This is a genomic window from Campylobacter sp. RM10537 (assembly GCF_022369435.1).
GTDB lineage: Bacteria > Campylobacterota > Campylobacteria > Campylobacterales > Campylobacteraceae > Campylobacter_D > Campylobacter_D molothri.
Window position 1 is genome coordinate 1210281 of record NZ_CP059597.1, and the last position, 115343, is coordinate 1325623.

The following is a 115343-nucleotide window of genomic DNA, read 5'->3' on the forward strand; positions in this document are numbered from 1 at the left end:
AGGCCAAATCACATCAGCAAGCAATTGTTCCATAGCTTTCATAATCATCGCACCGCGCCACATAAGCCCTTGACCTTCTTCGATCAAAACTCCCATACTCATCATATAAATTCCATGAGTTAAAATAGGTTTTAGTCTTTGTCCAACTACTTCAGGTTGAGTTTTGGTTTCTCCAAGCATTCTTGGGATATTTGGTCCATAAATATCCGCATCTAAAATTCCTACTTTTTTACCCATTTTTGCCATAGAAATAGCTAAATTTACAGTTGTAGTTGATTTGCCCACACCACCTTTACCACTTGAAATCATGATGAAATTTTTTACCTGAGGAACGATATTTTTACCACTTCTTGAATTGCTTTTTTCTTCAGGAATTTTTGGTGTAATAATATTAATTTCTATATTTTTTAAATTTAAAGCTGATAGAACTTCATTAATATTTTTGCGAATTTCATTAGAAACTTCAGGATTTGATGAAGCAATTTCTATATTAATTAAAGCTTCATTATTTTCTACTTTTACGTCTTTAACAAAATTAAAGCTAACTATATCTTTTTCAAAGCCAGGATATTTAACACTTTTAAGTTTTTCTAAAATTTGCTCTTTCATAATTCTAATCTTTCCTTAAAAAATTAAAAAATTAATTTTACTAATAAAAATCTAAAATTTAGCTTTTTGTAAGTGTATAATATGGTAACATTATATATGTAAGATAAAATTATAAATTTTAAGGATAAAAAGTGCGAGAATTAAGTCTAATTATGCTAGCAGCTGGAAATTCTACACGTTTAAATATGGAAGTTAAAAAACAATTTTTACGCATAGGAGAAGATCCTTTGTGGCTTTACGCAACAAAAAATTTAAGCTCTTTTTATCCATTTAAAAAGATAGTTGTTACCTCTGGTAATGTTTCTTATATGAAAAAATTTACAAAAAATTATGAAATTATAGAAGGTGGTGAAACAAGAGCACAATCTTTAAAAAAAGCTTTAGAATTAATCGAAACAGAATTTGTTATGGTTAGTGATGTTGCACGAGTTTTTATCAGCAAAAATTTATTTGATCGTTTGCTTGAAAATATTGATAAAGCAGATTGCATTACCCCTGCTTTAAAAGTTTGCGATACTACTCTTTTTGATGAACAAGCCATACAAAGAGAAAAAATAAAATTGATTCAAACACCACAAATTTCACGTACAAATTTACTCAAAAAAGCTTTAGAGCAAAATTCTGATTTTACAGATGATAGCACTGCTATTGCGGCTTTAGGAGGTAAAATTTGGTTTATAGAAGGTGAAGAAAATGCTAGAAAATTAACCTTTAAAGAAGATTTGATTAAATTAAATCTCCCTAGACCTAGTCATGAAATCTTTTGTGGAAATGGTTTTGATGTGCATGAATTTGGTCAAACAAGACCTTTAATCTTAGGCGGTATTGAAATTCATCCTAGCATGGGCTTAAAAGCACATTCAGACGGCGATGTTTTAGCACATTCTTTAACTGATGCAATTTTAGGCGCGGCTGGTTTAGGCGATATAGGGGAACTTTATCCAGATACTGATATAAAATTTAAAAACGCCAATTCTATGGAACTTTTAAAAAAAGCTTATCAAAAAGTCAAAGAAATCGGCTTAGAACTTATTAATGCTGATATTTGCGTCATTGCACAAGCTCCAAAATTACATAAATTTAAAGAAGAAATTAGAGCCAATATAGCCTCAACTCTTAATATTAGCGAACATAAAATTAATGTAAAAGCTACCACTACAGAGCAATTAGGATTTATTGGTCGCAAAGAAGGTATAGCGGTTTTAAGCAATGCGAATTTAAAATATTTTGATTGGACAAAATTATGAAAGTTTTAATCATAGAAAATGAAATTTACTTAGCACAAAGTATCGGTATAAAGCTTAATAATATAGGTTATGATTGCACTATTATCAATTCTTTTGATGAGTACAATGAAGAAAAACGCTATGATATTATATTGCTTTCAGCTAACACTAGTAATTTTTTAAAAGCTGTAGAGCATTTTAAAAATAATATTATTATTTTGTTGATTTCTTATATAAGCACTGATGTGGTTTCAACACCTCTAAAAATGGGCGCAAGTGATTATATACAAAAACCTTTTATGATAGAAGAATTAATAAGAAAAATAAAACATCATCAAGATTTTAGAAAACTTTTAGCAGCAAATAAAACCTATGAGAGCTACATAAAATCTCGTATAAAGATGATAAAAATTCCAGAATATAACTATAAAAAAATAAAACTCCCACTTATCTTAAAATCCAATCTTCAAAATTCAGCCGATGCTTTTGTTTTTAAATATCTTTATGAACACAATATGACATTTGCTTATATTGACTTAGCAGCTACTAATGCTATCGAAAAAGTGATGAATTTTCATTTTGAAAATACTCTTTTATTTTTAAACAATCTTCAAATTTTAAAAACATCAGAAAAAGAAATTTTACTTAATTTTGTTAAAAATAAACCTGTGATTTTACATACTAATTCTCAAATAGAAAATACAAAATTCAATCAAATAGATCTAAATGATGATCAAAAAGGTATCATTAGCGATGAAATTTTAACTATTGATGAATATATAAGATACATTGTCTTAAACTATCAAAATGTGCTCTCTGATACAGATCTTTCTAAAAAAATAGGGATCTCTCGAAAATCCTTATGGCAAAAAAGGAAAAAATATGACCTCAAAAAAAAATAAAACAATCACAATTGACGAAAATGAATTAGGTATTTTATCTCTTATAGAAGAAGGTTTATTAGGAAATTGCGATCATTTAATGGATGAAAATGAAAGTAAAGAAATTTTAAAAACTGGAAAATTAAAAGAAGAAAATTTTCCTTACCCTTTCATCTTTGCCCCTAAAAATGCAGAAAAAATCTTAGCAAATATCAAAGAAAAAGATAAAATTGAACTCATTTGTAATGAAAAAATAGTAGGACATATAGAATTTAAAAATAAATTCAAAAATGATAAAAATTTTTCAAGTATTTTTAGCTCTAGAACTTGCTCTTTAGAAAATAATGGAAAAATTTGCATCAGTGGAAAAATAAAAATTTATGATTCTGCTATAAAAACTATCAAACAACAATTTCAACTTGTAAAAGAAAAACTCAATGCTCAAAAAATAACGGCCTTAGTTGCAAATCTTGATCCTTTACATAGAGCACATGAAAGAATGTTACGCTGGACTATAGATAAAGCAGATTTAGTTGTGATATTTTTAGTGGAATCTTTTGATGAAAATGGCTTTGAATTTGATTTAAAAGAAAAATATTTACAAAAACTCATACAAAACTATTTACCACCTGATAAAATTTTCATCTTTCCTTTAAAAAATATTGATCTTTTTCATTCTCATTTAAATCCTGCACTTGAAAGCATAGTAGCCAAAAATTTAGGCTGCACCAAACTTGTAGTAGGGCAAAATCATACAGGCCTTGGAATGTTTTATGATGAAAATCAACCCAAGTCGATTTTGGATGAATTTTCCAAAGATTATGATATAGAAGTGATTATTTTACCTGAATTTGTCTTTTGCAATATTTGCCATATGATCGTAAGCACTAGATCTTGTCCTCATGGATTTCATCATCATTTACATTATAATTCTCAATCTTTGAAAAATTTATTAAGATTAGGTATTATTCCACCTGCGCTTTTTATGCGAAAAGAAATTTCAAGTATGATTTTATCTTCAATTTTTCCAAAGCGTTTTAAAAATTTTCAAAAAATATATAACGATCTTTTTGCCACAGATGGCATTTTAGAGGATAAAGAAGATGAAGAATTTTATAAAAAACTTTTAGAAGCATATCAAATGTCTTATATTGTTTGAAAGGTAATAATGCAAAAAATTTTCTTAACTTTTTTTTATTCAGGTTGCACTCCAAAAGCATCTGGGACTTTTGGAACTATTGCTGCTTTAATCCCTGCTTTTTTTATTTTAAAATATTTAGGAAGTTCCACATTAATACTACTTAGCCTTTTGATTTTTTTGATCAGTATACGCATTATTGATGATTATGAAAAAACCACTGGAATTCATGATGATAAACACATTGTTATTGATGAAGTAGCAGGAGTTTTTTTAGCTTGTGCCATAGCAGCTAATACATCAAATTCTTTATTAAATTTTATCATGGCTTTTATATTTTTTCGTTTGTTTGATATCGCCAAACCTTCTATTATAGGAAAAATTGATAAAAAAGTTAAAGGCGGCTTAGGAGTGATGTTAGATGATATGATAGCAGGCTTATTTGCTGGGCTTTTAAGTGCTGTAATCTATGGGATTTTAATTAAATTTAATCTTTTATTTTGGGATAAAAAATTAATAGATTTATTTTGAAATTTTTCTTAAATTAATGAAATTTTAAATTTTATTCTTATATAATTAACCCTTAAAATTTCAAAAAAGGAATATTTAATGGCAAACCATAAATCTGCTGAGAAAAGAGCAAGACAGACTATTAAAAAAACAGAAAGAAATAGATTTTATAGAACAAGACTTAAAAACATTACAAAAGCTGTAAGAGAAGCAGCTGCTAAAAACGATAAAAATGCTGCAAATGAAGCTTTTAAAATAGCTAATAAAAGTATTCATGCTATGGTTAGTCGTGGTTTTCTTAAAAAACAAACTGCTTCACGCCGTGTAAGTCGCTTAGCTCTTTTAGTTAATAAAATTGCATAATTTTATTTTTTAATGTTAGCTGATAAACTAGACCCTTTTTTAAAACGCTATGAAGAGTTAAATTCTCTTCTTAGTAGCTCTGATATCGTTAATGATATCGAAAAGATGACTTCTCTCTCTAAAGAACAAAAAAATTTAGAACCTATTGTTTTAAAGGCTAAAGAATATTTAAAAACTTTAGAAAGCATAGAGGAGAATAAAGCCTTACTTAACGATTGTGAACTTGGGGAACTTGCCAAAGAAGAATTAAAAATTCTAGAAGATTCTAAACCAAAACTTGAAGAAGAGCTTAAAATTTTACTCTTACCTAAAGATCCTAACGATGAAAGAAATATTTTTTTAGAAATTCGTGCCGGTACTGGCGGGGATGAAGCCTCTTTATTTGTAGGAGATCTTGTAAAAGCATATTCAAGATACGCAGAAAATCGCAATTATAAATTAGAAATAGTCAGTTCAAGCGAAGGAAGCGTTGGAGGATTTAAAGAAATTATAATGCTGGTTAAAGGCATAGGGGCTTATTCTAGGCTCAAATATGAAGGAGGAACTCATAGAGTTCAAAGAGTCCCTCAAACAGAATCTCAAGGAAGAGTGCATACTTCTGCCATCACTGTAGCTGTTATGCCAGAAGTTGATGATATTGAAATACAAATTAATCCTAATGATCTTAAAATCGATGTGATGCGTTCTTCAGGTCATGGTGGACAAAGCGTTAATACTACTGATTCAGCTGTTCGCATCACACATATTCCTACTGGTATTGTTGTTGTTAATCAAGATGGAAAAAGTCAGCATAAAAATAAAGAAAGTGCTATGAAAGTTTTAAAAGCTAGACTTTTTGAAATGCAAGAAAGTGAACGTTTAGCACAAGAAAGTGAAGCGAGAAAATCTCAAGTAGGAAGTGGAGATAGAAGTGAACGTATACGTACTTATAATTTTCCTCAAAATCGCATTAGCGATCATCGTATAAATTTAACTTTATATCGTTTAGACTCCATCATGCAAGATGGACTTTTTGATGAAATTATTGAACCTTTAATAGCCCATTATCAAGCTGAGTCTTTGCAAGAGCAAAATTTATAATTTTGCTCTTTTTTTAATGTTTATGTGGAAATTTATGTGGATTTCCACTAGCTCCTGCAAAGCTTATCACGCCTTGATTAATATCATAAGCTTGCCCAAAACCTTTAACAAATCTTCCTTTTTTAAATTCAAGTTTAACTAAATGAAAATCAAGCATTTTTCTTATAGTTTTTATGCCGCCCTCAGCACCTGTTTGTCTCTCAAATTCATCATAAATTTTATCAAATTGCTCCCCTCTTTCTATAAAACTTGCATCAACTCTATAGCGTAATCTTTTGCGAAGTATCACAGAGGCAGCTTTGCTTTCATCCTCTAAAAACATTATTTCTATATTGTATGGATTCTTTTTGATATTATCAAAATGTTCACTAACTTCACTAATATAAATATAATTACCCTCATTTGTTGCCACAAAAGGAGCATAAGAACAAACGACTTCATTGTTTTCACTTAAAGTGGCTAAACATACAGAATTAAAACTTGATTTAAATTCTTCAATTTCTTTAGCTACTCCATTAAAATTCTCCTCAGCTTTTGCACTCATACAAAGAGAGATAATTGTATCTTTTAAAGTCTCTTCATTTGCTTTTTTTGGAAATTCAATACGTAAAATTTCATGTTCATTATAAATTATATCCAAACCCTCAAAATCAACATGATTTAATTTTACATTTCTAATATCTTTTACACCTCCAAATTTTTTGCAAAGATCAATTAAATTTGATTGATGATGCTCATTCATATGAGAAATAATGCTTTCTAAATTCATTTTCATTCCTTTTATTGAAAAATTTTAATTTTAAAATGATATCAATTATCAAATTAAATAAATCTTAAAGACTAATCCAATATTTTTAAAATCAAAAATTTTATTTATTTTTAAGATAATAAACGATAAATTTCTTACTTCATATTATGATATATATTATCATTATAATCTTAAGGAGTCAATCTTGTATAAAAAAATAACGTTGATAAAATTCTTTACTTTATTTAATTTTTTACTCATTGATATTAATGCGCAAGAAAATAACGAAGAAACTAAAGTTAAGCTTAATGAAGTCGTTGTTTCTGCAAATAATCAGGAATTTGATAATAGTTTAAGAAATGTCATCGTTATTAATGGATCTGATTTGCAAAAAAAAGGCTTTAACTCTATAGAACAAGCTCTAGAAAGAACCGCTGAAATTAACTTTGTTAATTTTGGATTAGGAAGAAATATCGATATGCGAGGTCAAGGAGACAAATCTAATGTTGCTGTTAAAGTTATGATTGATGGAAAATCTATTAATATGCTTGATAATTCTCACGGAATAACTCCATTAAATAGTATCAATCTTGATAATATCGAACGTATAGAAATTATCCCTGGTGGTGGTTCCGTGCTTTATGGAAATGGCACTCGCGGAGGTGTAATTAATATCATTACAAAAAAACAAAAAGAAAATTTATTTTCTATGGCGATAAAAGGGAATGGATATAATCAACACAAATTAGGAGGCAATTTAGAAGTTAATGGAGCTAAAAAAATCAACGAAAATCTAGCTTTTAGTTTTAATATAGAAGGTTTTAATCAAGATGGCTATCAAGATGGCTATAACGAAAAAGGCTATTTTATAAACACTAAAACTTATATCAATCCTAATGAACAAAGTGATTTAATTTTAGGATATAATTATTTTAAAAGCAAAAATACAGGAAGTGGATATTTAACAAAAACACAAATTCAAGACAATCCTAAACAAAAAGGCAATGGAGAAAATATCACCTCTATTAATAGACCTGAAATCACTCTAGATTATCATTATTATCTTGATGATGCTTTAGAAATTGATCTAGGAACTTTCTGGCAAAATCAAAAAATCAATTATCTCAAAGATATTTCCACGATGACTGTTATGGGTATAACCTTGCCTGTATATCAAAATGGAAGTAGTTTTGAAGATACTCTCACAGGAATAAATCTCAAAAGCAGATATAACTATAAAGACAATTCTTATTTTATCTTTGGTTATGAATTTGCTAATCATGATGCCAAAAGAAAAAGCATTATCCATTATGATGTAAATATGCCTAATTTTTCAATCAATCACACCATGACAACCCTTATGGATATGAAAAAACAAAGCCATTCTTTATTTACCCTTGACTCACATGAATTTAATGATATATTTAGCATTTCTAGCGGATTAAGATATGAACGTAGTTTTTATAAAACTAATAGAAACTATACAAGCAAAATGCTTATTTCTAATCGACCTAAAAATAATACCGAAACCTTCAATACCGATAACCAAGGTAATAATTTCGCCTTTGAAATCACTCCAAATTTTAAATATTCAAATACAGGAAGCTTATATCTTAAATATGAAAGAGGTTTTATATCTCCATCACCAGCACAATTTGTTAATAAAGATCAAAAAACGCAAAAATATTATTCTTCAAATTTAGATTCTGAAATTTTTAATACTTTTGAACTAGGAATAAATGATCTTTGGTGGGATTTTTATGGATTTAATTTAACTTTATTTTATACCTTGAGCAAAGATGAAATTTCTTATCTTGGAAATCCACATTCTGAAGCGGGTGCTTTTTGGAAATATTACAATATCGACCAAACACATCGCATTGGCACAGAATTAAATTTAGATCAAAGTTTTTTAGATGATGAACTTATTTTAAGACAAAGTATAGCTTATATAGATGCTAAAATTTCAAAAGGAATCAATAAAGGAAAAAGAATTCCTTATGTTTCAAAAATTAAAGCTAGTGTGGGTATTGAATATGCTATCAATTCAAATTTTAGCACTTTTTTAGATCTGACTTATTATTCTCGTGCTAAAGATGGTGGAATGATAGATGAAAAAACTGGAAAAATGAGCAAGAATACTTGGATAAAAGATTATACTCTAACCGATATAGGCTTAAGTTATTATTATAAAAAATTACAAATTTCTAGTGGAATTAGAAATCTTTTTAATAAACAATACTACACCTATCAAGATAGTCTTAATGATGAATATTTAGCTGGAAGCGGTAGAAATTATTATTTAGAGTTAAAATATGTTTTTTAAAAATTTCATTTGGAGTATTAGTATTTTTATTGCTTATTTAGGGGTTATTTTTATCTCTCTTTGTTTAGGAGATGAAAATTTAAGCCCTATGCAACTTATTTCTCATCTTATTTCAGAAAATGAAATTTTACGCCAAATTATAATCGATGGACGTTTACCAAGAATTATAATGGCTATTTTAATCGGAATGCTTTTAGCAAGTAGTGGAGCTATAACTCAAAATGTCTTTTCAAATCCCATAGCCGATCCTTATATTATTGGCATAGCTTCAGCAGCAACCTTTGGCGCAGTCTTGGCTTATTTATTAAAATTACCAGATTATTTTTATGGAATTTTAGGATTTTTTTGCTCTGCTTTTTTCACCTTAATAATCTTTAAAATTTCCTCAAAATCTTCCATAGCCACTTTACTTATCATAGGAATAGCAACATCGTCTTTTTTAGGAGCTTTTACTTCATTTTTTACCTATCTTATAGGAGAAGATTCTTTTAAAATAGTTGCTTGGTTAATGGGAAATATTGGATCAGCCTCTTGGCATGAGGTTGCCATTTTGATACCTCCACTATTTTTATCTTTATTATATTTTTATATACACAGAAATGAGCTTAATATTATCTTAAGTGGTGATGATGAAGCTAGAAATTTAGGAGTAGATGCAAGAAAACTTAAAATTAACCTGCTTATAATTTCTTCTTTATCAGTATCTTTTGCTATATCTTTTACAGGATTAATTGGCTTTGTAGGCCTTATTATTCCTCATGGAGTAAGAATTCTATTTAAAAATTATAATAATATATTAATAATACCTTTTTGTACAGTTTTTGGGGGACTTTTTTTGCTTATTTGCGATACTCTAGCTAGAACAATTATAGCACCTATACAAATTCCTATAGGAATTTTAACCGCTTTTATTGGATCACCAATATTTTTATACTTAACTTTGAAAGCTAAAAGGTTATTATAATGCTTGAAATAAAAAATTTAAATTTTTCCTATAATGAAAAAATATTGCTAGAAAATATTAATATAAATATTGAAAACCAAACATTTGTAGGAATTTTAGGTCCTAATGGATCAGGCAAAAGCACTCTTTTAAAACTTATGCTTAAAAATTTAGCTCCAAAAACTGGTGAAATAATACTTTTTAATAAAAATATTAAAGATTTTCAACTTAAAGAATTTGCTAAAATTTGCGGATTTGTTCCACAAAATTCGGAACTTAAAACACCATTAAAAGTTTTAGATGTACTTTTAATGAGTAAATATATTCATTTAAAAAATTCTTTTAATACATACTCCAAAAAAGATATATTAGAAATTCAAGAATTAGCCCAAATGATAAAAATAGATGAATTATTGCAAAGAGATGTATTATCTTTAAGTGGTGGAGAATTTCAAAAAATATTATTAGCTAGAGCTTTACTGAAGCAACCAAAAATTCTATTCTTAGATGAACCTACATCAGCACTTGATTTAAATCATGCTATAGAGCTTTTAAATTTTTGTGAAACTTTAATCCAAAAACAAAAAATTACTATTATAGCAATACTGCACGATTTAAATCTTGCATCACTTTTTTGCAATAAACTACTTTTTTTAAAAAAAGGAAAAGTGCGATATTTTGGTACCACTAAAGAACTTTTAAAACAAGAAATTTTAAAAGAAATTTATAATTTAAATTGCAAAATCATTTATGAAAATTCAAAACCTTATATTTTAGCTTTAAAGGAAATAAAATGAAAAAAATACTAATCTTGTGTTTCACATTTATAATAATACTCCAAGCAAAAGAACGTATTATATCTCTTGATCCAGCAAGTGTTGAAACACTTTTTATGTTAAAAGCAGATGATCAAATCATAGGCATTGCCTCTTTGACACATTCAGATATTTATCCAAAAGAAAAAACTTCTAAAATCGCAAGTGTTGGAACATTTACAAATCCATCGGTTGAAAAAATTATTTCTCTTAATCCAACTTTGGTAATTTTAAGCTCCTATTCTCTCAACTTGAAACAAAAGCTTGATAATTTTGGTATCAAAACTATGGTTTTAAAGGCGCAACATCTTAATGATATAAAAGATAATATAAAAATTCTTGCAAAAATAACACAAAAAGAAAAAGAAGGGGATAAAATTTTAAAAAATTTCGAAAATAAATTAAAAAATTTAGAAAAAAATCCTTTAAATAAAAGTGCAATTTATCTTTATTCTAGTAATCCTTTGATGGCTTTTAGCGATAATTCTTTAATTGCTGATATTTTAAAACTTATTGGAATAAAAAATTTAAGTCCAAAAAGCAATATAGCACGTCCGATAATATCAGAAGAATACATACTGAAGCAAAATCCTGATTTGCTTATTTTTGGAATCAATGCAACTGAAAAAAATCTACTAAATAACAACTCTTTATTAAAAAATACTAAAGCAGTTAAAAAAAATCAAATCTATACCTATAAAAATACTTATTTGCTGTTACGCCTAAGTCCTAAAATTATAGATAGAATTGAAGAATTTAAAGCAGAATTAGAAAAAGCTAATTCTGCAACCTCGTCTTAAAAAATTCACAACTTTGACAAAGTTTTTCGATACGTTTGTTTTCCTCAAAAGCTTTTTTCATTTTTATTAAACGTTCAGAATTTAAAAGGTTTGCAAAACCGTCTTTAAAAACATTTCCTAAATTAATATCTCCTTTGGCATCTAAGCAACAAGGAACTAAAGTCCCATCACTTAAAATTCCAATTTGATCTTTTAAAGCATGACATTTTCCATGAAGATATAGGGATTTATCACTAAGATTTGGCCATTTAAAAAGTTTATTTTGATGAAGGATAATATGCCTTGCTAAATAATTTTTTGTCAAAGTAGGATCAATATCTTTTTGAAATTCTTTAGACAAAAATTCATAAATAATAAAATTTTCCCTAGGTGCTTTAAAATCAACGTCCAAATTCCAAAGTCTAAAATTAATAAAACTTGTTTTTTTATATTTTATATGTTCTTTGCAAAAATTTATAATAGGTTTAAAATATTGCTTTAGAGGAAGTTTACTTTGACTTAAAAAAGCCATCAAGGAAATATTAATTTGATGAATATTTTCATAATTTAGTAATAAATCACAATTTTTATCATCAAAATAAAAACCACTTGTAGTGATTTCAAGTTTCATATTATAATCTTTAGCAATTTCTAAATAACTTTTTAAATCTGATAAAAGTAAAGGGTCTCCTAAAAGATGCAAGGTAAAAAGCTTGGATTGATTGTAAATTTGCTTTGACAAAGTGATAAAATTTTCCTTAGACATTATTTTTCGAATTGCTTTTTTTGAAGGACAAAAATCACATTTTAAACCACAAATATCACTTAATTCTATATAAATTTTTTTAAATTTCATTTTTATTCCAAAAATAATTATTTTATTAATTTTCAAGTAAAATAGTAGCATTAATTTTCATTTTTTTATAAATATTAAATATTTAAGTTAGAAAATTTAACAAAAATTCATTCTTAAAAATTTAATAAGTATAGTTTGACTTTGTATAGCCTATAAACTTTTAATCTTATCTTTGATTGAAAAAGTTTTGACGATTTTAAATTCTTTTACAATAACAAAAATCTTAATAGCAACACAACTTATAAATTTAGCATAGATCATTTTTTACATTGAATTTACTTTTTTCAAATAACAATAATAAAAACTTTATTACAATATAAAAATCAAAACTTGATTAAATTTAAAGCTTTTAAAGAAAGTATTGATAGCGGAATATGTTTTAATTCTTTAAAATTTTTAAATTCATAATCTTTAGTTTTGATTTTTAAAATTTGATGATAGACTTGAATATTGATTTTATATTTAGTATAGCTATGTTTAAACTCCCCTAAAAATATCATATTTTTTTGCTTTTTAAATTCATCTTCTTTAAATAAAGGAAAATTATACATACCTTTATAAAGTTTTTCCTGACTTTTTTTAATTGCAATTTGTTCTTTATACTCCATAAAAATAAGAAATAAATTTAACTTTTCATAAAGAATTTTTTTATTTTCTGGATAAGAATTTGGATTAAATTTAGCTTTACAAAAATCATAAAAAGGACAAACTCCACATTTTGGATTTTTTGGCAAACAAATTAAAGCACCTATGTCAAGTAAAGCTTGGTTATGATTAAAAGTATCATTTAAATTTAAGATTTCATATGCTTTTAACTCAAGTTCTTTCATGCTTGCATTTTTTAAGGCAAAAAGACGAGAAAGAACACGACGTATATTACCATCAACAAAAGCCACTTTTTGATCATAAGCAAAACAAGCAATTGCACCTGCTGTATAGGCTCCTATGCCACTTAAACTTTTTAATTTCTTAAGTTCTTTTGGTAAAATACCGCTAAATTTTTCCATACATTCTAAAGCTGCTTTTTTTAAATTTCTAGCACGATTATAATAACCAAGTCCCTGCCAAGCCTTTAAAAGATCATCTTCATTAGCATTAGCCAAACTTTGTAAAGTAGGAAATTTTTGTAAAAATGGAAAATAAAATTTTTCTAAAACAGATTTTACTTGAGTTTGTTGAAGCATAATTTCACTAATATAAACCCCATAAGCCCTATCAATCTGTCTTAATCTATCATCACAATGAATGCTTTGTAAATTTCTCCAAGGTAAATCTTTGCGCCCTTTTTCCTCATACCAAAGAAGTAATTTCTTTTGGAGTTTTTCAATGATTTGTTTTTGCATAAATCAAAGTATATCAAAAAATTTTAGATTTTTTTGATAAAATAATAAAAAATGATTCTTTAAAAAGGAGTAAATATGTTGGCTTTTTTCAAAGGCTTAGGTATAGGATTTTTATGTCTTTTGCTTTTTGTTGCCGGAGTAGTTTTTAATGTTGAATTTTTAGAAAAAAAATATCCAAATCAAGCTTTAAATTTTTCAAGAAATATTGAAATTGGCACCCACTTAAAACCTGATGAATTTTATACAAATATTAATTTTTGGGCTAATGAAAATCTTGACACTAAAATCACTCTAAGCGATGATGAAAAAAAACAAATTGCCGAAACTTTTAATCAAATCATACAACGCACTCAAAAAGATAATTTTTGTAGCGGAGGAAGTTTTTCTTTAGAGCCTAATTTTTCTTATAAAGATGGCATACAAACTATAAAAGGACAAAAATTAAATGCGAATTTAGAATGTATTATTAAAGAAAATGATCTTGAAAATTTTAACCATTTTGTAAATGATTTAAATACTATAGTTAAAAAAAGCTCTTTTATAGGAGTTTCCATACCCTCTTTAGAGCCTAGATTTTCAAAAAAACTTTTACAAGAAAATAAAGAAAAACTCTATAACCAACTTTTACAAAAAGCATATTCTTATGAAGAAATTTACTCTAAAGATTTAAATAAAACTTGTATATTAAAAACTCTAGATACAAATTTAAATGCAAATATATCACCAAGATTTTTTGCTACAAAATCCAATGATATGCAACTATCCTTACCTGTTGTTAAAAATACAGAACAAAGCTTAAGTGCTAAAGCATTATTTATATGTAAATAGCAAAATAAACTCATTTTAAGTTTATTTTGCTAGAATTTCATCTTTAAACTTTGCGGGAATAGCTCAGGGGTAGAGCACAACCTTGCCAAGGTTGGGGTCGCGAGTTCGAATCTCGTTTCCCGCTCCATATCACCCGCCCGGGTGGTGGAATTGGTAGACACAAGGGACTTAAAATCCCTCGGAATTTTTCTTCCGTGCCGGTTCAAGTCCGGCCTCGGGCACCACTTTCTAAAATTTATCAGGGCGACATAGCCAAGCGGTAAGGCATGGGCCTGCAAAGCCTTGATCTCCGGTTCGAATCCGGATGTCGCCTCCAAAAGGCACAAGATTATAATCGGGAGATGGCTGAGTGGTCGAAAGCGGCGGTCTTGAAAACCGTTGAGGGTAACACCTCCAGGGGTTCGAATCCCTTTCTCCCGGCCACTAACTTCTTAAATATACTATACAAAAAAATAATAATATTATATAATCATTACTAAAAAAGAAATTTTAATGGAAACAATGAAAGAATTTTATATGCAATTAGCCTTAAATGAGGCTTGGAAATATCAATTTTTAACCTATCCCAATCCAGCAGTAGGCTGTGTCATCTTAGACAAAAATGGAAAAATATTAGCTATAAAAGCACATGAAAAAGCGGGTTTAGCACATGCGGAATTAAATGCAATCGCTGATGCTTTAAAAAAAATAAGACCTGAAATTCTTTTACCTAAAGATGCCAATGCTTTGCATGATTTTATTTGCAAAAATCATCAAAATATATTTAAAGGAGCTATAGCTTTTGTTACTTTAGAGCCTTGTTCTCATCAAGGCAAAACTCCTCCTTGCGCAAAGCTTTTTAGCGAACTTGGTTTTAAAAAAATTTTTATCAGCGTTAAAGATGAAAATGATATTGCAAAAGGGGGAGCAGATTTTCTAAGAAATCAAGGTATAGAAATAGAATTTGGTATACTTGAAAAAGAAGGAAAAGATCTCTTAAAACCTTTTTTAAAATGGCAAAAGGGACAATTTAAACTTTTTAAATTAGCCCTTTCTATGAATGGATCAACTTTAGGAAAAATCGTAAGCAATAAATTAAGTAGAACTTATGCTCATAAAATCCGATCAATTATTGATCTTTTAGTCATAGGAGGCAATACCATAAGAATAGATAAGCCAACTTTAGATGCAAGACTTTGTCAAGGAAAAGCGCCTGATCTTTGTATTTTAAGTCATAAAAAATTAGAAAATTTTGATCATAATATTCCTTTATTTCAAATTCCAAATCGTAAAATTTATACCAAAATTCCAGAAAAAGCTAAATTTTTAATGTATGAAGGGGGAGAAAATTTTTTAAAAAGTTTAAAAAATGAAATAGATTTATTTTTAATTTTTCAAAGTTCCATTTTAAATAATCAAAAAAATGTTACAATATCTTTAAATTTAAAACCTCTTTATAAAAATTTTTTAGGAAATGATACTTATGGCATTTATGAATCTGAATAATTTCTTTCACATAAAATATGATTTTAATTTCCTTAAAATTGAAAAGAAAAGTAGTATTAAAAATATCATTTTAAAAGATTATATTTTAAAATCTTACAAAGATGAAATTAATCCAAATGGAGAAACTTTTATCTATCAAGGAATAAAAGAACAGATTTTTAAAGAAAATGATGAAATTCTTGTTTTAAGCATTGGTAGAAAAATCATATTTTTTAAAAATTTAACACAAAATTCAGATAATCTTGGAGAAATTCAAACAAAACAAAGCCTACTTTTGTCTTTTTTATTTTTTGGAAGTTTATTTTTTGCTAGCTTGTTTTTAATGGAATTTAGCATTCTTGACTTATTGTTTTTAATTCTATGTATTATAGTATTAATTGCAAGCTCTATTAGTACTAATTTACTTTTTAGACATATTAATTTATTAAAAAAATTTTCAAAAGAAGAAATAAAAGAATTTTTAAAAAAAAGAAAAAATGTTAAAGCATAATGCTTTAACATACTGTTTTTAAATTTGTAGCAAGACCACCCAAAGAAGTTTCTTTATATTTATAATTCATATCTTTGCCGGTTTCATACATCGTTTCTATCACCTCATCAAGACCAACTTTAGGAGTTGATTGTCGAGTCATAGCCATCCTTGCTGCACTGATAGCTTTAATTGCTCCAAAAGCATTTCTTTCAATACAAGGAATTTGAACAAGTCCTGCAACAGGATCGCAAGTTAAACCTAAATGATGTTCCATTGCCACTTCAGCAGCGTTGCAAGCCTTAAAAGCATTTGCGCCTAAAACTGTAGCCATTGCAGCAGCAGCCATAGAACTTGCACTACCAATTTCAGCTTGACATCCAGCTTCAGCCCCACTAATGCTTGCATTTTTCTTATATAATGAACCAATTAGCATAGCTGCTAATAAGAAATTTACCGCTTCATCATCATTAAAACCTACAGTATGATTTTTAAGATAAAGCATTACAGCAGGAACAACTGCGCAAGCTCCATTTGTAGGAGCTGTAACTACTCTAGCACCACTTGCGTTTTCTTCTGCAACTGCAAGAGCATATAATGAGATAAAATCAATAATTCCCATAGGATCAGCTGTCATAGATATACGTTCATGTAAGCCCTTGGCTCTACGTTTTAAATTGAGTTTACCAGGTAAATACTCCTCAGTAGGATGAATTCCATTATAATAAACTTCTTGCATCACTTCCCAAATTTCAAGACAATAAGATCTGATTTCTTCTTTTGTGTGAAACTGCAATTCGTATTGATACGATAATTCCGCTAAATTCCAATTATTTTTCTCGCAAAATTCAAGAACTTCTTTGGCGTTATTGAGTTCAATTTCATTTTTGCTTGATAAGTTTTGACCTGAATTTTTATTTCTTTTTTCTAATTCTGCAGCAGTTAAAACAAATCCACCGCCTACAGAATAATAAGTTTCTTCATCGATAAGCTCACCTTTTTCATTAAAAGCTTTAATTTGCATTCCATTTTCATGCAAAGGTAAAAAATCTTTAGAAAAAATTAAATCTCTTTCATAATTAAAATTTAATTCTTTTTGTCCACATAGATTAATTTTACCTTTTTCTAAGGCGTTTTTATTGGCTTCTTCTTGTATAGAAGCACTTAAATTTTTAGCCTCTAAACCATTTAAACCCCAAATTACTGCCTTATCACTTAAATGTCCTTTGCCTGTTAAAGACAAAGAACCATAAAGAATAACTTCTATTTTAGTTATTTCATCAATTCTTTTAATAATCTTCTTACAAAATAAATTTCCAGCAAGCATAGGTCCTAAAGTATGCGAAGATGAAGGACCTACTCCTATTTTAAAAATACTTAAATTACTCATCATATACTACTTTACAAAATATTCTAAAATTAAATTATGTACAACAGCTGAAATAGCTACAATCCCCATGATAGCAATAAAAATATCTAAAATTTTATTGCGGAACTTTGCCAAAATATCAAAACGATAGATACAATAAATCGGCATTAAAAAAAGTAATATTGCTAAAACAGGACCACCTATAGTTTCAATAATACCTATAACACTTGGATTTTTATAAGCCACATACCAAGCAACAATAAAAGTAATAATAGCTGTTAAAGTTTGTGCTAATTTACCTTGAATTTTTCCATTACTTGCTTTATATAAAATACCATTTAAACCTTCTTGAGAACCTAAATAATGTCCTAAAAAGCTTTTACTAATCGCAACAAGAGCAACAATAGGTCCAACATAAGTTAAAATAGCTACTTGAGGAAATTTATTTGCGATAAAAGTTAAAATATTAACATTTTGATCTTTAGCAGATGCAAATTCTTCAGGAGTGAAAGTCAAAGCACAAGAAAAGATAAAAAACATTACCACAAATACCATTAAAACTACAGCTGAAGAAATAATTCTTCTGGCACGAAATTCTGCATTGTCGCCATATTCTTTTTTGCAAAAACAAGCTAAAGATGAAATAATAGGAGAATGATTAAAACTAAATACCATGACAGGAATCACAAGCCATAAAGTCACCCAAAAATTACTTGTTTGAAATACTGAAAAATCTATATTTGTAAAAAGAGCTGCATTCCATTGAGGGATTAAAAGCAATGAAAGAATAAATAAAAATATAATGAAAGGGAAAACAAGAAAACTCATAGCCCTAGTAACTACACCTTCACCAAAAATTGAAACAAGAACTAAAGCACCTACTACTAAAAAGCTTATCCATATACGAGCTCCATGAAGTGTTGTTGCATCAAAATGAAATTGATTGATTAAAAATTCAATCAAAGTAGTTGTAAGATTTGCACTATAAACAAGTAAAATAGGTAATATAGCAAAAAAATACAATACGGTAATTAAAAAACCACCACCTTTGCCAAAATAACTTTCTGCAACAAAAGTAATATCATCTTTTGGATTAGAACTTGAAAGAACAAAGCGACATAAATTTCTATGAGCTAAATAAGTCATAGGAAAAGCTAAAACAAGTATTACTAGCAAGGGAATTAATCCGCCAAGCCCTGCACTTATAGGCAGCAACAAGACACCTGCACCAATTGCTGTTCCAAAAAGAGATAACACCCACCTTATATCGTGGCTGGTCCATTTATTATTAGAAGTATCCATCTGTTTTTCCTTTTTAACAATAAAATAAGCAAATTATTATATCAAAATTTTTGTAAATATTGTAGATATTTTTATTATATAATTAATTTTTGTGAAATATTTTATAAATTAAAAATTAATAAATATGTAAAATTTTATGATATAAGGAAGTATTATAAAACTATAATAAAATATTATTTCAGTTTTAATTAAAATATTTGAAAAATTCAAATATTTTAATTATTTTTTAACACTTTATAATTAATGATCCATTTTCTGCCCTAAGATATTACCTTGCATATCTGTATATACTTTCATATAATTATTTAATTCAAATTTATATCCATTTATTTCTTTGCTCACTTCTAAAATTTGTGCGTTTGAAGAAGTGCTTATTTTAGACATAATGCTTGGCAAAATACTATTAGGCAATGCTTGATATTTTCCATCTACTTCTTTCCATTCTCCATTAATCATAAAATCTATCTCAGTTCCATTGCTTAAAGTTACATCAAAAGAATCAATATCTTTTTTAACTAAAGCAATTTGAGCATTTTTAAAATTTGCGGCAATAAAATCTTGTGCATTTTTTGGAAGAGTACTAGCAGGAACGATAATATCTTTAGCTAAAAGTACTGTAGCTCCCAATAAAGCTACTAAACCTAATTTTATTTTCATTAATTCTCCTTATTTTATTTTGGTTGCAAGAATTAAATCTAATTTTTGTGAAGCAAGTGTGAAGCTTAAAAATTTATTTTTAAGCTATCTCCTTCAACACTTACTCCTTTACTTTTTGAGAAACTAATATTTTTGCCATTTTCAAATTTTAAAGTATCTAAATCTTTTAACTCAATATCATAAGTTAAAATATGCAAAATAATATCATATAAAGAAAAAAACAATTCCTTTTCCTCCATTTTACTTTCGCAAACTTCAAATTCCAAACGATTAAAATTTCTTAATCCATAAGTATAAGCATTAACACCATTCTCACAAGGATATACGCTTACATAAACCCAATTATAAACTGGCAAACGATTTTCTTTTAACATATTAGCATTTTCGATATAGAATTTAGGTTCTAAAACAACTCCACCTGTATAAAATCCTAAAGCATTTCTATCTTGCAAGCATACTGATGAAACTTGAGTAAAAAGCTTAGCTTGTTCAAGCTTGCTTTCACTTTGACTAAGTACAGCAATTAAAAGATGAGCTTTATGCTTTTTTGTTTCTTTTAAAGCGTCTTTCCACATAAAATTAAAATTCGCATAATATTCAGCTTCTTTATTAGGTATAGGATTTTTAATCAAGCTTAAAGTTACTAGCATATTTTTATGATAAAAAATAACTCCATCTTGATTAAAATTCTCATCTGGAATCAAAATATCAAATTCATTATTGAGTAAATTTTGTAATTTTAAAAAATCAAACTCTTCATTACCTAAAAGCACAAAGGAAGTAAAATTATGATTTTGCTGCATACTATTTTCCTTAGAAATTTATTATTTAATTTTTATTATACCTTAAATCATCCATTTTTTAAGGTTTAAATTTTTAAAAATTATGATAATTACTATTAATTATAGTTTTATTTTTCTTGTAGTATAATCGTGCGATTTTAACAAATATTTAATGGGATTTTGTATGGAATTTTTAAGAAACTATATTGATTTAATCATTTTTTTAATTTTAGGAATCATGGCTTTTATAGCACTTTGGTGTGTTATTGAAAGATTATTATTTTTTAGAAAAATTAATTTTACAAATTATAAAAATCAAGAAGAATTTGATAATGCAATTAGTGAAAATTTAACTACCATATATATTATTTATTCTAATGCCCCATATATTGGTCTTTTAGGAACTGTTATTGGTATTATGGTTACTTTTTATGAAATGGGTTTAGCAGGTAATATAGATGTAAAATCTATAGTTATAGGACTTTCTTTAGCTCTTAAAGCTACAGCTTTGGGTCTTTTAGTTGCAATTCCAACTCTTATAGCTTATAATGCTTTATTACGTAAAATTTCTCTTTTAAGTAGTACTTATAGGATAAATCAAAATGATTAAATTGCCAAAAAATGAAGGGTTAAATATCGTTCCTTTTATAGATATTATGCTTGTTTTACTTGCTATTGTTCTTAGCATTTCGACCTTTATTGTGCAAGGTAAAATTCAAATTAATCTTCCAAAAAGTGAGAGTTCTACAAGTCATAATAATCATGAAAAAAAACTTCTCATTGCCATTGATGGAAAAAATATTTTTTATTTAGATGATAAAATAGTAAATTTAGAACAAATAAAAGATGCGATATCTCAACTTGATCAAAAAACCATCGTAGAATTAAAAAGCGATAGGAATGCTAAATTTGAAAGTTTTATACAAATTATTGATCTGCTAAAAAACAAAGAGCATGAAAATTTTCAAATCATAACGGAGAAAAATAAGTGAAAAACTTATTTTTAAATCATAAATATCAAGCTTTTTATCTATCTTTTGTGATCTTTTTACCTGTATTTTTTTTAATCTTTAATTCCGCTGATTTTTTTAAGATAAAATTTAAAAATGAAGAAATTTTTACCTTATCAATGAAACAATTTGCTCAAATCAATCCAGCACCCATGCAAGAAAATAAAATTATAGAAAAAATCACACCTAAAATTAATAAAATTCAACCAAAGCCTATAAAAAAAGATACAAAAAAAATCAAAAAAATAGAACAAAAATTAAACACAATTGAGTCAAAACCGACAACAAATCAAGCAGTTACAAATCCTTCATCTCAGATAACTCAACTCATACAAGGCAAAGATAAACATCCATTGCTTGAAGAAATTCAAAAAGCAATTCAAAAAGCCCAAAACTATCCTAGACAAGCTCAAAGAATGGGTATACAAGGAATTGTTAAGGTAGAATTTTTATGGAAAAAAAATAAAACTTTAGCAGAATTAAAGATAGTTCAAAGTTCTGGATACACTCTCTTAGATAAAAATGCTCTAGAAAGCATTCGTAAGGCTTCAGTCAATTTTCCTTACTATAAAAATGATTTAAGAATTATACTCCCTATTATATATAGCTTAAAAGGATAAAATTCGCCAAATATTTTTATTTATACTCTTTTATCAACAAATATAGCTTCATTGTTATTTATTTGTACCATTAAATCTTTTTTTAAATTTTGCCCTAAATTCTCTAAAGACTTATTTTGAAGTTCTTCAAAAATTTGCGGATTACTTGCTTTAAGTTTAGCTTGCTCATCTGCATTTAAAGCGCTTAGTCCTTTTTCCTTGGCAATTTCAAGTAAGTCTTTATCGTCTTTTTTCTTTTTGACTTTTACCTCATCATTTTCATCACTTTTTTGTGGATCTGTGATTTTGGTAGCATCTGCACTTCCGCCCGATGCATTCTTGATATCTTTTAAAATTTCCGTCAAGCTTTCTTTTTTCTCGTCAAATTCATTGACATTTCCATCAAAATTCACATCTTTTTCCATAGCAAAATTAAGCCTAGTTTGTAAATCTGTGGTTTGACTTAAGTCATCTTCGCCCTTAAAAGCTAAATTTTGCATACTTTCAAATAAGGTATTTTTATGAAATTTCACATTGATATGATTTAATTCTTCTTTATTATTTAATGAATTTGGATTAAAAAACTCGCTGCTTATTTTTTCAAACCAATTAGCAATAAACTCATTAGCTTCGCCATTAAGCCTTATAGTTCGATCATCTCTAGCGATATAATTCGTAAAAGAGCCAAAATGACTTTGTAAATTTTTATAATTTTCATCACTGATTTTTAAAGCCATAAGTTCGCCTTGTTTGCTTTCAAAAACCACTTTAAAACCTGAAATTTGATTATCTGAAACATCATTTACTTTGACTTTTTCTTGCTCTTCTTTTTTTTAATTCTAAAATTTCTTTACGATTTGTAACATTTTGAGAACTTGGTAAAGAAACATTAAAATCATTGATTGTTAATTTATCCATAATAATTTCTTAGAAATTTTAAAGCATTAACTTGGGCTTATTTATTTTATTTACAAGCCACAAATAAACCTAAACAACACATTTGTCTTTGATATTGAGTAGATAAAGAATTGCATTGTTTCAATCTTATCTCATAATCAACGCAAAAACTTCTCGCTTGTGGACTTTTATTATTGTTCTTAGTTTTACCATAAGCAAAAGAACCTATAAAACAATCTATACAACAAAAAGTAATTTTCTCATGACAAAGCTTAAAAAATAAAATATTTTATAATTATAATCTTAAAAATTATTTGATACAATTGTAATTTTAATATCGACAAAAAGTTAATTAATTTATACTAAAATTCAATTTTTAAAAAGGAATGTAAATGAAAGCATTGGCCCTTTTTAGTGGCGGACTTGATAGTATGCTCGCGATGAAACTTATCACTTCACAAGGTATAGAAGTTAAAGCTCTAAATATCAATATAGGTTTTGGAGGCACAAGTGATAAAAGTGAAATTATGAAAAAAAGAGCTGCAATGGTGGGTGCAGATTTTGAGATGATTGATGTAAGAAATTCTTATTTGCAAGAAGTGCTTTTTAATCCACAATATGGTTATGGCAAACATTTTAATCCTTGCATAGACTGTCATGCTTTTATGTTTAAAACTGCCCTTGCTATGTTAAAAGAAGAAAACGCAAGCTTTATCATTACTGGTGAAGTTTTAGGACAACGTCCAATGAGCCAAAGAAGCGATGCAATGGCAAAAGTTAAAAAACTAGCACTTGATGAAGAGGATCTTATCTTGCGTCCTATGTGTGCGAAAAATTTACCTTTAACAAAACCTGAAAGAGAAGGTTGGGTAGATAGGGAAAAACTTGAAGGCATTAGCGGAAGAAGTCGCAAAAGACAACTCGAACTTGCAGCTAAATTTGGCTTAGAAGATTTTGAAAGCCCAGGTGGTGGATGTTTATTAACTCTTGATAGTTTTGCTAAAAAAATTCGTGACTTTATAGAATTTGATAAAGATATGCAAGTAAATGATGCACAACTTTTAAAATACGGACGTCATTTAAGATTACCTATGGGTGCTAAAATGATTATAGGGCGTAATGAATTAGAAAATGAACTTTTAAAAAATTTAAAAACATCTAAATATGAAGCAATAGAACTTGGAGATTTAATTGGGGCTTATTCTTTAGTAGATGAAAAAATTTCAGAAAAAGACTTAGAACTTGCCTTAAAAATAGCCTTAACCTATACCAAACACGAAGCAAAAAAAAGCTATGAACTTAAATTTAAAAACCGAAGTTATAAAAGTTTAGCCTTTGAAGATAAAAAAGAAATTAGTCCATTTTTTATTTCTTAAAACTAAAAAAATACAGAAGCTCTAAGATAAATAGGAATTGTTTCGCTTGGCATATTAGAAGATTTATGTATAGCTTTGGAAGCTGTTAAATTTAAAGAAAAATGATTTAAATTATATCTAAATCCAAAAGCAACTCCAGCTAAAAAGTCTTTATTGGATAAAAGATAATCCCTGCCATAACCCATATCTATTCCAATAAAAGGCTCTAGCTTTCTTAAATATTTAAAACCGTTTAAAAATTTCAAATAAACTGTATTATTACTATACATTCCATAATCAAGAGCAGCAGAACTTTCCTTAAATCCCCTAACCGTATACTCATCGCCTATTAAAAATTTATTAATATATAACAACGGATCATTAGAATAACTTGCACCAAAACTATTTTGATATAAAAATACTATATCATCATTTATGTAAAAATTTTTTTGATAACTTGAATTAAAATTTACTTTATTAAATTCAAATTTATATAAAGAATATTCAGAATCCCTTTTAGAACCTAAAAATGGAACTCCTTTTTCATATTCTAGATTTAAAAACAAAAATCCACCAAATACTACTGTTGAATACTCAACTCCACTGGCAATACTTGAGTATCTACCGCTTGAACTCTCTAAAAGAAAATTATCAATTTCATTAATATCATCTTTAATATTTAAATTAGCATAGATTGAAAATTTGTCTTTATTTGTACGATGCAAAATCTTTTTTAGCATAATTTTATGTCTTAAACTTGTATCTTTATTGCTTATAAAAGAATTATTATACCCTTCTATCAAACTTCTATTATCACTATATTGCAAAGAATATAATAATTGATAACTTTGTATAGGTAAATTATAGCTTAATATATAAACATTTTCGTGATTTTGGCCTATATTTTTCAATAACCCTTTAATAAAACCAAATTGTATAGAATCATTTAGATTAAAAACATTACTTAAAGAAAGATATGTGCTAGCTTTATATTCTCCTTTAGCCTTAGATCCACTATTATCAAAATCTAATATCAAATCTGGTAGCTTTGGTTCAAGATTGACAAATATGTCAGAATAACCATAATTTTCATTAGCTTTTACAGTAATTTTAACATTTTTTGCACCATTATTTAGATTTTCTATTCCAGTATCCAAATCATAAATATTAAATTTATCACCTTTTTTTAAAGGCATACCAAAATCTAATCTCGTTGTATTATTATCTCCATTAAGATATATCTCTCCTACAAAACCGTATTCTAAATCAAGAAAAAGTATATCATGTTGCAAATCTATTTCATTAATAGTTACACTAGAAGTTGAATAACCCTTTGAAACAATAAAATTGGTAAGCTCTTTAATTATATTATAAATATCATCAACCCCTAAAGGTTTATTTATGTATTTTTTTAAAATACTTTCAGCTTGTATAGTAAGCTTATCATTTTTTTTAAATCGAATTTGTTTAAAAACATAAATTTTAGATTTAGAATCTTCATTTTCTAAATGCACATCTTCTTTTTTCTGTTGTTTTTTTTCTAAGTCATCAAATTCTTTTTGTATATGCAATTGCTGTTGTCTTTTATCCAATAAATTCAACATCTTTACTGAGTCATCTGCTTGTAATAAGCAAAGATGACTCATGATTAAAAATATAATTTTAACAAACCTCACTCATAACCTCTTCTAATCAAATTTGATGTTTGATGATGAAGATCTGAGCTAGAATCAGAACCAGCATGAATAAAGTTATTTACTCCGTCTTTAATTTTTGGAATAGATATTCCATTAGTATCTATAGTTCCACCATTCCAAGAATGATCTTGAGTATTTTGAGTATTTTGAGTATTTTGACTCAAGTCATAATCTTTTTTACCATTAATATCAATATTCATTGCGGAATTAACTTTACCTGTCTTATCAATATGATCATTTAAATCAATTTTTCCTCTATAAGAATGTCCTGTTGCTCCAGTTAATGTAACATTAGCTCCATCGCTTTTTTCATGAATATCTATATTAGATCCTATAACTTTTCCACCAAGCGATAAATTTCCTTTTTTAGTATCAGAATTTAAAATTCCTCCTTCTAATGATAAATCTCCATTTAAACGACCACTTAACTCATTACCCGCACTAATACCGCTTTGAGTTCCTACAGTTTGGTTATCGGTTTTAGCATATCCTATACCAACTGTCCCTGAAAAATCTCCTGTAATAATATGATTTGACGATAAATCTAACCCTACAGATCCACCTAAAGAACCACTCATTTTTTCTGAAGAAAATTGATCTTTTAAAGAATTAATTTTTAAATCTCCATTTATGTTTAAATCAACATTATTAGAAGCTTTTATATTAGCACCATTTAATGTGGTGTCTTTTCCTGTAGTAATCTTAACATTATTTGCATCAAAATTAGAATTATAATATTTAGCTTCATCTTGTTTAAAACGTGATCCTCCAGCAGAAAACTCAATTTCACCTCCAGCGGTTCCTCCATCAAAAACATTATATCCTGCTACTCTTTTATTGCCCATTTCCATTTCAAAAGAAACGCTTGAAGCAGAAGAGCTTGATTTTGCAGCATTAGCTATAAAATTATCTTTTGCTTTGATATCAATTTCATCTGCCTTAGCATCAACCCCATTTAAAATGATATCTCCTTTTGTACTTTCTATATTCAATTTACCTCCAGCTTTAATATGGGTAGTATTTTCTTTAGAACTTTGCTCATGTTCTTTTTCAAATGTAAAACCTATACTTTCACCAGAACTTGCTTCTGCAATATTATCATGAATTACACCAATAGTATTTAAAACAGATTGAGCTGTTGGCACCACATAATTTGGCCCTTTATCATTATTAAGATTACCAATTCCCTGATTAAGAGCAGATACTGCTAAACCACCTGCTTCAAGTTTTTCTTTGGCATAAATACCAAATTTTGTACTATCTTCAGTTTTAGTATTTTCATACTTAGTGCTTTTAACCTCTCCTCCTTTTAAGTTAACATCTTTATCTGCTTCAAAATTACCTCCACCTATATCCAAAGTGCCATCTGCTTCAATATTGATATTCATTCCTTTAACTGAACTAGAAAGATAAGAAGATTCATCTTCTGTTTTTTGAGTTTTGGCAAATTCTATTCCTATTTCAGAAGAACCTAAAGTACTAGATCCTCTAAAATTATCATTATATGTTGCACCAGCACTGGATATTTGATCTGTAAAACTGTATTTTGCGCCAACTTCATGTCCACCTAATCCTATATTAGCATCACCAAAAAATCCTATAGCCGAAGAATTACTTTGCATATGTTTTTGATTCTTTGCTGCTACAAAATCAACCTCATTAGCATGTATGTTAATATCTTTACCGTCTAAATGACTTCCTGTAATAGTTGCTTTATTTTTTGCATGTAAATTTAAATTACCTGCTTCAACATTAGACGAAGAAGCTAAAGAGCTATCACTACTTACAGAATCATGTCTATATCCTAATGCACTAAGAGTTGAAGAATCTAAAGAAGAAGAAATTGTATTTTCTCCATTTTTTATATCAATATTTTTTCCATTTAAATCAATTGAATTTTCAGCTTTAACATTAGAACCTACAACATTTACATTATTTTCGGCATCGATTTTAATGTCTCCTTTTGAATTTAAATTACTACCAATCGACTTAGTAATTTCAGAATCACCTTTTTCATAAGAGATAGATGCTTTTCCATACCGTATTCCATCAAAAGTAACATTAGATTTTTCATGAGCATCTTTTATATTAACATCTTTACCCTTAATATTAATTTCATGATTTGCATCCACATTACTACCTACTATATTAACATCTTTATTAGACATAATATCTATATTGCCTGCTTTAAAATTTGAACTTAAAACTTTATCTGTTGTCTGTAAAGCGTTAGTATTTTCAGCATCTGTATTAGTATTTTTAAAAGATGATGAATTAGCATAATCATTACTTATATTAATATTTCCATCTTTGGAATGTAAAGTAATTTTAGAATTTTCAGAATCTGCTACAACATTGCTATTTTTAATATTTATGTCCTTATTGGCACTAACATCAACAGTATCTTTTCCACTGATTTGACTTTTATTGATGGAATTATGAGAACCTTTTTCATCAACACCCAAAAGCGTATCTATATTAACTTCATTACCTTGGATATTAACATTTTTTCCGCTTACACTTGAACTATGTAAATTCATTTTATCATCAACATTGATATTAACTGTACCTTCCGAAGCAATATTGCCCAATGAAGAATCAAATCTATCTGTATTTATATCAATTCCATCTTTTCCAACAATATTTACCCCACCTTTATTTGCCTCTAAAGTTTTATGAGAAAAATAAAATTTAGGTACAAAGACTGTTTTTCCATCTCTATTAACTTCTTCAAATAAAATCATATCATCAGCCATTTGATTTTTACCCAATCCTTGGCCTAATTTCAAACCATGTTCATTAGCGTATTTTGCCCCATTTTCAAGAAGTCGTTTAATATCCTCATCACTTAAAGTACCATGCATACCCAATTTTGAATACATATCTTTAATAAGTTGATTTTGAAAGAAAGAATCCCCTACAACAGTAGCATCATCTAAATTTTTATCTTTAAATTCTTTTGCAACATCTTTAAATCCAAAATACTTATCTGCATCCACTGCTACAGAATCTGATGTATACTGATAAGAAATATTTCCATTTTTTGTATTTGTAAAATGAAACAATCCAGAATCAGCAATATCTGGTATCAGTTGCGAAGCTAAATCTTTATTATTTATTGCATCTTCTAAATGAGATTTTATCAAAGCAGAATTCTCATCAAAAGAACTTACCAAACCTTGATTAAATTCTTTAGAATTTAAATTTAATTTTCCATTAGATGCTATTAAAGCTTCAGATTTTGCTTTAAAAACAATTTTAGCATCATGATTCCATTGACTTGGGTCTGGAACAAATCTTTTTGAAGCATAGTCACTGCCAAACAATAAAGAAAAATATAAATGCAAAGTCTCATTATGAGCAGCAGCATCTTTAAGAGCATTCCAAGCAGATTCTCGTTGATGATCTTTTGATTTATTACTTGCAAAGTATTTTAAAGCGTCAAGCAAGCTACCGCCTTTGGTAAAATAATCAGTCCAGTTAGTATTCCAAGATCCTAAATACTCTTTAGCAAAAAAACCATCTAGTTTAACATGAGATAAAACATCTTCTATATTAAGATCTTGACTTAAAGATTTATTATTAATATTTCCATAAGAAACAATATTACCTTGAGCTATAATTTTACCACTATTATTAATTTGTGCTGATTTATTTTTTGAAGTAGTATTGATATTGACATTCCCACCTGCTTGAATAGAAGCTTGTTTAGCATCTAAGTTATTAACATACTTTAAAATATCAATTCCGGCTTCCATATTCCAACGTTTAAAAAGTGTATCACCATAATTAGCCCAACCATTACCTTTAATTTTTTCATCAGAGCTTTGAATAGAGCCTGTTAAACTTGCATTATTATTCAATTCTTTTACTTCAATGTTAATGTCTTTGTTAGCGACAATCAAACCATTATTATCAATAATATCAGCATTTAAATAAGCATTATTTAAACTATTAAAAGTAGAATTATTGGTAATATGCGAAGCAGTTGCTTTCAAATCATTGCGTGCCAAGAAATATCCATCATTGATTATACTCCCTCTCGCATTAAGAGTTAAATCCTTTCCACTAGCAACAAGATTTTTATTAAAAATATCTTTTGCCTCAAGTCCTATTGAAGAAGAATTTTCAAGCTTTGAATTAATATATAAATCACCCAAACTTTTAATATCAAGTAAATTTTTTGCATATAAATTACCATTATTAAGGGTTAAATTTTTATTAGCTTGTAAATAAATATTATTTTGACTAAAAATTTTTCCCTGATTAATAAAATCATCATTGTTTAAAGTTAAATATACATCTTTATTTGCTGAAATTTTGCCTTGGTTTTCAAAAAATCCTGTATTGATTTTCACATCGTCTAAAGTATTTATAGAACCAAAATTGATCGTTTTATTTTTAGCATGTAAATCTAAATTATCAGTATCAATTTGTGAATTTTCTACATTAATTTTAAACACATCCTTAGTCTCTTTATTAAAATGAGTTTGTTTTGCATTTTCAAAATCTTGAGCATCAATTTTAATATTTTTACCTCTATATAATCCCTCATTAGTGATTTTTCCATCAGCATTTAATCTTATATTATCTGCATCAATCAAAGAAGTTGTAACATCTCTGGCATTTACATCAATACTTCCTCCTTGATTTACGCCAAGACCTTGAAATTCTGCATTACCATTGACTTTAACAATAATATCTTTAAGGCCTCTTATAATTCCAGTGTGTCTTACACCAACACCCTCTTCTGTGCTAACAAGGGTAACTGTATTTGCATACATAGAACCTAAATTCCTACCATCAATTCCATAATCAATCTTATCATTTGTTTGTCTTGAAGCAAGAATTTTAGGAATATTGTTATTGCTTAAATCTATTTTATTAAGTCCAGCTATAAAATTAATATTAGATAAGTATCTTCCTGATTGATAATGAGCAATATTACCAGCAATACCTATGCTACGACTAATTACATTGAAATAATCTCCATCAACTACAACACCTTTTTCTCCAATATCTATTCTACCATTGCTTGTTGTTTCTGTTGTAAAATCTCCATTAAATTTACCCGCGCTAAGAGTAACTCCTTTGGTATTCAAAAAAGTTGCCCCATTAACACTAAAACCATTTTCATTGGCAAAAATTAAATTAGCACTTTTTCCAAATACCTCAACAGGGCCATTAATATTAGAACCTTGTTTACTGAAAATTTCATTAATGATAGTATTGGCATTTTGTTTTAAATTAGGATTTTTATTTACCCATCCACCAATTTGAGAATTGCCATCAATTAAGCTATTATTAAAAATAACCCCATCTTTAACATTAAAATCTTCAAATTGATTATGCGAAACTCCATTTTTATTTGGATTTTTAATATTAATTACATCTGTATTATTGCTAGATTTTACCATATCAGTAGTTCTTGAAACAATAATATTACCATTTCTTTGACGCAAATCTGCTGATAGCAGTACGCAAGGAAACAAAGCACTAAGAAGCGTTAAGTTTAACGACAAACGAACAATTTTCTTTTTATTGAATTCCATAAACCCCTCCTAAAATAATATTTTAGTTATTTTAAAATAAAAATGGTAATTTTTATCAATATTTTTAAATTAAAAAATAAAAAAAATGAATTTCATTCTTTTTTTACACATTTAAAAATAAAAAAATATTAATTTATTTTTTTAAATTAATAAAAGTTATAAAAAGTATTAAAAGTTTTAAAAAATAGACGATATTATATATAAATCTTTTCAAAATATTGCAATCAAGCCCTGAAAATGGGCTTTTTTTTATTTTATGCTATAAATTTTTTTCAAATTATTCAAATTTGAACTTGCATTCAAAAGCAAACAATCAGCTAAAACTAAACGTATCATAGCATTAACTACAACACTTCCGCGTATACCAACACAAGGGTCATGCCTACCTTTTATTTTTAACTCTACATTATTTCCAAACTGATCGATACTTTCTTGTTTCCTAAAAATCGAAGGTGTAGGTTTAAAATGAGTTTTTAAAATAAGATCTTCTCCATTTGAAATTCCACCTAAAATTCCTCCACTATGATTACTTAAGAATTTATTATCCTTTAAAATATCATTATTTTCAGATCCATACATTTTACTTGCATTAACACCCTCACCTATTTCTACTGCTTTAACGGCATTAATACCCATTAGAGCATGAGCTAATTTAGAATCTAACTTATCATAAAGAACTTCCCCAAATCCTTTTATCATCCCGGTAACTCTTGTAAAAACAGATGCACCTATACTATCTTTTGAATTTTTAGCATTTAAAATTTCTGCTTTAAAACAATCCTCTAAATTAGGATCAAGACAAAAAATTTCACTTTTTTGCGCCCATTGAAAATCAAATTGACTCTCATCTAAATTTGATTTTAAATTTCCTACTCTAAAAACTCCACTTTGAACACAAATATCAAATTCATTCAAAAGCATAGCACATACAGCACCCCCAGCTACCCTAGCAACACTTTCTCTAGCACTTGATCTTCCACCACCTCTATAATCTCTTAAGCCATATTTATGAAAATAAGTAAAATCAGCATGTGCAGGGCGAAATATGTTTTTAAAATCATCATAATCTTTAGAACGTATATTTTCATTAAAAACAACTATGGCAATAGGATGGCCTGTGGTGTATCCCTCAAAAACTCCGCTTAAAACTTGTGCTTTATCACCCTCTTTTCTTGGAGTTGAAAATTGATTCCCGCCTTTGCGTTTATCAAGTTCATTTTGTAAAAATTCTTCATCAAATTTAACTCCAGCAGGCATCCCATCTACCACACAACCCACAGCCACCCCGTGAGACTCCCCAAAGCTTGTAAATTTTAATCTTGTACCAAAAGTATTCATGATAAATTTTCTAATTTTTCAAGTGCAATTTTTGCAGCCATTTGCTGCGCCTCTTTTTTACTTTTTGCAATAGCTCTTGCAATTTCCTTACCCTCTAGCTTTAAAGCAATTTCAAATTGTTTTAAATGATCAGGACCAAAAGCACGCAATGTTTCATACTCTGGAGTTTTTCCTATGACACCTTGAGTAATCTCTTGCAATTTTGTTTTATAATCTTTGATCAGATTTTTTGCATCGATTTTTGGAAAATTACTTTCTATAAGATTTAGAGCAATATTTTTTGCATATTCAAAACCTGATTCTAGGTGAATAGAACCAATAATCGCCTCTAAAGCATCAGAAAGAATAGAAGGTTTTTCTCTTCCTCCATTATTTTCTTCAGATGCACTCATAAAAATAAAATCACCCAAATTTAAACTATTGGCAATTTTTGCAAAAGATTTTTCATTGACTAAAGCAGCTCTTAATTTTGACAAATCTCCTTCAGCATCTTTTCCAAATTTATGAAATAAGTATTCCCCTACAATCAAATCAAGAACCGCATCCCCTAAAAATTCCAAACGCTCGTTATTATAAGATTTTTTACAACTTTTATGAGTAAGTGCTTGTATAAGAAGATTTTTATCTTTAAATTGATAACCTAAACTTTGTTCCAAAATCTCAATATTTTTCATCATTTTCCTTTTGCAATTTTAAAGCAGCTTCTCTTGCTAAAAAATCACATCTTTCATTTTCCTCATGTCCATTATGCGCTTTGATCCAAAAAGCTTGAATTTGATGCGATTTTGATACTTTTAAATATTCTTTCCACAAATCTACATTTTTTTTACCTTTAAAATCCTTTTTAATCCAATTATCAAGCCATTCATTAATACTTTGAACCATCAAATTTGAATCAGTAAAAATTTTAATTTCACAAGGCTCTTTTAGAATTTTTAAAGCCTCAATGATAGCCATTAATTCCATACGATTATTAGTAGTATTTTTTTCCGATCCAAAACCTTCTTTTTGATGCCCTTTATAGCACACTATATACGCCCATCCTCCAAAACCTGGATTATTAAGACAAGAGCCATCAGTATAAATTTCAACACATTTCATCATTTTTCACTTCACAAATAATCTTACAAGTATTAAATTCATAGCACATTGGACAATGATAAAAAAATAAAGGCATTATGTTTTTACATTCTGAACAACGATAAGAAAATTCAAGTCTTGCTTTGAAAGAGTTTTCGCGTAAAATTTTTAACATTTTTAAATTTGAATTTTTAAAAGCAAGATGACTTGGAATTTGATCTTTACCAATATAGCCTAAAGCATAAAAAAATTCTAAAAACTCTTGATTTTCCAAATTAAAAATTTGATCTTGTTTATAAAGTAGATCACAAATATCACTAAAATTTTGCTCTAAGAATAAAGAATATTTTTCAAAAATAAAACGCCCTAGCATAGGATTATTTGATATTTTTAGCTCTAATAATTTTTGTTTTTTTTCTTCATTATTTAAATTTGAAGCATACAAGTTTAAAGCTTTTATAAATTCTTGCTCTTTCTCTACTTCTTCTCCAAGCTCAAACAAACACTCTAAAATTTCTAAATTTTCTTTATAAGCTTTTAATTTTAAATACACAATTTTAAGAAGTTTTAAAGCCTCTATATTTCTTGGACGAAGTTTTAAAGCTTGAAGCAACACTTCTTTAGCACGTTCTAAAAATCCTGCCTTAAAATAAATATTTGCTAAAGCGATAAAAATAAATTCTTGCTCATTTTTATCTTTACTTTTTTCAAGTGCTATTAAATAAATTTGAGTAGCCTTTTCAAATTCTCCGCTTTTTGTAAAAATATCAGCTAAAAAGCTCAAATTTCCAAAATTTAATCTCTCATTTTTTAATAAGTCCTTATAAATATTATCTATTTCAAATTTTTTAATGAATTTTTCAAGCTTTTGTTCTTTATCTTTATTTGCGAACAATTTCCAAGCATGATTAGCCACAGAAACAACAAAAATTAAAACAGTTAAAATAATAAGCCCTACTAAAGGGTCTCTATATTCAACAAAGAAAAAATCCATAAACTCTCTTTAAAAATTTTATGCAAAATTATAGCTAAATCTTTGTATAATTTTATTTAAGGTTTTTAAAATGATATCTAAAGAAAGTATAGAAAATTTATCCCAAAGACTTAATATCGTTGATATAATTGAAAACTACATTGAAGTAAAAAAACAGGGCTCTAGCTTTGTTTGCGTATGCCCATTTCATGCCGATAAAAATCCTTCTATGCATATTAATGTCCAAAAAGGTTTTTATCATTGTTTTGCGTGCAAGGCAGGTGGAGATGCTTTTAAATTTGTAATGGATTATGAAAAATTAAGTTTTTATGATGCCGTAGAAAAAGTTGCCAATCTTTGCAATTTTACCCTAAATTATACTAAAGAAAAAAATGAAAATAAAAAAGATCTAAAAATCATCTTACCTAAGCTAAACGCTTATTTTAAAAATAATCTTTCCCATCATAAAGAAATTTTAGACTATCTTTACTCAAGAAAATTAGATGACAAAGATATCGCTAAATTTGAATTAGGTTTTGCAAAATCAAGCGAAGAAAGCGTAAGATTGTTGCAAAATGAAAATATATCTATTGAAGATGCTTTAGCGGTTGGAGCCCTAAAGAAAGATGAAAAAGGTGAAATTTATGCAAGTTTTATATGGCGTATTACCTTTCCAATTTATGATCAAAAAAATACACTTGTAGGTTTTGGTGGAAGAACTATAAATCCAAACGTAATGGCAAAATATGTCAATTCTCCTCAAAATATATTTTTTGATAAAAGCAGAATTTTTTACGCTTTTCATTTAGCCAAAGATGCTATTAATGCAAAAAAAGAAATGATTATTTGCGAAGGCTATATGGATGCAATTGCTTTTCATAAAGCAGGTTTTAACAACGCTGTAGCTGTTCTTGGTACTGCGCTAACTGAGCATCATTTACCTTTAATACGTCGCTACGAAGCTAAAGTTATACTTTGTTTTGATAATGACGAAGCAGGATTAAGAGCTGCTACTAGATCAGCTTTTTTACTTAGCACTCATAAAATTGATGGCAAAGTTGCCCTCTTAGAAGGAGGAAAAGATCCTGCGGAATTAGTTGCCAATAATCAAAATGCAAAACTTTACAATATACTCGAAAAGGGTATGGAACTTGGAGAATTTTATATTAGACGCATTATAGCTGATTTTACACTTGATTCAGCGCTTGATAAACAAAAAGCTTTAGAAAGTATACAAAAATATACCTTTACCCTTGAACCCTTAGTTGCCAACTCTTATGTACAATTAGTTTCTAAACTTTTAGGCGTGGAAGAAAAATTGGTCATTTTAACAAAAAAAATTAAATCTTATAAAAATTTAAATTCCATCTCCTTAAAAATTCCAAATACAAAAACACATATTATGGAACTTGAAATTCTTAATTTTTTAAAAAACAATCCTAATATGCACGAATTTTTTAAACAAATTAGCGATAGTGTTTGTTTTAAACATAAAAATTTATTAGAAAAAATTTTAGAAAAAAAAGGTTATGAAGATGTTGATATAAGAGAATTTGAAGAAAAAAATATCCATAAAAAATTAAATCAAAATGAATTTTTATTTGGTATTTGTAAGATTAATTTAGCTTTTTTAAACCATATTGATACCATAAACTCTGTTTTAGCTTTAAAAAAACAACTTTTTACCTTAATCGATAAGAATTTTCATATTTTAAATAAAAATTTAACACAAGAAGAATGTTTACACTTTTTAAAAGAATATTTATTGCTTTTAAAAAATGAAAAAGATGAAATAAAACTAGAACAATTATTTAAAAGCTTAAATAAAATTTTTTCTTTAAAAAATTTCAACGCAAAAGAGTTAAATATAAATTTTACACAAGAACACAATGAAGAACCTTTTTAAGATAAATTATAAAAAAGTGTCTAATTTACCTTTTTTTAAACACAATCACGCTAAAGTATAGAAATTTTTTTAAGGATTGATTTGATGATGCCTTTTAGTGATGAAGAACTTATAAATCCTGTAAAATCAAGTTTAAAAAAAAGTATTCCCATGTTAGAACGTGATGGGGGAGGACTTGAATTTTTAGGAATTAAAAATGGAATAGTTTATGTGCATTTAATTGGTGCTTGCAAAGGTTGTGCATCAAGTGGAACAACTTTAAAATATGGACTTGAAAGACAACTTAAAATCGATATTCATCCAGAAATTACTATTGTAAATTTAAATGGTGGAGCAGAAGAATTTGCAAAATTATAAAAAACTCGGTATTAAGCATTTTTTAAAAAAAGATTTTAAAACTGCAAAAATATATTTTTCTTTAGCCTATGAAAAACGTAAAAATAAACGTTTATTTAATTTTATTTTACTTTGTGATTTAGCTCTAAAATTTCCAAAAGAGTCAATTTTACTCTTTGAATTTTATTTAGAACACTACACCATAGAAAAGATTGATAAAGATTTTGAAGAAATTTTAAAAACAATAGAAACTCAACATGAACAAAAATCTCAGTACAAAGATGAATTAGAGGATGGCTATGCTTTAAATTATCAAGATTTTTTAAAAAGCGAGGAACAAATTGGTTTTGAAAAAAGTTTTGAAAATATTATACATAGTGCAAAATTAGTCATTGATAATCGTGATGATTTCTTAGATTTTTTAGAAAAACTTCTTGAACATGGCTATAAAGATATGACTTTAAATTATATAGAAAGCGTTATATCTCATTTTTGGGCTAATGAAAGATTTATAAAAATCCAAGAAAAACTTATAGGGTTTAAAAGTGAAAATAAAGCTTGAAAATACATTTATCACAGATAATACTTTAGAATGCGAAAAAGGTTGTTTTTTTCTAAAAACAGAGCAAAATAAACAATTTGAAAATGAAGCCTTAAAACAAGAATGTAAGATTATTGATGTTAAAGAATGCAAAAAAATACTTAATATCGACGAAAACATTAAAATTATTGGTATTACCGGAACAAACGGAAAAACAACAACTGCAGCAGCAATTTATTCTATATTACTTGATTTAGGATATAAATGCGGCCTTTGTGGAACTCGCGGTGCCTTTATAAATGATGAACAAATCGATAAAAAATCCCTTACAACATCAGCAATTTTAAAAACATTAGAGTACCTAAAAATAGCAACACAAAAAGGATGTGAATTTTTCGTTATGGAAGTAAGTTCACATGCTTTAGTACAAAATAGGATTGAAGGTTTAAAATTTGCAGCAAAAATTTTTACTAATATCACTCAAGATCATTTAGATTTTCATCAAAATTTTGAAAATTATAAACAAGCTAAAGAACTTTTTTTTACAGATGAAAGCTTGAAATTTATCAATAAAGACGCTCTGGCAATTAAATTTAATGTAAAAAATGCTTTTACTTATGGGATAGAAAATCCTTCCTTATATCAAATCAAAGCCTATTCTTTAGAAAATGGTATTAATGCGATCGCCATGATTAAAAATACAACCTTTCACATAGAATCTCCTATGTTGGGACTTTTCAATCTTTATAATCTTCTTGCTGCAAGTGCTTGCGTAAATGAACTTATTAAACCAAATTTAAATGATTTAGAAAAAGCTATCAATCAATTTGGAGGAGTTTGTGGAAGAGTGGAGCAAGTTGCCGATGGAGTTATTATCGACTTCGCTCATACACCAGATGGTATAGAAAAAGTTCTTGATACTCTTAAAAATAAAAAATTAATCGTAGTTTTTGGAGCAGGAGGCAATAGAGATCGCACTAAACGACCTTTAATGGGTAAAGTTGTAGAGCATTTTGCAAAAACTGCTATTATTACAAGCGATAATCCACGCGATGAAGATCCAAAAACTATAATCGAAGAAATCGCAAACGGTTTTAAAGAACCCAAAAAAGCTTTAATGATTGAAGATAGAAAAGAGGCTATAAAAAAAGCTTTAGAGCTTAAAGAAGAAAATGATCTAGTAGTAATCTTGGGAAAAGGGGATGAAGAAACTCAAGAAATTAAAGGGATAAAATATCCTTTTAGCGATAAATTAGTTGTAAATGAAATTTTAAGGATAAATTGATGTTTGATAATATAGACTTTTCTAAAATGGGAGAAATTTTAAATCAAGTTCAAGAAAAAGCAAAAAACATAGAATTAGAACTTGCAAATAAAGAATTTAGTGCAAAAAGTGGCGCAGGACTTGTTAAAGTTAGTGCAAATGGCAAAGGGGAAATTATTGATGTAAGTATTGATGATTCCTTGCTCGAGGATAAAGAATCGATGCAAATTTTGTTAATATCTGCTATCAATGATGTTTTAACTATGGTAGCACAAAATCGCAACAGTATAAGCAGTGATATTTTAGGAGGCTTTGGAAAATTATGAGATTTTTATTTTGTATAATTGCATTTTTGGTTATTGGAGAGGCTATTGAACGTCCCACTTTTGAAGATTTTGCCGCAGGTTATGAAAGAAATAAAGCAAGTATGTTTAACTATGAAGGAATGCCGGCTTTTGCTTTAAGCGAAAATTTACTTGCTGTTTTAAAACAACCTAATACAAAATTAAATAAATACGTAAAATATGATCCTTTTTTAAATCTTTATCTTGTACGAACAGATTTTTCACTTATCCCTGCTCCTATGGGTGATGAAGAAAAATTAACTCGTAATGATTGGGTAGGAATTTGGGATCCGGATAAACCTTATATAGGCCATATTAAATATTTAGCTCAAAATATTAATGAAAGAGATCAGCTTGATTTTAACACAAAAATAGGACTCCTAGGAACTCCTTGTTGCGAAATGCTTGGTATAGCATTAAACAATGGTTCTTTTATAGGAAATAGATATTTAAAACATTTTATGAAATATAACGATGTTTATTGGGGTGATATTGGGGTTGATTTTGTTGAGCGAGAAAACAAGTTTTACGTCAATAAAGTACGAAAAAATGGTCAATTTTTGATCAATGATGAAGTTATTAGTGTTGATGGCGTTCCTATTAAAGATTTGAGAAAATTAAATGAAAAAATTCTTTTTGCTGATCCTAGTAGCACCCTTTATTTTGAAGTTTTAAGAGATAATGTGGATTTAAATATATCAACTCAAGTTTTTGCTAAAGATATTAGCAAATTTAATCTCCCAAATACTAAACCAAAGCCAAAGCCAACAAATTTTAGAAGTAATTTGGGCTTAAGTGTTAATTCATCATTAGTTGTAACAAAAGTTGATCCAAAATCTAAGGCCGATTTAGCTGGATTTATGGTAGGCGATAAAATTTTACGTGTTAATAATATCATTTTAAAAGATTTTAAAAATTTACAAACTATACTTGCGAATGGAAATGATTTTAATATTTTGATCCAAAGAAAAAGTTCTAAACTGCCTTTACATAATTTTGATAATGGATTAATTGGGGATATCGATGCAGGCGGAGATGGAAATTTTCAATTTTTTATTAGGCTTAAAAAGTGAAAGAACTTTTTATCAAGCATTTAAATGAAAATTTACCTTATATAAAAAGTTTTCATCCTTTTTTTAATGAAGCTTTGCAAGCGATGTTAAAAGCTGGTGGAAAGCACTTTCGTGCACAATTACTTTTAGGGGTTGTTGAGTGTAAAGCACCACAACTCATTTCAAATGCTTTAGATGCAGCCTTAGCTCTAGAATTTATTCATACCTACTCCCTTATTCATGATGATTTACCTGCTATGGATAATGCTGATCTTAGACGAGGTTCTCCTACTCTGCATAAAAGCTATGATGAAACTACAGCTATTTTAGTTGGAGATGCTTTAAATACTGAAGCTTTTTTATTGCTAAGCAACTTAAATTTACAAGAAAAGATTAAAATCAATTTAATCCGCACTTTGGCCTATAATGCAGGTATTAATGGAATGATTATAGGTCAAGCGATTGATTGTTATTTTGAAAATAAAAAACTTAATTTAGAAGAACTCAAATTTTTACATATCCATAAAACTGCGAAACTTATAGCCGCATCTTTAAAAATGGGTTGTGAAATTTGCGAATTAGATGAAAAAGAGAATGAAAAATTTTACAATATTGGTTTAAAATTAGGTTTAATTTTTCAAATCAATGATGATATTATCGATGCAACCGCAAGCGAAGAACAAAGTGGAAAACCTGCTAAACACGATACACATAAAAATTCTTTTGTAAATTTATTAGGACTTCAAAAAGCTATAAATTGCAAAAATGATTTGATTCAAAATTGCAAAAATGATTTGATTGATTTAGATGAAAAAATATCAAAAATGATCGAAAATCTTATGATACAATATTTATAAAAGGTTGAAAATGGATACAAAATTTTTAAAAATTCAAGCAGATACTTTAAGATTTTTAAGCGCAGATATGATCGAAAAGGCAAATTCTGGTCACCCTGGTGCACCTTTAGGTTTAGCTGATATTTTAAGTGTTTTAAGCTATCATTTAAAGCATAATCCTAAAAATCCAAACTGGCTAAATCGCGATAGATTAATTTTTTCAGGGGGTCACGCAAGTGCTTTAATCTATAGTTTTTTACATTTAAGTGGTTATGACTTAAGTTTAGATGATTTAAAAAAATTCAGACAACTTCATTCTAAAACCCCTGGTCATCCAGAAATCACAACACCAGGCATTGAAATTGCAACAGGTCCATTAGGACAAGGTGTAGCCAATGCTGTTGGATTTGCTATGGCTGCTAAAAAAGCTCAAAAAATGCTAGGAAATGATTTAATTGATCATAAAGTATATTGTCTTTGCGGTGATGGGGATTTACAAGAAGGAATTTCTTATGAAGCTTGTTCTTTAGCAGGACTTCATAAACTTGATAATTTAATACTTATTTATGATAGCAATAATATCTCTATAGAAGGAAATGTAGGTCTTGCATTCAATGAAGATGTTGCTTTACGTTTTAAATCTCAAGGCTTTGAAGTTCAAAATATTGATGGGCACAATTTTGAAGAAATCAACAAAGCTCTAGAAAAAGCAAAAAATTCTAAACAGCCGAGTCTTATTATTGCAAAAACAACTATTGCTAAAGGCGCTGGAAAGCTAGAAGGAAGTCACAAAAGCCATGGTGCACCTTTGGGAGAAGATATCATTAAAGAAGCCAAAGAAAAAATAGGTTTTGATAAGAATTTAACCTTTCAAATTCCATTAGAAGCAAAAATTCGCTTTGAAAGTGCTATAGAAATTGGAGATTTAGAAGAAGCAAAATGGAAAGAAAAACTTAAAAATTCAAATAAAAAAGAACTCTTAGAAAAACTTTTACAACCTGATTTTAGCAAAATACAATATCCTGATTTTAAAGGCAAGGACCTTGCTACAAGAGATAGCAATGGAGAAATTTTAAATATCTTAGCCAAAAATTTAGAAGGATTTTTAGGTGGAAGTGCTGATTTAGGCCCTTCAAATAAAACCGAACTCCATAATATGGGAGACTTTGTAGAAGGAAAAAATATCCATTTTGGTATAAGAGAACATGCAATGGTAGCAATTAATAATGCCTTTGCTCGTTATGGCTTATTTTTACCATTTTCGGCAACCTTTTTTATTTTTAGTGAATATTTAAAACCTGCTGCTAGAATTGCTGCTTTGATGAAAATAAAACACTTTTTTATTTTTACTCACGATAGCATTGGAGTTGGAGAAGATGGTCCTACTCACCAACCTATTGAACAATTAAGCACTTTTCGAGCTATGCCTGATTTCTTAACCTTTAGACCTGCTGATGGGGTTGAAAATGTTAAAGCTTGGAAAATAGCTTTAAATAAACAAATGCCAAGTGCTTTTGTGCTTTCACGTCAAAAACTTAAAGCTTTAAGTGAACCTGTTTTTGGAGATGTTGAAAATGGAGCTTATTTATTAAAAGAAAATGACAATCCTAAATTCACTTTACTTTCTAGCGGTAGCGAAGTTTCGCTTTGTTTAGATGTTGCCAATGAGCTTGCAAAACAAAATATTACTTGTAATGTTGCTTCAATGCCTTGTTTTGAACTCTTCAATCAGCAAGAAAATGACTATAAAAAAAGAATTTTACAAGGTGAAGTTATAGGAGTTGAAGCAGCAAATTCTAATGAGCTTTATAAATTTTGCCACAGAGTTTATGGCATAGAAAGTTTTGGAGAAAGTGGAAAAGATAAGGATGTATTTGAACATTTTGGTTTTAGCGTTTCTAAACTTTTAAATTTTATAATTAATCAATAAAAATGAATGCAAATTTCAAATTTCAAAAAGATAAGATATTGATTTTTGGAATTTGGAATAAAACAAGTATTACAAAATTAAAAACTCACGATTTTTTATCTAAAATTTCAAATACACAGTGTGTTTTTGATTTTAGCGATCTAGAAGAAATTGATATGGCTGGAGTAAGATTCTTTCTTGCTTTAGAATTTGACCTTAAAAAAAATAATATCTCTGTATTAAAACAGGGATTAAATTCTCGCTTTGAAAAGCTATTTCAACTTTGTGAAAAAAATTATCAAAGAATAGAGAATAATATAAACCAAAACTCATTTGATTTTAAAAAAATATTTATATCCTTAGGAATTCTTAGTATTAATTTTCTTATAATTTTAAAAGATTTTATCAATTTTATAGGTACTTTTTTTGTCGCTCTTATATTATGTTTTAAAAATCCTAAAAATTTTCGTTTTGTATCTTTTTTGTATCATATAGAAAATTCGGCATTTAAAGCTTTACCTATTATTATTCTCACTGCAATGCTAATTGGAATCGTTCTTGCCTATCAAGCAGCTTATCAATTAGCACAATTTGGAGCTAATATTTTTATTGTTGATCTAATAGGAATTTCAGCCACAAGAGAACTCGCTCCTTTAATTACAGCTATTATAATAGCTGGAAGAAGTGCGAGTTCTTATACAGCTCAAATTGGAGTTATGAAAATAACAGATGAAATTGCTGCAATGAATACAATGGGATTTAGATCTTTTGATTTTATTATCATTCCTCGCGTTATGGCTTTAATCATCTCCATGCCTTTGATAGTTGCCTTAAGTGATGCCGTAAGTATTTTAGGTGGAATGATAATAGCAAAAATAAACCTTGATATTTCTTTTTCAGAATTTATAAGACGCTTTAAAGAAGCAGTAGAATTAAAACAAATCATTATAGGTCTTGCAAAAGCTCCAATGTTTGGTTTTTTAATTGGCGCGATTGCTTGTTTTAATGGCTTTAAAGTAAAAAATACTACACAAAGTATAGGAATTTATACCACAAAAAGTGTTGTAAGTACTATTTTTTGGGTAATAGCATTTGATGCTTTATTTTCAATTATTTTAACTATGGCTGGAATTTAATGATTATTAAGGCACGCAATATCATAACTAAATTTGATCAAAAAATAATCCACAATAATATAAATTTTGAAGTTAAAAAAAATGAAATTTTTGGTATTTTAGGTGGAAGCGGAAGTGGTAAATCTGTTTTATTAAAACAAATGTTGCTTTTAGAGCATTTTGATGAAGGAGAATATGAAATTTTAGGATTTAAACTTAAAAATATAAGTGAAAAAAATGCTCTAAATTTACAAAAACAATGGGGGGTAGTTTTTCAATTTGCTGCTCTTTTTAGTTTTTTAAATGTTTATGAAAATATAGCCATTCCTTTGAAAGAATATACTCAACTAGATGAAGATTCTATCAAAGAATTAGTTTTTATGAAACTTAAAATGGTTGGGTTAAATGAAAATGTTTTAAAGCAATTTCCAAGCCAATTAAGCGGAGGTATGCAAAAAAGAGTAGCTATTGCAAGAGCACTAGCTTTAGATAGCAAATTGCTTTTTCTTGATGAACCTACTTCAGGATTAGATCCACATAGTAGCCGAGAATTTGATGAACTTATTTTAGAATTACAACAAATTTTTAATCTTAGCATTGTGCTAGTAACTCATGATAAAGATAGCATGAAAACTTTACTAGATCGCTTTATCATTTTAGAAAATACTCAAGTAGGTTTTTATGGAACTTATGAAGATCTTAAAATGCAAAATGAAAAACTTTTTAAAAAATTTATGGAGTAAAAGTGGAAAATAGAGTTAATTATTTTTTTGTAGGAATTTTTATATTTGGATTATTTTTTGCTAGTTTGGCATTTATACTTTGGCTTGGTGGATACTCCAAAAAAGAAAGTTTTAAATACTATGAAATTTATACGCAAGAATCTGTAGCAGGACTTGGAATCAAAGCACCTGTAAGACTTTTAGGTGTAGAAGTAGGAAGTGTAGAAAAAATAAGTATAGAAGAACGAGATAATTTAGGGGTTAAAATTTTAATTAAAGTGAAAAAAAATACTCCTATTAAACAAGATACATACGCGACTTTACAACTTCAAGGAATCACTGGGCTTAAATTTATACAACTTCAAGGAGGAAGTAAAGAAAGTCCAGAACTTATTAATCACAATAAAAAGCTCCCTGTAATTCAATTTAAAGAAAGCTTTTTAGCTACTATAGACAAGCAAAGTGAACATATTTTTTCTTTGGTTAAAACGGCTGATTTAAAAACTAAAGAACTTTTAAACGAACAAAATTTAAAAAATTTAGGACTCATTTTAAATAATTTAGCTCAAATAAGTTCCCATCTTAACAAAAACTCACAAAAAATGAGTCAAAATATTACAGATGCTAGTTTCAAATTGGGACAGATGGCGGATAATATAAGTTTTACTGCTAAAAATTTTAATGAAATTTTAAAGAGCGTCAAAGAAACAACAATTGCTTTGAATTCTTTTGTTAAAAAAGCTGATTCAAAAATAGATTCTTATGATGATTTAAAACAAAATATTGATCAAAATTTAGAACTTCTAAATAAAGTATTATTAGAAAGTGACATTTTAATAAAGAATTTACAAAGAAGTCCTTCTGATATTTTATTCAAACAAGAAAAACCTCAATTAGGGCCTGGAGAAAGATAATGAAAAAATATTTGTATATACTTATTTTAAGTTTTATTTTTTATGGATGTTCTATAAATAATCAAATTGATAAAACTCAAATGTTTATTTTAAAAAACGATGAAATCTCATCTAATATCTTCTTTAAAAAAACAAACAAAATTTTAAAAATTAAAAATGCTTATTTACCCCTATATCTTAATTCAAAATCAATCATATATACAAAAAACAATATAAGCAATACTTATGCTTATCATTTCTGGGCAGATTTGCCTAGCAATTTTTACAAATCTTTTCTTTTATCAAAACTAGAGAAAACTAAAATATTTAAGACTGTTATTTCATCACAAAGTTCATTAAATGCTGATTATGTTCTTGAAAGTAGAATTGATTCTTTTGAACAAATTATTGATTTAAAGCAAAACTATACACAAATTACTGTAAGTGTTAATCTTATAGATGTTAAAAAAAATGAAATTATTGCTCATCAATTTTTTAATTGTAAAGAAAATATTAATCAAAATAATATTTCAAATATTTATCAATCTTTTGAAAAAAATTTAAATTCTTTAACTAAAGATATTATTTTATGGATCAATTCCAACATTGATTGAAAGTAGGAACACTTTTTGCTTTTAAAAGAATAGCAATATTTTTTTGAAAGGCAAAAAATGAAAAATGAATTAGATATATTAAAAAAACACTTAGGGGAAGTTGAGGCAATAGGAGAATTTAAAGCAAATCAAATTTGCTCACAAATAAACGATGCAAATGATTTTATTGGTGCCTTACAAGTATTAGAGCTTACTCTTAAAAAAATTGAACAAAGTATCACTCAAAGACTCGATGATCAAATTGATAATTTACAAAAACGCACCTTAGATGCAACTACTTCGCAACTTATTCAAAATTGTTCTTTTATGGGAACTGCCCTTTTTGGAAATATTTTTAATGTTTATGTTGGCAAAAAACTTTTTGAATTTGAAATTTCAAATCCTCTTTTAATCTTAGAAAAAGCTGGATATGAAGGTGTTTTAGCTTATACTCAAGATAAAAGAGATGAGATAAAAAACATTTTAGCTGATCTTGCTAATGCAATTATCATGGGTCAAAATATAGACAATGCTGGAATGTATGACTCAAGTATGGATTTTAAAAATCTTTTTAGATAATCATTTTATAAAACAGAAAGAATATCTGCTCGTCCATTAATAATTGCAACACAATGCTCATAATGTGCAGTGTTTAACTCATCAACACTGCCAGCATCCCATTTTCCATTAAAATGTTTTGGAGTTCCATCATTTTGGCATATCATAGGCTCTATACAAAAAACCATTCCGTTTTTTATCTTAGGCCCACTTTTGGCATTAGCCCCTTTTTCTAAATAATTTAAAATTTCAGGTTCTCCATGGGGTTTTCGACCTATCCCATGCCCACAATATCCACGCAATGGAACAAAACCTCTTGAAGCGATAAATTCACCCAAAGCAGCTGAAAGTTCTTTAAAACGCATTCCATCTTTAATAATATCAATTGCATAATATAAAGCATCTTTAGCACAAGCAATTAAAGCTTCATCTTTGGAAGAAATTTTTCCAATAGCAATAGTTCTAGCAGCATCCCCATAATATCCATCAAGCATTGTGCCAACATCTATACCTAAAATATCACCTTCTTTAAGAATTTTATCATCAGGAATTCCATGAATGCAAACTTGATTTAAAGAAGTGCAAATTGCACCTGGAAAGCCATAAAGTCCTTTAAAAGAAGGTTTAGCGCCCAAACTTAATATATATTCTTCTGCCATTTGATCAATTTGTTTTAAACTCATTCCAATTTTTATTTCTTTTTCTAAAAAATCCAAAGTTTTTGCAACAATTTGATTTGCGTTTCTAAGTTTTTCTATTTCCGAAGGTTTTTTCAATTCTATCATTATCTATCCTTATAAATTTAACCAAATTTTAGCAGTATTTTTTAAAGATTGCACATCACTTGAAGCATAAAAATGCAAAAAAGCTTTATCTTTTTTATAAATTAGTTTTTGTTTTTCTTTTAAAAAATCAACTATAGCATCACCTGAATGTATTAATTTTGTATTTTGACCAAAATAACTACTCAAAGGCTTCATTAAAAAAGGAAAATGGGTGCAAGCAAGAATTAAAGCATCTGGAGTTTGAACTTTTTCAAAATAATATTTCATAGCACTTTTTAAAAATTCTCCTTCAAAAATACCCTCTTCAACCATAGGAACAAAAAGTCCAGTTGCTAAAGCTTTTATCTGAGTAAAACCTTGTTCACTTAAACGCTTTTGATACTCTTGTGATTGAATAGTTGCTTTTGTTGCAATCACTAAAATTTTTTCATTCTTATTTTTTAATGCTTTTTTTGTTGCCTCAACTCCAGCTTCTATCACTCCATATATTGGAATATTAGCGTTTTGACGTAATATATCCAAAGCATAAGCACTTGCGGTATTGCAAGCAATAATAAGCATATCAATTTGAAATTTTTTAAAAAAATCTAAAGCCTCTAAACAAAATTTTATAATCGTATCTTTATCTTTTACCCCATAAGGAACTCTTGCAGTATCTCCATAATAAACTATTTCATCAAAAAAATTTGCTTCATAAAGAGACTTTAAAACACTAAGGCCGCCAATTCCACTATCAAAAACTCCAATTTTCATTTTATATATCTTCTAGCACCTATATAACGTGATTTCCAATAAGAATTACTCAAACTAGCTTCCTTAACTCCTCCTTTAGAAGAAAGATGAATAAAATTACCCTTATTCATATAAATTCCTACATGCATACCATTAGGACCTCTACCTGTCCTAAAGAAAACTAAATCTCCAGTCTTTAAATGAGATTTAGAAACTTTTATACCTGAATTTAGCTGAGTTACAGTTGTTCTTGGAATTTTTGTATTAAATTTTAATAAAGCTTTTTGTGTAAATGCTGAACAATCAGCGCCTCTTTTAGTATTTCCTCCTAAAACATAAGGAGTTTTTCTCCATTCATAGGCGATAGATTTGAGTTTAGATTCTGCATTTGAATAATGATTGTTTGATTTTCCCATAAAAGTAAAGTTAGGATAAAAACTACAACCTGTGATGAAAAATAAAGCTAAAAAAATAAAAAAAAGTTGCCTCATTTATTTCTCCTTTTTTTAAGCACGATTTGCAAAAAATCTAAGATAAATAAATCCCCAAATTCCAGAACAAAATGAGGCAATTAAAATGGCAAGATTATCTGCATAATGAAATATATCGCTTACCTCATAAGCTAAACCATCAATAAATAAACTCATAGTAAAGCCTATACCAGTTAAGATACAAACTCCATAGAGTTGTCTTAAATTTGCTCCTTGAGGTAAATGAGCTAATTTAAATTTTATAGCAAAATAAGAAAAAATAAAAACCCCTAATTGTTTTCCTATAAAAAGTCCCAAAAATATTCCTATACTTACTCCAGAAAACATCGCTTTTAAATCTATATTTGATAAATTCACTCCTGCATTCGCAAAAGCAAATAAAGGTAAAATAACAAAAGTAAGCCAAAATTTCAAACTTTCATAAATATCTTCTAAAAAAGGTTTACCTTCTTTAGTAGACATAGGAATAAAAAAAGCTGTGATGATTCCTGCTAAAGTAGCATGCACTCCGCTTTTTAAAACACTGATCCAAAGAATCAATGAACAAATAAAATAAAAAGATTTTCTCGTAATGCTAAAAATATTAAGCATAAGCATTATAAAAATAACAATTGCGGCAATAATAAAAGCAAAAATAGAAAGTTTAGTGGTATAAAAAATTGCGATAATTAAAATAGCACCCACATCATCAAAAATAGCTAAAGAAAGTAAAAAAATTTTTAAACTTGATGGAATATATTTACCACACATCATCAATATTGCTAAAGCAAAAGCTGTATCTGTAGCTGTTGGAATGGCCCAACCCTTAAGAGTATACATATCGCCTAAATTAACTAAAGTAAAAAATAAAGCAGGGATTAATATACCTCCTACAGCTGCTATAAAAGGCAATACTATATTTTTAGGGTTTTTAAAATCTCCATGTAAAAATTCTTTCTTAAGTTCAAGACCTATTGCAAAGAAAAAAATCGAAATGAGTCCATCATTTACCCAAAGTAAAAAAGGCTTATTAAGCTGAAATTCACCAACACTAAATCCCACTTTTAAATTAAGAAGGCTACGATAATGTTCACTAAAAAATCCATTTTGTATTAATAAAGCAAGTAAAGTAGAAATAATTAATAAAATTCCCCCAAAGGCCTCACTTAAAACTAAAGTTTTTAATTTATGAAATACACCATTCATTTGATTATCTTAAGGTATATAAAACCGATTAAGGCACTAATTAAACTCGCCAGTAAAATAGCTAATTTATCAGCATGTTCAAAAATATCGCTATTTCTATAGGCTAAACCATCAATAAATAAACTCATAGTAAAGCCTATACCAGTTAAAATACAAACTCCATAAAATTTAGAATATTTTATATCTTCTGGAAGTTTTGCGAGCTTTAATTTGATAGCAAGATAACAAAAAGAAAAAACTCCTAATTGTTTGCCCAAAAATAAACCTAGCATAATCCCAAGACTCACAGGCGAAAATAAAGCACTCGCATCCATATCTTTAACATCAACTCCCGCATTCGCAAAAGCAAATAAAGGTAAAATAAAATAAACCACCCAAGGATTTAAATCCTTTAAAACTTTATGTAAATATGGTTGTTTATCAGATGTATCTAAAGGTATAAATAAGGCTATAATTACCCCTGCTAAAGTAGCATGCACTCCGCTTTTCAGCATGGCTACCCATAAAATCACTCCAATTAAAACATATAAAGATAAGTGTGTAAAATGAAGATAATTTAACACAAATAAAACCAAAATACATAAAAAACAGATTACAATAGCTAAAAATGAAAGTTGATCAGTATAAAATAATGCAATAATAATAATTGCACCTAAATCATCAAAAATAGCTAAAGAAAGTAAAAATAATTTTAAACTCGATGGAATTTTATTTCCCAAAAGCATTAAAATCCCGACTGCAAATGCAATATCTGTAGCCGTTGGAATAGCCCAACCTTGCATAGCAAAATCATGAGAATGATTAATTAAAGTAAAAATTAAAGCTGGAAGGATCATACCCCCTAAAGCTCCAAATAAAGGTAGAGAAACTGATTTTATATTTTTAAGCTGCCCACGTAAAATTTCATATTTTAACTCAAGTCCAATACAAAGAAAAAATATTGCAATCAATCCATCATTAATCCAAAGCTCTAAAGGCTTTGCGATTTTAAAATCCTCAAAACCAATTGTTAAATTTGCATGAAATAACTCTGCGTAATAAAAACCAAAAGAAGAATTTTTAAATAATAATGCTAAAAGAGTGAAGAATATAAGCAAAATTCCAGGAAAAGTTTCACTTAAAATTATTTTTTTAATCGTATGCATCTATAACCCATCCTAGAATCAAAAATTATTTTTATTATGATTATAACTAAAAAATACTAAAGAAATAATTATTTATGAATAAATTTATTAGGATACAAATTTGCATCCTAATTGTCAGATATTAAGCATAAATATCTAAACCACCAGAGCTCGAAGCTTTTGGAGCGGAGGCTTCAGAGACATTCTCCATACCTTCAATAAGCTTACTCATTAATGTTTCATTTGTATCCATAGATTTTTTTAATACTGAAGTATTAACTGCTGTTAATAAGTTTGCATTACTCATGGTTGCATCTGAAATCATAACGCCCTCCTTATTTTAATTTTAGTCTTAATTAGCAAAGACATTTAAATAATATCGGAAATATTTTAAAAAAATTAATAGCATTTTTTAGAATCTATCTTTTGAAAATTAAAAATGTAAATTTTCATTGTAAATTATTTTTTTAGTCCTATTTAAGATTATTGGTACTATACTTTTATAATTGATAATAAATATTATTTTTAATAATTAAAATTATAGTTTATGGAGCAAATAATAATGAAAATTTTTAGAATAATACTTTTTTATTTTTTATTTTTTTTCGCAACAACTGTTTTTGCCAAAGTCGACAATTATATTGCCGAAGCAAATATAATTAAAAGCATCCTCAAACAAAGTTTAGAGTTATATAAAAAAGGTGATGCCCAACAAGCAAAAAAACTAAGTGAAGATGCTTATTTTCAACATTTTGAAAATATGGAAGGCCCTATAGGTAGAAATATAGGTCGAAAAGCTATTACCATGGAACGTAAATTTATTAATTTGCGTCGTATGTATAAAGAAAAATCCTCTTTAGAACAAATCAATGCACTCATTGAAAGTCTTTATTATGATTTAGATGAAGTTGCTCCAATTTTACAAAATGGATATAAATTAAAAGCAGAAGCTAGTCAAACTAACTATGATAAAGCTGCTGCTGAGAAATCTAGTCTAGAAGCTAATGCCAAAAGAGAAGCTGATGCTGAAGCTTTAATTGCGCAAATTACAGGTGTTAAACCCTTATCAAATAACACTGATACAAACACTAGTGCTCATTTATCAAATTTAAATTCTAAAGATATTGATCAAGATCTTCAAGCTGCAGCTTCTATGGATGCAAGATTGCAATTTATTCTTGATAATATTTCGACCAAATTTACTCTAGCTGCAAATGCTTTTAAAAATGGAAATTATAATGAAAGTAAAAATTTATTAAATGATGCTTTATTCAATGATTATCGAAATACAAAAGTTGAAATTCTTATCAATAAATTTACTAAAGCGGGAAATGATCAAAAATTTCAACAAGCTCTAAGAACATTAATGCGCAAGATTAATGAGCAAAAACTTGATGAAAGAAAATTAAGAGATGATTTAGATAATATAGAACAACAGCTTTTTGATATATTTTTACAAATTCCAAATTCAGAACTTTCAAAATTAAAACTAAAAGGTTTTAATAACGAAAATCAAGGAAAAGATTATTCTAAAGTAGGAGATGATATCAAAGTTGCTTTAAATGAAATTTTAAATAATTATAATGGTTTTAATATTTCGGCTATTAATGAATTACAAAATACCTATTTAGATATTTTTGAAGCTAGTGGAATGGAAAATAAAATTGGTGCAGTTAATAGTAACTTAAAATTAAAAATTGAAAGTTTATTTTCCCAAAGTGTTGCATTGATTAAAAATAGTGCTGATAAAAAAGAACTTAAAGCTACTTTTGATGAATTGGAAAAATTCATCAAAAAAGGCATAGATAAAATTCAAGATTCTACACCTTATTCCCTTTTTATATGGGCTTTGGGAATTATCATACGCGAAGGTTTAGAAGCTTTAATTATCGTTGTTGCTATTGTATCTTATCTTGTTCAAAGTGGTAATAAAAATCGCCTAAATATAGCCTATAGTGCGCTTTTTACGGGGATTATACTAAGTTTTATTACTGCTTTTGCTGTCTCTTGGATTTTTAAGGAAAATGCAGGACAAAGCAGAGAGCTTATAGAAGGCATTACAATGCTCATAGCGGTTCTTTTATTATTTTATGTTGGATTTTGGCTACTTTCCAATGCGCAAAATAAAAAATGGGCTAGTTTTATCAAACAAGGCGCAATTGATGCTATTTCAAACAATAGTGCAAAAACACTTTGGATTACTGTTTTTTTAGCTGTTTATAGAGAAGGTGCTGAAACAGTACTTTTTTATCAAGCTTTACTTTTTGATGCAAAAACTAGTACAGATTTAAGTGCCATATTTGGAGGACTTGGCCTTGGAATTTTAATTCTTATTGTTTTATACTTTCTTTTAAAAGCAGGAGCTATTCGCATTCCAGTTAAGCAATTTTTTTACATTACCTCATATATTATTTTTTATATGGTATTTGTTTTTACAGGCAAAGGCATAGCAGAACTTATAGAGGGAAAGATTATTCTTCCTAGCTTAATCCCTATTAATTTTGAGCCTATATTATGGCTTGGAATTTATCCTTACTATGAAACTTTAATACCGCAGTTCATAGTATTAATTTTATTAATTATTGGTATTTTAATGACAAAACAAATTTCAAAAAAGGGAGTAAAATGAAAAAAATTTTATCTGGTGCTGTTATAGCAGCAATTACAAGCATTAATCTTTTTGCAGGTGAAGTACCGATTGGGGATCCAAAAGAGTTAAATGGAATGGAAATAGCAGCTGTTTATCTTCAGCCAATTGAAATGGAGCCAAGAGGAATTGACCTTGCAGCTTCATTGGCTGATATTCACTTAGAAGCAGATATTCATGCGACTAAAAATAATCCTAATGGACTTCCAGAAGGATTTTGGATGCCTTATTTAACTATAGCTTATGAACTTAAAAATACTGATACTGGGGCCATTAAACGTGGAACTTTGATGCCTATGGTTGCAGATGATGGTCCTCATTATGGTGCTAATATCGCTATGGAAAAAGACAAAAAAGGTGGCTTTGGGGTAGGTAATTATGAACTTACTTTTTATATTTCAAATCCTGAAAAACAAGGATTTGGACGCCATGTTGATGAAGAAACTGGTGTAGGTAAATGGTTTGAGCCTTTTAAAGTTGATTATAAATTTAAATATACTGGCACACCAAAATAATTTATATTTTTAGAAATTCTTATTCATAGAATTTCTAAAAATACTTCTTATACTTTAAAAAATAGAATCTTGGTTTATTTTTAAATATATTCAATTAAAATCTTTTTATAAATTTATTTATTTTTTACACTTGTTAAAGTTTTTTATGTAATAATAACTCTTATCAATATAAAAAAGTGAAAGATTATGAGTATATATTTTATCAATTTTATTTCCAATATTTTACCTTTAAGTGTTTTAATAGCTTTTATAAATCCTGAGAAAAAATACATTATAAAGACCTTTATATCGGTTTTTTTAGGATTTTTATTTGGATACTTTGCATTTTTTATATCCGCACAATTTTTAAAAACTGATAATTTGATATTTAATTTCAATTTTATTTTTATAGCTTCTTTACTTGTAAGTTTTATATTTTATTTTTTGGAAAAATTTAAAATTTTAAACTTAACTTTATCAACTATTTTAAGTTTTTGTATAGCTTTAAATTATTATTATGCAAACCAAGATTTTCCTATATTTAGCAATTCTTTATTAGATAGTCAAACGATTATATCTTTAGGCTTTATGTTTTTAGCTTTCATTATTTGCGTTCTAATCTTTTTCTTTTTAAAATGGCAAAAAAAAATCAACAAAAAAGTAAGTTTTATTGTTTTTTGTCTTACCATCTTGGTAGAAATGGATCATGCTTTGGCTAATATTTTACTTACTTTAATGAGAAATTCAATTATCAATACCGAATCATTTTTAGTTAGTTTTGTTGGCAAAAGCAATTATTTTGGCACTTTTAAAATTTATCTTTATATTATCTTAATCCTTATCCTTGCTTTTTTAAGTCTAAAAATTCGCAAAAATAATCTAAACAAACATGCAATTTTAGACATAAATTATCGCAAAGATAAAGCAAAAAATCATCTAATTAATTCTTATTTTTCAAGTGTTTTTATTGCTTGTGTAGTGAGTTTTTGTATTGTTTTGTATTTTTTTATGATCAGCTCTAAACCCTTAGTTATAGACGAACCTAAAGAAATTTTACCTAATGCTGAAGGCAAATTTATCTTTGATGTAGCTCTTTTAAGAGATAATAAGCTTCATAGATTTGCTTATGTAACACCTGAAGGTAAAATTGTAAGATTTTTTTTGATCAATAAAAGAGAAGATCGAGATTCTCCTGTTGCTGTTTTTGATGCTTGCATGATTTGTGGAGATATGGGATATATTAAAAAAGATGGAGAATTAATTTGTATTTCTTGCAATGTCCGTATTTTCTTACCGAGCGTAGGTAAATCTGGCGGATGCAATCCTATTCCTTTAAAATATATTTATGATGGTAAAAGAATTATCATTGATGTAAAAGATGTAGTTGCTGGATCTAATTATTTCAATCAAATCAAAGAAATTCAAGTTAGTGATCCTGTTTCAAAAGATAAACTTATTAATATAAAAGCACCGTTTTCTTATAGCTATAAAGGAATTACTTATTATTTTATCAATGAAAAAAACTACGAAGAATTTAAAAAAGATCCTTTGAAATTTATTGGAGATACGGAAGCTAAGTTTTTAATCCAAAGGAGAAACGATGTTGGCTAAAATAATTCTCAATTCTATTTTTAAAAATAAAATTCAAAAATTTCTAGCTTTTCTCACTTGTTTTTTAGCCACCCTTTTACTCTGCATTATGTTAAATATTACTTTAAGCATAGGAAATGAAGTTACAGAACAATTAAAAAGCTATGGATCAAATATACTTGTTTTACCTAAAGGTTCTAACTTAAACATTGAAATAGGTAATGAAATTTATGAACCCTTAAAAAATAAAAACTATCTGGAAGAAAAAAATTTATACATGATTAAAGATATTTATTGGCGCAACAATATCACCGCACTAGCTCCTTTTTTAGATGGAAAAATTATTATTAAAAACAATAATAAAACTATGAAAACTCTACTATATGGGACTTATTTTAGTAAAGCAATTAAAATAAAGGATGATGATGATTTTGTTACAGGAATTCAAACCCTTTATCCCTATCTTAAAGTAGAAGGAAATTGGGCAAAAGATGATAGTAATGAAATTATGCTTGGTGAAGATTTGGCTAAAAATTCTAAATTTAAAATAGGAGAAAATATAACCCTAATAGGAGAAAACAATATTTCAAAAGAAGTTAAAATTGTAGGAATTTTACTGCACACAAATCCTAAAATGTCAAATAAAATCATCGCTCCTTTACATCTTGCTCAAGAATTACTCGATAAACAAGGACTTTACTCAAGTGCTGAAGTTAGAGCTTTTACTATACCCGAATCAGCACTTTCTGAAAAAGTACGCCGCTTAGGAGAAGAAAAACTCGATCAAGTTGAATACGATAAATGGTATTGTTCTGCCTATGTAGGTTCTATTGCTAGTCAAATTAAAGATGGATTACCAGGTTCTGATGTAAAAGTACTAAATGCTATTAGTGATGCTCAAAATTTGATTGTTAAAAAAATTCAATCTTTAATGTCGATCACTTGTATCATTTGTATCATCATTTCAAGTATAGCTATTTCAAGCCTTATGAATTCAGAAATTCATCGTAGAAAAAGAGAAATAGGTCTTTTAAAAGTTCTTGGAGCTGATACTTTTCAAATTTATTTAATCTTTTCAAGTGAAAATTTAATCGTAGCTTTTATTGCTGCAATTTTTGGATTTATCTTTGGCATAGGAATTTCAGAAATTATTAGCCTTAATATTTTTGGCTATTTTATTGATATTGCTTTTATAGCTTTACCTTTAAGTCTTGTTTTTGCTGGTTTAATAGCTATAATTGGCTGCTTAATTCCCATAAGGCATATTTCCAATCTTTCTCCGGTGGAGGTGCTTTATGGAAAATAGATTTTTTCTAAACGAACTTTTTAAAAGCCTTAGTTTTTCCTATCAAAGACTTTTTATTATTATTTTATCCATTTTCATAGGTGCATTAACTTGTTCAGCATTTTTAAATATCTATTTTGACATAGATATAAAACTCTCAAAAGAATTAAAAGCTTATGGAGCAAATGTGATTATAAGTCCTAAAAATATAGATGAAAATTTTATCTCTAATGCTAAATATGAAGAAATCAAACAGAAATTAAAAGCTAGAGCTTTAACTCCATTTTTATACGAATTTTTAAATTTAGGCAGCACAAGTGCTGTTGTTTTAGGAACAGATTTTAAAGCCTTAAAGCTTACTAAACCTTTTTTAGAGATAAAAGACGGGAGCTTTTCTTTAAGAGATTTTAATGATAATTCTATTTTTTTGGGTATTGATTTAGCTAAACAATTAGGGCTTAAAGTAGGAAATGAATTACAAATTTACAATCCAAACAATGGAAAAAGTGTTAAATTAACCATTAAAGCTATATTTTCAAGTAATGATGAATTTGATAGTATCGCTTTAGCATCTTTAAATGTGATTCAAAATTTAAGCGATACTCAAGGTATTAATTATGCTAATGCTATAGTTGATGGCAACTTTCAAAATGTTTGGAGTCAAACTCAAGCTATTAGTGATAATACTATTAATGTTAAACCTATATCATCGGTATCTTTGAGCGAAAATTTAGTTCTTAAAAAAATAAAAACCTTAATGTTTTTAATCGTCATTATTGTTTTAATTATAGTCACAACTAGTGTCAATACCACATTAAGTTCTATTATATTTTCCAGAAAAAAAGAAATTGCTTTACGTTTGGCATTAGGTGCAAAAAAGAGTGAAATTTTTAAACTTTTTGCAAGCGAATGTTTCATTGTAAGCTTGATAGCAAGTATTATAGGAGCATTTTGCGGAATATTTTTGGCTAATATTTTTGGCTATTTAATTTTTAATTCCAGTATTGATTTTAGATTTAAAGCAGTATTAATATCTATCATTATTTCTTTAGCTTTTGCTTTTTTTGCTGCTTTTTTGCCTATAAAAAAGGCTTTAAAAATTAATATTTGTGATAATTTGAAAGGTGATTAAATGAAAGAATTAATAAAAATAACAAATCTTAGTAAAAATTTTGGCAAAGTTAAAGCTTTAAATAATATCAATTTAAATGTTTATCAAGGAGAATGGCTTGCAATTATGGGTCCATCAGGAAGTGGAAAATCAACACTTTTAAATATTTTATCCTTAATGGATACTCCAAGCAGCGGCCAATATATCTTAGATGGACAAAATTTAGAAGAAATTAACGAAGAACAAAAAATACAATTACGCAGAGAAAAAATAGGGCTCATATTCCAGCAATTTCATCTTATTCCTTATTTAAATGCTTTAGAAAATGTGATACTTTCTCAATATTATCATTCTTGTATTGATGAAGAAGATGCAAGAATGATGCTTGAAAAAGTTGGTCTTTCGCATCGTTTAAGTCATTTGCCTAATCAACTTAGCGGAGGAGAGCAACAAAGAGTTTGTATTGCAAGATCTCTAATTAACAATCCAGAACTTTTGCTTGCAGATGAGCCCACAGGAAATTTAGATGAAGCTAATGAAGAAATCGTTCTTCAAACTCTAAAAAAACTCAAAAATGAAGGAAAGACGATTGTTCTAATTACTCATAATCCAGATTTAGCTAAATTTGCCGATAGAACTATATGTTTACATCATGGAGTTTTAAAATGAAATACTTATATATTTTTATTGCTTTACTCTTACTTAACGCATGCTCTTTTGAAAATCATAAAAGTGCAAAAATAGGAGAAGTTGCAGCAGAAATTTCAGCTAAAAATCTCTTGGGCAATAAAATCAATTTAAATGATGATAAAAATAATTTAAAAGTATTGGTTTTTTTTCAGAACGGTTGCTCTTCTTGCTTAAAAGAATTGCCTTATTTAGATGATTTTATACAAAATTATCCAAATAAAATTAGCGTTTATGCAATCAATTCAGCTAATGATATGCAAACTATACAATCTTTAGCTAAAAAATTTGATTTTAAAAACGTCAAAATTTTAAAAGATGATCTTAAAATAACTCAAGATAGATATGCTGTATTTGCAACACCAACCACTATAATCATTAAAAATGGAATTATAAAAGATAGAATTTTAGGAGAAACACCTTGGGAAAATTTAAAGTCCAAGCTTATTTCATTGCTTTAATCACAGCTTTATTTTTTATATCTTGTAGCGATGGGGAAAATTTTAAAAGCTTAGATTATAAAAATTATAATTTTTCTTATAATGGTTTTGAAAAAACATTAAAACTCGATCAAAAAAATCAAAATTTTGCTTTAGTATTTTTTACTAAAGATTGTGGAGTATGTAAAGAACAAATCAAAATTTTACAACAATTAATTCAAAATTATAATTTTAATATTTTTGTGATTTTAGGAAATGCAAAAAATCTTAATGATGCTAAAAATTGGGCACAAGATAAAGGTTTAACTCAATTAACTTTATTTTACGAAAAAAATGCAGCTAAATATCTTTCAGATGCGATAGGTGGTGTTTATGGAGTTCCCGTAATTAGTTTTTTTGAAGCAGGAAAAATGAATAAAAAATTTATAGGATTAACACCTTATCATATACTTGAAAATGAAATTAAAAGGATAAAAAATTAATCTCATCCTTTTTTTCAAACAATTAAAGTTTTTGATCTCCTAAAAAATAACCATAAATTTCATAACTTCCATCTTTTTTCATTAAAATTACAGGATATTTTTCATTATAACCTTGTTCCATTCCAGGACTTCCTTGTGGCATTCCAGGAGCTGAAATTCCTATAACATCTTTTGGTTTGTTTTCAAGAAGCCAAGCTACAGCACTTTCAGGAACATGTCCTTCAACAACATAGCCTTCAATAATTCCTGTATGGCAACTTTGATATTCGTTTTTGACGCCATATTGATCTTTAATTTTTAGAAAATCATCTGTTTTATGCACATTTACACTATAACCTTTTTTCTTCATATAAGCTGCCCAATAATCACAACACATACAAGTAGGACTCTCGTAGATTTCTAAATTTTTAGCCTGTAAAATAGAAGCAGTTGCAATCATAAAAAAAGCTAAAATCATTTTTTTCATTTCTCATCCTTTAAAATTAAATCACTACTTAAAAAGAGTTCTACAACCCGTTTTAAAATTTCTATATTTTCAATATCGATAATATACCATAATTTTGCTTTAGAAAAAGGGAAATTTTTTTCATTATTTTTTAAAATTCTTTTTAAAAAATAAAATTGCTTAATATATAATACGTCATTACAAATTAAAAATATAGGTTTATTATTTACATAAATACAATATTCTCCAAACATTTTTCTAGTATGAAAAGTATATTTATTTCCACAAAGTTTAAGCTAATCTAAAACAAAATCTTTAAAATTTTCACTACTGGACACATAAATCCTTATTATAAAATCAATTTTTTATTTAATTGATATTGACTATAAACAATAAAATAATTCTTACAATCAACAAATAGATTCCACTCTAAATAAGCTTTGACTCTTCTTCTGTGATGACAAAAATACCGCAATAAAAAATAATATACCTACTAAACGTTGCTTTTTAAGTTTTTTTCCTTAACTTCTTAATCTCTTCTAAAAGCATAAATTTAAGCTCCTTAAGCCCTGTTTTTTCAAGACTTGAAACCTCGATTAAGAAACTTTGTGGATTTTCTATGCTTTTTAAATAATCTTTTAAATTTATTATATTCTCTGCGATTTGTTTCGCAAAATCAACACCTAAATTTACGCTATCGCTTTTTGAAATCATGATACCAAATTTACGCCCAAAAAGCTCTTTAGAAAATTTTTCAAGCTCATTTCTTAGCACTACAAATTGTTCTTTTAAAGGCATTTCTCTTAAAGGATCTAGCACAAAAAGTAAAAAAGATGTTCTTTCTATATGCTTTAAAAAAGCAAGGCCCAAACCTTTTCCTCCACTTGCACCCTCGATAATACCAGGAATATCTGCCATCACAAAAGAATTATACTCATCTACATCAACAAGACCAAGTTTTGGTGTTAGTGTGGTAAATTCATAATTTGCAATTTCAGGTTTTGCGTTTGAAACTACACTAATAAGAGTCGATTTTCCCACATTTGGAAAACCTACAAGTCCTACATCAGCGATCAATTTGAGCTCAAGTCTTACTAAACGACTCTCTCCTTTTATACCAGGTTGTGCATAATCGGGACGTTGATTGGTTGCGTGTTTAAAATGAGTATTTCCAAGCCCGCCTTTTCCACCTTTTAAAAATACTTCTCTTTGTCCTTCTTTAATTAAATCAAGTAAAATTTCATTTGTTTGAGCATCAATAACTTGAGTACCCTCTGGAACAATGAGTTCTAAATTTTCACCTTTTTTTCCATTTTTATTACGCCCCATACCAGCTGCACCATTTTGCGCACGAAGTTCCTTTTTACCTTTAAAATTAACAAGAGTATGTGTATTGTTATCACATATAAAAATGATATCTCCACCATTTCCGCCATCGCCACCATCAGGGCCACCTAATGGAACATGTTTTTCACGACGAAAACTTACAGCGCCTTTACCTCCATCACCTGAAGCTAAAGTAATCTTAACACTATCTATAAACATTATTAACCTTAAATTTTTTTGAAAAGAAGTATAACAAAAAGAAAATTAAAAAATTCAAAAGAGTTAAAAAAGAATTTATTTAAAAAATAAAAACTATTTTCTGAAAATTGATTGAATTGTTTGAATTTAATTAAAGTCATAACAGATCTAATAATTTAAAAAAATTAAATAAAGTTTTTACAAAAATAAACTATAAAAACATATTGAATAATTTATAAGATCGAAAACTAAGCATTCATAAATATTTTAATGATTTTTTATAAATTAACTCTTTGTCTTAAATTTTAATTAAGAAATATATTGAAAGAATTTCTAGGCAAAAACCTAGAAATTAAGCAGGATAAACAGAAACTTTTTTTCTATCTTTATCTTTTCTTTCAAATTTAACAAAACCATCAATTAAAGCAAAGATAGTATGATCTTTTCCCATACCCACATTGTTACCTGCGTGTGTTGCTGTTCCTCTTTGGCGAATGATGATATTTCCAGCTCTAACAAATTCGCCACCAAATTTTTTAACACCTAAACGACGACCGATAGAATCGCGATTATTCTGAGTTGAACCTTGACCTTTCTTGTGTGCCATCCTTTTACCCCTTAAGCTTTAATATCTTTAACCATAACGCGAGTAAATTGTCTTCTAAAACCTCGTTTAAGTTTAGAATCTTTTCTGCGTCTTTTTTTATAAATTACAACTTTCCTATCTTTTCCGTGATTGATCACTTCTAAAACAACTTTTGCACCTGCTACGAAAGGCGCACCTACCTTAATATCTTTATCGCAAATTGCAAGTACTTCATTCACTTCAATAATAGCTTTGCTTTCAGCTTCAAAGTGATCTAGCTTTAACTCATCATTAACGCTAACTTTATACTGCTTTCCGCTGTGTTTCATAATAGCATACATTGCTTTTCCTTATAATTTGGTAAGTACCATAAAGCACCGATTAGGATTTAAAAGCTTTAATGGTTTAGAAAAACTTTGATTTTATAAAATTTTTCTTTAATGTTTAATGAATTTATAAAATTTGCAAATTAAAAAATCAAAGCAAAACTAAAATCCAAGATCAACCCCACCACTTTCATGAAGCTTATAAGTAGAATCTTTGCCTTTGTCTTGCTTATTTTCATCAAATGCGTTGGTATTAAAAAGAGAATTTTGTATATATTTTTGCATCATTAAAGCGATATTTTCCCAATATTTTTGCTCTTTTTGAATATCATGAGCAAGCATAAAATTCGCACTTAAAGTTTTTGACAATACTATTTCTCTTGTAGGATAAAATATAAGTTTAAAAGAGATATTTATCTTTAATTTTTTATCATCTTGATAAGTAATATAATTATTTTGCTTAGATACATCTAAAATTTTATACTCTAAAATATAATCAGTACCTAAAACATTCCCTAGTTTAGATCTTTCATCACTAGAACCTTGAGCACTTTCGATAAGTTTATCTTCGCTTTTAAAATCGTTTTTTCTTTCCAAAAGAGTAAAATAACTATCATTAGAGAAAATATTATTTAAAGCTTGGGTTAAATTTTCTCCTAATTTTCCATAATTTTCATCAAAAAGTATTAGTTTAGGCTTTTGATCATTTTGATAAAGATATTTATAGGCCAATATTTTAACTTCCCAACTTGTTCCATTATTTTCAGCAGAAGTAACTTCATAGCTATCAATACGCCCATTAATTATATTTTGAAGTATATTCTTTGAATCTTGAATCACTTCTCCTAAAGCTGAAAATTTAAAATCAATATTTTTGATTTCTTGTCTTAAATTAAACTTTGATATCCCCTTAAGCTTGGATAAGACATCAATTAAAGCATTATTTAAAGCATCTTCTCTCGTTTGACCCGTCCCTATACCTTGCATAATTTTTTGAAATTTAGATCTTTGATGCGGAAGTATTTTTAGACTTTGAATATTACTAAAATTTACATCTTGAGCGGGAGAGTAATCATAAATAATAATATTCTTTTCATTTTGAGCTTTTATAATATTTTGATTTTCAGCCCAAAGTAAAGAGAAAAAAGCTATTAAAACAAAAAATTTTCTCATTTTACCAAGTCACCGATTTGCTTGTTCCTGTTTTGTCAATTGTTTTTTCATCTTCCCAATAAGCAAGCCCTGAATTTAAATCTGTAAGCGTTAAATGAAAAAAATACTCTGCTTGTATATCACCATTTTTGAGCTTAACAGTATCTTGACGAATTTTTCCACTCAAAGAAAAATCTGGAGCTACTAAAGTTCCTTTTTTGGAAATAGTATTTTGATTAAATTCTTCATTATTGCGTAGCTCTCTTACAGCTTCACTCATGTCATCTTGAGCACCTCCTGCTGCAACTGCCGTAGTAAGAATAAATTTACCTGATTTTCGAAGCGCTATAGTTATTTTACTTATAAGTTTATTTGTATCAATTCTTTGAGGAGTATCATTAATAATTTTTCCAATAGCTATAACTTTTCTTTGACCTTGTGAAATATTAGCAAAAGCAGGATCCTTTAACATACTTTCAATCATTTTTTGTGCTGTTTTTTCAAAGTCTTCCCTATCAAGTCCCAAAGTTAAAGCATCTCCTTGTTTTTTTTGACTCGCATAACCATCAGTGTAAATAGGCGATCCACAAGCTACGAGAAAAAAAACTAAAAAAATATAAGAAGCTGCTAAAAATAAATTTTTCATCTTATTTCCTTTTTTTTAAAACTATTATACTTTGTTTAATTTTCAATTTTGTAAATTTCACTTGAAATTAATGGATTAAAAGATCTAACTAAAATTAATATATCTTTATTTTGATCCAAAGAATTAGAATATATCAAATTATTATTTTCATCTTGAATTTTAATAAAGCCATCATTATTTATCATTAAAATTTGAATATTTTTAGGTAAAAAATTCCAGATTCTTAAATCACTCCTTGTTGTTACAGTCGTAAAAATATCCGTAGCAAAAGTCAAAATTCCACTTTGATCATTTTTTGCCACAGCCATGTTTAAACTCGTTTTAAAAAGGCTTGATATTAAAGATTTTATAATTTTAGCATTTAACTCTTCTTTAAATTCACTCGCAACCACCTCATCAAAATCGAAAATTTTTACTGTTTGATTCATATTTTTACCATCAAAAATATTTAAATAAGCAAAAGATTCTTTTCTTTTTTTTAAAGTAGGTAAAGTTACACTTGCTGTTACAATATGCTGATCAAAAATAAAAGGTAAAGTAAGTGAAAATTCATCTAATCTAGGGCTTAGACCATTTTCATAAATGATAAAAATATGTTTTTTTAATTTTTGCGGATTTAAAGCTTTAGAATATCGATCAAACATTTCAAATTCTTTTTGTATTTCTTTGTCATTATTGTATGCTGCATAAACTTCTTTAAATAAATCAGAAGCTTTTTGATAATCATGATCCATGAAAAAAAATACCGAAGAAATATAAGTCACATAAGCATTTGTATAATTTTTTTGTGCATGAAATTCTTTAAAAAGATTACTATATTGTCTTGCAATAATTTTAAGATTTTGATCTATATTTTGTTTAAAATTCTCTTCTTTTTCAGCCTTTTTTCGCATCTGCTGAATTTGAGAAGCAAAATATTCTTTAGCTATTTCTTGCCTTGCTAAAGCTCGATTAAACTCTACCCTGGCATTTGAAAAATCTTTTAAACTCATAAAATTTAAACCCTTGTAAACATTTACCATAGTCCTTTCATACCAAGCACCTTGATAATCATTAATCCCATCATTTATTAATGTAGAACTGATAAAATCCACACTTTTATGGGTAATATTTTGTAAATCAACATCATATTTATAAGAATTTTCTACCTGATCGAAAATAGTATTGCTTAAATTAAAATCTTTACAATCTCTAGCGATATATGCTGTATTTAAGCCTTTAAAAATAATATCATCATTTTTATTAATTGCTTGTAATTGTTTTTTAAAAAAATCCTGATCACATTTTTTAGAGAATAATTCTTTTTCATAAAATAAATTTTGATCTTGATGAGTTGAACAAGCATTTAAAATAAATATAAAAAAGAATAATATTATTTGATACATTTAAAATAATCCAAAAAATAAAAATTATTCTAAACTATACCAAAAAATCAATAACAGCCCTCAAGGCTATTATTGATTACTTTAAAAAACCAGCTGCAACAAAACCCAAAGCTACTGAAATCGCAATAGCTAAAACACCTGGTATAAAGAAAGAGTGATTAAAGATAAATTTACCTATTCTTGTTGTTCCAGTATCATCCATTTGCACAGCACCAAGTAAGGTTGGATAAGTTGGAAGAACAAAAAGTGCAGAAACTGCAGCAAAACACGCCACTAACATATAAGAATCATTTGGATTGGCAGCGGTGATACCTAAAGAAGCAATCACTACTGGAACAATAGCTTTAGCTGTAGCTGCTTGAGAATATAAAAGCATACTAGCAAAGAAAAATGCAACCGCAAGTGTTGCTGGAATTTGTTTTACCCAATTGCTTGCTAAATCTGTAATTTCTTGTGTGTGACCCGAAACGAAAGTATTTCCAAGCCAAGCAACACCAAAAACACAAACACAAGCCGTCATACCACTTTTAAAAACACTTGTATCCAAAATTTTTGCTGGATCCACTTTACAAAACCAAGTAATCAAAGTAGCTGCTGTTAATAAAAAGCTCATAATCGCAGAATCTCTTGGAATAACAACAGGATCTATCCATCTAATGTTACTAGAAATTGCTGTAGCATACAAAACCACACATAAAACTGTAATTAGAAAAATTCCAACTGAAAGTTTAGCACCTGGTTTATCTTGTGCTTGCAAAACTTCATTAGCATCCTTAACAAGCCCTACTTTTAAACGCTCTTGATAAATTTTACATTTGCTAAGATCTAATGGAGTAATAAGACTAACTATAAAAGCTGTTAAAATACAAGCGATAAAAGTTGTACTGATCCAAATTCCTAATAATGTTGGATAATTCCATCCAAATTGTTCTAAAACCCCACTCATATAAACAACGGCAGCGCTTACAGGAGATGCAGTAATACCTATTTGAGAAGCAACCACCATCAAAGAAAGTGGAACTGAAGGTTTAATATTTTGAGATTTTGCAACATCGACAACTACGGGCATTAAAGAAAATACGGCATTGCCTGTTCCTGCTAAGAGAGTCAAGAGCCATCCACAAATTGGAGCTAGATAGTTAATAAATCTCGGATGCCTTCTTAAAAATCTCTCAGTCAGCCTTACCATATAATCAAGACCACCAGCTTGTTGCATTGCAGAAATTGCTGCAATAGCTGCAGCAATAATTAAAATAACATCCCAAGGAATGCTACCTGGCTTCATACCTAAAGCAAGTCCTAAAATAACAACTCCTATACCTCCTGCATAGCCTATAGCTATACCCCCTAAGCGAATTCCTATAAAAATAGAACCCAAAAAGACGACTATTTGTAAAATCAACTCCACACTCATAATAAAACCTTTTTTATTTTTCAATACGCGGATTTAACATATTTTCAGGAGTTAAGTATTCATCTAATTTTTCCTTGGTTAATAAGCCCCTTTCTAAAACTATATCAGCAACACTTTTTCCAGTTTGCAAAGCTTCTTTTGCAACTGATGCTGAATTTTCATATCCTATATAAGGATTTAAAGCAGTAACCAAACAAACAGAATTTAACATGGTTTTTTTACAATTTTCAGGATTAGCTGTTAAGTGTTTGATTGCTTTATTGGCTAAAGTTAACATTGCATTTTCTAAAAGGACTAAAGAATTAAATAAAGCATAAGCAATTCCTGGCTCAAACGCATTAAGCTCAAATTCACCTCTTTCTGAGCAAAGTGCTATGGTAACATCATTTCCTATAACTTCATAACAAGCCTCTCCTACAACTTCTGGAATGACTGGATTTACTTTTCCTGGCATAATAGAACTACCTGGTTGCATTTGAGGTAAATTAACTTCACCTAAACCACATCTTGGGCCTGAATTCATTAATCTTATATCATTAGCAATTTTTGAAAGTCTTACTGCAGCAGTTTTTAAAGCTCCACTTACATGAACAAAATCAGCTGTATCTTGAGTAGCTGCTATAAAATCCTCCGCAGGCCTAAAGGTGGTGCCTGTTATATCACTTAAGTATTTTTCAACTAAGTCTTTATAATCTGGATGACAACAAATTCCTGTTCCGATTGCTGTTGCTCCTAAATTTAGATATGTCATTGACTCTCTTGCTTTAGTGATTTTTTCTATATCGCTTTTTAAATAACTTGCAAAAGCATTAAAAGTATTTCCTAAGGTTGTAGGAACTGCATCTTCAAGCTCTGTTCTTCCAATTTTTAATATATCTTTCCATTCTTTTGCTTTAATTTCTAATTCATTTTTTAATATTTCCATAGCTTTAAGCAAATCACCCATTTTAGCGTGAACTGCGACTTTAATAGAGCTTGGGTAAGCATCATTAGTTGATTGACCAAAATTAGTATTATCATTTGGATGAAGATATTGATATTCACCTTTTTTATGACCCATCATCTCAAGAGCAACATTTGTAATTACTTCATTAGCATTCATATTTGTACTTGTTCCAGCACCACCTTGAACCATATCAACTACAAATTGATCTAAAAATTCACCATTGATGATTCTATCACAAGCTTTTACAATATAATCAGCCCTATCGGCTGGAACCATACCTAAATCTTTATTAGCCAAAGCTGCTGCTTTTTTAACTTGTGCAAAAGCTTTAACAAAAAATGGATATTCCTTTAAAACCCTTCCACTCATTTTAAAATTTTCTAAAGCTCTGTAAGTTTGCACTCCATAATAAACATCATCAGGAATTTCTAGTTCTCCTATAAAATCATGTTCTTTTCTTGTTCCCATTGTAAGCCTTTCATATAGTTTCTATTTTTAATGTAAACATAAAAATCTACGTAGATAAGTATATTCCTATTTTAGTTAATAATTAGTTAATATTATTAACATTTATTCAAGTAAAAATAAATAAAAAAATAAAAAACATATCTCACAATAATTTTGTTATAATTTCACCTAGATATAAATTTTGGACTATTTCAATGGAAAAAATGGCTATTAATCTAGAAAATATTAAAATAAATGAGGATTGGAAATTTTTTTTAAAAGAAGAATTTTTAAAACCTTATTTTTTAGAAATTAAAAAAAAATATATTCATGCTCTAAAGAACAAAAAAATAATCTATCCTCCAGCAAATTTAACTTTTAATGCCTTTAATCTTACTCCTTTAAAAGATTTAAAAGTGATCATTTTAGGGCAAGATCCTTATCATCAAGAAGGTCAAGCAATGGGACTTAGTTTTTCAGTCCCTAAAGGAATTAAAATTCCACCAAGTTTGGCTAATATTTATAAAGAACTTTATTATGATTTAAAAATTCAACCTGCAAAAGATGGAGATTTAAGTTTTTGGGCAAAACAAGGAGTTTTGCTTTTAAATTCCATTCTTAGCGTTGAAGCTGGAAAACCTGCGAGTCATAGCACTTGGGGATGGCAAAAATTTAGTGATGCTGTTATATCTAAACTCAGCATGGAAAAAAAAGGGCTTGTTTTTATACTTTGGGGTAATTTTGCAAAGTCTAAAAAAAATCTTATTGATACAAAAAAACATTTTATACTAGAAGCTTCTCACCCCAGTCCGCTAGCTAGAACAGGATTTTTAGGCTGCAAACATTTTTCAAAAGTCAATGAAATTTTAAAAAGTTTAGGAAAAGAAATTATAAATTGGGAATTAAAATAATTTTAAAAAGCTGATTAATAAATTCAGCTTTTTAATTTGCAATATTTTTAAAAGATTCATTATCTATATCGGCTTATTTTTTAATAATTTAACCTTTATAATAAAAAATAATCTATATTTAAATTTCATAATCAATAAAAAATCACCGATAATTACTAAAAATATAAAGATTAAAAAATATTTTCAAATATAAAAATCATTTCATTATATTTATATTTTATTAAAAATAAAAAAATTAATATGTTACAAAAATACACAAAATTTTTAAGAACTTATAAACTTTAATACCCTATTTCATTTCTTTAAATCTATTTTTTGAAATTTTGATAAAATGGCTAAAGATGTCAAAATTAAGGAGAAAATATCTAATGTGGCAACAAATTTATGACCCGATGAACAATATTTGGTTAAGTGCTTTAATAGCATTTTTACCAATTCTTTGTTTTTTAGTTTGTCTAGTTTTTTTTAAACTCAAAGGTTTTCAAGCTGGATTTTTAACCGTTATTGTAGCATCCTTGGTAGCTTTATTGGCATATAAAATGCCTTGGAATTTAGTTGGAGCAAGTTTTATTCAAGGCTTTATCAATGGAATGTGGCCTATTGCTTGGATTATTATTGCAGCAATTTTTCTTTACAAGCTTTCGATTAAATCAGGATCTTTTGAAGTCATTAAAAAAAGTGTTATGAGTATCACGCCAGACCACAGAATGCAGGTAATTTTAATCGGTTTTTGTTTTGGATCATTTCTAGAGGGTGCGATAGGATTTGGCGGACCAATTGCTATTACCGCAGCTCTTTTAGTTGGACTTGGTTTTAAACCATTGCAAGCAGCAGGACTTTGTCTTATAGCAAACACAGCCCCTGTAGCATTTGGCGCCGTTGGAATTCCTGTTATTGCGATGTGTGATTTGGTCAAAATTGAAAGCCAATCTGTTTCAGCTATGATAGGTAGAATGCTTATACCGCTTAGTTTTATTGTACCTTTTTTTGTTGTATTTTTGATGAATGGCTTTAAAGGCATTAAAGAAACTTTTCCTGCGGTTTTTGTTGCTGCGGCAAGTTTTACACTCACTCAATATCTTAGCTCTAACTATTTAGGTGCAGAACTTCCGAGTATTATTTCCGCTGTTGCTTCCTTGGCAATTACAACTTTATTTTTAAAATTTTGGAAAATAAAAAATATTTACCGTGTTGATGGAGAAACTAATTTTGAAACTAATAACAATCTTAGCTTTTCTTCGGTATTAAAAGCTTGGGCTCCATTTATCTTGCTTATAGTTTGTATAATTTTTTGGACTCAACCTTGGTTTAAAGACCTTTTTGGAAAAGATGGAATTTTTGCTTTTACTAGTATTACAATTGCATTTAATAATATCACTCAAGGAATACTTAGTCCTTCTATAGTTGATGCAAGTGTTCTTAAACCAGTTAGTTTAAATTTAGGTATAGATTTTATCAACGGAAAAACCGTAGCTCAAGCAGGAACTGCTATTTTATTTGCAGCGTTTTTTACTATTTTTATTTTAAAAATCAAAGCAAGTGATGCTGCTGAATGTTTTGGGGCAACTTTAAAAGAGATGGCTATTCCTTGTCTTACAATAGGTCTTGTGGTAGCTTTTGCTTTTATTTCTAAAAATAGTGGTATGAGTGCAACTTTAGGCCTTGCATTTGCACATACTGGCGATATATTTTCCTTCTTCTCTCCTGCTATAGGTTGGATAGGAGTATTCCTAACAGGATCTGATACAAGTGCTAATCTACTTTTTGGAACTTTACAGCAAGCAACAGCTCAAAAACTTGGAGTTAATGAAGTTTTATTTTTAGCAGCAAATTCTGTAGGTGGAGTTGTCGGAAAAATGATAAGCCCTCAAAGTATAGCTGTAGCTTGTGCAGCCGTTGGATTAGTAGGAAAAGAATCTGAACTTTTCAAATTTACTCTTAAGTATTCTATAGCTTTTATTATTTTGGTAGGAATTTGGACTTGTTTTATCGCTTTCTTTTTGCAAGATATTATTCCTAGTGTTGTTTTAAAATAGTGATTATTGAAAGGTAAATTAATGAAAAAAGTATATTTTTATGCGACTTGCTTAGGCACAGCAGCTATGCAAGATACAATTTTAAATGCTTTAAAACTTTTACGTTTAGAAGGAATTGAAGTTATATTTAAGAAAAAACAGACTTGTTGCTCTCAACCTTCTTTTAATTCAGGTTATTTTAAAGAGAGTAAAGAAATTGCAATGTATAATGTAAATCTCTTTAATGAACCTTATCCTATCGTTGTACCAAGTGGATCTTGTGCCGGTATGATGGCTCATGATTATCTGGAACTTTTTAAAAATGATCCACAATTTGAAAAAGTAAAAAATTTCAGCCAAAGAGTTATAGAGCTTTCTCAATATCTTGATGAAGTTTTAAATGTAAACTATGAAGATAAGGGGGAACCCGTAAAAATAACATGGCATTCAAATTGTCATGCTTTAAGAGTTCAAAAAAGCATCGATGCAAATAAAAATCTAATTAAAAGGCTTAAAAACGTTGAACTTGTGCCTTTAACCTATGAAGAAGAATGTTGTGGATTTGGTGGAACTTTTTGCGTAAAAGAGCCTGAAATTTCAAATGCTATGGCACAAAGCAAAATCAAAGATATTCAAAATACAGGAGTAAAATATTTGGTTAGCGCAGATGGAGGCTGTTTGCTTAATTTAGGAGGTACTATGAAAAAAATGGGGCTCGATATTAAACCCATTCACCTATATGATTTTTTAATCAAACGTTTGCAAGGAGAAAAACTATGAATGCTAAAATGCCTCATGAGCAAATCGTTCATATCAAACTAAACGATAAACAAATGCAAGAAAATCTTGTTAATGCTATGCATACCTTACAAACCAATCGTTTTAAAGTAATTGATGCTAAATTTAATGATTGGCAAGGCTTAAGATCTAAAGCCAAACAAGCTAAAAACAATGCTTTAATGAATTTAAAAGATCGTTTATTAGAATTTGAAAAAAATGCTACAGCTAATGGAATGATCATACATTGGGCGGATACAAAAGAAGATGCTTGTGAAATTATCTATCAACTTATGCTAGAAAAAAAGATCTCTAAAGTTTTAAAAGGTAAATCAATGGCTAGTGAAGAGATAGGTTTAAATCATTACTTAGAAAATAAAGGAATGAAAGCCATTGAAACTGATTTAGGCGAACTCATTTTACAATTAAATGATGAAGCTCCTGTACATATTGTAGTTCCAGCTATTCATAGAAATCGTTATGAAATAGGAAAAATCTTTAAAGAAAAGCTTAATTCAGAATTAGAAAGTGAGCCAGAAAAACTTAATGCCATAGCAAGAAAGCATTTAAGAGATGAATTTGAAGGTTTAAAATTGGGTCTAAGCGGAGTTAATTTTGCTATGTCTAAAGAAGGTGCTTTTTGGCTCATAGAAAATGAAGGTAATGGTAGGATGTGCACCACAGCTCCTGATATACATATAGCCCTTTGTGGAATAGAAAAAGTTATGGAAACTTTTGAAGATGCAGCTACAATGGTTTCTTTACTTACTCCATCAGCAACTGGACAATTTATACCAACTTACAATAATATCATTACAGGACCAAGAAAAAATGGAGAATTAGACGGTCCTAAAGAGGTACATGTGATATTATTTAATAATAATCGCACTAATATGCTTTCTAATGAAGATTATTATGAAGCTTTAAGATGTATAAGATGTGGTGCTTGTATGAATTTTTGTCCTGTTTATGATCAAATAGGTGGGCACACGTATCAAACAACTTATCCAGGGCCTATAGGAGAAGTTATTAGTCCAAATATCTTTGGTATTGATCATACAGGAGATATTTTAACTTTTTGCTCACTTTGTGGACGCTGTTCGGAGGTTTGTCCTGTTAAAATTCCTTTAGCTGATTTAATTAGAAAATTAAGACGCGATAAAGTAGGACAAGGAGATAATCCACCTATAGGTGCAAATTTAGTTCATCATAATGCCATGGAAGCTTTTGCTTTTTCAAAATTCAAAAGCTTAGCTACTAGCGGTAATTTATGGAGATTTTCTTTATCAAAAGCTCATTATTTTAATTCCTTATTGCACAAATTTAAGGATTCTTTGCCAGTAATTAAAAATTGGAGTGCTTTTAAAGAATTACCAGAAATTAAAAAAGATTTATATAAAGAAGTAGAAAAACTTCAAGGAGTTATTTATGAATAAAATTGCAGAAATTACCTCAAAAAGCAAAGCAAGCATTTTAAAAAAGCTAGAAAATTATTATCATGAAACAGAATTTTCTTATACTCCAAGTATTGACCCAGTAGAGCATATTTACACCACAGATGATATGCTTAGCGAGTTAAAACAAAAAATGAGTGATAATAAATATATTGTTGAAGAAAGCACTCAAGATCAACTTGAAGAAAAAATTAATGAAATTGCATCAAGTTATGGCTATACAAAACTAATCTATCCTCAAAATTTAAATTTAAATTTAGAAAAGATTAATGCTAAAGAAAAAGTTTGTTTTGATAAAAATATAGAAGACTTAAGATCTGAAGTTTTTCATAGTGATTTTTCGATTATCCATGCAAGAGTTGGAGTAAGTTCCCATGGTGTTGCTTTAGTGCTTTCATCTAAAGAGCAACCTAGAATGCTTTCTTTAGCTCCAAAACTTTGTATTGTTTTACTCAAAAAAGAAAATGTGGTTAAAAGTCTTAGCGAAGCTTTAAATTTGACTAAAAAAGAACATGAAAATTTACCAAGCAATATTTTGTTTATTGCTGGACCTTCAAGAACTGCTGATATAGAGTTAATTACTGTTTTTGGGGTTCATGGCCCACAGCAAGCTCATATTATTTTATACTAAATTACATTCTAGATAAATTTTATCTAGAATGTCAAATAATCTGAAAAATTAAAAAATTCAATCCTTTATTTTATATTAGATATTAATCTTAATTAATAGTATTTTAATCCTAAATTAAATTATTTTTTGATAAATTACAAAAAATAATTAAGGTTATATTTATAAATTAATATTTTAAGGAAAATTATAATGTTAGTTTGCATAAATAAATACAATAAATTAATTTATCATAAAGATAGCAATGATGAAAATTGTTTTATTGTTTCTATAAAAAATATCAATAATTTTTTTCACTCCAGACTTGTTTATACAGATTTTAAATTTTTTATTGATAGTCATTTTACCTTAAATCAATTTATTGAAAATAGTTCAGATGATTGTGGCATATATTTTAAATACTTCTTTTCAGATCACTTACATTTTAATACAACTCAAAATCGATTTAATTCAGATATTATTGATATTATGAAAAAAATTTTCGAACTCATTGCAAATGAAGAAAACAAAACTACACAAAATATTAAAATCCTATTTCGAAAAATTTAAACCTCTTTTAACTCATCCATAAAATATATAGATAATTTTATTTATCTATTTATTTTTATTTACCAAAATCATATAAAAATTTAATAATATAAATTATTTTTTATTATAATATAAATTATTTTTAATAATATATTATTTTATCAAGGAAAGCTTATGCTTAATCAAGTTTATTATTATTATTTTAATTCTAATTATGAAAAATGTTTAGAAATAAGCGAAAAGCACCTTGATAATATTGATGCTTTAACGTATACTATGTTATCTTCTCTTAAGCTTTCTATAAACGATAAAGCCTTATATTATGCCCAACAACTTTTTATAAAAAATGCAACTAGCTTTAATGGTCTTTTACTTTCAAAAGCTTATATATTCAATTCAAAATTTCAAGAAGCCTTTGCTTTACTTAAAAAACTTTTGACAAAAAATGATTCTTTATACAAGGAAATTAATTTAGAATTAGCTCTACTTTTTCAAATTACAGGCAAATTAGAAGAAGCTGAAAAAATCTTTCAAAATTTACTCAAGAAAGATCCATATGATTTAAATTTATGGAAAAGTTATGCTGAAATTTATTTTAAAAAAGATTATAATAAAGCTCTTAAGGCGCATGAAGAACTTTGTGCTTTTTGGTCACAAACCAACGAAAAAATCAAACAAGGATTATTAGTAGAAAAAATACAGTCTAATACATCAAATTTTCAAGATCGCTTACAAAATAAAACAAAAGAAAATATAACAATTATAAAAATTGAAGAATTTTTAAATACACGAATTTTACCTCAAAAAGCATATTTACTTTTTAAATTATTTAAAATAGAACAATCTTTAACTTTATTCCATTCTTTGCAAGAATTCAATCAACATAATGCTCAATTTTGGCAAAATTACGCCAAGGTTTTAGAATTTAATTCCAACTATCAAAATGCTTATCATGCTTATCAAAAAGCTTTAAGTTTACACTCACATGCAACTTATAAATTTGATTTGGCTTATCTTTTGATGCGCATGGGTACAGAAGATAATTTTGAAGAAGGTAAAAAATTTTACGAAAGCAGACTTTTTTACGCCCATAATGAAACCTTCTCTGTTTATCACTATAATAAAACAATGCAAATCTTCAATAAAAATGGTATAGATGCATTTAAAAATAAAGAAATTCTTATTTTTTGCGAACAAGGTTTTGGTGATACAATTATGTATTCTAGATGCTTAGAAAAAATTTGTCAAATCGCTCAGAAAGTACTTTTTGCACCTCAAAGTGCGATGTATGAAATGTTTAAAAATCAGATCAAATTTTTAAATCAATCTGAAAAAAACTTTAGAAATTTAAAAGTATTAAAAACTTTGCCTAAAAAATTTGATTATGCTATGCCTATTTGCTCTTTACCTTTTTTCATGGATATTAAATTGACAGAAATTTCTCAACTAAAAACTCCAATAAAAGCATATAAGAAACCACAAAATAAAATCAAAAAGATAGGGATTTTTTGGTTTACTCCAAATGCTATAGATTCCGAAACAACAAGAAATTTTGAATTAAATTTTTTGCTTAATGCCTTAAAAGATATGCCTTATAAGATTATTTCTTTTCAAATGCAAGGTGATTATACATTATCAGATAAAATAGAAAATAGAGCTAAAAAAATAAAAAATTGGAATGATACTTTAAATAATTTAAACGATATTGATTGTATGATTACTATAGATAGTGCTATAGCACATCTTAGTTTAGCTCTTGAAATTCCAACGATAGTGCTTTTAAAACCAAGATTTGATTGGCGTTGGGGAAATTTGAACAACCAAAAAGTTTTTTTTGGCCAAAAGCAAAAATTTTAGTCATTAAAGATGAAAAAGACGGCGCAACAAAACTTAATAAGTTTATCAAAACCATTTAAAAAGGAGTATATCATCAAAAAAGTTAAATATTTTATCTTGGATAAGGAATTTTATTCTTATCCTATATTAAGTCAAGAAATTATTTGTCCTTATTGTAATCAATTATTTCATATAGAATATACTTCAAATTTGAAGCAAATGCAAAAAGAATGTCCTTTTTGCAAAAATATAATGAAAATTTATTTAAATAAACAATAATTATCTGGTCTCAAAAAAAGCACTTTTATAAATTAGTTGAGTAAAACTTTGACTTATTAAACTTGAAGTTTTATTCTCTAAACGATTGAATAATTTATCAATTTTATCTTCTTCTTTCCAAATAGGCGTTTGAACCTTGCTAAGCTTTTCAAGTTCTTTTTTAGCATTTTCATAATTGCTTATATTGTCAATTAACCCCAATTCTTTAGCTTTTTGCGCTAAAAATACTCTTGCATTAGCCCAAGTATTTTTTTGAGCCTTATCTAAATTTCTTTCTTTAGCAACAAAATCAACAAATAAATCATAACTTTGGTCAATTAAATTCTGTAAATATTGTTTTTCCTTGCCACTCCAAGCCCTTGTAAAAGTTCCCGCACTTTTAAATTCTCCCGCTTGTATAGTTTGTTCTTTAATGCCTAATTTATTAGCCAATTCGCTAATATCAGCCCCTTGCATAATCACTCCAATTGACCCTATAAAACTTGCAGGATTAGCTAAAATTTTATTAGCCCCTACTCCTGCTAAATAACTTCCACTTGCCATAGTACCGCTTGCATAAACCACCACAGGTTTTTTTGCTCTTAAATCTTTTATAGCTAAAGCAAGTTCCATGCTTGGAGCAAAAGCACCTCCTGGGGAATCAATTACAAAAAGAACTCCTTTAATCTGATTATCATTTTTAGCCTTAATTATTTTTTCTAACACAGAAGAACTATCGAAAATTTCACCCTTTAAATCAATGCGTTCTAAATTAGCAAAATGCGAATTTGAACCTTGATTTGAGGCAAAAATCCAAATTATAATCAAAAATAAAACAAAAGTTTTAAAATAAGTATTGATAAATTTAATACCATTTCCTAAAATTTTAAAAAACGATTTTATAAGCTGCATTCCCTTCCTTTTATAAAAATTTTTTCTACTTCTTTAGCATTTAAAATTAATTGCAAAGGTGCTTGTTTTTTTTCACATTCTCCAAGATTAAAAATGCTAAAATCTGCATTTTTTCCAATTTTTAGCTCTCCTGCATTTAAATTTAAAGCTCTTGCAGGATAGAGCGTTGCCATTTGTAAAAGCTTAGACGCCAAATTTAACAAATCTTCTCCTTGATGAATTAATAAATTTGCACGCATTTCATCAAGTAACGATAAAGAAATATTAGAGCTAAGTCCATCAGTTCCAAGATGAATATTTAAACCACTCTTTAACGCTTTTTTTAAATCAAATTTTTTTTGACTTAAAAGACGGTTTGAAAAGGCGCAATGAGTTATAGAATGGTAAGTTTTATCAAGCCATTCATATTCTTTTAAATATACACAATGCGTAAAAAGAGTTTTAATATTTTCAAAAAGCATTACATAATCTTTTGGGGTATAAAATGGTCTAGGATTGGGTATAAAATTTTCCAACCATTTTTTAAATCCACCTTGTGCTTTTCTCAACCAAATATTTTCAGCCCTGCTTTCTAAAAAATGAGTACTGACTAACAAATCATATTTTCTTGCCAAATCAAGTGCAAAATGAGCAAGTTTTGGATGAGTAGAATAAGCAGAATGCACAGAAATCGCAGGGATAAAAAATTCACTTTTATATTTTAAAGAATTTTCAAATCTTTGCAAAAATTCAACTTTTTTTTCCTCAATTTGATTTTCATTTGTACCTAAAATTTCATTAAAATAAACAAAACGTATGCCATTTTCACTCGCTTTTAAACAAGCATTAAAATCGCTACCAAAACTTGAAATTTCACCTATAGTTCCTACTCCACTTCTTTGTATTTTTTTTATATTCTCAAAAATCAATTCTTCTTTAGCTTTAGCACTTAAAAATGAACGTGACTTAATCACGCTTTTAAGCCAAATTAAAAACTCTCCAAAATGCAAAGTTGTAGAATTAGCACTAAATTCTAAATGCGTATGCGGGTTAATGAAAGCTGGAATAATAATGCAGTTTTGATCTGTTTTTATCCATTTTGCCTGAGGATATTTTTTTAACAATTCCTCAAGCTTTCCAAATTCTAAAATTTCATCCTTAAAAACAAAGGCTTGGTTTTCTAAAATAGTAAAATTTTCATCACATAAAAAAAGATATTTCGCACCGATAATATACACAAATTTTTCCTTAAATAAAATCATCATTGTAGCAAAAATTTATTTTAAAATGTTATAATAGAAAGTTAAAAATAATTTTTAAGGTGAATTTGTTATGAAAATAATGGTCATTCAAGGTCCAAATATAAACATGCTAGGAGTACGAGAGATCAATATTTATGGTGCAATGAAAATGGATGATATCCACGAACAAATGAAAATTGCAGCATCTCAAAATAATATTGAACTTGACTTTTTTCAAAGTAATTTTGAAGGTGAGATTGTAGATAAAATTCAAGAATGCTTGGGCACTAAAGATGGGATTATTATAAATGCTGGAGCTTATACTCATACTTCTGTAGCAATTCGTGATGCAATAGCCGCAGTAGCTTTACCAACCGTAGAAGTTCATATTTCTAATACTCACCGTAGAGAAGAATTTCGTCAAAAAAGCTTAATTGCTCCAGTTTGCTCTGGATCGATTGTAGGTTTTGGTCCTTTTGGATATCATTTGGCTCTTATGGGTGTGATGCAAATTTGCGATCAAATTAATAATTTGCGTAGCATGCAAGCACAAGCACAGGTTAAAAATTAAACCATAATGCTAAAAATAAAAGGGGCAAGACGACTAGAAAAAAGTCGTTTTTTTCCTTATTTTAGCCGAAATAAAAAGGATTTTAAATATTTTGCTATTTTGGGTCTAGGAAGTAATATAGAACCTGAGAAAAAACGTTTTGATGCTTTGTTTAGAAAATTCATGGATGATAAGAGAGTAAAAGTTTTAGAAACTTCACCTTATCTTATTAATGAAGCTTTTGGATTTAAAGCTCAAAAAGATTTTACCAATGCTATTATGCTTGTACAAACAAATTTACACGCAAGAGCTTTTTTGAAAGTTTTACTTTTTTATGAGTTGAAATTTAAACGCAAAAGAACTTTCAAAAACGCTCCTAGAACACTTGATTTAGATCTTTTATATTTTTCTAAAAAAGTTAAGTGTGATGCGTGGTGCAAGGTGCCTCATCATGGGGTCAAAGAAAGAATAAGCGTAATTTTACCTTTGGGCTTGATAAAAGGATTATAAATGGGACAACTTATCCATACCTTTACCGTTGAAGATACAGAACAAATCATACCTAAAGTCAAAGAAGACTACGGCGATAAAGCACTCATTATTACCAATAAACAAATTCGTCCAAAAACCCTTAATCGTGGTGCACTTTATGAAGTTATGGTCGCTATTGAAGAAGCAGATTATCACGAACATCTTAAAAAAATGGGGAAAAGTTTACCTCCTAAAAAGCCTATTCAAAAAAATATTTCAAATGCTAATATCATAGAAAAACCGAAAACCAAAACTACAAATATAAGCGAAGATGAAGATGTTATTCTTGATTTTTCAAATGCAAAAGCAAGTTTAAATTTAGGCGCATCTAGAATTGAAAATAAAAATTATCAAGATTTTCCACCAAGCAAAATAAATCCTAATGCATCAATGGATTTTAATGATTTTAAAGAACGTTTAAGTGAAGTTAGCAGTGAAATCTCTAAAGTAACCAATACGCCTTTAGAAGATTATACACCTCAACCAAACTATAATAAAAAAATAGAACATGTTGAAAAACAAATCAATAAACTCAATGACAAAATTGATCTTTTGGCTGATATGATGTGGGATGAAAAAGCTGAAGCACGTAATAACCTTATCATTCCTCCAGAATTTGCAACCATTTATAAACAAGCTAAAGAAAGTGGGATGCTTGAAAAACATTTAGAAGCTATTATGAAAGCAACAATTGAAAACATGCCAACTTCAATGAAAACCAACAAAGAAGCAGTTCAAAGATATTTTTACTCTCTTTTGAGAAATATTTTACCTTGTCGCATTGAAAGTGATATTAAAAAGCAAAAAATTATGATGTTAGTTGGCCCAACAGGAGTAGGAAAAACGACAACTTTGGCAAAATTAGCTTTTAGATATGCTTATGGAGATAAACGCTACAAAACTGGCATTATCACGCTTGATACTTATAGAATTGGTGCTGTGGAACAACTTTTTCAATATGCTAAGATGATGAAGCTTCCTATTATTGATAGTATAGAGCCAAAAGATCTTGACGAGGCTATTAAAAGCTTAAATAATTGTGAAATTATTTTAGTTGATACCATAGGAAATTCTCAATATGATCAGAGCAAACTTGCTAAAACAAAAGAATTTTTAATGCATTCTAATGCTGAAATTGATGTTAATTTAGTGATTTCAGCAAATACAAAACATGAAGATTTGATGGAAATTTATAAAAATTTCTCATTTTTAAATATAGACACTCTTATTATCACCAAATTTGATGAAACTAAAGTGTTTGGAAATATATTTTCTCTTATTTATGAAACAAATATACCTCTTAGCTTTTTTTCAACCGGGCAAGAAGTTCCAGATGATATAGAAGTAGCAAACAGTGACTTTTTAGTTCGCTGCATCCTAGAAGGTTTTAACAAAGGAAAAAACAATGGATAATCAAGCCAATAAACTTCGTTCTTTAATGAATCAAAATGGTAGTAAAAAATCTCAAAATACTCATTTTATAGCCATTACAAGCGGTAAAGGTGGAGTGGGTAAAAGTACTATCAGTGCAAATTTAGCTAATGTTTTAGCAAATAATGGATATAAAGTGGGATTATTTGATGCTGATATTGGCTTGGCAAATTTAGATGTAATTTTAAATGTTCGTATCCATAAAAACCTTTTGCATGTTTTACGTGGGGAATGCTCCTTAGAGGATATACTCATCGAAGTAAAACCTAACTTATGGCTTATACCAGGTGAAAGCGGAGATGAAATTTTAAAATACAATGATAAAAATATTTATGAAAGATTTTTAAATCAAGCAAGTATTTTAGATGAACTTGATTTTCTCATTATAGATACAGGTGCAGGAATTGGCGGCAATACCCTAAATTTTTTAGAAATGGCTGATGAGGTTATTGTTGTAACAGTTCCAGATCCTGCTGCAATCACAGATGCCTATGCTACCATCAAAACTACTTCAAAAACTAAAGAAAATTTACTTATGTTATTTAACGTGGTAAAAAATGAAAAAGAAGCCTTAAAAGTTTTTGAAAATATTAAAAAAGTAGCAGATGCTAATATTAAAAATCCTCTTAATTTAGAATTTTTAGGACACTTAAGCTCCTCAAAAGATGTCAGCTCAAGTATAAAAAAACGTACTTTATTTACAGACGAAAATACTAATGCAAGCGATGAGTTAAAATCCCTAGCTTCTAAGCTTTTATATAGGTTGGAACGAAAAATGCTTGATAATGTTTCAAGCCGAAGTTTTTCAAATTTCTTTAGAAAAATTATCGAAAGATTTTAAATAAAGAAGAGATAATGAGACCAGAAAATTATGTAGCATTTTTTACAGTTTGTGGATTTTTTATAGGTTTAGCTTTTAGTGTTGTAAGTATTGATGGTCCTTTTGATATTTTAATCTTTACTTGTCTAATCACCTTTATGTTTTATGTTTGTATTCATATTGCTATTATTTGCTTTATTGATATTAAAAAAATTAGTGGAAGAATTTTTAATAAAAATGAATATGAAAGAACAAGCAATAATATCATCAATGATCTTGTAATCCGAGAAAAGAAAATGGATATAATTTTAGAAAAATTAGAACAAGAAAGAGAAGAACTTAAGAAAAACGAATCAAAAGAAAGACGTAAGCATGCAAAAAAAGCCGCCTAAAGCTTATATCCAAACAATAAAAAACGAACAGGATCAATTGGTTTTATCCTATATGCCGGCTCTTCGTGCCATGGCATTTCGTTTAAAAGAACGCTTACCTTCTAGTATTGATGTTAATGACCTTATTAGCGTCGGAGTAGAAGAAATGATTAAACTTTCTCGTCGCTATGATAAAGAACAAAATGATAGTTTTTGGGGTTTTGCAAGAAAAAGAGTTAATGGCTCTATGCTTGATTTTTTACGCTCTTTAGATGTTATGAGTCGCAACAATCGAAAAATTATCAAAGATATTGATAATTTAATTGATGAGTATTTTAGAGAAAATGAAGAAGAGCCAGATGATGAATATTTAGCAAAAAAACTTGATTTAGATGTAGAAAAAATTAAAGAAGTTCGCACAGCGCATGCTATCAGTTATACTTTGCCTATAGATGAACAAATAGAACTTTATAACGAAGATGATACCTTAGAAAAATTGGAAAAAGAAGAGTTTTTAGAAAAAATTCATGAAATTTTAGAAGATTTAAAAGAACGCGATCAACTCATTATTCAGCTTTATTATTATGAAGAATTAAGTCTTAAAGAAATCAGTGAAATTTTAGATATTAGCGAAAGCAGAATTTCTCAAATTCATAAAAAACTTCTTAAAAAACTTAGAGAAAGGCTCGTTTAATGGCAGAAATACTCTCTCAAGAAGAAATTGATGCTTTACTTGAAGTCGTTGATGATACAGACGCGCCCACAGCGTCAAATTCTAAAGAAGATAAAGAAGAAAGAAATATCGTTGTATATGATTTTAAACGTCCTAACAGGGTTTCAAAAGAACAATTAAGAACGATAAAAGGCATACATGACAAACTTGCAAGAAATTTAGCCTCTCAAATTTCATCGATGATGAGAAGTATTGTTGAAACAAAACTTCATTCTGTTGATCAAATGACTTATGGAGAATTTTTAATGTCGCTCCCAAGTCCTACAAGTTTTAACGTATTCTCTATTAAACCATTGGACGGAAACTGTGTATTAGAAATCAATCCAAGCATTGCCTTTCCTATGATTGATAGACTTTTAGGGGGTCAAGGTGATAGTTATGAGGCATCAAGAGAACTTACGGATATAGAACTTAATTTGCTTGATTCTATTTTACGTATTATTATGCAAAGACTTAAAGAAAGTTGGGCTGGGGTTACTGAAATTTATCCAAGCGTTGAAGCTAAAGAATCAAGTCCAAATGTTGTTCAAATTGTATCACAAAATGAAATTGTGATTATGGTTGTTATGGAAATTATTATAGGGAATTCAAGCGGTATGGTTAATATCTGCTATCCTGTTGTGCACTTAGAAAGTATTCTAAGTCGTTTAGCAAATCGCGATATTATGATGGGTGAAACTTCAGCGAAAAAATCAAGAAATAAAGAACTTAAAACTTTGATTGGACGTGCTGAAGTTGTTTATGAAGCTATTTTAGGTAAAACCTTAATCAGTGTTAATGAATTCTTAGAATTAAAACAAGGAGATATTTTAAGACTTGATAGGGAAGCTGATGATAAAGCTATAGTTAGCATTGATAAAAAAGATGTATTTTTAGCACAAATTGGTCTACATCGTTTTAGAAAATCAATTAAAATCATCGAGCTTATACGTACCGATAAAGATGAAATTAAAGAGATTTTAGAAAAATATGAAGAAGAGCGTAAAGCAAAGGCTAATGCTTATGATGAGTCTGAAGATATGGAGGATGAAGAAATATGATTAATGATTTTTTGAAATTATTTACAAATGAATGTATTAGCACTATAGAAGGATTAACAGGAAAAAGCGCAGAATTTAGTGAATATAAAGAATTTGATGTTTCATCTCAAGACACACTAAAACCTCCTTTGGTTTTTGCTATTTTTAATGTTAATGACAATGCAAAAATAGGAATTTTAGCCAGTTCTATTCTTATGAGCGCTATTGGAGAATGGATGATGGGCGAAGAAGAAATTTCCAAAAATGATCAATTAGGTCCTGATGAAATGGATGCTGCCAAAGAAGCTATACAAAATATCATTTCAGCTTTTTCAACTACCCTAGGCGCCCAAAAAGAAATTCCAAATATGGATTTTAGTATTTCTTCGTGTGATTTTGTATCTGATAGTGTTGATTTTAAAGACTTTGTAAAACTTTATTTTTTCGATGTTAAAATACAAGATTTAGAAGAGCAAATTTCTTTAGTTATGGATCAAAACTTATACAATATTTTAAGTGGAAAATCAGATGAGGCAAATTCTCAAAATAATACCCAATCTAACGAAGAAAGACACTTTAATATTAGCGAAGAACTTAAAAACATTAATTTAATTATGGATGTTCGTTTGCCAGTTCGCGTTCGTATAGGAAATAAAAAAATGCTCCTAAAAGATGTTTTAACGATGGATATAGGCTCTGTTGTAGAACTTAATCAGCTTGCCAATGATCCTCTTGAAATTTTAATAGGTGAAAAAAGAGTTGCCTACGGAGAAGTGGTAATCGTAGATGGAAATTTTGGAGTGCAAATTACAGAAATAGGCTCCAAAAAAGAAAGATTAGAGCAATTAAGATAAATTTTATAATTTATCTTAATTTTATAAATTTTAAATACTTTAATAAATTTCTTAAAGCATCTAAGTATAATTTATTTCAGTTAGTATTCTAGATATTTGACTTTTTACAAATTTACCATCGATTAAATAAGAATGTGTTTTATCATATCCTTATTTTGCCTTTTAGTTTGATTTTTCCAAATATTTTAATATTAATAAACTTTTCTTTTAACACAAATAAAGAACTTATTATCAATTTTTAGCTAGAATGAATTTTATTTTTAAAGGTTATCAAATGGATAAAAAAATAAGCCAAGATTTAGAAAAATTTGCTAATATACCAGACTTTAAAAAAACCATAACTTTTTTTGGATCTGCAAGATTGAAGAAAGATGATTTTTACTGCCAACAAGCAAAAATTCTTGCACAAAAATGTGCTGAAAATGATTTTTGCGTGATTAGTGGCGGAGGCGGTGGCATTATGCAAGCAGCTAATGAAGGTGCTTTTAATGCTGATGCAAATTCTATAAAATCTGTAGGTTTTAACATATTTTTGCCTCATGAGCAAAAATTAAATAATTTTATAGAATATAGTATTACTTTTGAGAGCTTAGCCATACGCAAAATGGCTCTTATTGAAAAGAGTCTTGCTTTTGTGATTTTCCCAGGCGGCTTTGGAACACTTGATGAGCTTTGTGAAGTTCTTACGCTTAAGCAACTTGAATTTAAGAAAAATGTTCCTATTTTTTTGTTTGGGAGTAAATTTTGGCGAGGTTTTGACGAGTTCGTCAGAAATTCTTTACTCAAACAAGAAGTAATCTCGCAAGGAGATGAGTTAAAGTATAAAATCACTGACGACTTAGATTTTATAATTAACACTTTAAAGGAAATTTAATGAAAATTTTAGTCGCAATGAGCGGAGGAGTTGATAGCACAGTCACAGCCTATAAATTAAAAAATGCAGGGCATGAAGTCATAGGTTGTTATATGAAACTTCACGGTAAGCCTAATTACCATGAAGAAAATATCAAAAAAGTAGAAAAAGTAGCTAATTTTTTACAAATTCCTTATCACATTTTGGATTTACAAGAAGATTTTAAAGATAAAGTTTATATGCCCTTTGTTAATACCTATAAAGAAGGCAAAACTCCAAATCCTTGTGCCTTATGTAATCGCTTTATCAAACTTGGAAAACTTCTTGAATTTGCAAAAAGTTTAGGTTGTGAAAAATTAGCCACAGGACATTATGCAAGATTAGAAAATGGTCTTATTCGTACAGCAGTTGATGAAAGTAAAGATCAAAGTTATTTTTTAGCAAGTGCCGATAAAGAAGCTTTAAAATACCTTATATTTCCATTAGGAGAGATGAAAAAAGAAGATGTTAAAGCTTTTGCATCCTCAATCGAAGTTTTAAAATCTTTTGCCACGCAAAAAGAAAGTTCTGAAATTTGCTTTGTAGAAAATACTTATGTTCAGGTTTTAGACCAATTTATGAATACAAAAATTCCAGGCGAAGTATTAGATAGTAGCGGAAAAATTGTAGGAAAACATGAAGGGTATATGCACTATACCATAGGAAAAAGACGTGGTTTTGAAGTCAAAGGAGCCCATGAACCTCATTTTGTTTTAAAAATCAATCCTGAAAAAAATCAAATTGTCGTAGGCAAAAAAGAAGAATTAAAAATTAACGAATTTGAATTAAAAAACATTAATTTATTTATAGAAGCAAAAAATCTAAATTGCGAGGTTAAAATTCGCTATAGATCCAAATCCACACCTTGCGAGGTTAAAATTTTTGAAGATAAAAGCGCAAAAATCACACTTAAAGAAAGTGTTTATGGTATAGCAAGTGGACAAATGGCTGTATTTTATGATGGGGATAAAGTTATCGCTAGTGGTTTTATAGAATAGCTTTAAAACCCTTTCTCAGATGGCTGCGGCACACACTATGATCAAGTGCTCTGCTGTGTTCCCACCCTGAAGCGGTGCTTAAAAATAGCATTGCACAGGTCTAAGAAAAGGCGGAAGTTATTTTAACATAATACCCTTAAAAAGCCTTGATATTTAAAAAATTTCTCATTTTTATAAATTTTTATAGAAATAATTTTATTTTAATTAAAAAAATTTTATTAAAATCATAAGAAAAATTAATTTGATAATTTAAATTATTTTTTATTATAATTACAATTATTTTTAATTGTAATTTAAAAAATTATTTTTAAAAATAAGTCCTTTTTAGAAAATAATTTGAAGCTAAAAACTAGACTCCTTTTTAGAAAATCGATCTTTCACTCTTTTAGCTACTGATTATTTTAATTTCCAATTCAATTTTAATCGCAATATTGCCATAAAGCAATATTGCTTTTATTACTGAAAATAATTTTTACTTGATATTTAAAAGTATGAGTTAATATTTTAAATATATTTGTGGGTTAGTGTTGGGTGGGTTTTCCTTTTTGTAAAAATCATTTAAATAGATGGATTGTTGGTACCCAACAATCCATTCTTAAACAAAAAGGTGATTAAATAAAAACGTAAAAAAGTATTTTTATTTTTAACTTAAAAAAATGCTTAATAATATAACGTTTACTTAGTTTTGGAGTAAATGCAATGATAAAATGGGATAAAAATTTCAGCATAAAAAATCTGCAATTAGATAAACAACATGAACTTATTTTCGATATCGCTGATATTGCACATGACTTAGCCAAAAAAATACAAAATAATAATATAAATAAACCTGAAGAGCTCAAAGAAGAATTAAAAAAAGTTTTGCTTAAATTATTTCAATATGCTAAAGTTCATTTTAAAGAAGAAGAAAAATTTATGGAAAACATAGATTTTCCTTTAATAGAAGAACATAAATATTCTCACCGAGTATTACTAGAACGAGCTAAAAATCTTTTAAATTATTCTAATGATATTTTCAAACTCTCCGAAGAGCTTTCAATACTTACAAAAGATTGGGTATTTGAACATTTTGCTAATGAAGATTTATGGTTATCTAATTTTACAAGCAAAGCTATACATTTAAAAGAAATTAATTACACTTTAGAACATTATATTAAATTAAAGTCGATTAAATTTGATCTAAGTGGAGAAAAAAATTACGATTATATTTGTAATTGCCCTTTGCGTATTCATAAAGTTCCAGAAACAATCCATCAAGAACTTGTCAGCAGAGAAAATATATTAAGATGCGAAACTTGCGAACAAATTTTAATCCATTTGGATAAATTTGACCCTAAAGAAAATTTTGAAATTTTAAATCAAAAATTTGAAAGCATTAAGGAACAGCTAGATTATGAATAAAACTTTGCATACCTTAGATCCTTTTGAAAGTCTTAAATTTGAGCAAGAAAATTCTCAAGAGTTGCTTGATTTTTCAATTATTGATTTTAAACTTATATGTTCTAATAAAAAACCAGCAAAACGTAAAATTTATGAAAAACAAGATTTTGGTTTATTTAATTCTGATGATTTTTTTGTGAAAAATTATGATACTATGATACAACAATTTATCATAGAAATTCACCCAAAAAAACCTCAAAAGAATTTTTCTATACTTCTTAAAAGCAATACTGCTTTAACGCATCTTAGCGTACATATTAAATGTAAAGAAAATTTTTCTTATTATCCTGATTTTAAAAAAGATATTTTACAAACCATTTATAAAACAATGGCAAAACAAAAAATTTTAATCATAAGACTTGAAAAAAATTTTCTTAAAATTTTAGATGATTTTATAAAAGATCATGAAAATGGAAATGGGATCCAAGAATTAGAATGTTCTCTTGCAAAAGGAGTCGATAAAATAGATAGTCAAAGTGATAAAATTATTATACATCATCAAGAAATCGATGGTGATTCTCCATCGCAAAGCTATGATAATGGAAAATTTTGCAAACCTATCAAAAAAGATGAATTGTTATTTGAATATATTTTTAGAATTAATGGCAAAGAAGGTAGAAATTTAAGAGGAGCTGTCATTGGTTTAAGCCCTGTTAAATTTCATGGCAATCCTTTTAATATTAAAGATGAAAGTATTTATACACAAGAATTAGAAGATAGAATAAGATATTTTAGCAATAATTATGGTTTTTTAAATAAAGATCGCATAGGCTATAGCGTCATAAATGATATTAAAATAAGACAAGTGGGATTAAAAACCACAGGCTCTATTAAAACGGATACTCAAGAGGATATTAAATTAGAAATTTATAATCATGATTTAAGTGATGATGCCATTAAATCAGGCATTGTTAATGTTAAAGCCTCTAATATTAAAGTCAATGGAAATATCGGATCAACTGAAATTCATACAAAAAATCTAACCGTTAAAGGATTAACACATAAAAAAAGTTTAATCTATGCGCAAAATTCTTCTATTTTTATCCATAAAGGCTACATTAAAGCAGAGAATGTTTATATTAAAAATTTAGAAAATGGTACTGTAGAAGCTAAAAATGTTTATATAGAAAATTGCATAGGAGCCACAATTAAAGCTGAAAATATCTTTATCTGCAATCTGCTAACTGATAATACTTTATACCCTGATAAAAAATTAGTGATATCTGATTATATAAAATCTAAAAATACTATTATTTGCAATTTTGAAAATAGTGATTTAGAATATGAAAATTTAAAAAATTTAAATATCAAAGTGCAAAATACTCTTGCTACAATTATCGCAAAAACAAAAAATCTTTATGATCACTTAATCAATAATCAAACTAGAGCTATACAAGCAAAAAAGGGAAAAAATCCTTCATCTGCACAAACTGACTTTATAAAACTATATGATTCAAAAATTAAAAATTATAATCGTTTAGTTGGCTTATATGCTAAATTTATCAAAATAAAATTTCAAATCGATACAAAAATTAACTCTTTAGAACAAGCACAACAAGCAGCTAATATTTATATTAATACACAAGAAATAGGCAATGATAATTTATTATTATTTGAAACTAAAACAAAAAAAGAAGAAATTAGACATACTTTATCTTTGCAAGATTTTCAAAAAAAATTTTATACAGAAAAGAAAAACGATAAATTAGAATTGTTATCAAATCATTATAATGAAATCGAAATAGAAGATTTAAAATTACAATACGAAGAATTAAAAAAGGTAAATTCTTTTTAATTTACCTTTTCATACTAATAGCTTTTTGTATCATTTGATCACTAGTTGTAATACTTTTAGAACTTGCATCAAAAGCTTTTTGAGTTACTATGAGATTAGATAATTCTACACTTAAATCAACATTGGATTGCTCTAAGTAACCGCCTTTAAATTTAGCCGTATTTACCACTTGTCCATTTTTTACAATAAAACTTGCATCCCCACTATTAGCTGTTGCTGCAAAGATATTATCTCCCATTGCAGCTAAGCCTTGTTCATTGATAAAATTATAAAGAGCAAGTTTTCCTACAACAGCATTTTTACCGTTGCTAAATTGTGCTACTACGCTGCCATCATCTGTAACTTGATATTGTTTAAAAAAGCCTTCTGCCAAACCATCTTGCTGAGTGATGATATTTTTTTCTTTGCCTGCTTGCACATAAATTCCACTATATCCTGATCCTGGTTTATTTGGATCATAAGGTGAACCTAAATCTATATTGATATTTCCACCATTAGGATTTGTTATACTTGTTATATTATTTTGAAGCAAAGCTCCATTTTTATCAAAAACCATACTTCCTTCAGTTGGGTTTCCTACGGCTTTTCCATTAGAATCATAAATTTGTGCTATAGCTTTATAGGTTATATTTTCACCTTCTTGAGGTAAGACTCTCTCTAAAGTTACTCTAAGAATACTTTTGCTTCCATCAGCATTATAAACTGGTGCTTCTAAGATATCTTTGTTTGCTTTTTCTTGTTCGGTTGCAATTTGCACAGAGCTTAATTTAACACTATTAGGATCTAAGCCTTTTAAATCTAGCTCTTTACTTTTAAAATTTAAATTCTCATCTAAAGTTGCTTCAAAACTTGTTTTCACACCTTGATCATCAACAAAATTTAAAAGGATCCTATCTCCAGCTTTAGCGCTAAAAACATCTTCTTTACTTACGCTACCGCTAACAACATATTTGCCATCCTCAGTTTTTGTAAGTGTAAATTTATTAGGATCAAGATCTACTGTTACAATTTCTTTACTTGTATTAGTACTTAAATTACCACTCCATTTTACATTTTTAGTAGGTTCTGGATTTAAATACATATTAGTTGGAACTTGTATAGGTTTTTGAGTTGTAGCAGTTCCTATACCAAAAGCATTATTTGAATTAACTGTAAAACCACTATTTACAGGGCTTCCTGTATTTAAATAATCACCCATTAATCCCGCAACTCTGTCACTATAGGTAATTCCACCAAAAGCAGGATTCATAGTCCCTAAAACAAAATTTCCATAAGAATCAACTAAATATCCATTAGCGTCTCTTCTAAAAGATCCATTTCTAGTATAATAAGCATTTCCATCAGCTCCTAAAACACCAAAAAAACCTTTTCCTTGTAAAGCTACGTCAAATTCTCCTCCTGTGGCTGTAACTGAACCTTGCTCAAATCTAATTTGAGAAGATGCAGCACCGCCACCATACCCACCTTGGGCTGGATTGGTTGATTGACTAGTAATTGTACTATAAAATATATCTTTAAATTGTGCATCAGAGTGCTTAAAACCAGTTGTATTAACATTGGCTATATTATTAGCAGTAACATCAATACCAAAACTATTATTCTTAACTCCGGAAATTCCATTGTAAAACGCATTCATCATGGCTACAATCCTTAGCTAAAATATTTTTTAGTGCTAGATGATGAATCATCGTCTGGTTTTGTAAAATCAGAATCTACATCTTCTGAAGGTTTCTCAGTATCCGAAGGTTTTTCATCTTCTGAAGGTTTTTCATCCTCAGAAGGTTTTTCAGTATCCGAAGGTTTTTGCACAGTAGAATCACTTGAAATTTTATAATCTGAAATTTCAGCAATATCATCAAAACTTACATACTGACCACCCATTTTAGCATAAGCAACCCCATCAACAAATTTAATAGATTCTATAGGATATGATCCATAATTAGCGGTAATTTTATCTCCATTTTTATTATTATATACCACTTTAACGGTATATTCACCATCCCCAGCATAAACACCATCATTATTTCTACCTGGCCATTCTAGGGTAAATAATCCTTTAGAAACTTCTTGCCCTTCGCTACTTTTTTCAGAATAAACTAATTTATTATTTTTATCATAAATTTCAAGCGTTAAGCCTTTATTATCAGAATCTTCAGGTAAATACATCTTTAAAGCAATAACCTCATCAGAACCCGTAAGCTTGATAGTATTGTTATGAACAGTTGCCATTTTACCAATAGCCCCTATAGCCGAAGTACTCATACTGGTTGAAAAAGAAGCTGAAAGTTTTTGCATAGTTTCAACCATTTTTTGCATAGTTGTATTTGTATTTTGTTGCATTTCAAGAGCGCTAAGCTGTGAAGTTTGAGTAAGCATTTTATCACTATCCATAGGATCTGTTGGATCTTGATGTTGCAACTCGATCAAAAGTAGTTTTAAAAATGCGTCTTTATCAAGTGTTGCATTAGGATTGCTAACTATACCGGAACTATTACTGCTAGAATTTGAACTATCAGTCTTTGCTGAACCACTTGTAGAGCTTGAATTGCTAGTGACTGGAGTCCAGTTAAGATTGCTATTCCAATTTGTTGTTGCCATCATAAAATCCTTTTTATATTTAAGTCTTTTTTAATTAAAAGCAAAAAGTATTCCAACTTTAGAAATATTTTGCTAAAACAAGTTCTAAATTAATATTTGATTTTTCATTATTGTTTTCTATGGCATCTTTAAAGCCATATCCACTACGATTTTTACCTTTATTTTGGTTTTGCTCTTTTTTCCCTTGATCGCTAAAATTCATTTCAAGTCCGGTAAATCCCATATTAACAAGAGAATTTTTAAATTCAGACTGATGTTGCATAAATAAATTCATAGCGTTAGTATTAGAATTAAAATTTATATGAAGATTACTTCCTCTTTGAACTAAAGTGACTTCAACTTCGCCTAAATTATTTGGATTAAGCGTGATGCTTAATTTCGTAATCGGTGCCTTATAATGCTCCATCGCTTCTTTAAGATCTGCTGAAAAATACTGCAAAGTCTCTTTTGGAGTAATATTTCTTGCATTATTTTGATTAACTTTACTAAGATCTTTTACTAAAGAATTTAAATCCTCTAAACCAGTTTTATTAACTGCTTCATCATGATGATTTTTATTTTGATCAAGATTAAAATTATTTTTTGTTTCTTCTTTATTAGTGCCAAGATGCGTGTTATCTTTATTTTGCACTACTTGAGTTTTATTTAAATTTTCAAAATTAGTTTTTTGATCATTTAAATTTAATTTTAATTCTTGATTATTTGTTTTATTATCTTTTAAAGTCAAATCTTTAGGAGTTAAATTAGAGCTTAAATTTTGAGAATCTTTAAGCATTTCTTTATTGGAATTTTTATCTGAATTTATATTTTGAATTTCACTTTTTTTACTTTGCTCTTTTAAATTTTTTGAAAGATTTGATTCCTCTAAATTTTGCATTTGATCTTTTGAAATATTTTGTTTTTTGTCTTGATTGTTTAAATTTTTTAAAATATCTTTAATATTTTCTTGATCTACATTAAGCTCATTATTTTTATTATTATTTTTAACATCTTTTAAAAGTTCATCTATTTGAATTTGTTCTTTTTTGGTATTTAAGGTATCAAGCTTTTCATTTTTGATTTTTGATTTTTGATTTTCTTGACCTTTTATAATAGAATCTAAGTTTTTTAAAGTCTGAGAAAGCAAAGAATTATCATCTTTTTTATGAGTATTGTTTTTTTGTAAATTTTGATTTAAATTTTTACTTACATGGGCTATTTTATTGTTGATAATTTCTTTAAAAACATTATCTACAACACCTTTAAAAAAATCTGCTTTATCAAGATTTGGAAAAGTAGCTTTTAAATCAAGCAAACGATCTACTTTGATATTTTTTACATTTAAACCTAAATCTTTAGCAATATCTAAAAGTTCATTGAGATTATTTGCACCTTTTAAAGCATTAAAATTAGCCTCAGTTTTTACAAGCTGACTTAATTGACTTGAAAGATTTGCAAGTTTAATATCTGCTGTATCTGTTTTTAATTTATCAAGCAATGAAAGTATTTGCATAAAAGATGCTGATTCAAAAATGCTGATTTTATCACTATCGTCAAATGTTCCCTTTTGAAGTTTATTAATCGCTTCATTTACCACTTCTTTTTCACTAATTTTCATGTGATCAGGTAAAAATTCATTTGTCTCATCAATAGAATTAAGTAAAGAATTTAAAAAATTCTCCCTTTCATCTTCTGTATTTTGAGCAACATTTTCTTCTTTATTTGTATTAGTATTTTGATTTGTTTTTTTTGTTTTACTAAAAGAATCACTCGATGAAGTCTTACTAGGAGCAAGACTTAAAACATCATTTTGTGGGGCTACATTTGACATAGTTTTTCCTTAGATTATTTTAAAAATTTATCCGCAGCCAAGTTAGGAAATTTTTCTTCTAAATATGAGTTTTCATAAATCTTAATCATTTTATTATCATTGAGAAAAACAAGAATTTCTAAAAGTTCATCTAAATTTTTTGCTTGTGCAATTTTTTCAAAATTTTCCTCATTCTCTAGAATTTCTGAAAGTTCGCTTGAAATTCTCACCATTTTTTCATCTTTGTTTGATTTTAAAACTTCTAAAAGATCTAAAACTTGAAGTAAAACTTCATTTTTTTTATCAACTAAATCTAAATTTAATGGTATAAAAAATTCTTCATTTAATGGCTTTGACATTATAATTTCCTTTTTTAATAATATTTGCCAAAACTAAAGCAAGAAGCGTTCCAACTTTTTATTTTTTAAAATTAAGCAAAATTTTTATATAATCTTAGCTTTGAATTTAATAATGGAGAATCTTTTGGAAAATATCAGAAATATAGCTGTTATTGCACACGTTGATCATGGTAAAACAACAATGGTAGATGAATTACTTAAGCAATCTGGGACTTTTAGCGAAAGGGAGCAAATTTCAGAACGCGTAATGGATAGTAACGATATAGAAAAAGAAAGAGGTATTACCATACTTTCAAAAAATACTGCTATAAATTACAAAGGAACTAAAATAAACATTATAGACACTCCAGGCCATGCTGATTTTGGTGGAGAGGTAGAACGCGTTTTAAAAATGATCGATGGTGTTTTACTTTTAGTTGATGCCCAAGAAGGTGTTATGCCTCAAACTAAATTTGTAGTTAAAAAAGCCTTATCTTTAGGACTTAAGCCTATAGTCGTGATCAATAAAATCGACAAACCAGCGGCCGATCCTGAAAGAGTAATCAACGAAATTTTTGATCTTTTTGTAGCTCTTGATGCAAATGATGAACAACTTGATTTTCCTATCGTTTATGCAGCTGCAAAAAATGGTTATGCCAAATTAGATCTTAATGACGAAAGTGACAATATGGAACCACTTTTCCAAACTATTCTTGAAAAAGTTCCTGCGCCAAGTGGTACAAATGATAATCCTTTGCAACTTCAAGTTTTCACCCTTGGCTATGATAATTTCGTAGGTAAAATAGGCATTGCAAGAATTTTTAATGGTGTTGTCAAAAAAAATCAAAATGTAATGCTCGCAAAAGCTGATGGCACTAAAGTCAATGGCAGAATTTCTAAACTTATAGGTTTTATGGGCTTAGAAAAAATGGATATTGAGGAAGCAAAAAGTGGTGATATAGTTGCAATAGCTGGTTTTGAAGCTTTAGATGTTGGCGATAGTATTGTAGATCCTAACAATCCTATGCCACTTGATCCACTCCATATAGAAGAACCAACACTTAGCATTGTTTTTTCAGTTAATGATGGCCCATTAGCAGGAACTGAGGGCAAACATGTGACCTCAAATAAAATTGCAGAACGCTTAGAAGCAGAAATGAAAACTAATATCGCGATGAAATATGAAAGCACAGGTGAAGGTAAATTTAAAGTCAGCGGTAGAGGCGAACTTCAAATCACTATTTTGGCTGAAAATATGCGTAGAGAAGGTTTTGAATTTTGCATGGGAAGACCTGAAGTTATTGTAAAAATGGAAGATGGTGTTAAAACTGAACCTTTTGAACATTTGGTTATCGATGTACCTGAAGAATTTAGCGGTGCAGTTATAGAAAAATTAGGTAAAAGAAAAGCTGAAATGAAAACAATGGCTCCAACAGGAGATGGACAAACAAGACTTGAATTTGAAATCCCAGCTCGAGGGCTTATAGGTTTTAGATCTCAATTTTTAACCGATACTAAAGGTGAAGGAGTTATGAATCATAGCTTTTTAGAATTCCGTCCTTTTAGTGGTGCTGTAGAAAAGCGTAACAATGGAGCTTTAATTTCTATGGAAAATGGTGTAGCTTTGGGATATTCTTTATTTAATCTCCAAGATAGAGGCGTTCTTTTTATCGATCCTCAAACTAAAGTTTATACCGGTATGATTATAGGAGAACATTCTCGTCCAAATGATTTAGACGTAAATCCAATTAAAGGAAAAAATCTGACCAATGTTAGAGCTAGTGGAAGCGATGATGCTATAAAACTTGTTCCACCTAGAAAATTAAGCCTTGAAAGAGCTTTAGAATGGATAGAAGAAGATGAACTCGTAGAAGTTACTCCACAAAATGTTCGCGTAAGAAAACGCTATCTTGATCCAACTCAAAGAAAAAGAATGGAAAAAGCAAAGTCTTAATGGACGCTTTAGAAAATCAAAGAATTCTCATATCCAAACGCTTAAAAATTTTAAAATTTTTAAGCACTCTTGAAGCTATAATAGTATTATTTTTAGCTTTTGTTTTCACAAAAGATTCGATTATATCGCTTATTTTAGCTTTACTTGTAGGTATTTTTTTCTTTCGTTTTACCTCCAAAAAACTTATTCTTGCAAAAAAAGAATTGCAAATTAATGCTCTTAATTTTTTCCTTAAGCGATTTGGAGCTAAATTTAAAAAAGAAGGTTTAAGTCAAAAAGATTTTTTAAAATTAGAAATTGTATCTGATTTAAAAGAATTTAAAAGCCAAAATTGTTTTGATTTTAAAGAATTTAAAATTTATGATGTGCAATTTATCAATACTAACAAAGAATTTTTTTGCGGAATTTTACTTCAGAGTTTAAATTCAAATAAAAAGCATGATTTTAGCGATGAAAAAAATATCTATACTAAACTTAAAAATAAAAATTTCACTCTAGATTATATCTTAAATAAAAATAATTATTTTCTTATTGCAACCCTGAAAAATCCTTTCTTTATTGATCTTAATCAAAATTTAAAAGATAATTTTGAAATTTTAGAAAAAAATTTAAATTCCATTAAAAATAAATTTCTTTAGTCAATATAATCAATAATTAATTTTGTATTATTAAATATTTGGACTTAACATTTAAGTATTAATGTGATAAAATGAAATAAATAACCAAAAACTAAGGAGAAAAATCATGAAAAAACATGTTTTATTTTTAAGCTTTTGTTTAGGTTTAAGCCTAAATGCAAAAAATATAAGTGATTACAAAGTAGGCGAAGAACTAAACGACAAAGAAGGAGTTGCTTATTTTAAAGAATTCTCAAATAGACCTGAACAAGAATGGCCAAACAAAAATTTAAGCATCAATGACGTACCAAAAGGCAAAGAAGGGGATTTAATACGCTATGGCATTAAACTTTTAAGCAAGACAGAAAGCACCTTAGGGCCATATAGCAAACTCAAAAAAACTAGCAATGAGGTTAATTGTATCTCTTGTCATATAGATAATGATGGCAATGGCTTACCAGGCACAAAAAAATACGTAATTCCGTTTTTAAATGTTATGAATGATTATCCAAGATTAGACATAGAAACTATGAAAATCATTTCTTTAGAAGATAGAATTCGTGGTATGGGCGGAACTGATTCTCATCGCTTCCCTGATAACTCTAAAGAAATGAAAGCAATTTTAGCGTATTTTAAATGGCTAAAAAGTGCCTATAGTATCAAAGATGGAGTAAAATTGCAAGGTGAATTTTTTGCTAAAATGAATTTCCCAAATCGCCCAGCTGATCCAGTTCGTGGTAAAAAACTTTTTGAAAAAAATTGTGTTGCTTGTCATGGAGAAAAAGGACTCGGGGTAAAAAATGCAAACTATGAAAAAGGTACAGGACATTTATACCCATCATTGCTTATCTATCCTGATGGCGGACATATGGCTATGATTCCATTTTTAGCAAGATTTTTAAAATCAGCTATGCATTTTGACGCAAGTGCTGATAATCCAATCTTAAGTGATGGTGATGCTTTAGATATCGCAGCTTATGTAAATACAGGCTTTTTAAGAATGCCTATGATTACAACAGAAAACCGCGCAGGGCTTGATATTGCTTATAGCAAATCTCCATCTTTAAAACCTGAGTATTTTGCTTCACCGCAACAAAATTTAGACCCTCAAGAATACATCAAAGCAAAATACGGACCTTGGAAAAATCCAAACTATTTCCCAGAGAATAATTGATTTGGGACTCTCCCAAATCAATCTTCTTTCGCTAAATTTTCAAGACTTTTAATCCCCTCTTCGCCGATTAAATTTTCGCCTTTTAAATCGCTAAATATCGCATTTAATGAACTTACAATAGCAGTAGAATTAAAACTTAGATTTTCTATAGCTCTTTCTCTTTTTTTCCATATATTTTGCAAGGCTCTTTTTTCAGCCTCAAGCTCTTCTCTCATGGTTTGATAAGTTTTAAGTATGAAAGTGATTTGAGTATTAAATTCTTTAGAATTTAGATATTCATATAAAATATGATTTTTTTCATCTTTATTTTGCAAGGCATTTTTTAATTTGTAAGCATTGATTATGCTTTCTCTAAGAACAGCTAAGACGCCTTTAAATTCAGCAAAAGTGCAGATTAAAATTCCTTCTTTAAAATGCGTTTTTTCTTTATCTTTAGGCATAGTTTTTGTGATCAAAACTGCGATATCGCTTTTTGCAGCTATGCTGTCTAGTTTTAATTTATCTAGCCATTCTTTATTAAATTCTTTAGTGCGTTTGCTCTCGTATAAAATCTTGCCGCAAATATTGCCAAAAGCATCTTTAACGATGTGCAAACAATCAGCCCCATTAACACCCTTTGGCACTTCTTTAACCTCATCGCTAAAATATTCATTTTGGATATATTCTTCGATAAGCAGTTCCGCCGCTTCGCCTTGAAGTTGCTGTGAGCCTTGCTCGACTTTACGTTTTGCCGCATCAAGTTCTTGAGTGACACTTTTAAATTTGATCTCAAGTTCTTTAAATTTTATATCTTGCTCTTCATTTTTGCTTTGAAATTCAAGACGAATTTTTTCCTTTTCTAGCTCTAAATTCTTTTTTTCTTGCTCTTTAAATTCTTTAAAAGCCTCTTCTTTGATTTGCAATTTTAATCTTTCTTCATTTTCTTTTTGTTCTCTTTTTAGCCTTTCATTTTCAGCCTTTAAAGTCAGAAGTTCGCTTAGTTCTTTGCTTTTTTTATCGAGCTCTTCTTGCATGATTTTCTTTTCATTTTCATGTTCTTTAGCAAATTTTTCCATAAAATCTTTTTGAAAAATTTGTTTTTGCAAAAGTGCTTCTTGTTCGATTTTTTGTTTTTCGATGTCAAGTTTTTGGCTAACTTGTTCGCTGATGAGTTTTTCTTGTTCGGCCTTTTGTGCTTTTAGCTCGGATAAAATTTTAGAATACTCCGCCCTTTTTTCATTGACTTCTTTTTCAAATTCTTGCTTTTGTTTTTGCATATCTAGTTTAGCTTTGTCTAAAATTTGAGTGTATAAAGCTAAACTGATATCGATAAAATTTCCGCAATTTGGACATTTTATTTTTTCATTTTGAAAATTTTGCAAATTCTTTCCTTTTGTTAAATGGATTTTTTATAAAAATTATATTAAATTATAGCTTTTTACTTTTTAAAAAGGGAATTTATGCAAAAACAAACACAAATTCACGGCTTTAAAAAATTAAAACTTATTATCATCCTTGCTTTGATGTCAAGCATAGCGCCACTTTCTACGGATATGTATTTGCCTGCGCTTTCTCACGTGCAACAAAGCTTTCAAACAAGTTCTTTTTTAACCCAATTAAGCCTTGCGAGTTTTTTCATCGCTTTTGCCTTAGGGCAGCTTATATATGGGCCTTTAAGCGATGTTTTTGGACGAAAAATTCCTGCTTTAATAGGAATTTTGTTTTTCATACTCTCTAGCTTTTTTTGTGTGGTCATTGACAATATTTATGCTTTTATCGCTTTAAGATTTTTTGAGGCTCTTGGGGGATGTGCTGGAGTTGTGATCGCAAGAGCGATCATCAATGACTTATTTGAGATCAAAGAAGCGACAGGAATTTTTGCTTTGATGATGGTTTTTAGCTCTCTTGCACCTATGCTTTCTCCTACTTTTGGTGGATTTTTGCTCGAGTATTTTTCTTGGCATAGTATTTTTGCTACGCTGTTTGCCCTTGGGATCACGCTTTTTTTAATGATACTTTTTGGGCTTAAAGAGTCAGCGCCCAAAGTTACTGATAAAAAACAATTATGCCCTTATGAGGCTTTTAAAAAATACAAAATCGTTCTTAGCGATAAAGCCTTTTTTATCTGCGTTCTTTGCGTATCTTTCGCACTGGCTGCGATGTTTGCTTATATCGCTGGATCGAGTTTTGTTTTTACGCAATTTTTTGGCATCAGTGAGCAAAAATTTGCACTGATTTTTGGAGCTAATGCCTTTGGATTTGTCATCTGTGCTAATATCAATGCGAGATTGGTTTTAAAATTTGAAAGCAAAAAAATTCTCTCTAAAGCTTTGGTGGTTATGCTTTTATCGACGATTGTTTTACTTGTAAATGCTTGTTTTTTCCCGAATTTATTTCTTTTTGAATTTAGCCTTTTTACAAGTATAGCTATGCTTGGCTTTATCGCGCCAAATACTGTAACTTTGGCCATGGCAAGATTTAAAGAAAATAGCGGAACGGCTTCTGCTATACTTGGGGCTATGCAATTTGGCTTTGCTGGGGCGATTTCTTACATCGTCGGTGCCATAAATGCAAATACACCGATAATCCTTGCTTTGGTAATGTTTCTTTGCGTTTTGATCGCTAATGGAGTGTATTTCCTAGCTAAACCTAAAATTTAGCTAGGCACTATGGAATTTTTACGTGCGGTTTTTTGGAGTGAAAAAAGGACTAAAGCCATAAGTATGGTATATAATATATTTAAAGTTAACAAACTTGCATGATTAGAATTTCCATTAGAATCACCTAGAAATTTTCCTATTAAAGGAAGAATTATGCTAGGTTGGTTTATTAGCATTATAAAAAATACCACATATGACAAGATAAGTGCTACATATCGACCAAAAAACAAAGATTTCGTATAAACCAAACAAATATACGAGTTAACAAATAAAGAATTTACAAATAACAAGTATTTAAAGCCTTGGTCTAAATTTAAGAAAAAATCAAAAATTGCAAACAATATATAAAAAACACAAGGGATAAGCAATGCGATAACTAAACTTTCCATCAAATAGCATAAATCCAAGATTATTATCTTTAATCTTGAAAAAAGTTTTATAAAAATTTCTTTTTTAAAGACTTTTAGCAACCATTTTTTTATATAAGGCAAACATTGAAAAATTTTTAAAATACTTAAAAAAGATTTGATAAAATTTTTACCTATCAAAATAAGCCCAAAGGACATACAAATAACAACCCCGATATTAAAATAAAACTCAAATTTATCAAAAAATCCAAATAAAGTTAAAATTGCCCTTGTATCTTTAAGCTTGTCATCATGAAGCCAAGTAAAACCAAAAATAAACAAAGCATACAAAGCAATTAATAATATAAGATTGTTAAAAACTCGCAAAAAGTCCGTATGATGATCGCAAAGTTTGCGATAAAATCCCAAAAGTAAAAAATCTACCAATTGAGAATGATTTCTATTGTTTTGCTTTATATCTTCGTCAGTCGTGACATTTTTAAGCTTATTCCAACTTTGTTTTAGCTCTATCTCTTTACAATAAAGCTCGCATTTGTGAAAATTTGATGCATCTAAGAGATTGTTATCTTTTATCAAGGCATTTTTAAAAACCCTAAAAGAATCTCTAAAATCATTAGCAAATTTATCTAAAGATTTTTTATTTTGTTCTTTTTTATTAAACTCTTCACACTCTTGATTGATTTTCTTTTCTAAATTTTCAAAATCAAAATTTAAATTTGTATTAACAGCATTTAAATTTCCTTTGAAAATCGCTTGGGAGAAATTCGGAGTTTCGCTAAAAATTGTATTATAAAAATTAGCGATATCATAAAAAATAGCCTTGCTAAAATTTACTTCTCCAAAATTTGCAAAAGAAAAATATGCTTTTCCAAAAAAAGATGATTCTTTAAAATTTACACCACTTAAAAATTTTACATTGTTAAAATATACATCTTTTTTAAAATACGCCCTAGAAAAAATAGATTTTTTATTAAAATAAGCATCGCTAAATCTAACATTTTTACCGAAGGAAACCTTATAAAAAGATACTTGATCTTGAAAGCTACAAAAATCAAATTTTACATTATCTAAAAATTCAACATTGTGCGGAGTGAAAGGTTTTAAAAAAATATTTTTTGAAAAATCAACTTTATGAAATTTAATATAATATAATAAGATTTCATTTATTTTATTACTATATATTCTAGCATATGTATAGAATTCAGAGTGTCCGTAAAAATTTAATTTATCAATATTACAATCACTTATTTCAAAAAAATGACCAAATTTTACGCCTAAAGCAGTAATAGTGTTTAGTTTGCATTTTCTAAAGAAACATACATTTTTTACTTCTTTAATATTAAAATTAATAAATTCAAAACAACACTCTTCAAAACACAACGGAATATCATTAAATGATGAAAAATATACATGATTAAAATTAACTCCTCTAATACAAAAACACTCATAAGAAGTCGGCGAAGAAGTATCTCGAACAAGCTGATAAAAAATACAATTTATATCAATATTAAAATTTTTAGATAAGGCTAAAAATATTTTGTCTTGCTCCTCTTTTGTAAATTGTGACATTTGTTCTACCTTTAAATAGTAATATAATTTTAATTTATTTAATATGATTTTTATATTTATCAGATATAAAACAAATATAAAAACAACTTTTCACTCTATCCATTTAATCCCTCATCTTTCATCGCATTTCCTTGACTTTCATTTGTTTTTAGCTCGGCACTATGGAATTTTTACGTGCAGTTTTTTGGAGTGAAAAAAGGACTAAAATAATCAAAGTAAAATATACCACGTTCAAACTACTCATTATGGCTAAATTTTTATCATCATCCTTAAAAATATTGTATATGAAATAAAATTCTTTCGGCTTTAAAAATAAAACAAAAGCTACAACAAAATACGAAAAAGATATAAAAATATATCTCAAAACAAGAGAATTTATAAAAAACAAAAACAATCCAAAAAAGCTTAAACACGCAAAAGATATATACACAACATCTTTAAATATTTTTAAACCAAAAAATTTTGCTAAAAAATCTCCAACTATACCAAAGATAGAAATACCCATATAACAAATCATACAAACAAATAAAAAATTAAGTATTTCTTTTATTATAATCTTACACCATTGAAATTTTTTTATTTTGATTTCTCGATTTATTACATGCGTTTTTTCTTTATTTTTACAAAAATATATGGAGCAAACACATATAAATAGTAAAATACCCGGTATATACCAAAAAATATTATTATGAAAAATATCACTTAAATAGATTTTAGTATCATTTATGATTTCTTTACCACTAATATACAAAATAAAAAAATTGTATAAAACATATAAAGATATTAACAATATAAGATTGTTAAAAACTCGTAATAAATCCGTATGATGATCGCAAAGTTTGCGATAAAATCCCAAAAGTAAAAAATCTACCAATTGAGAATAATTTCTATTGTTTTGCTTTATATCTTCGTCAGTCGTGACATTTTTAAGCTTATTCCAACTTTGTTTTAGCTCTATCTCTTTACAATAAAGCTCGTATTTGTGAAAATTTGATGCGTCTAGGAGATTGTTATCTTTTATCAAGGCATTTTTAAAAACCCTAAAAGAATCTCTAAAATCATTAGCAAATTTATCTAAAGGTTTTTCATCTTGTTTTATTCTATATTCTATAAAATTTATATCCCCTTTTCTTATTTTACTTTCCAATTCATCAAAATCAAAATTTAAATTTATATTTGTAGCAATCAAATCTCCTTTAAAAGTCACTCGAGAAAAATTTGGCAACTTATAAAAATATGTATTATAAAAACTGACTTTATCTAAAAATGTGCTTTGATCAAAACTTATAAAATGTTCAAAAACACTGCTTTCAAAATTGCAAAAAGTTTTAAATGTGCAAGCTTGAAAGGTTGTTTCATTTTTAAAATTGCACAAGATGAAAGATATATTTTTAAAATAAAGATTAAAAAAAATAATTTTATTTTCAAAATCACATTTCAAAAAAAATATTTTATTTCCTATATTTAAACTTAAGCCTCTGGTATCTTTAATTTCACATTCAAATACACATTTTTTAAAAGATAAATTATATTGTTCATATAATTTACAATTAAATTTTTTTATGTGTATTTTTTTTAAATTATTATTATCTTTAATGGTATAAATTTCCTTATTTTCATCAAAATTTACATACTCTTTAGATATTCCTAAATTTTCAGCTATATCTATTATTGCTTGTTCTTTTGTTAGTTCTTCCATTACTTGCCTTCGATTATTTTTATCTCGTCTTCGGTGAGATTATACAACTTATAAACTAAAGTGTTTATTTTGTCTTCTTGAATTTTGGTATCTGCGTTTTTGTCTTGTTCTTTGGCTTTTAAAATCTCATCGACTAAGGTTACTAACTCGTCAGCTGTTTTTTGATTTTTAGAATTTATCTTTGGTATAGGAAGTTTTTCTACAAATATTTTACTCATTTCATAACCACTAGCACCTAACTTCGCTCCAATCTGTTTAAAATAATAAAAATTTACATTAGAATTTAGCAATGCTGTTAAATATAATAGCTCTTTTTTATTATTTTCTTCGTGTGACAAAATAAAACATTTTTGATTTACTAAAAAGAGTTTATTATCATAAAATGCTATAAATTCCTTATTCATATTTGGATAAACAATCTTTTCTTTTTCAAATTCTTGATAATAATTTGCTCCCCATCTTTGCAAACAATACCACTCGTAACGAATTCCTGTTTCATCTTTATTTCTTTTAGATAATCTTGCTTTGTGTGAAAATAAGTGATTATATAAACTTGGATATTGTTTTTTTAAATCCTGCTCATTTTCTAACATAGTTTTTGGATTTTCGGTATTTGGAAAATGCCAAGGTATAAATATTATCCAAAGTCCCGCCCATTCATAAGCATACCTTTTTATATCGCGTCCGCGTAGCATTTTGCGTATGAGTTTGGCGGTGCGTTCTTTTTCTTCTTCATCTTTACAATTTGCTAAAATCTCATTTCTTTTTTCAGTGGTGATGATAAAAGCTTCATTGTAGCCGGTTTTGATACCATAATTTATATTAAGTCCATACCAATCCTTAAGCGGAGTGCCTATACGCTCTATCTTAGCCTTTAGAGCACTGATGTTTTCATCGCTAAAAGTAAAGCTTTCTTTACTTAAGGATTTTTGCGGAAGTTCTTTGAAATTTGTATTTAAAGCGATATTAAATTGACAAACTTTTAAATTTTCATTATCTAAGGCAAGGTATTTGAAATAAGAATCTTTAGGCTTTAGTTTTTTAAAACTCAGTATGCTTGTATCCACTGTGGCACTATCAAAAACTTTGACGCCGTTTAGATCGATGTATTCTAAAATTTGAGTATTTTTGAGTAAAAATTCACGCAAAGCCTCGCCGTATCCTGCACGAGTGTATTTGTTAGATGTGATGAAAGATAGGACGCCGTTTTCTTTAAGCACGTTAAAACCTAGCTCGTAAAAATACGTATAAATATCGCTCGTGCCTTTATAAACCTTATAATTTTTTGCTAAATTTGGCTTAAGCTCTTTTATCTCTTCTTGTCTGATATAAGGCGGATTGCCGATGATGAGATCAAAGCCTTGAAAATTTCCGTTATTATCAAGCACTTCAGGGAATTCAAAACGCCATTCAAAAGGATGTGATTTTTCTAGCTCAAAAATACGCTCATAAAGATCTAAAAGTTTTTTAAATTCTTTTCTTGCAGCTTTTTCATCAAAACTGAATTCAAACATATTTTTAGAAAAAAAGCTTTTAAATTTTTCATCGTGATGTTCATCGGCTAAAAAATCGCCGTATTTTTTAGAATACTCGTTTGCATTGTTGGTTAGTTGTTTGATTTCTTTAGCAAATTTGTCTTTAAGACAAAAATTTTTAAAAGATTCTTTGAGGTTTTTGATTTCTTTAGCGATGAGATTTTTATCGGTGTAAAATCCTTCCTTATAGTCTTTAACTATATGTTGATACTTTTTCATACGCTCTTTGATGTTAGGGTAATGCGATAAAGATTTTTGAGTATCAAAATACGCGATCAAAGAATTTCCGCATTTTATATTTATGTCGATGTTGGGTAGGGTTTGAAGAGTGTGGGTATTTTTGCCATTTTCAAAGATATAATAGCTAAATTTTAAAAGCTCTATCCAAAGTCTTAGTTTAGTGATCTCGCAAGAATTTGGGTTGATATCCACACCAAAAAGACAATTTTCTATAATGTCTTTTTTTATATGAAAAAGTTCTTGTTGGATCAAATGCGCTTTGTCATCTTCTCTCATTGGACATTTATAAGATATATAATCATTAAAATTATTTTGTATCAAAATCTCATCATTTTCCAATTTTAAATAAAATTCATGCTCAAATAAATTCAATTGATCATAAATTTTAATCATAACATTTAAAGCAGAAACTAGAAAATGTCCGCTTCCTACGGCTGGATCGCAAATTTTGATGGAATTTAAAAGCTCTTTTTGTGCCTTTTTATCTTCTTTTCTCAAAGCTTTTCTTAACTCGCTTATGTCTTTAGCCTCAAGATCAAATTTAGCATTGAATTTATCAAGAACTACTTTTGTAATGCTCTCTTCGCACATATAAGAAGTTATAAAACTTGGCGTGTAAAAACTTCCTTCTTTATAGCCATTGAGTTTTTCAAAAACATTTCCTAAAACGCTTGAATTTATAAGCTTGTCATGATTTATTTTTTGATTGTTTTGTATATCTTTGTTTGTAGTGGTAAAATCATAAGCCCTTAAAAATGCAAAAAGATATTCTAAAAGCGGCAAATGTTTTAAATTTACATAGTCTTTATCTTTTTTAAGTATAGAATTTGCATAAATTTCAAGTGGTTTAGAATCTAAAAATCTTATATCCTTACCTTGCATTTCCTGTGTATTTTTATCAAACAAGGATGAATTCATATAAGGTATAAAGTCAAATTCTTGGGATTTTCTTTGGTCTTCTTTTTTAGCCAAAACCTCAAAGAAAAGCTCTGATAATCTAATAAAATTTGGAATTTTACTCGCGGTTAAAAATGGTATTTTTATATGCTCAAATGATAAAAGCATGGATTCAAATAATCTCAAAAATAAAATTCTATTATTCCATGTAATCAAAAGTGCAAAAATATCATCAAAACTTATATCTTTATAAGCTTGCCTTATAGCATCGCTTAATGTATTTGGGATATCGGATAAAATGATATTTTTCTTATCATTTTCGTGCAAACCTAAGATGTAAAGCAATTCTTTATAAAAATTTGAATTTAAAGCATTAGCATCATAATTTTGCTTTTGACGCAATAAAACTTGCGGGGATAAAATCTGATAAATATAGGATAAATCTTTATCATGCAAATTTTCATCTAATGCAAAATACGTATAACAAATTTCTTGATCAAAATCCAATAAATAATTTGCAACTTTTTCAAAAAATACTTCAGTTTTTACGCTTGTGCCTTCTTGTTTATCGCAATTTTTAAAATGTTTGTTAATTTCTTTGTCATTGTAAAATAATCTTTCATATTCCCTCGCATCAATAATAAAAAATTCCTTAGCATTGCAAAGAATAATATGTTTGATAAAATTATTTTTCTTATTTTTTCTTTCTCTTAAAAAATAAAGTATGCTTTCATAAAAGGCTTTAGAGAGTAAATTTTTGCTTGATTGTGGAAATTCTTTTTTGTTAGTAGTGGATTTTACCTCAAAAATAACATTAGCGATATCTTCTTGATAAATAGCTAAATCTATTCTATCTTTTATATTTATTTCATATCCATATATCTTTTTTAAAAAATGAGAAATCTCGTTTTTTTGAAATTCTTCTAAATTTTGTTTTAACGCTTGTTTTAAAAAATCTTTGATTTGATTTTTAAAATCCTCTATGATATCTTTAGTAGGAATTTTAATATGATATTTTTTAGCAAAATCCTCTAAACTCTCTAGCTTAAAACGCATTATTTTCCTTTTTTATTTTTGTATAATTTTAGCAAAAAATCTTTTTTTATTGATTTGATTTTATGCTTTACCTTTAATATTTGTTAAAAATCCAATTTAAGAATTAAAAAAACATAAAAACATGCTAAGATATGATTTTATTTTCAAGGAATTAAATGAGCAATAATATTAATATTTTAAAATATTTACTTTTTATAGAATACCTCACTCCCCAAAGCCTCAAAGATATAAAATTTTGTCATGATGCATTTGAAATTTCATGCATTGATGATTATATTAAAAATAATATTGAACAAATTTGCGACAAAAATAAAAAAATTTTAGATGATCCTTTAAATAATTATTATATAGAAATCATCATACAAGGCGGAATATACACTAATAAAATTTTATTTGAAAAAATTATAGATAAATTTAATATTACTGAAAAATTAGAGGATTTTTATAATATTTTAAATGCAGAATATGCATCTTTTGTGCTTAAATTTAATGGAAAATTAAATTTTAAATATAAAAATGAAATTATCAAATTTAATGAATTTAATCTCAATGATCATAAAAATTTTATCCCTATAATCGATAATAACTTTACTTTTGATAAAAGAAATTTTTATTTATCTACTGCTCCTTGGATTGCAAATGATATTGAAAATATAAATTTACCCCATCATATTTTTATCGATTTAAGTCAAAGCATTGCCAATGAATTATCTAGCTTAAAGGATATATCTATTAGCTATTTTTATAGTAAAGCTATAAAAATCATAAATGATAATTTTCCATTACTTGGAAATAAATTTAGAATATCAATGAATCTTACTAAAACTTTAAATGAAAATGTATTTTTAAATAGTTTTTATATACAAGATTTGGTAAATATTTTAGAAAATTACAAAGAAAATAAATTTCATACGATAGACAAATATCTAAGCAACCAACCTAAACAACGTATAGATATGGATAAAAATCAATTAGAAATTCTAGAAAATTATATTGATGAATTATCTCTTAGTTCTTTTGCAAGCAAATTTGCATTGATGTATTCTCAACAATTTGCAGTCAATAAAATACTTAAAATCCATAAAGATCATAATGATATTTATTCTATTAATGGGCCTCCAGGAACTGGAAAAACAACTCTTATAAAAGATGTCATAGCTGGTATTATCACTCAAAGAGCTATAGAAATTTCTAAACTAAACTATGATGAAATTATCAAAAATGAGGATGGTATTTATAAACTAAATGAAAAATTAAAAGGCTATGAAATTCTATTATGCTCTAGCAATAATAAAGCTATAGAAAATATAAGCAAAGAACTTCCAAAAAATGACGCTATAAATTGCAAATATATCGAAGATTTTGATTATTTTGGCACAATAGCTACAAGATTTTTAAACAAAAAAAATGAAACAGAAATTAAAGCTTGGGGCTTAATCTGTGGAGTACTAGGAAATGGTTCAAACAAATCTTCTTTTATATATAATATTTTAAAAGATTTTAACTCAAAAGAATGTAATTTTATCGGTCTTATAAATTATATTAAAAAAAATAAACTTACGGATAAAGATTTTAATCAAGCTAAAAATGATTTTAATCAAGCATTACATAAAGTTAATCTCTTGTTAAATCAAAATAAAAAATATAAACATAAAATTCAAAAAATAAAGAATTTCTATAAATTAAAAAATAAAACAAATCTATTTAATAATATTATTTATTTATCTAAAATATTTTTGTATAAAGTCATAGGAAAAAATTATGAAAAAAATATGCAAAAAAATATTCTATCTCTTGAGAAAGAATTTTATTTAAATGATGAAACAAATAAAGAAAAATCTTCTTTTTTTATGATAGAAAACAATGAAAAAACAGAACTTTTTGAAGCGCGAAATGATTTATTTATAAAAGCATTAAATCTTCATAAGATAGCTATATTAAGCAATAATTCATATTTTGCTAAAAATTTAGAAATACTGAGCGATTTATTAGGAGGTACTGATTATAGAAATCTTTCAAAAAATAATATTGTAGAAATATGGAAAAGCTTGTTTTTTGTTATTCCCTCGATAAGCTCAACTTATGCTTCTTTTGGTTATTGTTTTAAAGATATAGGCTATAATGAATTTGGATATTTAATTAGCGATGAATCTGGACAAAGCACTATAACAAGTGCAATTGGTGCTATATATAGAACAAAAAAAGCTATTGTAATAGGAGATCCACTTCAGCTTGAACCAATAGTGAATATTCCTAATAACATTAATAATTTTTTTATCAAGTATTTTAATATAGATGAAAATTTTAATATTAAAAATACATCTTTACAAAATAGATGCGATTTCTTACAATCATATGGAAAATATATCTATCAAAATAATCAAAAAATATGGCTTGGCTCTCCATTGCGTGTTCACAATCGCTGCGATAAAGAAATATTTGAATTATCTAATAAAATCGCTTATGATAATATGATGATATATGGAAAAAAAATCAAAAAAAATCTTGAATTACAAAATACTTGGTTTGATATCAAAGAAGAACAATGGGAAGGTAATTGCAACAAAAAAGAAATAGAATTCTTATATACACTTTTAGATGAAATAAATCAACATAATATGGACATTGGAATTATTACTCCATTTGTAGATATCAGACAAAATTTAACTGATATAACTGAAAAATATAAAAATTTAAAACATAATAAAATCGGTACTATTCATACAATGCAAGGAAAAGAAGCAGATATAATCATACTTATTTTGGGTGGCAATAATGAAAATGCAAGAAAATGGGTATCATCTAAGCCAAATTTAATTAATGTCGCATTAACTAGAGCAAAAAATATTATTTTTATAATAGGAAACAAAGAAAACTACATCGAGCTTGATTATTTTAATCATTTAAAAAATATAAATACAATCACACCAAATTTATTTGATTAAATTTGAAATTAAATAATTTAGCAAAATGTTTTTTAAAATTTAACTAAAACCCCAAACTAAAATTTTTAATAATTTTTTAAAAATTTTAGTTAAAATGAGCACAATTAAAAGCCTAATCTCTATTAAAAAATAAAATGCTTTTTTTATTTTTTAATACAAGCTTAAAACTTTGAAATAAAACTAACCAAATCAAAGCAAAAACCCATACGAATAAAAACTAAAAAGATAAATATTTTTCTAATTATAAAACTTTAAAAACCATAGTTACAACTCAATATAATAATATTTTTAAGAATAAAACTTTAAAAAGAACTATTAATTAAAAACATAAAATCAACTTTAACCTATAACAATAAAAACCTATATTATAAACCAAAAACTTTTATTATTTAAAAAGTATAACCTTAACTAGACAATCAATCTTAAGAGCAACTACTATTAATCAACTAACTTTTAAACAAACTATAGAATAAATTCCAAAAAACACTAAAACATTTCTCATAAATCATTGAATAAACTCAAACTCTAAACTAAAATCCTTTTAAATAAATTAAAGCCTAAATAAAAGATATGAAAAATAAAGTATAGATTCTTTTGTAAATAATATAATGGATAGACTTAATAATCTCATAGGACAAACTAGGGTTTAGGTTAAATTTTAAAAACTATTTTTTACAAACACCTATCTTATTAAATCATTGAATAAACTCAAACTCTAAACTAAAAACTCCTATATACAATCAATTCACAAACTAAAACAACAAAAGCTAAAACATACAAAGCATTCAAATAAAAAAATAAAAGACTAATTTAACAAGATCCATAAAACTCATTTTAATAAGACTAACCCTAAAAAGCTTAACTATACAAGACTAACTTAACCATAACAACCAAGAAAAACAAAAACCAATCAAATATTAGCTAAAGCTATATAACTAAACAAGACAAGCAAATACAAACCTTAAACTAAATTCTTTTATTAAATAACCAAATCAAAGATATGAAAAATAAAGATTAATCTAAACCAATCAAACATTAGTTAAAAACTATAATCTAAATTAAGACACAAATAAAACCTTAAACCAATTAATAACTTAAAAAGTAAAATAAATCTATATAAATAACTAAGCAAACTAACATTAACTAAACTTATTATATTAAAAAGAATAAAAGATTAAATAAAGATTATAATTAAGAAGTAGAATAAATTAACAAGCCCGCAATGAGCTACTTTCCCCCTGCCAGTAAGGCGTAGTATCATCACCCACGATGTGCTTAGCTTCTTGGTTCGGGATGGAGCAAGGCGTTTCCACATCTGTATAATCACGGACATTGTTATTTAAATATTCTTATTAAAAATACTTAAAAAACAATGTTAAAAGCAAGTTAAAAACTTTACTCTTTCTTTTTAAGGTAAAAACCTTAACAAGGAAGTGATGCTTATTAAAAAGATAAGCCAAACGCTCTATTAGTACTGGTCAGCTAAAAGACTTTCATCCATTACACACCCAGCCTATCAAACTAGTAGTCTTCTAGAGAGCTTAGAGAAGATTCATCTTAGAGTTGGCTTCACGCTTAGATGCTTTCAGCGTTTATCCTTTCCAAACTTAGCTACGCTGCGATGCTCTTGGCAGAACAACAGCTACACCAGTGGTTTGTTCAACCCGGTCCTCTCGTACTAGGGTCAAATCTCTTCAATCTTCTTACGCCCACGGCAGATAGGGACCGAACTGTCTCACGACGTTCTGAACCCAGCTCGCGTACCGCTTTAAATGGCGAACAGCCATACCCTTGGGACCTGCTCCAGCCCCAGGATGCGATGAGCCGACATCGAGGTGCCAAACCTCCCCGTCGATGTGAGCTCTTGGGGGAGATCAGCCTGTTATCCCCGGGGTACCTTTTATCCTTTGAGCGATGGCCCTTCCACACAGAACCACCGGATCACTAAGACCGACTTTCGTCTCTGCTTGACTTGTATGTCTTGCAGTTAAGCTGGCTTATACCTTTATACTCTACAAACGATTTCCAACCGTTTTGAGCCAACCTTTGTAAGCCTCCGTTATTATTTGGGAGGCGACCGCCCCAGTCAAACTACCCACCAGACATTGTCCCACTTGAGGATAACTCAAGCTGGTTAGCTACCCAAATAAGAAAGAGTGGTATCTCAACAATGGCTCATATACAACTGGCGTCATATACTCAAAGCCTCCCACCTATCCTGCACATTCTTATCCAAATAGCAGTGTCAAGCTGTAGTAAAGGTCCACGGGGTCTTTCCGTCTTGCCGCGGGTAGGAGGAATTTTCACCTCCACTACAATTTCACTGGATCCCTCTTTGAGACAGCTCCCATCTCGTTACGCCATTCATGCAGGTCGGTATTTAACCGACAAGGAATTTCGCTACCTTAGGACCGTTATAGTTACGGCCGCCGTTTACTCGGGCTTCGATCAAGAGCTTCGCTAATGCTAACCCTATCAATTAACCTTCGAGCACCGGGCAGGCGTCACACCCTATACATCCTCTTACGAGTTAGCAGAGTGCTGTGTTTTTGGTAAACAGTCGGGAGGGACTCTTTGTTGTAAGTTTCTTCGCTTTCGGAGTAAATCCTAGTACGAAGCGAACCACACCTTATACCGAAGATACGGTGCTATTTTGCAGAGTTCCTTAAAGAGAGTTCTTCCACGCGCCTTAGAATACTCATCCCACCCACCTGTGTCGGTTTACGGTACGGGCAACATTAGCTAAACTTAGAAACTTTTCTTGGCTCGACGGCATCAGCAATTCTTCTATCCATCCGAAGACTTCAAAAAGCCTGTCAGTTCTCGGAGTATTCTTATACGGATTTGCCTGTATAAGCTCCTACAACCTTCGACTAGCACTTCCATCCGCTAGCTTGCTTAGCCCTAAGCGTCCTTCCATCGCACACTAATGTTGGTATTGGAATATTA

Annotated in this window: 101 protein-coding genes, 4 tRNA genes, 2 rRNA genes, 1 other RNA gene and 3 pseudogenes (2 of these 111 cut by a window edge); 66 read left to right on the forward strand and 45 right to left on the reverse strand. The window is 28.2% G+C overall.

From position 1 onward, the window contains the following. Nucleotides 1-609: the 5' portion of an Mrp/NBP35 family ATP-binding protein gene (locus CMOL_RS06145; protein ID WP_239820128.1), read on the reverse strand. Its footprint begins 498 nt before the window's first position; only the first 609 of its 1107 coding nucleotides appear in the window; it begins with the start codon at nucleotides 607-609; its stop codon lies beyond the left edge, outside the window. Between the two features lie 131 nt (nucleotides 610-740). On the opposite strand from CMOL_RS06145, the gene CMOL_RS06150 reads away from it, so the two are divergent. The 6 genes from CMOL_RS06150 (at nucleotide 741) to prfA (ending at nucleotide 5807) form a co-directional block, all read left to right on the forward strand. After that, entirely contained in the window at nucleotides 741-1856 is a 1116-nt protein-coding gene (locus CMOL_RS06150; RefSeq protein WP_200281200.1) for a bifunctional 2-C-methyl-D-erythritol 4-phosphate cytidylyltransferase/2-C-methyl-D-erythritol 2,4-cyclodiphosphate synthase, read from the forward strand. Next, nucleotides 1853-2737: a DNA-binding transcriptional response regulator gene (locus tag CMOL_RS06155; protein WP_239820129.1), complete on the forward strand. Its 885-nt coding sequence runs from the start codon at nucleotides 1853-1855 to the stop codon at nucleotides 2735-2737. The genes CMOL_RS06150 and CMOL_RS06155 overlap by 4 nt, the downstream gene beginning before the upstream one ends. Beyond that, a complete protein-coding gene (locus CMOL_RS06160) occupies nucleotides 2718-3875 on the forward strand; it encodes a sulfate adenylyltransferase (protein WP_200281195.1) in 1158 nt (385 codons plus the stop codon). The genes CMOL_RS06155 and CMOL_RS06160 overlap by 20 nt, the downstream gene beginning before the upstream one ends. Nucleotides 3876-3884: 9 nt before the next feature. Further along, entirely contained in the window at nucleotides 3885-4385 is a 501-nt protein-coding gene (locus CMOL_RS06165) for a phosphatidylglycerophosphatase A family protein (RefSeq protein WP_239820130.1), read from the forward strand. Nucleotides 4386-4463: 78 nt separating this feature from the next. Next, nucleotides 4464-4727 (forward strand): 30S ribosomal protein S20, encoded by a 264-nt coding sequence (gene rpsT / locus CMOL_RS06170; RefSeq protein ID WP_137621647.1) that lies wholly within the window; start codon nucleotides 4464-4466, stop codon nucleotides 4725-4727. Nucleotides 4728-4739: 12 nt separating this feature from the next. Continuing rightward, a complete protein-coding gene (gene prfA / locus CMOL_RS06175) occupies nucleotides 4740-5807 on the forward strand; it encodes a peptide chain release factor 1 (RefSeq protein WP_239820131.1) in 1068 nt (355 codons plus the stop codon). 13 nt (nucleotides 5808-5820) lie between these two features. On the opposite strand, the gene CMOL_RS06180 is transcribed toward prfA, so the two are convergent. Next, nucleotides 5821-6576 (reverse strand): HugZ family heme oxygenase, encoded by a 756-nt coding sequence (locus CMOL_RS06180; protein ID WP_239820132.1) that lies wholly within the window; start codon nucleotides 6574-6576, stop codon nucleotides 5821-5823. 184 nt (nucleotides 6577-6760) lie between these two features. Between CMOL_RS06180 and CMOL_RS06185 the strand changes: the two genes are divergently transcribed. From CMOL_RS06185 to CMOL_RS06200, 4 genes are read left to right on the forward strand one after another with little or no spacing between them, the layout of a single operon-like run. Then, nucleotides 6761-8881, forward strand: coding sequence for a TonB-dependent receptor (locus CMOL_RS06185; RefSeq protein ID WP_239820133.1), 2121 nt, complete (start codon nucleotides 6761-6763; stop codon nucleotides 8879-8881). Then, complete coding sequence (locus CMOL_RS06190) at nucleotides 8871-9845, forward strand: FecCD family ABC transporter permease (protein ID WP_275583328.1); 975 nt, start codon at nucleotides 8871-8873, stop codon at nucleotides 9843-9845. The genes CMOL_RS06185 and CMOL_RS06190 overlap by 11 nt, the downstream gene beginning before the upstream one ends. Further along, a complete protein-coding gene (locus CMOL_RS06195) occupies nucleotides 9845-10621 on the forward strand; it encodes an ABC transporter ATP-binding protein (RefSeq protein WP_239820134.1) in 777 nt (258 codons plus the stop codon). Before CMOL_RS06190 ends, CMOL_RS06195 begins: the two co-directional genes overlap by 1 nt. After that, nucleotides 10618-11439: an ABC transporter substrate-binding protein gene (locus CMOL_RS06200; protein ID WP_239820135.1), complete on the forward strand. Its 822-nt coding sequence runs from the start codon at nucleotides 10618-10620 to the stop codon at nucleotides 11437-11439. Before CMOL_RS06195 ends, CMOL_RS06200 begins: the two co-directional genes overlap by 4 nt. Here the strand turns inward: CMOL_RS06200 and CMOL_RS06205 are convergent. Together CMOL_RS06205 and mutY are read right to left on the reverse strand one after the other, a co-directional pair. Continuing rightward, on the reverse strand, nucleotides 11417-12274 hold the full coding sequence (locus CMOL_RS06205) for an SPASM domain-containing protein (RefSeq protein ID WP_239820136.1): 858 nt from the start codon (nucleotides 12272-12274) through the stop codon (nucleotides 11417-11419). The genes CMOL_RS06200 and CMOL_RS06205 overlap by 23 nt on opposite strands. Nucleotides 12275-12597: 323 nt before the next feature. Further along, the gene (gene mutY / locus CMOL_RS06210) at nucleotides 12598-13617 is read right to left on the reverse strand and encodes an A/G-specific adenine glycosylase (RefSeq protein WP_239820137.1); all 1020 of its coding nucleotides are present in this window, start codon (nucleotides 13615-13617) and stop codon (nucleotides 12598-12600) included. 75 nt (nucleotides 13618-13692) lie between these two features. On the opposite strand from mutY, the gene CMOL_RS06215 reads away from it, so the two are divergent. The 7 genes from CMOL_RS06215 (at nucleotide 13693) to CMOL_RS06245 (ending at nucleotide 16420) form a co-directional block, all read left to right on the forward strand. Then, nucleotides 13693-14445: a hypothetical protein gene (locus CMOL_RS06215; protein ID WP_200281150.1), complete on the forward strand. Its 753-nt coding sequence runs from the start codon at nucleotides 13693-13695 to the stop codon at nucleotides 14443-14445. Nucleotides 14446-14497: 52 nt separating this feature from the next. Beyond that, nucleotides 14498-14572 (forward strand) — tRNA-Gly (locus CMOL_RS06220). Between the two features lie 8 nt (nucleotides 14573-14580). After that, a tRNA-Leu gene (locus tag CMOL_RS06225) sits at nucleotides 14581-14669 on the forward strand. A gap of 18 nt (nucleotides 14670-14687) precedes the next feature. Next, a tRNA-Cys gene (locus tag CMOL_RS06230) sits at nucleotides 14688-14761 on the forward strand. A 19-nt stretch (nucleotides 14762-14780) separates the two neighbouring features. After that, nucleotides 14781-14868: transfer RNA gene (locus CMOL_RS06235), tRNA-Ser, on the forward strand. Nucleotides 14869-14946: 78 nt separating this feature from the next. Then, a complete protein-coding gene (ribD, locus tag CMOL_RS06240) occupies nucleotides 14947-15930 on the forward strand; it encodes a bifunctional diaminohydroxyphosphoribosylaminopyrimidine deaminase/5-amino-6-(5-phosphoribosylamino)uracil reductase RibD (RefSeq protein WP_200281263.1) in 984 nt (327 codons plus the stop codon). Next, entirely contained in the window at nucleotides 15908-16420 is a 513-nt protein-coding gene (locus tag CMOL_RS06245; RefSeq protein WP_239820138.1) for a hypothetical protein, read from the forward strand. The genes ribD and CMOL_RS06245 overlap by 23 nt, the downstream gene beginning before the upstream one ends. A 4-nt stretch (nucleotides 16421-16424) precedes the next feature. Here CMOL_RS06245 and CMOL_RS06250 read toward each other — a convergent pair whose 3' ends face one another. The 4 genes from CMOL_RS06250 to CMOL_RS06265 all read right to left on the reverse strand — a co-directional run bounded on the left by CMOL_RS06250 (nucleotide 16425) and on the right by CMOL_RS06265 (nucleotide 20530). Then, on the reverse strand, nucleotides 16425-17789 hold the full coding sequence (locus CMOL_RS06250; RefSeq protein WP_239820139.1) for an L-serine ammonia-lyase: 1365 nt from the start codon (nucleotides 17787-17789) through the stop codon (nucleotides 16425-16427). 6 nt (nucleotides 17790-17795) lie between these two features. Continuing rightward, nucleotides 17796-19070 (reverse strand): aromatic amino acid transport family protein, encoded by a 1275-nt coding sequence (locus tag CMOL_RS06255; RefSeq protein WP_200281141.1) that lies wholly within the window; start codon nucleotides 19068-19070, stop codon nucleotides 17796-17798. Between the two features lie 240 nt (nucleotides 19071-19310). After that, complete coding sequence (locus CMOL_RS06260; protein WP_200281138.1) at nucleotides 19311-19727, reverse strand: PepSY-like domain-containing protein; 417 nt, start codon at nucleotides 19725-19727, stop codon at nucleotides 19311-19313. Between the two features lie 65 nt (nucleotides 19728-19792). Continuing rightward, entirely contained in the window at nucleotides 19793-20530 is a 738-nt protein-coding gene (locus CMOL_RS06265) for a DUF4261 domain-containing protein (RefSeq protein ID WP_200281115.1), read from the reverse strand. A gap of 163 nt (nucleotides 20531-20693) precedes the next feature. On the opposite strand from CMOL_RS06265, the gene exbB reads away from it, so the two are divergent. The 3 genes from exbB to CMOL_RS06280 are packed head-to-tail and all read left to right on the forward strand — an operon-like array spanning nucleotide 20694 to nucleotide 22139. Further along, nucleotides 20694-21119, forward strand: coding sequence for a TonB-system energizer ExbB (gene exbB, locus CMOL_RS06270; protein WP_200281112.1), 426 nt, complete (start codon nucleotides 20694-20696; stop codon nucleotides 21117-21119). Further along, complete coding sequence (gene exbD / locus CMOL_RS06275) at nucleotides 21112-21501, forward strand: TonB system transport protein ExbD (RefSeq protein ID WP_239820140.1); 390 nt, start codon at nucleotides 21112-21114, stop codon at nucleotides 21499-21501. Before exbB ends, exbD begins: the two co-directional genes overlap by 8 nt. Then, on the forward strand, nucleotides 21498-22139 hold the full coding sequence (locus CMOL_RS06280; protein WP_239820141.1) for an energy transducer TonB: 642 nt from the start codon (nucleotides 21498-21500) through the stop codon (nucleotides 22137-22139). The genes exbD and CMOL_RS06280 overlap by 4 nt, the downstream gene beginning before the upstream one ends. A 20-nt stretch (nucleotides 22140-22159) precedes the next feature. Here CMOL_RS06280 and CMOL_RS06285 read toward each other — a convergent pair. Then, nucleotides 22160-23036 (reverse strand): annotated as a pseudogene (locus tag CMOL_RS06285) (hypothetical protein). 371 nt (nucleotides 23037-23407) lie between these two features. On the opposite strand from CMOL_RS06285, the gene CMOL_RS06295 reads away from it, so the two are divergent. Further along, nucleotides 23408-24391: an MnmA/TRMU family protein gene (locus CMOL_RS06295; RefSeq protein ID WP_239820142.1), complete on the forward strand. Its 984-nt coding sequence runs from the start codon at nucleotides 23408-23410 to the stop codon at nucleotides 24389-24391. Nucleotides 24392-24393: 2 nt separating this feature from the next. Here CMOL_RS06295 and CMOL_RS06300 read toward each other — a convergent pair whose 3' ends face one another. From CMOL_RS06300 to CMOL_RS06330, 7 genes and pseudogenes are all read right to left on the reverse strand, one after another. Continuing rightward, nucleotides 24394-26046, reverse strand: coding sequence for a ShlB/FhaC/HecB family hemolysin secretion/activation protein (locus CMOL_RS06300; RefSeq protein WP_337199752.1), 1653 nt, complete (start codon nucleotides 26044-26046; stop codon nucleotides 24394-24396). Further along, nucleotides 26043-28949, reverse strand: coding sequence for a hemagglutinin repeat-containing protein (locus CMOL_RS07840; protein WP_425599709.1), 2907 nt, complete (start codon nucleotides 28947-28949; stop codon nucleotides 26043-26045). The genes CMOL_RS06300 and CMOL_RS07840 overlap by 4 nt, the downstream gene beginning before the upstream one ends. A 1806-nt stretch (nucleotides 28950-30755) precedes the next feature. Next, a pseudogene (locus CMOL_RS07845) lies at nucleotides 30756-31619 on the reverse strand (two-partner secretion domain-containing protein); the annotation flags it as partial. Nucleotides 31620-31868: 249 nt separating this feature from the next. After that, the gene (gene aroC, locus CMOL_RS06315) at nucleotides 31869-32957 is read right to left on the reverse strand and encodes a chorismate synthase (protein ID WP_239820143.1); all 1089 of its coding nucleotides are present in this window, start codon (nucleotides 32955-32957) and stop codon (nucleotides 31869-31871) included. After that, the gene (gene rnc / locus CMOL_RS06320) at nucleotides 32954-33631 is read right to left on the reverse strand and encodes a ribonuclease III (RefSeq protein WP_200281078.1); all 678 of its coding nucleotides are present in this window, start codon (nucleotides 33629-33631) and stop codon (nucleotides 32954-32956) included. The genes aroC and rnc overlap by 4 nt, the downstream gene beginning before the upstream one ends. Next, nucleotides 33618-34058 (reverse strand): ribonuclease HI, encoded by a 441-nt coding sequence (gene rnhA, locus CMOL_RS06325; protein ID WP_239820767.1) that lies wholly within the window; start codon nucleotides 34056-34058, stop codon nucleotides 33618-33620. Before rnhA ends, rnc begins: the two co-directional genes overlap by 14 nt. Beyond that, nucleotides 34045-35031, reverse strand: a complete 987-nt coding sequence (locus tag CMOL_RS06330; RefSeq protein ID WP_239820144.1) for a CDC27 family protein — start codon at nucleotides 35029-35031, stop codon at nucleotides 34045-34047. The genes rnhA and CMOL_RS06330 overlap by 14 nt, the downstream gene beginning before the upstream one ends. Nucleotides 35032-35101: 70 nt before the next feature. On the opposite strand from CMOL_RS06330, the gene dnaG reads away from it, so the two are divergent. From dnaG to CMOL_RS06395, 13 genes are all read left to right on the forward strand, one after another. After that, nucleotides 35102-36916: a DNA primase gene (gene dnaG / locus CMOL_RS06335; RefSeq protein WP_239820145.1), complete on the forward strand. Its 1815-nt coding sequence runs from the start codon at nucleotides 35102-35104 to the stop codon at nucleotides 36914-36916. 84 nt (nucleotides 36917-37000) lie between these two features. Then, nucleotides 37001-37273: a NifU family protein gene (locus CMOL_RS06340; protein ID WP_200282472.1), complete on the forward strand. Its 273-nt coding sequence runs from the start codon at nucleotides 37001-37003 to the stop codon at nucleotides 37271-37273. Next, nucleotides 37260-37814, forward strand: a complete 555-nt coding sequence (locus tag CMOL_RS06345) for a histidine kinase (RefSeq protein ID WP_239820146.1) — start codon at nucleotides 37260-37262, stop codon at nucleotides 37812-37814. Before CMOL_RS06340 ends, CMOL_RS06345 begins: the two co-directional genes overlap by 14 nt. Further along, entirely contained in the window at nucleotides 37798-39078 is a 1281-nt protein-coding gene (locus CMOL_RS06350) for a UDP-N-acetylmuramoyl-L-alanyl-D-glutamate--2,6-diaminopimelate ligase (RefSeq protein WP_239820147.1), read from the forward strand. Before CMOL_RS06345 ends, CMOL_RS06350 begins: the two co-directional genes overlap by 17 nt. Then, complete coding sequence (locus CMOL_RS06355) at nucleotides 39078-39383, forward strand: YbaB/EbfC family nucleoid-associated protein (protein ID WP_200282481.1); 306 nt, start codon at nucleotides 39078-39080, stop codon at nucleotides 39381-39383. Before CMOL_RS06350 ends, CMOL_RS06355 begins: the two co-directional genes overlap by 1 nt. After that, complete coding sequence (locus CMOL_RS06360) at nucleotides 39380-40474, forward strand: PDZ domain-containing protein (protein WP_200282484.1); 1095 nt, start codon at nucleotides 39380-39382, stop codon at nucleotides 40472-40474. The genes CMOL_RS06355 and CMOL_RS06360 overlap by 4 nt, the downstream gene beginning before the upstream one ends. Beyond that, nucleotides 40471-41310 (forward strand): polyprenyl synthetase family protein, encoded by an 840-nt coding sequence (locus CMOL_RS06365; RefSeq protein ID WP_200282486.1) that lies wholly within the window; start codon nucleotides 40471-40473, stop codon nucleotides 41308-41310. Before CMOL_RS06360 ends, CMOL_RS06365 begins: the two co-directional genes overlap by 4 nt. A 10-nt stretch (nucleotides 41311-41320) precedes the next feature. Next, on the forward strand, nucleotides 41321-43219 hold the full coding sequence (tkt, locus tag CMOL_RS06370; protein WP_239820148.1) for a transketolase: 1899 nt from the start codon (nucleotides 41321-41323) through the stop codon (nucleotides 43217-43219). A gap of 2 nt (nucleotides 43220-43221) precedes the next feature. Beyond that, nucleotides 43222-44334: an ABC transporter permease gene (locus CMOL_RS06375; protein WP_239820149.1), complete on the forward strand. Its 1113-nt coding sequence runs from the start codon at nucleotides 43222-43224 to the stop codon at nucleotides 44332-44334. Beyond that, nucleotides 44334-45056 carry an ABC transporter ATP-binding protein gene (locus tag CMOL_RS06380; RefSeq protein WP_239820150.1) on the forward strand — a complete coding sequence of 241 codons (723 nt, stop codon included), beginning with the start codon at nucleotides 44334-44336 and terminating at the stop codon, nucleotides 45054-45056. The genes CMOL_RS06375 and CMOL_RS06380 overlap by 1 nt, the downstream gene beginning before the upstream one ends. A gap of 2 nt (nucleotides 45057-45058) precedes the next feature. After that, nucleotides 45059-45949: an MlaD family protein gene (locus tag CMOL_RS06385; RefSeq protein ID WP_239820151.1), complete on the forward strand. Its 891-nt coding sequence runs from the start codon at nucleotides 45059-45061 to the stop codon at nucleotides 45947-45949. Beyond that, the gene (locus CMOL_RS06390) at nucleotides 45949-46542 is read left to right on the forward strand and encodes an ABC-type transport auxiliary lipoprotein family protein (protein ID WP_239820152.1); all 594 of its coding nucleotides are present in this window, start codon (nucleotides 45949-45951) and stop codon (nucleotides 46540-46542) included. Before CMOL_RS06385 ends, CMOL_RS06390 begins: the two co-directional genes overlap by 1 nt. Nucleotides 46543-46599: 57 nt before the next feature. After that, nucleotides 46600-47100 carry a flagellar FLiS export co-chaperone gene (locus CMOL_RS06395; RefSeq protein WP_200282498.1) on the forward strand — a complete coding sequence of 167 codons (501 nt, stop codon included), beginning with the start codon at nucleotides 46600-46602 and terminating at the stop codon, nucleotides 47098-47100. Nucleotides 47101-47105: 5 nt separating this feature from the next. Here the strand turns inward: CMOL_RS06395 and map are convergent, their stop codons facing one another. The 6 genes from map to CMOL_RS06425 form a co-directional block, all read right to left on the reverse strand. Beyond that, the gene (gene map / locus CMOL_RS06400) at nucleotides 47106-47864 is read right to left on the reverse strand and encodes a type I methionyl aminopeptidase (RefSeq protein WP_239820153.1); all 759 of its coding nucleotides are present in this window, start codon (nucleotides 47862-47864) and stop codon (nucleotides 47106-47108) included. Between the two features lie 9 nt (nucleotides 47865-47873). Further along, nucleotides 47874-48617, reverse strand: coding sequence for a glutamate racemase (gene murI / locus CMOL_RS06405; protein WP_200282504.1), 744 nt, complete (start codon nucleotides 48615-48617; stop codon nucleotides 47874-47876). Continuing rightward, nucleotides 48614-49087 (reverse strand): C40 family peptidase, encoded by a 474-nt coding sequence (locus CMOL_RS06410; RefSeq protein ID WP_239820154.1) that lies wholly within the window; start codon nucleotides 49085-49087, stop codon nucleotides 48614-48616. Before CMOL_RS06410 ends, murI begins: the two co-directional genes overlap by 4 nt. A 15-nt stretch (nucleotides 49088-49102) precedes the next feature. Next, the gene (gene nhaA / locus CMOL_RS06415; protein ID WP_239820155.1) at nucleotides 49103-50272 is read right to left on the reverse strand and encodes a Na+/H+ antiporter NhaA; all 1170 of its coding nucleotides are present in this window, start codon (nucleotides 50270-50272) and stop codon (nucleotides 49103-49105) included. Then, nucleotides 50269-51417 carry a Na+/H+ antiporter NhaA gene (gene nhaA / locus CMOL_RS06420; RefSeq protein WP_200282512.1) on the reverse strand — a complete coding sequence of 383 codons (1149 nt, stop codon included), beginning with the start codon at nucleotides 51415-51417 and terminating at the stop codon, nucleotides 50269-50271. Before nhaA (CMOL_RS06420) ends, nhaA (CMOL_RS06415) begins: the two co-directional genes overlap by 4 nt. A 121-nt stretch (nucleotides 51418-51538) precedes the next feature. Beyond that, nucleotides 51539-51721, reverse strand: a complete 183-nt coding sequence (locus tag CMOL_RS06425; protein ID WP_200282515.1) for a YjfB family protein — start codon at nucleotides 51719-51721, stop codon at nucleotides 51539-51541. Nucleotides 51722-51958: 237 nt separating this feature from the next. Here CMOL_RS06425 and CMOL_RS06430 point away from each other — a divergent pair, with 237 nt between their 5' ends. From CMOL_RS06430 to CMOL_RS06465, 8 genes are all read left to right on the forward strand, one after another. Beyond that, entirely contained in the window at nucleotides 51959-54025 is a 2067-nt protein-coding gene (locus CMOL_RS06430) for an FTR1 family iron permease (protein ID WP_239820156.1), read from the forward strand. After that, nucleotides 54022-54558: an iron transporter gene (locus CMOL_RS06435; RefSeq protein WP_239820157.1), complete on the forward strand. Its 537-nt coding sequence runs from the start codon at nucleotides 54022-54024 to the stop codon at nucleotides 54556-54558. The genes CMOL_RS06430 and CMOL_RS06435 overlap by 4 nt, the downstream gene beginning before the upstream one ends. 186 nt (nucleotides 54559-54744) lie before the next feature. Then, nucleotides 54745-56148 carry a Fe-S-containing protein gene (locus tag CMOL_RS06440; RefSeq protein WP_239820158.1) on the forward strand — a complete coding sequence of 468 codons (1404 nt, stop codon included), beginning with the start codon at nucleotides 54745-54747 and terminating at the stop codon, nucleotides 56146-56148. Further along, entirely contained in the window at nucleotides 56138-57433 is a 1296-nt protein-coding gene (locus CMOL_RS06445) for an ABC transporter permease (protein WP_200282527.1), read from the forward strand. Before CMOL_RS06440 ends, CMOL_RS06445 begins: the two co-directional genes overlap by 11 nt. Continuing rightward, complete coding sequence (locus CMOL_RS06450; protein WP_239820159.1) at nucleotides 57423-58544, forward strand: ABC transporter permease; 1122 nt, start codon at nucleotides 57423-57425, stop codon at nucleotides 58542-58544. Before CMOL_RS06445 ends, CMOL_RS06450 begins: the two co-directional genes overlap by 11 nt. After that, a complete protein-coding gene (locus tag CMOL_RS06455; RefSeq protein WP_200282532.1) occupies nucleotides 58545-59192 on the forward strand; it encodes an ABC transporter ATP-binding protein in 648 nt (215 codons plus the stop codon). It begins immediately after the preceding gene. Further along, entirely contained in the window at nucleotides 59189-59671 is a 483-nt protein-coding gene (locus CMOL_RS06460; protein ID WP_200282534.1) for a TlpA family protein disulfide reductase, read from the forward strand. Before CMOL_RS06455 ends, CMOL_RS06460 begins: the two co-directional genes overlap by 4 nt. Further along, nucleotides 59632-60132 carry a TlpA family protein disulfide reductase gene (locus CMOL_RS06465; RefSeq protein ID WP_239820160.1) on the forward strand — a complete coding sequence of 167 codons (501 nt, stop codon included), beginning with the start codon at nucleotides 59632-59634 and terminating at the stop codon, nucleotides 60130-60132. The genes CMOL_RS06460 and CMOL_RS06465 overlap by 40 nt, the downstream gene beginning before the upstream one ends. 22 nt (nucleotides 60133-60154) lie before the next feature. Here CMOL_RS06465 and CMOL_RS06470 read toward each other — a convergent pair whose 3' ends face one another. The 10 genes from CMOL_RS06470 to CMOL_RS06515 form a co-directional block, all read right to left on the reverse strand. Further along, complete coding sequence (locus CMOL_RS06470) at nucleotides 60155-60598, reverse strand: DUF411 domain-containing protein (protein WP_239820161.1); 444 nt, start codon at nucleotides 60596-60598, stop codon at nucleotides 60155-60157. Beyond that, nucleotides 60595-60831: a TfoX/Sxy family protein gene (locus CMOL_RS06475; RefSeq protein ID WP_239820162.1), complete on the reverse strand. Its 237-nt coding sequence runs from the start codon at nucleotides 60829-60831 to the stop codon at nucleotides 60595-60597. Before CMOL_RS06475 ends, CMOL_RS06470 begins: the two co-directional genes overlap by 4 nt. 253 nt (nucleotides 60832-61084) lie before the next feature. Then, nucleotides 61085-62122: a GTPase ObgE gene (gene obgE, locus CMOL_RS06480; protein WP_239820163.1), complete on the reverse strand. Its 1038-nt coding sequence runs from the start codon at nucleotides 62120-62122 to the stop codon at nucleotides 61085-61087. A 331-nt stretch (nucleotides 62123-62453) separates the two neighbouring features. Further along, entirely contained in the window at nucleotides 62454-62708 is a 255-nt protein-coding gene (rpmA, locus tag CMOL_RS06485) for a 50S ribosomal protein L27 (protein ID WP_002800974.1), read from the reverse strand. Between the two features lie 11 nt (nucleotides 62709-62719). Next, nucleotides 62720-63028 carry a 50S ribosomal protein L21 gene (gene rplU, locus CMOL_RS06490; RefSeq protein ID WP_239820164.1) on the reverse strand — a complete coding sequence of 103 codons (309 nt, stop codon included), beginning with the start codon at nucleotides 63026-63028 and terminating at the stop codon, nucleotides 62720-62722. Nucleotides 63029-63175: 147 nt separating this feature from the next. Then, nucleotides 63176-64186: a CsgG/HfaB family protein gene (locus tag CMOL_RS06495; protein ID WP_239820165.1), complete on the reverse strand. Its 1011-nt coding sequence runs from the start codon at nucleotides 64184-64186 to the stop codon at nucleotides 63176-63178. A gap of 1 nt (nucleotide 64187) precedes the next feature. Continuing rightward, the gene (gene lpoB, locus CMOL_RS06500) at nucleotides 64188-64811 is read right to left on the reverse strand and encodes a penicillin-binding protein activator LpoB (protein ID WP_239820166.1); all 624 of its coding nucleotides are present in this window, start codon (nucleotides 64809-64811) and stop codon (nucleotides 64188-64190) included. A gap of 35 nt (nucleotides 64812-64846) precedes the next feature. Continuing rightward, nucleotides 64847-66196 (reverse strand): COG3014 family protein, encoded by a 1350-nt coding sequence (locus tag CMOL_RS06505; protein ID WP_239820167.1) that lies wholly within the window; start codon nucleotides 66194-66196, stop codon nucleotides 64847-64849. A gap of 76 nt (nucleotides 66197-66272) precedes the next feature. Beyond that, nucleotides 66273-67610 (reverse strand): anaerobic C4-dicarboxylate transporter, encoded by a 1338-nt coding sequence (locus CMOL_RS06510; protein WP_239820168.1) that lies wholly within the window; start codon nucleotides 67608-67610, stop codon nucleotides 66273-66275. 13 nt (nucleotides 67611-67623) lie between these two features. Further along, a complete protein-coding gene (locus CMOL_RS06515; RefSeq protein ID WP_239820169.1) occupies nucleotides 67624-69024 on the reverse strand; it encodes an aspartate ammonia-lyase in 1401 nt (466 codons plus the stop codon). A gap of 194 nt (nucleotides 69025-69218) precedes the next feature. On the opposite strand from CMOL_RS06515, the gene ung reads away from it, so the two are divergent. The 7 genes and pseudogenes from ung (at nucleotide 69219) to CMOL_RS06550 (ending at nucleotide 77232) form a co-directional block, all read left to right on the forward strand. Further along, nucleotides 69219-69914 (forward strand): uracil-DNA glycosylase, encoded by a 696-nt coding sequence (gene ung / locus CMOL_RS06520; RefSeq protein WP_239820170.1) that lies wholly within the window; start codon nucleotides 69219-69221, stop codon nucleotides 69912-69914. Between the two features lie 368 nt (nucleotides 69915-70282). Then, a complete protein-coding gene (locus tag CMOL_RS06525; RefSeq protein ID WP_200282555.1) occupies nucleotides 70283-71950 on the forward strand; it encodes an L-lactate permease in 1668 nt (555 codons plus the stop codon). A gap of 21 nt (nucleotides 71951-71971) precedes the next feature. Then, on the forward strand, nucleotides 71972-72709 hold the full coding sequence (locus CMOL_RS06530) for a (Fe-S)-binding protein (RefSeq protein ID WP_200282558.1): 738 nt from the start codon (nucleotides 71972-71974) through the stop codon (nucleotides 72707-72709). After that, entirely contained in the window at nucleotides 72706-74142 is a 1437-nt protein-coding gene (locus tag CMOL_RS06535; RefSeq protein ID WP_239820171.1) for a LutB/LldF family L-lactate oxidation iron-sulfur protein, read from the forward strand. Before CMOL_RS06530 ends, CMOL_RS06535 begins: the two co-directional genes overlap by 4 nt. Next, nucleotides 74135-74791, forward strand: coding sequence for a LutC/YkgG family protein (locus CMOL_RS06540; protein ID WP_239820172.1), 657 nt, complete (start codon nucleotides 74135-74137; stop codon nucleotides 74789-74791). Before CMOL_RS06535 ends, CMOL_RS06540 begins: the two co-directional genes overlap by 8 nt. Before the next feature lie 189 nt (nucleotides 74792-74980). Then, the gene (locus tag CMOL_RS06545) at nucleotides 74981-75337 is read left to right on the forward strand and encodes a hypothetical protein (RefSeq protein ID WP_200282567.1); all 357 of its coding nucleotides are present in this window, start codon (nucleotides 74981-74983) and stop codon (nucleotides 75335-75337) included. Between the two features lie 153 nt (nucleotides 75338-75490). After that, nucleotides 75491-77232, forward strand: a pseudogene (locus tag CMOL_RS06550) (tetratricopeptide repeat protein). Nucleotides 77233-77431: 199 nt separating this feature from the next. Here the strand turns inward: CMOL_RS06550 and sppA are convergent. Further along, entirely contained in the window at nucleotides 77432-78322 is an 891-nt protein-coding gene (gene sppA, locus CMOL_RS06555; RefSeq protein ID WP_200282781.1) for a signal peptide peptidase SppA, read from the reverse strand. Beyond that, a complete protein-coding gene (gene mqnF / locus CMOL_RS06560) occupies nucleotides 78310-79563 on the reverse strand; it encodes an aminofutalosine deaminase family hydrolase (protein ID WP_374269223.1) in 1254 nt (417 codons plus the stop codon). Before mqnF ends, sppA begins: the two co-directional genes overlap by 13 nt. 70 nt (nucleotides 79564-79633) lie before the next feature. Here mqnF and aroQ point away from each other — a divergent pair, with 70 nt between their 5' ends. The 10 genes from aroQ (at nucleotide 79634) to mnmA (ending at nucleotide 87741) form a co-directional block, all read left to right on the forward strand. Next, the gene (gene aroQ, locus CMOL_RS06565) at nucleotides 79634-80113 is read left to right on the forward strand and encodes a type II 3-dehydroquinate dehydratase (protein ID WP_239820174.1); all 480 of its coding nucleotides are present in this window, start codon (nucleotides 79634-79636) and stop codon (nucleotides 80111-80113) included. A 6-nt stretch (nucleotides 80114-80119) separates the two neighbouring features. Further along, complete coding sequence (folK, locus tag CMOL_RS06570) at nucleotides 80120-80602, forward strand: 2-amino-4-hydroxy-6-hydroxymethyldihydropteridine diphosphokinase (protein ID WP_239820175.1); 483 nt, start codon at nucleotides 80120-80122, stop codon at nucleotides 80600-80602. Next, the gene (gene flhF, locus CMOL_RS06575) at nucleotides 80603-82036 is read left to right on the forward strand and encodes a flagellar biosynthesis GTPase FlhF (RefSeq protein ID WP_200282794.1); all 1434 of its coding nucleotides are present in this window, start codon (nucleotides 80603-80605) and stop codon (nucleotides 82034-82036) included. After that, nucleotides 82029-82895, forward strand: coding sequence for a flagella biosynthesis ATPase FlhG (gene flhG, locus CMOL_RS06580; RefSeq protein ID WP_239820176.1), 867 nt, complete (start codon nucleotides 82029-82031; stop codon nucleotides 82893-82895). Before flhF ends, flhG begins: the two co-directional genes overlap by 8 nt. 14 nt (nucleotides 82896-82909) lie before the next feature. Further along, the gene (locus tag CMOL_RS06585) at nucleotides 82910-83266 is read left to right on the forward strand and encodes a hypothetical protein (RefSeq protein WP_200282802.1); all 357 of its coding nucleotides are present in this window, start codon (nucleotides 82910-82912) and stop codon (nucleotides 83264-83266) included. Continuing rightward, nucleotides 83247-83939, forward strand: coding sequence for an RNA polymerase sigma factor FliA (locus CMOL_RS06590; RefSeq protein ID WP_200282805.1), 693 nt, complete (start codon nucleotides 83247-83249; stop codon nucleotides 83937-83939). Before CMOL_RS06585 ends, CMOL_RS06590 begins: the two co-directional genes overlap by 20 nt. Further along, a complete protein-coding gene (gene fliM / locus CMOL_RS06595; RefSeq protein WP_200282807.1) occupies nucleotides 83939-85018 on the forward strand; it encodes a flagellar motor switch protein FliM in 1080 nt (359 codons plus the stop codon). The genes CMOL_RS06590 and fliM overlap by 1 nt, the downstream gene beginning before the upstream one ends. Next, entirely contained in the window at nucleotides 85015-85851 is an 837-nt protein-coding gene (gene fliY / locus CMOL_RS06600; protein ID WP_239820177.1) for a flagellar motor switch protein FliY, read from the forward strand. Before fliM ends, fliY begins: the two co-directional genes overlap by 4 nt. Before the next feature lie 274 nt (nucleotides 85852-86125). Continuing rightward, nucleotides 86126-86725 (forward strand): LOG family protein, encoded by a 600-nt coding sequence (locus CMOL_RS06605; RefSeq protein ID WP_200282811.1) that lies wholly within the window; start codon nucleotides 86126-86128, stop codon nucleotides 86723-86725. Further along, nucleotides 86725-87741 carry a tRNA 2-thiouridine(34) synthase MnmA gene (gene mnmA / locus CMOL_RS06610; RefSeq protein WP_239820178.1) on the forward strand — a complete coding sequence of 339 codons (1017 nt, stop codon included), beginning with the start codon at nucleotides 86725-86727 and terminating at the stop codon, nucleotides 87739-87741. Before CMOL_RS06605 ends, mnmA begins: the two co-directional genes overlap by 1 nt. 9 nt (nucleotides 87742-87750) lie before the next feature. On the opposite strand, the gene ffs is transcribed toward mnmA, so the two are convergent. Then, nucleotides 87751-87848: signal recognition particle sRNA small type (gene ffs / locus CMOL_RS06615), an RNA gene on the reverse strand. 592 nt (nucleotides 87849-88440) lie between these two features. On the opposite strand from ffs, the gene CMOL_RS06620 reads away from it, so the two are divergent. Together CMOL_RS06620 and CMOL_RS06625 are read left to right on the forward strand one after the other, a co-directional pair. After that, complete coding sequence (locus tag CMOL_RS06620; RefSeq protein WP_239820179.1) at nucleotides 88441-89142, forward strand: hemerythrin domain-containing protein; 702 nt, start codon at nucleotides 88441-88443, stop codon at nucleotides 89140-89142. Beyond that, entirely contained in the window at nucleotides 89135-90976 is a 1842-nt protein-coding gene (locus tag CMOL_RS06625) for a flagellar assembly protein A (RefSeq protein ID WP_239820180.1), read from the forward strand. The genes CMOL_RS06620 and CMOL_RS06625 overlap by 8 nt, the downstream gene beginning before the upstream one ends. Before the next feature lies 1 nt (nucleotide 90977). On the opposite strand, the gene CMOL_RS06630 is transcribed toward CMOL_RS06625, so the two are convergent. Genes CMOL_RS06630 through CMOL_RS06645 form a run of 4 tightly spaced genes read right to left on the reverse strand, consistent with a single transcriptional unit; the run spans nucleotide 90978 to nucleotide 95722 of the window. Continuing rightward, entirely contained in the window at nucleotides 90978-92615 is a 1638-nt protein-coding gene (locus tag CMOL_RS06630; RefSeq protein ID WP_239820181.1) for a flagellar hook protein FlgE, read from the reverse strand. A gap of 11 nt (nucleotides 92616-92626) precedes the next feature. Continuing rightward, nucleotides 92627-93574, reverse strand: coding sequence for a flagellar basal body rod modification protein (locus tag CMOL_RS06635; RefSeq protein WP_239820182.1), 948 nt, complete (start codon nucleotides 93572-93574; stop codon nucleotides 92627-92629). 58 nt (nucleotides 93575-93632) lie between these two features. Further along, nucleotides 93633-95384 carry a flagellar hook-length control protein FliK gene (gene fliK / locus CMOL_RS06640; RefSeq protein WP_239820183.1) on the reverse strand — a complete coding sequence of 584 codons (1752 nt, stop codon included), beginning with the start codon at nucleotides 95382-95384 and terminating at the stop codon, nucleotides 93633-93635. A 14-nt stretch (nucleotides 95385-95398) separates the two neighbouring features. Beyond that, a complete protein-coding gene (locus tag CMOL_RS06645) occupies nucleotides 95399-95722 on the reverse strand; it encodes a PTS sugar transporter subunit IIA (RefSeq protein ID WP_200282841.1) in 324 nt (107 codons plus the stop codon). Between the two features lie 124 nt (nucleotides 95723-95846). Between CMOL_RS06645 and typA the strand changes: the two genes are divergently transcribed. The 3 genes from typA to CMOL_RS06660 all read left to right on the forward strand — a co-directional run bounded on the left by typA (nucleotide 95847) and on the right by CMOL_RS06660 (nucleotide 99446). Beyond that, the gene (gene typA, locus CMOL_RS06650) at nucleotides 95847-97655 is read left to right on the forward strand and encodes a translational GTPase TypA (RefSeq protein ID WP_200282844.1); all 1809 of its coding nucleotides are present in this window, start codon (nucleotides 95847-95849) and stop codon (nucleotides 97653-97655) included. Continuing rightward, nucleotides 97655-98293 carry a poly(A) polymerase gene (locus CMOL_RS06655; RefSeq protein ID WP_239820184.1) on the forward strand — a complete coding sequence of 213 codons (639 nt, stop codon included), beginning with the start codon at nucleotides 97655-97657 and terminating at the stop codon, nucleotides 98291-98293. Before typA ends, CMOL_RS06655 begins: the two co-directional genes overlap by 1 nt. Nucleotides 98294-98399: 106 nt before the next feature. Next, nucleotides 98400-99446, forward strand: coding sequence for a c-type cytochrome (locus tag CMOL_RS06660; protein WP_239820185.1), 1047 nt, complete (start codon nucleotides 98400-98402; stop codon nucleotides 99444-99446). A 17-nt stretch (nucleotides 99447-99463) separates the two neighbouring features. Here the strand turns inward: CMOL_RS06660 and CMOL_RS06665 are convergent, their stop codons facing one another. After that, complete coding sequence (locus CMOL_RS06665; protein ID WP_239820186.1) at nucleotides 99464-100807, reverse strand: DUF2130 domain-containing protein; 1344 nt, start codon at nucleotides 100805-100807, stop codon at nucleotides 99464-99466. Between the two features lie 78 nt (nucleotides 100808-100885). Here CMOL_RS06665 and CMOL_RS06670 point away from each other — a divergent pair, with 78 nt between their 5' ends. Continuing rightward, the gene (locus CMOL_RS06670) at nucleotides 100886-102085 is read left to right on the forward strand and encodes a multidrug effflux MFS transporter (protein ID WP_239820187.1); all 1200 of its coding nucleotides are present in this window, start codon (nucleotides 100886-100888) and stop codon (nucleotides 102083-102085) included. On the opposite strand, the gene CMOL_RS06675 is transcribed toward CMOL_RS06670, so the two are convergent. The 3 genes from CMOL_RS06675 to CMOL_RS06685 form a co-directional block, all read right to left on the reverse strand. Continuing rightward, entirely contained in the window at nucleotides 102082-104022 is a 1941-nt protein-coding gene (locus CMOL_RS06675) for a pentapeptide repeat-containing protein (RefSeq protein WP_239820188.1), read from the reverse strand. The two genes, CMOL_RS06670 and CMOL_RS06675, sit on opposite strands and share 4 nt — an antisense overlap. A gap of 148 nt (nucleotides 104023-104170) precedes the next feature. Continuing rightward, entirely contained in the window at nucleotides 104171-105721 is a 1551-nt protein-coding gene (locus CMOL_RS06680) for a pentapeptide repeat-containing protein (protein ID WP_239820189.1), read from the reverse strand. Continuing rightward, complete coding sequence (locus tag CMOL_RS06685; RefSeq protein ID WP_239820190.1) at nucleotides 105721-109449, reverse strand: DUF7149 domain-containing protein; 3729 nt, start codon at nucleotides 109447-109449, stop codon at nucleotides 105721-105723. Before CMOL_RS06685 ends, CMOL_RS06680 begins: the two co-directional genes overlap by 1 nt. A 155-nt stretch (nucleotides 109450-109604) precedes the next feature. On the opposite strand from CMOL_RS06685, the gene CMOL_RS06690 reads away from it, so the two are divergent. Then, nucleotides 109605-112394 carry a DEAD/DEAH box helicase gene (locus CMOL_RS06690; RefSeq protein ID WP_239820191.1) on the forward strand — a complete coding sequence of 930 codons (2790 nt, stop codon included), beginning with the start codon at nucleotides 109605-109607 and terminating at the stop codon, nucleotides 112392-112394. A 1214-nt stretch (nucleotides 112395-113608) separates the two neighbouring features. Here CMOL_RS06690 and rrf read toward each other — a convergent pair. Both rrf and CMOL_RS06700 read right to left on the reverse strand, forming a co-directional pair. Continuing rightward, nucleotides 113609-113725, reverse strand: a 5S ribosomal RNA gene (gene rrf, locus CMOL_RS06695). A gap of 116 nt (nucleotides 113726-113841) precedes the next feature. Then, nucleotides 113842-115343: ribosomal RNA gene (locus tag CMOL_RS06700) — 23S ribosomal RNA — on the reverse strand; it runs 1408 nt beyond the window's last position.

Excerpts from the sequence above, each read along its gene's own strand:
- CMOL_RS06155 (WP_239820129.1), top strand. The coding sequence starts at position 1,853 with ATGAAAGTTTTAATCATAGAAAATGAAATTTACTTAGCACAAAGTATC.
- CMOL_RS06160 (WP_200281195.1), top strand. The coding sequence starts at position 2,718 with ATGACCTCAAAAAAAAATAAAACAATCACAATTGACGAAAATGAATTA.
- CMOL_RS06165 (WP_239820130.1), top strand. The coding sequence starts at position 3,885 with ATGCAAAAAATTTTCTTAACTTTTTTTTATTCAGGTTGCACTCCAAAA.
- rpsT (WP_137621647.1), top strand. The coding sequence starts at position 4,464 with ATGGCAAACCATAAATCTGCTGAGAAAAGAGCAAGACAGACTATTAAA.
- prfA (WP_239820131.1), top strand. The coding sequence starts at position 4,740 with ATGTTAGCTGATAAACTAGACCCTTTTTTAAAACGCTATGAAGAGTTA.
- CMOL_RS06180 (WP_239820132.1), bottom strand. The coding sequence starts at position 6,576 with ATGAATTTAGAAAGCATTATTTCTCATATGAATGAGCATCATCAATCA.
- CMOL_RS06190 (WP_275583328.1), top strand. The coding sequence starts at position 8,871 with ATGTTTTTTAAAAATTTCATTTGGAGTATTAGTATTTTTATTGCTTAT.
- CMOL_RS06195 (WP_239820134.1), top strand. The coding sequence starts at position 9,845 with ATGCTTGAAATAAAAAATTTAAATTTTTCCTATAATGAAAAAATATTG.
- CMOL_RS06200 (WP_239820135.1), top strand. The coding sequence starts at position 10,618 with ATGAAAAAAATACTAATCTTGTGTTTCACATTTATAATAATACTCCAA.
- CMOL_RS06205 (WP_239820136.1), bottom strand. The coding sequence starts at position 12,274 with ATGAAATTTAAAAAAATTTATATAGAATTAAGTGATATTTGTGGTTTA.
- mutY (WP_239820137.1), bottom strand. The coding sequence starts at position 13,617 with ATGCAAAAACAAATCATTGAAAAACTCCAAAAGAAATTACTTCTTTGG.
- CMOL_RS06215 (WP_200281150.1), top strand. The coding sequence starts at position 13,693 with ATGTTGGCTTTTTTCAAAGGCTTAGGTATAGGATTTTTATGTCTTTTG.
- ribD (WP_200281263.1), top strand. The coding sequence starts at position 14,947 with ATGAAAGAATTTTATATGCAATTAGCCTTAAATGAGGCTTGGAAATAT.
- CMOL_RS06245 (WP_239820138.1), top strand. The coding sequence starts at position 15,908 with ATGGCATTTATGAATCTGAATAATTTCTTTCACATAAAATATGATTTT.
- CMOL_RS06250 (WP_239820139.1), bottom strand. The coding sequence starts at position 17,789 with ATGAGTAATTTAAGTATTTTTAAAATAGGAGTAGGTCCTTCATCTTCG.
- CMOL_RS06255 (WP_200281141.1), bottom strand. The coding sequence starts at position 19,070 with ATGGATACTTCTAATAATAAATGGACCAGCCACGATATAAGGTGGGTG.
- CMOL_RS06260 (WP_200281138.1), bottom strand. The coding sequence starts at position 19,727 with ATGAAAATAAAATTAGGTTTAGTAGCTTTATTGGGAGCTACAGTACTT.
- CMOL_RS06265 (WP_200281115.1), bottom strand. The coding sequence starts at position 20,530 with ATGCAGCAAAATCATAATTTTACTTCCTTTGTGCTTTTAGGTAATGAA.
- exbB (WP_200281112.1), top strand. The coding sequence starts at position 20,694 with ATGGAATTTTTAAGAAACTATATTGATTTAATCATTTTTTTAATTTTA.
- exbD (WP_239820140.1), top strand. The coding sequence starts at position 21,112 with ATGATTAAATTGCCAAAAAATGAAGGGTTAAATATCGTTCCTTTTATA.
- CMOL_RS06295 (WP_239820142.1), top strand. The coding sequence starts at position 23,408 with ATGAAAGCATTGGCCCTTTTTAGTGGCGGACTTGATAGTATGCTCGCG.
- CMOL_RS07840 (WP_425599709.1), bottom strand. The coding sequence starts at position 28,949 with ATGTATTCAAAATTGGGTATGCATGGTACTTTAAGTGATGAGGATATT.
- aroC (WP_239820143.1), bottom strand. The coding sequence starts at position 32,957 with ATGAATACTTTTGGTACAAGATTAAAATTTACAAGCTTTGGGGAGTCT.
- rnc (WP_200281078.1), bottom strand. The coding sequence starts at position 33,631 with ATGAAAAATATTGAGATTTTGGAACAAAGTTTAGGTTATCAATTTAAA.
- rnhA (WP_239820767.1), bottom strand. The coding sequence starts at position 34,058 with ATGAAATGTGTTGAAATTTATACTGATGGCTCTTGTCTTAATAATCCA.
- CMOL_RS06330 (WP_239820144.1), bottom strand. The coding sequence starts at position 35,031 with ATGGATTTTTTCTTTGTTGAATATAGAGACCCTTTAGTAGGGCTTATT.
- dnaG (WP_239820145.1), top strand. The coding sequence starts at position 35,102 with ATGATATCTAAAGAAAGTATAGAAAATTTATCCCAAAGACTTAATATC.
- CMOL_RS06340 (WP_200282472.1), top strand. The coding sequence starts at position 37,001 with ATGATGCCTTTTAGTGATGAAGAACTTATAAATCCTGTAAAATCAAGT.
- CMOL_RS06355 (WP_200282481.1), top strand. The coding sequence starts at position 39,078 with ATGTTTGATAATATAGACTTTTCTAAAATGGGAGAAATTTTAAATCAA.
- CMOL_RS06360 (WP_200282484.1), top strand. The coding sequence starts at position 39,380 with ATGAGATTTTTATTTTGTATAATTGCATTTTTGGTTATTGGAGAGGCT.
- tkt (WP_239820148.1), top strand. The coding sequence starts at position 41,321 with ATGGATACAAAATTTTTAAAAATTCAAGCAGATACTTTAAGATTTTTA.
- CMOL_RS06375 (WP_239820149.1), top strand. The coding sequence starts at position 43,222 with ATGAATGCAAATTTCAAATTTCAAAAAGATAAGATATTGATTTTTGGA.
- CMOL_RS06380 (WP_239820150.1), top strand. The coding sequence starts at position 44,334 with ATGATTATTAAGGCACGCAATATCATAACTAAATTTGATCAAAAAATA.
- CMOL_RS06390 (WP_239820152.1), top strand. The coding sequence starts at position 45,949 with ATGAAAAAATATTTGTATATACTTATTTTAAGTTTTATTTTTTATGGA.
- CMOL_RS06395 (WP_200282498.1), top strand. The coding sequence starts at position 46,600 with ATGAAAAATGAATTAGATATATTAAAAAAACACTTAGGGGAAGTTGAG.
- map (WP_239820153.1), bottom strand. The coding sequence starts at position 47,864 with ATGATAGAATTGAAAAAACCTTCGGAAATAGAAAAACTTAGAAACGCA.
- murI (WP_200282504.1), bottom strand. The coding sequence starts at position 48,617 with ATGAAAATTGGAGTTTTTGATAGTGGAATTGGCGGCCTTAGTGTTTTA.
- CMOL_RS06410 (WP_239820154.1), bottom strand. The coding sequence starts at position 49,087 with ATGAGGCAACTTTTTTTTATTTTTTTAGCTTTATTTTTCATCACAGGT.
- nhaA (WP_239820155.1), bottom strand. The coding sequence starts at position 50,272 with ATGAATGGTGTATTTCATAAATTAAAAACTTTAGTTTTAAGTGAGGCC.
- nhaA (WP_200282512.1), bottom strand. The coding sequence starts at position 51,417 with ATGCATACGATTAAAAAAATAATTTTAAGTGAAACTTTTCCTGGAATT.
- CMOL_RS06425 (WP_200282515.1), bottom strand. The coding sequence starts at position 51,721 with ATGATTTCAGATGCAACCATGAGTAATGCAAACTTATTAACAGCAGTT.
- CMOL_RS06430 (WP_239820156.1), top strand. The coding sequence starts at position 51,959 with ATGAAAATTTTTAGAATAATACTTTTTTATTTTTTATTTTTTTTCGCA.
- CMOL_RS06435 (WP_239820157.1), top strand. The coding sequence starts at position 54,022 with ATGAAAAAAATTTTATCTGGTGCTGTTATAGCAGCAATTACAAGCATT.
- CMOL_RS06440 (WP_239820158.1), top strand. The coding sequence starts at position 54,745 with ATGAGTATATATTTTATCAATTTTATTTCCAATATTTTACCTTTAAGT.
- CMOL_RS06445 (WP_200282527.1), top strand. The coding sequence starts at position 56,138 with ATGTTGGCTAAAATAATTCTCAATTCTATTTTTAAAAATAAAATTCAA.
- CMOL_RS06450 (WP_239820159.1), top strand. The coding sequence starts at position 57,423 with ATGGAAAATAGATTTTTTCTAAACGAACTTTTTAAAAGCCTTAGTTTT.
- CMOL_RS06455 (WP_200282532.1), top strand. The coding sequence starts at position 58,545 with ATGAAAGAATTAATAAAAATAACAAATCTTAGTAAAAATTTTGGCAAA.
- CMOL_RS06460 (WP_200282534.1), top strand. The coding sequence starts at position 59,189 with ATGAAATACTTATATATTTTTATTGCTTTACTCTTACTTAACGCATGC.
- CMOL_RS06470 (WP_239820161.1), bottom strand. The coding sequence starts at position 60,598 with ATGAAAAAAATGATTTTAGCTTTTTTTATGATTGCAACTGCTTCTATT.
- CMOL_RS06475 (WP_239820162.1), bottom strand. The coding sequence starts at position 60,831 with ATGTTTGGAGAATATTGTATTTATGTAAATAATAAACCTATATTTTTA.
- obgE (WP_239820163.1), bottom strand. The coding sequence starts at position 62,122 with ATGTTTATAGATAGTGTTAAGATTACTTTAGCTTCAGGTGATGGAGGT.
- rpmA (WP_002800974.1), bottom strand. The coding sequence starts at position 62,708 with ATGGCACACAAGAAAGGTCAAGGTTCAACTCAGAATAATCGCGATTCT.
- rplU (WP_239820164.1), bottom strand. The coding sequence starts at position 63,028 with ATGTATGCTATTATGAAACACAGCGGAAAGCAGTATAAAGTTAGCGTT.
- CMOL_RS06495 (WP_239820165.1), bottom strand. The coding sequence starts at position 64,186 with ATGAGAAAATTTTTTGTTTTAATAGCTTTTTTCTCTTTACTTTGGGCT.
- lpoB (WP_239820166.1), bottom strand. The coding sequence starts at position 64,811 with ATGAAAAATTTATTTTTAGCAGCTTCTTATATTTTTTTAGTTTTTTTT.
- CMOL_RS06505 (WP_239820167.1), bottom strand. The coding sequence starts at position 66,196 with ATGTATCAAATAATATTATTCTTTTTTATATTTATTTTAAATGCTTGT.
- CMOL_RS06510 (WP_239820168.1), bottom strand. The coding sequence starts at position 67,610 with ATGAGTGTGGAGTTGATTTTACAAATAGTCGTCTTTTTGGGTTCTATT.
- CMOL_RS06515 (WP_239820169.1), bottom strand. The coding sequence starts at position 69,024 with ATGGGAACAAGAAAAGAACATGATTTTATAGGAGAACTAGAAATTCCT.
- ung (WP_239820170.1), top strand. The coding sequence starts at position 69,219 with ATGGAAAAAATGGCTATTAATCTAGAAAATATTAAAATAAATGAGGAT.
- CMOL_RS06525 (WP_200282555.1), top strand. The coding sequence starts at position 70,283 with ATGTGGCAACAAATTTATGACCCGATGAACAATATTTGGTTAAGTGCT.
- CMOL_RS06530 (WP_200282558.1), top strand. The coding sequence starts at position 71,972 with ATGAAAAAAGTATATTTTTATGCGACTTGCTTAGGCACAGCAGCTATG.
- CMOL_RS06535 (WP_239820171.1), top strand. The coding sequence starts at position 72,706 with ATGAATGCTAAAATGCCTCATGAGCAAATCGTTCATATCAAACTAAAC.
- CMOL_RS06540 (WP_239820172.1), top strand. The coding sequence starts at position 74,135 with ATGAATAAAATTGCAGAAATTACCTCAAAAAGCAAAGCAAGCATTTTA.
- CMOL_RS06545 (WP_200282567.1), top strand. The coding sequence starts at position 74,981 with ATGTTAGTTTGCATAAATAAATACAATAAATTAATTTATCATAAAGAT.
- sppA (WP_200282781.1), bottom strand. The coding sequence starts at position 78,322 with ATGCAGCTTATAAAATCGTTTTTTAAAATTTTAGGAAATGGTATTAAA.
- mqnF (WP_374269223.1), bottom strand. The coding sequence starts at position 79,563 with ATGATTTTATTTAAGGAAAAATTTGTGTATATTATCGGTGCGAAATAT.
- aroQ (WP_239820174.1), top strand. The coding sequence starts at position 79,634 with ATGAAAATAATGGTCATTCAAGGTCCAAATATAAACATGCTAGGAGTA.
- folK (WP_239820175.1), top strand. The coding sequence starts at position 80,120 with ATGCTAAAAATAAAAGGGGCAAGACGACTAGAAAAAAGTCGTTTTTTT.
- flhF (WP_200282794.1), top strand. The coding sequence starts at position 80,603 with ATGGGACAACTTATCCATACCTTTACCGTTGAAGATACAGAACAAATC.
- flhG (WP_239820176.1), top strand. The coding sequence starts at position 82,029 with ATGGATAATCAAGCCAATAAACTTCGTTCTTTAATGAATCAAAATGGT.
- CMOL_RS06585 (WP_200282802.1), top strand. The coding sequence starts at position 82,910 with ATGAGACCAGAAAATTATGTAGCATTTTTTACAGTTTGTGGATTTTTT.
- CMOL_RS06590 (WP_200282805.1), top strand. The coding sequence starts at position 83,247 with ATGCAAAAAAAGCCGCCTAAAGCTTATATCCAAACAATAAAAAACGAA.
- fliM (WP_200282807.1), top strand. The coding sequence starts at position 83,939 with ATGGCAGAAATACTCTCTCAAGAAGAAATTGATGCTTTACTTGAAGTC.
- fliY (WP_239820177.1), top strand. The coding sequence starts at position 85,015 with ATGATTAATGATTTTTTGAAATTATTTACAAATGAATGTATTAGCACT.
- CMOL_RS06605 (WP_200282811.1), top strand. The coding sequence starts at position 86,126 with ATGGATAAAAAAATAAGCCAAGATTTAGAAAAATTTGCTAATATACCA.
- mnmA (WP_239820178.1), top strand. The coding sequence starts at position 86,725 with ATGAAAATTTTAGTCGCAATGAGCGGAGGAGTTGATAGCACAGTCACA.
- CMOL_RS06620 (WP_239820179.1), top strand. The coding sequence starts at position 88,441 with ATGATAAAATGGGATAAAAATTTCAGCATAAAAAATCTGCAATTAGAT.
- CMOL_RS06625 (WP_239820180.1), top strand. The coding sequence starts at position 89,135 with ATGAATAAAACTTTGCATACCTTAGATCCTTTTGAAAGTCTTAAATTT.
- CMOL_RS06630 (WP_239820181.1), bottom strand. The coding sequence starts at position 92,615 with ATGATGAATGCGTTTTACAATGGAATTTCCGGAGTTAAGAATAATAGT.
- CMOL_RS06635 (WP_239820182.1), bottom strand. The coding sequence starts at position 93,574 with ATGGCAACAACAAATTGGAATAGCAATCTTAACTGGACTCCAGTCACT.
- fliK (WP_239820183.1), bottom strand. The coding sequence starts at position 95,384 with ATGTCAAATGTAGCCCCACAAAATGATGTTTTAAGTCTTGCTCCTAGT.
- CMOL_RS06645 (WP_200282841.1), bottom strand. The coding sequence starts at position 95,722 with ATGTCAAAGCCATTAAATGAAGAATTTTTTATACCATTAAATTTAGAT.
- CMOL_RS06655 (WP_239820184.1), top strand. The coding sequence starts at position 97,655 with ATGGACGCTTTAGAAAATCAAAGAATTCTCATATCCAAACGCTTAAAA.
- CMOL_RS06660 (WP_239820185.1), top strand. The coding sequence starts at position 98,400 with ATGAAAAAACATGTTTTATTTTTAAGCTTTTGTTTAGGTTTAAGCCTA.
- CMOL_RS06670 (WP_239820187.1), top strand. The coding sequence starts at position 100,886 with ATGCAAAAACAAACACAAATTCACGGCTTTAAAAAATTAAAACTTATT.
- CMOL_RS06675 (WP_239820188.1), bottom strand. The coding sequence starts at position 104,022 with ATGTCACAATTTACAAAAGAGGAGCAAGACAAAATATTTTTAGCCTTA.
- CMOL_RS06680 (WP_239820189.1), bottom strand. The coding sequence starts at position 105,721 with ATGGAAGAACTAACAAAAGAACAAGCAATAATAGATATAGCTGAAAAT.
- CMOL_RS06685 (WP_239820190.1), bottom strand. The coding sequence starts at position 109,449 with ATGCGTTTTAAGCTAGAGAGTTTAGAGGATTTTGCTAAAAAATATCAT.
- CMOL_RS06690 (WP_239820191.1), top strand. The coding sequence starts at position 109,605 with ATGAGCAATAATATTAATATTTTAAAATATTTACTTTTTATAGAATAC.